The organism is Kitasatospora sp. NPDC094015 (assembly GCF_040304075.1).
In the GTDB taxonomy this organism is placed as follows: domain Bacteria; phylum Actinomycetota; class Actinomycetes; order Streptomycetales; family Streptomycetaceae; genus Kitasatospora.
Genome location: NZ_JBEOUL010000017.1, coordinates 57,501 through 150,858 on the forward strand (window position 1 = coordinate 57,501; position 93,358 = coordinate 150,858).

76 protein-coding genes and 2 pseudogenes (1 of these 78 running past the window's edge) are annotated in these 93,358 nt (G+C 74.7%); 48 read left to right on the top strand and 30 right to left on the bottom strand.

Annotated features, from left to right (window positions below):
- A protein-coding gene (locus ABT014_RS20975; RefSeq protein ID WP_350640506.1) for a GcvT family protein crosses the window boundary here: on the bottom strand, nucleotides 1-553 show its 5' portion. Its footprint begins 1,931 nt before the window's first position; the window shows 553 of its 2,484 coding nt (coding positions 1-553); it begins with the start codon at nucleotides 551-553; its stop codon lies off the left edge, out of view.
- A gap of 241 nt (nucleotides 554-794) precedes the next feature.
- Between ABT014_RS20975 and ABT014_RS20980 the strand changes: the two genes are divergently transcribed.
- Nucleotides 795-2,291, top strand: a complete 1,497-nt coding sequence (locus ABT014_RS20980; RefSeq protein ID WP_502895046.1) for an aldehyde dehydrogenase family protein — start codon at nucleotides 795-797, stop codon at nucleotides 2,289-2,291.
- 88 nt (nucleotides 2,292-2,379) lie between these two features.
- Nucleotides 2,380-3,957, top strand: a complete 1,578-nt coding sequence (locus ABT014_RS20985) for an amino acid permease (protein WP_350640507.1) — start codon at nucleotides 2,380-2,382, stop codon at nucleotides 3,955-3,957.
- An 18-nt stretch (nucleotides 3,958-3,975) separates the two neighbouring features.
- Here ABT014_RS20985 and ABT014_RS20990 read toward each other — a convergent pair whose 3' ends face one another.
- Nucleotides 3,976-4,770: an IclR family transcriptional regulator gene (locus ABT014_RS20990; protein WP_350640508.1), complete on the bottom strand. Its 795-nt coding sequence runs from the start codon at nucleotides 4,768-4,770 to the stop codon at nucleotides 3,976-3,978.
- A gap of 142 nt (nucleotides 4,771-4,912) precedes the next feature.
- Nucleotides 4,913-6,574 (bottom strand): choline dehydrogenase, encoded by a 1,662-nt coding sequence (betA, locus tag ABT014_RS20995; protein ID WP_350640509.1) that lies wholly within the window; start codon nucleotides 6,572-6,574, stop codon nucleotides 4,913-4,915.
- A gap of 238 nt (nucleotides 6,575-6,812) precedes the next feature.
- Here betA and ABT014_RS21000 point away from each other — a divergent pair, with 238 nt between their 5' ends.
- From ABT014_RS21000 to ABT014_RS21060, 12 genes and pseudogenes are all read left to right on the top strand, one after another.
- Nucleotides 6,813-8,030: a sarcosine oxidase subunit beta family protein gene (locus tag ABT014_RS21000; protein WP_350640510.1), complete on the top strand. Its 1,218-nt coding sequence runs from the start codon at nucleotides 6,813-6,815 to the stop codon at nucleotides 8,028-8,030.
- A 168-nt stretch (nucleotides 8,031-8,198) separates the two neighbouring features.
- A pseudogene (locus ABT014_RS21010) lies at nucleotides 8,199-11,341 on the top strand (sarcosine oxidase subunit delta family protein).
- Nucleotides 11,331-11,918 carry a sarcosine oxidase subunit gamma gene (locus ABT014_RS21015; RefSeq protein WP_350640513.1) on the top strand — a complete coding sequence of 196 codons (588 nt, stop codon included), beginning with the start codon at nucleotides 11,331-11,333 and terminating at the stop codon, nucleotides 11,916-11,918. Before ABT014_RS21010 ends, ABT014_RS21015 begins: the two are co-directional and overlap by 11 nt.
- Nucleotides 11,919-12,024: 106 nt before the next feature.
- Complete coding sequence (locus ABT014_RS21020) at nucleotides 12,025-12,591, top strand: Uma2 family endonuclease (protein WP_350640514.1); 567 nt, start codon at nucleotides 12,025-12,027, stop codon at nucleotides 12,589-12,591.
- A gap of 63 nt (nucleotides 12,592-12,654) precedes the next feature.
- The gene (locus ABT014_RS21025) at nucleotides 12,655-14,688 is read left to right on the top strand and encodes a multicopper oxidase family protein (RefSeq protein WP_350640515.1); all 2,034 of its coding nucleotides are present in this window, start codon (nucleotides 12,655-12,657) and stop codon (nucleotides 14,686-14,688) included.
- A 149-nt stretch (nucleotides 14,689-14,837) separates the two neighbouring features.
- The gene (locus ABT014_RS21030) at nucleotides 14,838-15,107 is read left to right on the top strand and encodes a ribosomal protein L7/L12 (protein ID WP_350640516.1); all 270 of its coding nucleotides are present in this window, start codon (nucleotides 14,838-14,840) and stop codon (nucleotides 15,105-15,107) included.
- A gap of 91 nt (nucleotides 15,108-15,198) precedes the next feature.
- Nucleotides 15,199-16,560 carry a glycosyltransferase 87 family protein gene (locus ABT014_RS21035; protein WP_350640517.1) on the top strand — a complete coding sequence of 454 codons (1,362 nt, stop codon included), beginning with the start codon at nucleotides 15,199-15,201 and terminating at the stop codon, nucleotides 16,558-16,560.
- 390 nt (nucleotides 16,561-16,950) lie between these two features.
- Nucleotides 16,951-20,091, top strand: a complete 3,141-nt coding sequence (locus ABT014_RS21040; RefSeq protein ID WP_350640518.1) for a non-ribosomal peptide synthetase — start codon at nucleotides 16,951-16,953, stop codon at nucleotides 20,089-20,091.
- An 81-nt stretch (nucleotides 20,092-20,172) separates the two neighbouring features.
- A complete protein-coding gene (locus tag ABT014_RS21045; protein WP_350640519.1) occupies nucleotides 20,173-25,713 on the top strand; it encodes a non-ribosomal peptide synthetase/MFS transporter in 5,541 nt (1,846 codons plus the stop codon).
- Nucleotides 25,697-28,855 carry a non-ribosomal peptide synthetase gene (locus ABT014_RS21050; RefSeq protein ID WP_350640520.1) on the top strand — a complete coding sequence of 1,053 codons (3,159 nt, stop codon included), beginning with the start codon at nucleotides 25,697-25,699 and terminating at the stop codon, nucleotides 28,853-28,855. The genes ABT014_RS21045 and ABT014_RS21050 overlap by 17 nt, the downstream gene beginning before the upstream one ends.
- 30 nt (nucleotides 28,856-28,885) lie before the next feature.
- Nucleotides 28,886-29,053 (top strand): MbtH family protein, encoded by a 168-nt coding sequence (locus tag ABT014_RS21055; protein ID WP_350640521.1) that lies wholly within the window; start codon nucleotides 28,886-28,888, stop codon nucleotides 29,051-29,053.
- A gap of 131 nt (nucleotides 29,054-29,184) precedes the next feature.
- Nucleotides 29,185-30,429 (top strand): MFS transporter, encoded by a 1,245-nt coding sequence (locus tag ABT014_RS21060; protein WP_350640522.1) that lies wholly within the window; start codon nucleotides 29,185-29,187, stop codon nucleotides 30,427-30,429.
- Between the two features lie 183 nt (nucleotides 30,430-30,612).
- Here the strand turns inward: ABT014_RS21060 and ABT014_RS21065 are convergent, their stop codons facing one another.
- Nucleotides 30,613-33,882: an AMP-binding protein gene (locus ABT014_RS21065; protein ID WP_350640523.1), complete on the bottom strand. Its 3,270-nt coding sequence runs from the start codon at nucleotides 33,880-33,882 to the stop codon at nucleotides 30,613-30,615.
- Between the two features lie 98 nt (nucleotides 33,883-33,980).
- Here ABT014_RS21065 and ABT014_RS21070 point away from each other — a divergent pair, with 98 nt between their 5' ends.
- The 3 genes from ABT014_RS21070 to ABT014_RS21080 are packed head-to-tail and all read left to right on the top strand — an operon-like array spanning nucleotide 33,981 to nucleotide 35,741.
- The gene (locus ABT014_RS21070) at nucleotides 33,981-34,316 is read left to right on the top strand and encodes a hypothetical protein (protein WP_350640524.1); all 336 of its coding nucleotides are present in this window, start codon (nucleotides 33,981-33,983) and stop codon (nucleotides 34,314-34,316) included.
- Between the two features lie 53 nt (nucleotides 34,317-34,369).
- Nucleotides 34,370-34,912, top strand: a complete 543-nt coding sequence (locus ABT014_RS21075) for a GNAT family N-acetyltransferase (protein ID WP_350640525.1) — start codon at nucleotides 34,370-34,372, stop codon at nucleotides 34,910-34,912.
- A gap of 4 nt (nucleotides 34,913-34,916) precedes the next feature.
- Nucleotides 34,917-35,741 carry an APH(3') family aminoglycoside O-phosphotransferase gene (locus ABT014_RS21080; RefSeq protein ID WP_350640526.1) on the top strand — a complete coding sequence of 275 codons (825 nt, stop codon included), beginning with the start codon at nucleotides 34,917-34,919 and terminating at the stop codon, nucleotides 35,739-35,741.
- Between the two features lie 171 nt (nucleotides 35,742-35,912).
- Here the strand turns inward: ABT014_RS21080 and ABT014_RS21085 are convergent, their stop codons facing one another.
- The 4 genes from ABT014_RS21085 to ABT014_RS21100 all read right to left on the bottom strand — a co-directional run bounded on the left by ABT014_RS21085 (nucleotide 35,913) and on the right by ABT014_RS21100 (nucleotide 37,950).
- Nucleotides 35,913-36,236: a plasmid stabilization protein gene (locus ABT014_RS21085; protein ID WP_350640527.1), complete on the bottom strand. Its 324-nt coding sequence runs from the start codon at nucleotides 36,234-36,236 to the stop codon at nucleotides 35,913-35,915.
- A gap of 40 nt (nucleotides 36,237-36,276) precedes the next feature.
- On the bottom strand, nucleotides 36,277-36,438 hold the full coding sequence (locus tag ABT014_RS21090) for a hypothetical protein (protein ID WP_350640528.1): 162 nt from the start codon (nucleotides 36,436-36,438) through the stop codon (nucleotides 36,277-36,279).
- Between the two features lie 131 nt (nucleotides 36,439-36,569).
- Nucleotides 36,570-37,667 (bottom strand): carboxylate-amine ligase, encoded by a 1,098-nt coding sequence (locus tag ABT014_RS21095; protein ID WP_350640529.1) that lies wholly within the window; start codon nucleotides 37,665-37,667, stop codon nucleotides 36,570-36,572.
- Between the two features lie 73 nt (nucleotides 37,668-37,740).
- Nucleotides 37,741-37,950, bottom strand: coding sequence for a DUF6479 family protein (locus ABT014_RS21100; RefSeq protein ID WP_350640530.1), 210 nt, complete (start codon nucleotides 37,948-37,950; stop codon nucleotides 37,741-37,743).
- A 114-nt stretch (nucleotides 37,951-38,064) separates the two neighbouring features.
- Here ABT014_RS21100 and ABT014_RS21105 point away from each other — a divergent pair, with 114 nt between their 5' ends.
- Both ABT014_RS21105 and ABT014_RS21110 read left to right on the top strand, forming a co-directional pair.
- On the top strand, nucleotides 38,065-39,069 hold the full coding sequence (locus ABT014_RS21105) for a YihY/virulence factor BrkB family protein (RefSeq protein WP_350640531.1): 1,005 nt from the start codon (nucleotides 38,065-38,067) through the stop codon (nucleotides 39,067-39,069).
- A gap of 113 nt (nucleotides 39,070-39,182) precedes the next feature.
- Nucleotides 39,183-40,007: a hypothetical protein gene (locus ABT014_RS21110; RefSeq protein ID WP_350640532.1), complete on the top strand. Its 825-nt coding sequence runs from the start codon at nucleotides 39,183-39,185 to the stop codon at nucleotides 40,005-40,007.
- 110 nt (nucleotides 40,008-40,117) lie between these two features.
- Here the strand turns inward: ABT014_RS21110 and ABT014_RS21115 are convergent, their stop codons facing one another.
- The gene (locus tag ABT014_RS21115) at nucleotides 40,118-40,684 is read right to left on the bottom strand and encodes a dienelactone hydrolase family protein (protein WP_350640533.1); all 567 of its coding nucleotides are present in this window, start codon (nucleotides 40,682-40,684) and stop codon (nucleotides 40,118-40,120) included.
- 196 nt (nucleotides 40,685-40,880) lie between these two features.
- Between ABT014_RS21115 and ABT014_RS21120 the strand changes: the two genes are divergently transcribed.
- A complete protein-coding gene (locus tag ABT014_RS21120; RefSeq protein ID WP_350640534.1) occupies nucleotides 40,881-41,393 on the top strand; it encodes a DUF6584 family protein in 513 nt (170 codons plus the stop codon).
- Between the two features lie 65 nt (nucleotides 41,394-41,458).
- On the opposite strand, the gene ABT014_RS21125 is transcribed toward ABT014_RS21120, so the two are convergent.
- From ABT014_RS21125 to ABT014_RS21140, 4 genes are read right to left on the bottom strand one after another with little or no spacing between them, the layout of a single operon-like run.
- Entirely contained in the window at nucleotides 41,459-41,701 is a 243-nt protein-coding gene (locus ABT014_RS21125) for a DUF6296 family protein (RefSeq protein ID WP_350640535.1), read from the bottom strand.
- An 11-nt stretch (nucleotides 41,702-41,712) separates the two neighbouring features.
- A complete protein-coding gene (locus ABT014_RS21130) occupies nucleotides 41,713-41,868 on the bottom strand; it encodes a DUF6131 family protein (RefSeq protein ID WP_350640536.1) in 156 nt (51 codons plus the stop codon).
- The gene (locus ABT014_RS21135) at nucleotides 41,865-42,437 is read right to left on the bottom strand and encodes a DUF6328 family protein (RefSeq protein ID WP_350640537.1); all 573 of its coding nucleotides are present in this window, start codon (nucleotides 42,435-42,437) and stop codon (nucleotides 41,865-41,867) included. Before ABT014_RS21135 ends, ABT014_RS21130 begins: the two co-directional genes overlap by 4 nt.
- 9 nt (nucleotides 42,438-42,446) lie before the next feature.
- Nucleotides 42,447-42,656, bottom strand: a complete 210-nt coding sequence (locus ABT014_RS21140) for a hypothetical protein (protein ID WP_350640538.1) — start codon at nucleotides 42,654-42,656, stop codon at nucleotides 42,447-42,449.
- A 157-nt stretch (nucleotides 42,657-42,813) separates the two neighbouring features.
- Here ABT014_RS21140 and ABT014_RS21145 point away from each other — a divergent pair, with 157 nt between their 5' ends.
- Nucleotides 42,814-44,598 (top strand): thiamine pyrophosphate-requiring protein, encoded by a 1,785-nt coding sequence (locus ABT014_RS21145; RefSeq protein ID WP_350640539.1) that lies wholly within the window; start codon nucleotides 42,814-42,816, stop codon nucleotides 44,596-44,598.
- A gap of 2 nt (nucleotides 44,599-44,600) precedes the next feature.
- Nucleotides 44,601-44,783, top strand: a complete 183-nt coding sequence (locus ABT014_RS21150) for a hypothetical protein (RefSeq protein WP_350640540.1) — start codon at nucleotides 44,601-44,603, stop codon at nucleotides 44,781-44,783.
- 105 nt (nucleotides 44,784-44,888) lie between these two features.
- On the opposite strand, the gene ABT014_RS21155 is transcribed toward ABT014_RS21150, so the two are convergent.
- On the bottom strand, nucleotides 44,889-45,989 hold the full coding sequence (locus ABT014_RS21155; RefSeq protein ID WP_350640541.1) for a glycoside hydrolase family 3 N-terminal domain-containing protein: 1,101 nt from the start codon (nucleotides 45,987-45,989) through the stop codon (nucleotides 44,889-44,891).
- Nucleotides 45,990-46,200: 211 nt separating this feature from the next.
- Between ABT014_RS21155 and ABT014_RS21160 the strand changes: the two genes are divergently transcribed.
- Together ABT014_RS21160 and ABT014_RS21165 are read left to right on the top strand one after the other, a co-directional pair.
- On the top strand, nucleotides 46,201-47,139 hold the full coding sequence (locus tag ABT014_RS21160) for a DUF1906 domain-containing protein (RefSeq protein ID WP_350640542.1): 939 nt from the start codon (nucleotides 46,201-46,203) through the stop codon (nucleotides 47,137-47,139).
- A 294-nt stretch (nucleotides 47,140-47,433) separates the two neighbouring features.
- Nucleotides 47,434-47,871 (top strand): ATP-binding protein, encoded by a 438-nt coding sequence (locus ABT014_RS21165; protein WP_350640543.1) that lies wholly within the window; start codon nucleotides 47,434-47,436, stop codon nucleotides 47,869-47,871.
- 17 nt (nucleotides 47,872-47,888) lie between these two features.
- Here ABT014_RS21165 and ABT014_RS21170 read toward each other — a convergent pair whose 3' ends face one another.
- A complete protein-coding gene (locus ABT014_RS21170) occupies nucleotides 47,889-48,836 on the bottom strand; it encodes a SigB/SigF/SigG family RNA polymerase sigma factor (RefSeq protein WP_350640544.1) in 948 nt (315 codons plus the stop codon).
- A gap of 331 nt (nucleotides 48,837-49,167) precedes the next feature.
- On the opposite strand from ABT014_RS21170, the gene ABT014_RS21175 reads away from it, so the two are divergent.
- On the top strand, nucleotides 49,168-49,698 hold the full coding sequence (locus ABT014_RS21175) for a hypothetical protein (protein ID WP_350640545.1): 531 nt from the start codon (nucleotides 49,168-49,170) through the stop codon (nucleotides 49,696-49,698).
- 24 nt (nucleotides 49,699-49,722) lie between these two features.
- Here the strand turns inward: ABT014_RS21175 and ABT014_RS21180 are convergent, their stop codons facing one another.
- Together ABT014_RS21180 and ABT014_RS21185 are read right to left on the bottom strand one after the other, a co-directional pair.
- Nucleotides 49,723-50,289: a type 1 glutamine amidotransferase domain-containing protein gene (locus ABT014_RS21180; protein WP_350640546.1), complete on the bottom strand. Its 567-nt coding sequence runs from the start codon at nucleotides 50,287-50,289 to the stop codon at nucleotides 49,723-49,725.
- Between the two features lie 167 nt (nucleotides 50,290-50,456).
- Nucleotides 50,457-50,921, bottom strand: a complete 465-nt coding sequence (locus ABT014_RS21185; RefSeq protein ID WP_350640547.1) for an STAS domain-containing protein — start codon at nucleotides 50,919-50,921, stop codon at nucleotides 50,457-50,459.
- 557 nt (nucleotides 50,922-51,478) lie between these two features.
- Between ABT014_RS21185 and ABT014_RS21190 the strand changes: the two genes are divergently transcribed.
- The 4 genes from ABT014_RS21190 (at nucleotide 51,479) to ABT014_RS21205 (ending at nucleotide 57,065) form a co-directional block, all read left to right on the top strand.
- Nucleotides 51,479-53,479, top strand: a complete 2,001-nt coding sequence (locus ABT014_RS21190; RefSeq protein WP_350640548.1) for an AAA family ATPase — start codon at nucleotides 51,479-51,481, stop codon at nucleotides 53,477-53,479.
- A gap of 114 nt (nucleotides 53,480-53,593) precedes the next feature.
- On the top strand, nucleotides 53,594-55,072 hold the full coding sequence (locus ABT014_RS21195) for an MFS transporter (protein ID WP_350640549.1): 1,479 nt from the start codon (nucleotides 53,594-53,596) through the stop codon (nucleotides 55,070-55,072).
- An 83-nt stretch (nucleotides 55,073-55,155) separates the two neighbouring features.
- Nucleotides 55,156-56,520, top strand: a complete 1,365-nt coding sequence (locus tag ABT014_RS21200; protein WP_350640550.1) for a carotenoid oxygenase family protein — start codon at nucleotides 55,156-55,158, stop codon at nucleotides 56,518-56,520.
- A 107-nt stretch (nucleotides 56,521-56,627) separates the two neighbouring features.
- Nucleotides 56,628-57,065, top strand: a complete 438-nt coding sequence (locus tag ABT014_RS21205) for an ester cyclase (protein ID WP_350640551.1) — start codon at nucleotides 56,628-56,630, stop codon at nucleotides 57,063-57,065.
- An 80-nt stretch (nucleotides 57,066-57,145) separates the two neighbouring features.
- On the opposite strand, the gene ABT014_RS21210 is transcribed toward ABT014_RS21205, so the two are convergent.
- Entirely contained in the window at nucleotides 57,146-57,538 is a 393-nt protein-coding gene (locus ABT014_RS21210; protein ID WP_350640552.1) for a nuclear transport factor 2 family protein, read from the bottom strand.
- A gap of 170 nt (nucleotides 57,539-57,708) precedes the next feature.
- On the opposite strand from ABT014_RS21210, the gene ABT014_RS21215 reads away from it, so the two are divergent.
- Complete coding sequence (locus ABT014_RS21215; protein ID WP_350640553.1) at nucleotides 57,709-58,374, top strand: HemK2/MTQ2 family protein methyltransferase; 666 nt, start codon at nucleotides 57,709-57,711, stop codon at nucleotides 58,372-58,374.
- A 4-nt stretch (nucleotides 58,375-58,378) separates the two neighbouring features.
- Entirely contained in the window at nucleotides 58,379-58,591 is a 213-nt protein-coding gene (locus ABT014_RS21220) for a CDGSH iron-sulfur domain-containing protein (protein WP_350640554.1), read from the top strand.
- 299 nt (nucleotides 58,592-58,890) lie between these two features.
- Here the strand turns inward: ABT014_RS21220 and ABT014_RS21225 are convergent, their stop codons facing one another.
- On the bottom strand, nucleotides 58,891-62,160 hold the full coding sequence (locus ABT014_RS21225; RefSeq protein ID WP_350640555.1) for an ATP-binding protein: 3,270 nt from the start codon (nucleotides 62,158-62,160) through the stop codon (nucleotides 58,891-58,893).
- A gap of 206 nt (nucleotides 62,161-62,366) precedes the next feature.
- Between ABT014_RS21225 and ABT014_RS21230 the strand changes: the two genes are divergently transcribed.
- From ABT014_RS21230 to ABT014_RS21240, 3 genes are all read left to right on the top strand, one after another.
- Nucleotides 62,367-63,497 carry an FAD-dependent oxidoreductase gene (locus tag ABT014_RS21230; protein ID WP_350640556.1) on the top strand — a complete coding sequence of 377 codons (1,131 nt, stop codon included), beginning with the start codon at nucleotides 62,367-62,369 and terminating at the stop codon, nucleotides 63,495-63,497.
- A 5-nt stretch (nucleotides 63,498-63,502) separates the two neighbouring features.
- Entirely contained in the window at nucleotides 63,503-65,047 is a 1,545-nt protein-coding gene (locus tag ABT014_RS21235; RefSeq protein ID WP_350640583.1) for an FAD-dependent oxidoreductase, read from the top strand.
- Nucleotides 65,048-65,223: 176 nt separating this feature from the next.
- The gene (locus ABT014_RS21240; protein WP_350640557.1) at nucleotides 65,224-65,382 is read left to right on the top strand and encodes an STAS domain-containing protein; all 159 of its coding nucleotides are present in this window, start codon (nucleotides 65,224-65,226) and stop codon (nucleotides 65,380-65,382) included.
- Between the two features lie 235 nt (nucleotides 65,383-65,617).
- Here ABT014_RS21240 and ABT014_RS21245 read toward each other — a convergent pair whose 3' ends face one another.
- On the bottom strand, nucleotides 65,618-66,628 hold the full coding sequence (locus tag ABT014_RS21245) for an iron-containing redox enzyme family protein (protein WP_350640558.1): 1,011 nt from the start codon (nucleotides 66,626-66,628) through the stop codon (nucleotides 65,618-65,620).
- 198 nt (nucleotides 66,629-66,826) lie between these two features.
- Between ABT014_RS21245 and ABT014_RS21250 the strand changes: the two genes are divergently transcribed.
- The gene (locus tag ABT014_RS21250; RefSeq protein WP_350640559.1) at nucleotides 66,827-67,321 is read left to right on the top strand and encodes a DUF6480 family protein; all 495 of its coding nucleotides are present in this window, start codon (nucleotides 66,827-66,829) and stop codon (nucleotides 67,319-67,321) included.
- Nucleotides 67,322-67,369: 48 nt separating this feature from the next.
- Here ABT014_RS21250 and tkt read toward each other — a convergent pair whose 3' ends face one another.
- Nucleotides 67,370-69,514, bottom strand: a complete 2,145-nt coding sequence (gene tkt / locus ABT014_RS21255) for a transketolase (protein WP_350640560.1) — start codon at nucleotides 69,512-69,514, stop codon at nucleotides 67,370-67,372.
- A gap of 227 nt (nucleotides 69,515-69,741) precedes the next feature.
- Here tkt and ABT014_RS21260 point away from each other — a divergent pair, with 227 nt between their 5' ends.
- Entirely contained in the window at nucleotides 69,742-70,959 is a 1,218-nt protein-coding gene (locus ABT014_RS21260) for a PP2C family protein-serine/threonine phosphatase (RefSeq protein ID WP_350640561.1), read from the top strand.
- Nucleotides 70,960-70,978: 19 nt separating this feature from the next.
- Here ABT014_RS21260 and ABT014_RS21265 read toward each other — a convergent pair whose 3' ends face one another.
- Nucleotides 70,979-71,164, bottom strand: a complete 186-nt coding sequence (locus ABT014_RS21265) for a hypothetical protein (RefSeq protein ID WP_350640562.1) — start codon at nucleotides 71,162-71,164, stop codon at nucleotides 70,979-70,981.
- A gap of 177 nt (nucleotides 71,165-71,341) precedes the next feature.
- Here ABT014_RS21265 and ABT014_RS21270 point away from each other — a divergent pair, with 177 nt between their 5' ends.
- Nucleotides 71,342-71,980 (top strand): endonuclease, encoded by a 639-nt coding sequence (locus ABT014_RS21270; protein WP_350640563.1) that lies wholly within the window; start codon nucleotides 71,342-71,344, stop codon nucleotides 71,978-71,980.
- Nucleotides 71,981-72,056: 76 nt separating this feature from the next.
- The gene (locus ABT014_RS21275) at nucleotides 72,057-73,442 is read left to right on the top strand and encodes a mycothione reductase (RefSeq protein WP_350640564.1); all 1,386 of its coding nucleotides are present in this window, start codon (nucleotides 72,057-72,059) and stop codon (nucleotides 73,440-73,442) included.
- A gap of 8 nt (nucleotides 73,443-73,450) precedes the next feature.
- On the opposite strand, the gene ABT014_RS21280 is transcribed toward ABT014_RS21275, so the two are convergent.
- Nucleotides 73,451-75,394: a YhgE/Pip family protein gene (locus ABT014_RS21280; RefSeq protein ID WP_350640565.1), complete on the bottom strand. Its 1,944-nt coding sequence runs from the start codon at nucleotides 75,392-75,394 to the stop codon at nucleotides 73,451-73,453.
- Nucleotides 75,391-76,080, bottom strand: a complete 690-nt coding sequence (locus ABT014_RS21285; protein WP_350640566.1) for an ATP-binding cassette domain-containing protein — start codon at nucleotides 76,078-76,080, stop codon at nucleotides 75,391-75,393. Before ABT014_RS21285 ends, ABT014_RS21280 begins: the two co-directional genes overlap by 4 nt.
- Nucleotides 76,081-76,239: 159 nt before the next feature.
- On the opposite strand from ABT014_RS21285, the pseudogene ABT014_RS21290 reads away from it, so the two are divergent.
- The 5 genes and pseudogenes from ABT014_RS21290 to ABT014_RS21310 form a co-directional block, all read left to right on the top strand.
- A pseudogene (locus ABT014_RS21290) lies at nucleotides 76,240-76,698 on the top strand (SRPBCC family protein); the annotation flags it as partial.
- A gap of 488 nt (nucleotides 76,699-77,186) precedes the next feature.
- A complete protein-coding gene (locus ABT014_RS21295; RefSeq protein WP_350640567.1) occupies nucleotides 77,187-77,987 on the top strand; it encodes a PIG-L deacetylase family protein in 801 nt (266 codons plus the stop codon).
- A gap of 929 nt (nucleotides 77,988-78,916) precedes the next feature.
- On the top strand, nucleotides 78,917-79,516 hold the full coding sequence (locus ABT014_RS21300; protein WP_350640568.1) for a TetR/AcrR family transcriptional regulator: 600 nt from the start codon (nucleotides 78,917-78,919) through the stop codon (nucleotides 79,514-79,516).
- 1 nt (nucleotide 79,517) lies between these two features.
- Entirely contained in the window at nucleotides 79,518-80,372 is an 855-nt protein-coding gene (locus ABT014_RS21305; protein WP_350640569.1) for an SDR family NAD(P)-dependent oxidoreductase, read from the top strand.
- Nucleotides 80,373-80,568: 196 nt separating this feature from the next.
- Nucleotides 80,569-81,549, top strand: coding sequence for an NAD-dependent epimerase/dehydratase family protein (locus tag ABT014_RS21310; RefSeq protein ID WP_350640570.1), 981 nt, complete (start codon nucleotides 80,569-80,571; stop codon nucleotides 81,547-81,549).
- A gap of 285 nt (nucleotides 81,550-81,834) precedes the next feature.
- On the opposite strand, the gene ABT014_RS21315 is transcribed toward ABT014_RS21310, so the two are convergent.
- Nucleotides 81,835-82,878: a hypothetical protein gene (locus ABT014_RS21315; protein ID WP_350640571.1), complete on the bottom strand. Its 1,044-nt coding sequence runs from the start codon at nucleotides 82,876-82,878 to the stop codon at nucleotides 81,835-81,837.
- Nucleotides 82,879-83,027: 149 nt separating this feature from the next.
- On the opposite strand from ABT014_RS21315, the gene ABT014_RS21320 reads away from it, so the two are divergent.
- From ABT014_RS21320 to ABT014_RS21330, 3 genes are all read left to right on the top strand, one after another.
- On the top strand, nucleotides 83,028-83,468 hold the full coding sequence (locus ABT014_RS21320; protein ID WP_350640572.1) for a MarR family winged helix-turn-helix transcriptional regulator: 441 nt from the start codon (nucleotides 83,028-83,030) through the stop codon (nucleotides 83,466-83,468).
- Between the two features lie 102 nt (nucleotides 83,469-83,570).
- Nucleotides 83,571-83,654, top strand: coding sequence for a hypothetical protein (locus ABT014_RS21325; protein ID WP_350640584.1), 84 nt, complete (start codon nucleotides 83,571-83,573; stop codon nucleotides 83,652-83,654).
- Between the two features lie 269 nt (nucleotides 83,655-83,923).
- On the top strand, nucleotides 83,924-85,117 hold the full coding sequence (locus ABT014_RS21330; RefSeq protein ID WP_502895048.1) for a serine hydrolase domain-containing protein: 1,194 nt from the start codon (nucleotides 83,924-83,926) through the stop codon (nucleotides 85,115-85,117).
- Between the two features lie 429 nt (nucleotides 85,118-85,546).
- Here the strand turns inward: ABT014_RS21330 and ABT014_RS21335 are convergent, their stop codons facing one another.
- Nucleotides 85,547-86,599, bottom strand: a complete 1,053-nt coding sequence (locus ABT014_RS21335) for a 2-dehydropantoate 2-reductase (RefSeq protein ID WP_350640573.1) — start codon at nucleotides 86,597-86,599, stop codon at nucleotides 85,547-85,549.
- 88 nt (nucleotides 86,600-86,687) lie between these two features.
- Entirely contained in the window at nucleotides 86,688-87,497 is an 810-nt protein-coding gene (locus tag ABT014_RS21340; protein WP_350640574.1) for a class II aldolase/adducin family protein, read from the bottom strand.
- A 222-nt stretch (nucleotides 87,498-87,719) separates the two neighbouring features.
- Between ABT014_RS21340 and ABT014_RS21345 the strand changes: the two genes are divergently transcribed.
- Nucleotides 87,720-88,355 (top strand): TetR/AcrR family transcriptional regulator, encoded by a 636-nt coding sequence (locus ABT014_RS21345; protein ID WP_350640575.1) that lies wholly within the window; start codon nucleotides 87,720-87,722, stop codon nucleotides 88,353-88,355.
- A gap of 245 nt (nucleotides 88,356-88,600) precedes the next feature.
- On the opposite strand, the gene ABT014_RS21350 is transcribed toward ABT014_RS21345, so the two are convergent.
- The 3 genes from ABT014_RS21350 to ABT014_RS21360 form a co-directional block, all read right to left on the bottom strand.
- Nucleotides 88,601-89,617 (bottom strand): hypothetical protein, encoded by a 1,017-nt coding sequence (locus tag ABT014_RS21350; RefSeq protein WP_350640576.1) that lies wholly within the window; start codon nucleotides 89,615-89,617, stop codon nucleotides 88,601-88,603.
- Between the two features lie 42 nt (nucleotides 89,618-89,659).
- Nucleotides 89,660-91,651 carry a hypothetical protein gene (locus ABT014_RS21355; RefSeq protein WP_350640577.1) on the bottom strand — a complete coding sequence of 664 codons (1,992 nt, stop codon included), beginning with the start codon at nucleotides 91,649-91,651 and terminating at the stop codon, nucleotides 89,660-89,662.
- A gap of 402 nt (nucleotides 91,652-92,053) precedes the next feature.
- Nucleotides 92,054-92,395 carry a hypothetical protein gene (locus ABT014_RS21360; RefSeq protein ID WP_350640578.1) on the bottom strand — a complete coding sequence of 114 codons (342 nt, stop codon included), beginning with the start codon at nucleotides 92,393-92,395 and terminating at the stop codon, nucleotides 92,054-92,056.
- A gap of 502 nt (nucleotides 92,396-92,897) precedes the next feature.
- Between ABT014_RS21360 and ABT014_RS21365 the strand changes: the two genes are divergently transcribed.
- On the top strand, nucleotides 92,898-93,358 hold a 461-nt coding region (locus ABT014_RS21365), incomplete at its 3' end, for a sigma-70 family RNA polymerase sigma factor (RefSeq protein WP_502895049.1).

A 93,358-nucleotide genomic window follows, 5' to 3' on the forward strand; every position in this document is an offset into this window, starting at 1 on the left:
TGACGCGGTGGTGCGCCAGGAACCGCGCGCCGCGCCCGGTGGCGCTGCGGGCCTGCGCCTCGCCGGCCCGCAGCGCGTGGGCCAGGCCGTCGCCCGGGGTGTGCAGGCCGGCGAGCACCCGCTCGCGGTCGAGCAGCGGGTGCAGCGCGGCGCACTCGTCGGGGTCGAGCAGCCGGCTCTCCAGGCCCCAGGCGGTGGCGAAGCCCCGGCGGCGCTCCAGCTCGGCCACCCGTTCCGGGGTGGTGGCCACCTCCAGGCCGCCGACCGGCCGGAAGCACCACCGCCCGTCCAGCTCCAGCGCCGCGTACTTGCGGACGGTGCGGGCGGCGAATCCGGTCATGGTCCTGGAGGCGTTGGTGCGGAAGACCAGGCCGGGCGCGTGCGAGCTGGAGCCGCCGGTGGCGAACAGGGGGCCCTGCTCCAGCACCGTGACGTCGGTCCAGCCGCGGGCGGTCAGCTCGTCGGCGAGTGCGCAGCCGACGATGCCGGCGCCGATCACGACGACCTTGGGGGAGGTGCGGTCCGGGCGGGCTGTCTTCGGGCGGGCTGTCACTGTCGGGTCCGTCCTCTCGGGAGGCCGCAGTTGCGCATCGTGCACAGCGCTTCGCTATCAGGCACAGCGTCGGGGCGGTCGCCGGGGCTGTCAAGAAGGCCCCGTCAACTCGTGGGCGTTTGCGTCGGATTGACGCGTTGTCTTGACGGCGCCGGACGCGCCTCCCATGCTGGGTCGTCATCGGGTTGCGTATGGGGACACCCGTCTCGGATGGAGCAACTCGGGAGGAGGAGGCGGCGTCGTGCGCCCGATCAGGAACCCGAACTCCCTGCTGATCGGCGGCGCCTGGACCGCGGCGCGGGACGGCGGCGAGCGACGGGTCGTCAACCCGTGCGACGGCAGCCTGCTGGCCACCGTCGTGGAGGCCGGCGCCCCCGAGGTGGACGAGGCGGTACGGGCCGCCCGGACCGCCTTCGACGAGGGCGCCTGGTCCGGCGCCCCGGCCGCCCGCCGCGCCGGCGTGCTGACCGCCACCGCCGACACGGTCCAGCGGCACCGCGAGGAACTCGCCCTGCTGGAGACCCTGGACACCGGCAAGACGCTCGCCGAGAGCCGCACCGACGTCGACGACGCCACCGCGGTGCTGCGCTACTACGCCGCGCTAGCCACCACCGACGCCGGCCGGACGGTGGAGACCGGACGGCCGGACGCGGTCAGCCGGGTGCTGCACGAACCGGTCGGCGTCTGCGCCCTGATCACCCCGTGGAACTACCCGCTGCTGCAGATCTGCTGGAAGGTCGCCCCGGCGCTGGCCGCCGGCAACACGGTGGTCGCCAAGCCCAGCGAGCTCACCCCGCTCACCACGATCCGGCTGTTCGAGCTCCTCCAGGACCGGCTGGCCGAGGCCGGCGCGCCCGACGGCACGATCAACCTGCTGCTCGGCCCCGCCGCGGTCGGCGCCCCGCTCACCGAGCACCCGATGGTGGACCTGGTCTCCTTCACCGGCGGTCTGGCCACCGGCCGAGCGGTGATGCGCGCGGCGGCCGGCACCGTCAAGCGCCTCGCGCTGGAACTCGGCGGCAAGAACCCCAACATCGTCTTCGCCGACGCCGACCCGGAGGCGGCCGTGGACTTCGCGCTGACCGCCGCCTTCCTGCACTCCGGGCAGGTCTGCTCGGCGGGCTCGCGCCTGCTGCTCCACCGCAGCCTGCACGAGGAGTTCACCGCCGAGCTGGCCCGGCGGGCGGACCTGATCCGGCTGGGCAGCGGCCTCGCGAAGGAGACCGAGAGCGGCCCGCTGATCTCCGCGGAGCACCGCGCGAAGGTCGAGGAGCACGTGGCCCGGGCGCTCGCCGAGGGCGCGGTGCTGCGGGCCGGCGGCGGCCGGCCCCGCGAGGAGGTCCTGCGCAAGGGGTACTTCCTGCGCCCGACCGTGCTGGACGAGTGCCATGCCGGGATGGCGGTGGTCCGCGAGGAGGTGTTCGGCCCGGTGCTCACGGTGGAGACCTTCGAGGAGGAGGCCGAGGCGCTCGCGCTCGCCAACGACACCCCGTACGGCCTGGCCGGCGCGGTCTGGACCGGGGACGCGGGCCGGGCCGAGCGGGTCGCCGCCCGGCTGCGGCTCGGCACCGTGTGGATCAACGACTACCACCCGTACGTCCCGCAGGCCGAGTGGGGCGGCTACAAGCAGTCCGGCACCGGCCGCGAACTCGGTCCGGCGGGGCTGCGCGAGTACCAGGAGACCAAGCACGTCTGGCGCACCCTCGACCCGGCGCCGCAGCGCTGGTTCGCGGGCTGAACCAGCGCGCCCCTGTACCACCGAGCCCCTGCACGAGCGCCCCGCCGTACGACCTCCCCCGCAGCCCCGCCGCCCCTGGAGCGTCCCGATGAGTGAGCGATCAGGCACCACCGGACCGACCGTCGAGCCCGCGTCCGGGGCGGCCCCGCCGGGCCCCGCCGGGGAGGACAGCCGCGACCTCGCGCGCTTCGGGTACCGGCAGGAGCTGGAGCGCTCGCTGGGCTCGTTCTCCAGCTTCGCCGCCGGTTTCAGCTACATCTCCATCATGACCGGCGTCTTCCAGCTCTTCGGCTTCGGGTTCGGCGCCGGCGGGCCGGCCTTCATCTGGACCTGGCCGCTGGTCTTCCTCGGCCAGCTCGCCGTGGCGCTCTGCTTCGCCGAGCTGGCCGGGCAGTTCCCGCTGGCGGGCGGCGTCTACCAGTGGTCCAAGCAGATCGCCCGGCCGGCCACCTCCTGGCTGGCGGGCTGGATCATGGTGATCGGCTCGGTGGTCACGGCGGCGGCCGTCGCGGTCGCGTACCAGATCATCCTGCCGCAGGTCTCCGCCGCCTTCCAGATCGTCGGCGGCCCCGAGGACGCCGGGCTGACCACCACCCCCGCCGGCGCGCGGAACGCGATCCTGCTGGCGCTGGGCCTGGTGGTGTTCACCACCGCGGTCAACCTGATCGGCGTCCGGCTGATGGCGAAGATCAACAATCTCGGGGTGGGCGTCGAGCTCATCGGCGTCACCCTGCTGATCGTGATGCTCGCCGTGCACGTCCGCCGCGGCCCGCAGGTGGTGCTGCACACCGGCGGCACCGGCGCCGGCCACTCCTGGGGCTACCTCGGCGCGTTCCTGGTGGCCTCGCTGATGAGCGCGTACGTGTTCTACGGCTTCGACACCGCCGGATCGCTGGCCGAGGAGACCAAGGAGCCGCGCCGGCACGCCCCGCGCGCGATCATCCGGGCGATCTCCGCGGCCTTCCTGGCCGGCGGGCTGCTGATGCTGGTCGGCATGATGGCGGTGGGCGACATCGACGCCGCCGAACTCGGCACCCTCGGCATGCCCTACCTGCTCAAGTCCACCCTGGGCACCGCGCTGGGCGACGCCTTCCTGATCTGCTCGGCGATCGCCGTCACGGTGTGCTGCCTGGCCGTGCAGACCGCCGCGATCCGGCTGCTGTTCGCGATGGCGCGCGACGGCCGGCTGCCGTTCTCGGCCGCGATCGCCCGGGTCTCGCCGCGCTCCCGGACCCCCGCCGTGCCCGCCCTGCTCACCGGCGCGCTGACGATCGGCCTGCTGCTGGTGAACATCGGCAACCAGCGGGTGTTCTACATCCTCACCTCGGTCGCGATCATCCTGTTCTACATCCCCTACCTGATGGTCACCGCACCGCTGCTGCTGCGCCGGCTGCGCGGCGAGTGGCCGCGGCCCGGGCACGGCGCCCGGTTCGGGCTCGGCCGCTGGGGCACCGCCGTCAACCTGGTCGCGGTGGTCTACGGCGGGGCGATGACGGTGAACCTCGCCTGGCCGCGGGCCGCCGTCTACGGCAGCGACCACTGGTACTTCCGGTGGGGCGCGGTGCTCTTCGTCGCGCTCGTCACCGCGGTCGGCGCGGGGGTCTACCTGGCCCGTCGGACCGGTGGCGGCGAGCGGGTCGCGGCGGGTACGGCAACCGAGGCCTGAGGCCACCTCCGGCGCGGCTCAGCGGACGTGGCCGAGCCGCGCCGAGATCTCCGCCGCGGCCCGGCGGACCGCGGAGCCCACCTCCAGCAGCCGCTGCTCGGAAAGCCGGTACGAGGGCCCGGAGGCGCTGATCGCGGCCACCACCTGGCCGTGGTAGGCGAACAGCGGCGCCGCCACCGCGTTCAGCCCCGTCTCCAACTCCTCGACCGTGCAGGCGAATCCGTCGATCCGGACGGCCGCCAGCTGCTCGCGCAGCCGGGCCGGGTCGGTGATGGTGCGCGCGGTGTAGGCGGCCAGCGGCTCGGTGAGGCGGTGGTCGAGGGCCGCCACCGGCAGGTGCGCGAGCAGCACCTTGCCGCTGGAGGTGGCGTGCAGCGCGGTGCGCTGGCCCACCCAGTTGTGCGTGGTGACGGCCGAAGGGCCCAGCACCTGGTCGATGTTGACGGCCGCGTCGGCGTCCAGGATCGCGATGTTGATGGTCTCCGCCACCTCCGCCGCCAGCCGCTCGCAGACCGGCCGGCTCTGCTGCGAGAGGTCCAGGCGGGCGGTGGCGGCCCCGGCGAGCCGGACCAGGCCCAGGCCGAGCCGGTACTTGCCGCGCTCGCCCGGCTGCTCCACCAGCCCCCGCAGCTCCAGTGCGGCGACCAGCCGGAAGGCGGTGGACTTGTGCACCCCGAGCGCGGCGGCCATCTCGGTGACCCCGGCCTCACCCCGGCGGGCCAGGAGTTCGAGGATGGTCACGGCCCGGTCGACGGACTGCACCGGGGACCCGGTCTCCCGGGGCGGCCCGGCGGGTCTCTCGCTGTTGCTCATGGCGCAACATTATGCATCGATTCCGGCCTGGTGAAAGGGCTTTGACGAGCCCGTCGACCGAGCTCCGGGGCCTTTCGGGCAGGCCGGAGGACGGCCGGAACCGGCCACGGGTCGCGCTCGTCCGGTGCGGGCATCCGGTGCGTCACCCGGCCTTGCGGTGGCGGTAGAACCCGGTGCGGTCGGCGGGTTCGGGGGCGTTGCCGAGCAGCAGATCGGCGGCCTTCTCGGCGATCATCATCACGGGGGCGTAGATGTTCCCGTTGGTCACGTACGGCATCGCGCTCGCGTCCACCACGTGCAGGCCCTCGACGCCGTGCACGCCCATGGTGGCCGGGTCCACCACCGACAGCTCGTCGGTGCCCATCCGGCAGGTGCAGGACGGGTGCAGCGCCGTCTCGCCGTCGCGCCGGACCCAGTCCAGGACCTGCTCCGGGGTGCGCACCGCCGGGCCGGGGGAGAGCTCGCCGCTGCTGTACTCCGCGAAGGCGGGCTGCCCGAGGATGTGCCGGGTGACCTCGATCGCCTCCACCCATTCGCGCCGGTCCTGCTCGGTGGACAGGTAGTTGAAGCGCAGCGCCGGGTGCACCCGGGGGTCGCGCGAGCGGATCTTCACCGAGCCGCGGGCGTCCGAGTACATCGGGCCGATGTGCACCTGGTACCCGTGGCCGCCGGCCGGGGCGGAACCGTCGTAGCGGACCGCGACCGGCAGGAAGTGGAACATCAGGTTGGGGTAGTCCACCTCCTCGTTGGAGCGGACGAACCCGCCGCCCTCGAAGTGGTTGCTCGCCCCAGGACCCCGGCGGCCGAACAGCCACTGCGCACCGATGAACGGGCGCCGCCAGAGCTTCAGTTGGGGCTGCAGCGAGACCGGGCGGCGGCAGCCGTGCTGGACGTAGACCTCGAGGTGGTCCTGGAGGTGCTCGCCGACGCCCGGCAGGTGGTGCACCGGTGCGATCCCGAGCGCGGTCAGCTCGTCCGCGTTGCCGATCCCGGAGAGCTGGAGCAGCTGCGGGGAGTTGATCGCCCCGCCGCACAGCACCACCCGTCCGCCGCGCACCCGCTCGACCCGGCCCGAGCGTCCGCGCGCGTACTCCACGCCGACCGCCCGGGCGCCCTCGACCAGGACCCGGGTGACCAGTGCGCCGGTGCGCACCTCCAGGTTGCGGCGGCCCAGCGCGGGGTGCAGGTAGGCGCGGGCCGCGCTGAGCCGCCGGCCGCGCCGCAGGTTGCGGTCGAAGGCCGCGAACCCCTCCTGGCGGTAGCCGTTGACGTCGTCCGTCAGCCGGTACCCGGCCTGCTGGACGGCCTCGAAGAAGGCGTTGAACAGCGGGTTGGCGACCGGCCCGCGTTCCAGCTCCAACGGGCCGTCGTGGCCCCGGAATTCGCCGTCCGGGTCGGCCAGGCAGTTCTCCATCCGCTTGAAGTACGGCAGGCAGTGCGCGTAGTCCCAGCTCGCCATGCCCGGATCGGCGCCCCAGCGCTCGTAGTCCAGCGGGTTGCCGCGCTGGAAGATCATGCCGTTGATGCTGCTGGAGCCGCCGAGCACCTTGCCCCGGGCGTGGTAGATCCGCCGTCCGTTCATGAAGGGTTCAGGTTCGGACTCGTACTTCCAGTCGTAACGGGCGTTGCCGATCGGCATGGTGAGCGCGGCGGGCATGTGGATCAGCACGTCCCAGCGGTGGTCCGGCCGGCCGGCCTCCAGCACCAGGACCCGGTTGCCCGGGTCGGCGCTGAGCCGCGCCGCGAGCGCGCACCCGGCGGATCCTCCGCCGACGATGATGAAGTCGTACTGCGGCAAGCTCATGGTGTTCCTGCCCTGGCTCTCGGTCGGCACCCGTCGGGGTGCCTGCTGAACGGGGCTGAGACCGGCTTCGGGGTCGGATCGGCGTCAGACGTTGCTTCATACGGAACCGAGTTCTGATGGCGCAACAGTTTTCCCCCGGCGCCGGGCGGCGTCAAGACGACGGCGGGCCCTCTTGACTGCTGTTGTCGCTGACGCAACAGTGTGCGTAGTCCGAGACACTGTCGAGGGGCGTGACGCGATGTCCCACGAACTGCCCGAACACCCCGACCGGTTGTGGCGCAGCCCCGACCCCGCACCGTCCTACGACATCGTGATCGTCGGCGCCGGCGGCCACGGCCTGGCCACCGCCTACTACCTCGCCCGCAACCACGGCATCACCAACGTGGCCGTGCTGGAACGCGGTTGGCTGGCCGGCGGCAACATGGCCCGGAACACCACGATCATCCGCTCGAACTACCTCTGCGACGCCAGCGCGGCGATCTACGAGTACGCGCTGCGGCTGTGGGAGGCGCTCCCCGAGGAGCTGGAGTACGACTTCCTGTTCAGCCAGCGCGGCGTCCTCAACCTCGCCCATACCCTCCAGGACGTCCGCGAGGCGACCCGCCGGGTCAACGCCAACCGGCTCGGCGGGATCGACGCCGAGTGGCTCGACCCCGACCAGGTCCGGGAGTTCTGCCCGATCGTCAACACCTCCCCGGACGTCAGGTACCCGGTGCTCGGTGCGACCCTCCAGCGCCGGGCCGGGATCGCCAAGCACGACCACGTCGCCTGGGCGCTGGCCCGCAAGGCCGACGCGTACGGCATCGACCTGATCCAGGGCTGCGAGGTGACCGGTTTCGTCCGGGCCGGCGGCCGGGTGGTGGGGGTGGAGACCAACCGCGGCCGGATCGGCGCCGGGCAGGTCGCCCTCGCGGCCGCCGGGCACACCAGTACCCTCACCGACCTGCTCGGGCTGCGCCTGCCGCTGCAGAGCCACCCGCTCCAGGCGCTGGTCTCCGAACTGCTCCGGCCGGTCCACCCGACCGTGGTGATGTCCAACCACGTGCACGTCTACGTCAGCCAGGCCCACAAGGGCGAGCTGGTGATGGGCGCCGGCATCGACCCGTACAACGGCTACGGCCAGCGCGGCTCCTTCCACCGGATCGAGGAGCAGATGGCCGCCGCCCTGGAACTCTTCCCGATCTTCGCCCGCGCGCACGTGCTGCGCACCTGGGGCGGCATCGTGGACGTCACCCCCGACGCCTCGCCGATCATCGGCGACACCCCGGTCCCCGGCCTGTCCGTCAACTGCGGCTGGGGAACCGGCGGTTTCAAGGCCACCCCGGCCTCCGGCTGGGTCTACGCCCACACCCTCGCCACCGGCGCGCCGCACCCGCTGGGCGCACCCTTCGCGCTCGACCGGTTCACCACCGGGGCCCTGATCGACGAGCACGGCGCCGCCGCCGTCGCGCACTGACCGCCGGCCGCCGGACACCGGAGCCGCAGCCACTCTCGGCCGGCCGGCCGGCCGCGGACCACCATCCGGCGCACCCCGCGCCACCACACCGAAACCCACACCGAAACCCACACCGACACCCGCGCCGGCGCGCCGAAGCCGGGGCACCGGAGCCGACGGGAGGACCACATGCTGCTCATCGCCTGCCCCTGGTGCGGCGAGCGCGACGAGACCGAGTTCCACTACGGCGGGCAGGCCCACGTCGCCCACCCGGCCGACCCGCAGGCGCTCAGCGACGCCGAGTGGGCCGAGTACGTCTTCGTCCGCGACAACCCCAAGGGCCTGTTCGCCGAACGCTGGTCGCACGCCGCCGGCTGCCGCCGTTGGTTCAACGTCATCCGGCACACCGTCACCCACGAGATCCTGGCCGCCTACCCGGCCGGCCGGCCGAAGCCGGTGATCACGTGACGCAGTCGCACCGCCTCCCCGACGGCGGCCGGATCGACCGGGCCGCCCCGCTCAGGTTCACCTTCGACGGCGTCAGCCGCACCGGCCACCGCGGCGACACCCTCGCCTCCGCGCTGCTCGCCAACGGCGTGATCGAGGTCGCGCCCAGCCTCAACCGCCGCCGCCCGCGCGGCATCGCCACCGCCGGCGGTGCGGAGCCGCACGCCCTCGTCCAGGTCGACGAGCCGATGCTGACCGCCACCACCGTCGAGCTGTACGACGGCCTGGTGGCGACCTCGCTGTCCGGTCTCGGCCGGCTGCCGGACGGCCCCGACGAGGCCGTGCACGACAAGATGTACGGGCACGCCGACGTCCTGGTGGTGGGCGGCGGACCGGCCGGGCTGGCCGCCGCCCTGACCGCCGCCCGCTCCGGGGCCCGTACCGTGCTGGTCGACGACCAGCCCGAGCTGGGCGGCGCCCTGCTCTCCGGGCGGGAGCGGATCGACGGCCGCCCCGCCACCGACTGGGTGGCGGGCGTCCGCGCCGAACTCGCCGCCACCCCCGAGGTGCGGATCCTCACCCGCGCCACCGCCATCGGCCACCACGACCAGAACCACCTGCTGGTCGCCGAGCGCCGGACCGTCCACCTCGCCCCCGCCGAGATCCCGCCGGGCGCCCCTCGGGACCGGCTCTGGCACCTGAGGGCCCGGCAGGTGGTCCTCGCCACCGGCGCGTACGAGCACCCGATGGTGTTCGCCGGCAACGACCGGCCCGGCGTGATGTCCGCCGCCGCCGTCCGCAGCTACCTGCACCGCTACGCCGTGCGTCCCGGTGGCCGCGCCGTGGTCCTCACCACCAACGACCACGCCTACCGGACCGCGCTCGACCTGGTCGCGGCCGGCGTCCCGGTCGCCGCCCTGGTGGACACCCGCCCCCGGCCGCCCGCCGCCCTGGTGGCGGCCGCCCGGGCGGCCGGCATCGAGGTGCTGCCCGGCTCCGCCGTGGTCGGCACCTCGGGCGCGCCCCGGCTGGCCGCGGTGCGGGTCGCCGGGCTGGACGCGGCGGACGAGCTGCGCGGACCGGTCCGCGAGCTGGCCGCCGACCTGCTGGCCGTCTCCGGCGGCTGGACCCCCGACGTGCACCTGTGGAGCCAGTCGCGGGGCAGCCTGCGCTGGGACGAGGCGATCGCCGCCTTCGTCCCGGACCGCGCCGCCCAGGAGGTCCGCACCGCCGGCTCCGCCCGGGGCACCTACGACCTGGCCGGCTGCCTGGCCGAGGGCTTCCGGGCCGGGGCGGCCGCCGCCGGCCGGGCCGGTTTCCCGGTCGAGGCCCCGCCGGTACCGCCGAGCGAGGGCGACCCGGTGCCCGCCCCGCCGCGCCCGGTGTGGCTGGTGCCGGCCGAGGAGGGCCGCCCGGAGACCTGGCGCGAACACTTCGTGGACACCCAGCGGGACGCCACCGTGGCCGACGTCCACCGGGCCGTGCGCGCCGGGATGCGGTCGGTCGAGCACATCAAGCGCTACACCACCATCGGCACCGCCCACGACCAGGGCAAGGCCGCCGGCACCGCCGCGCTCGGGGTGATCTCCCGGCTGCTCGGCACGGCCTCGCCCGGCGAGGTCGGCACCACCACCTTCCGCGGCCCCCGCACCCCGGTCTCCTTCGCCCTGCTGGCCGGACGCGAGCGGGGCCGGCTCTTCGACCCCGTGCGGACCACCCCGATCCACCCCTGGCACCTGGCGCACGGCGCGGTCTTCGAGGACGTCGGCCAGTGGCGCCGGCCCCGCGCGTACCCCGCCCCCGGCGAATCCCTGGACCAGGCCGTGCAGCGCGAGTGCCGGGCGGCCCGGACGGCGGTGGCCGTGCTGGACGCCTCCACCCTCGGCAAGATCGACGTGATCGGCCCCGAGGCGGGCGCGTTCCTGGACCGCGTCTACACCAACGGCTTCGCCGGCCTCGCCGTCGGCTCGGCCCGCTACGGGGTGATGTGCCGCACCGACGGCACCGTGCTCGACGACGGCGTCACCGTCCGCCTCGCCGACGACCACTACTACCTGACCACCACCACCGGCAACGCCGCGGCCGTGCTCGACTGGCTGGAGGAGTGGCTGCAGACCGAATGGCCCGAACTGCGGGTCCACTGCACCTCGGTGACCGAACAGTGGGCGACGGCCGCCGTGGTCGGCCCGGCCTCCCGGTCCGTCCTGGCCGTCCTCGCACCCGGCCTCGACGTCTCCCGGGAGGCGTTCCCCTTCATGGCCGTCCGGCACGCCGAGGTGGCCGGCCTCGCGGCCCGGATCTGCCGGATCTCCTTCTCCGGCGAACTCGCCTACGAGATCAACGTGGCGAGCTGGCACGGGCTCGCACTCTGGGAGGCGCTGCTCGCCACCGGCGCACCGCACGGCATCACCCCGTACGGCACCGAGGCGATGCACGTGCTGCGCGCCGAGAAGGGCTACCCCATCGTCGGCCAGGACACCGACGGCACCGTCACCCCGCAGGACCTCGGGCTGGACTGGGCGGTCTCCCGGCGCAAGGAGTTCATCGGCCGCCGCTCGCACAGCCGCCCCGACAACCTGCGGCCCGACCGCCGCCGGCTGGTCGGACTCCTGCCCTGCGACCCGGACGAGGTGCTCCCCGAGGGCGCCCAACTCATCGCCTCCGCAACGGTGTCGCCCACCCCGCCGACACCCATGCTCGGACACGTCACCTCCAGCTACCGCAGCGCCGCGCTCGGCCGCAGCTTCGCACTCGCCCTGCTGGAGGGCGGCGACGAGCGGATCGGCGAGGTGGTCCACGCCCCGCTCCCGGACGGCCGGGTGATCGCCGCCACCGTCACCGAACCGGTCCTGCTCGACCCGAAGGGAGCCCGCCGTGACGGCTGACAGCCGGACCGACCCGCTGCGCCGCAGCCCGCTCGCCCACCTCCCCGGGACCCGCACCCCCGGCGCCCGGCTGCGCGAGGTCCCCTTCCTGCGCCAGCTCGACCTGCGGGTCCGGCCCGGCCTGGCCACCGCCCGGGTCGCCGACGCGCTGGGCGCGGCCCTCCCGTCCGAGCCCAACACCGTCGTGGTCTGCGGCGAGCAGCGGGTGCTCTGGCTCGGCCCCGACGAATGGCTGCTGGTCGGCCCGGACGGCGGCGCCCCGCACGCGGAACGGCGGCTGCGCGCCGCCCTGCACGGCGAAGTCGCCTCCCTGGTCGACGTCTCCGCCCACCGGACCACCCTCGACCTGGCCGGCCCCGCCGCCCGCACCGTCCTGGAGAAGGGCTGCGCGCTCGACCTGCACCCCCGCGCCTTCGCGCCCGGCCGCTGCGCCCAGACCCTGGTCTCCAAGGTCAACGTGATCATCGACCAGCTCGACCCCGAACCGCACTACCGCCTCCTGGTCCGCAACTCCTACGCCCAGTACCTCGCCGACTGGCTCCTCGACGCGATGGCCGACCCGACCCTGAGCCCCTGACCGACCGTGACTCCGCCGGCTCCGCCCGACCGACCTGGGTGGGTAACATCTGTAGTCACCGAAATGCGCAGAGTCGTGACGCGGAATCCGGACGGGAGAGCGACAGGTGAGCACAGCGCACGAGAGTCCCGGGGACTACACCCGGGTTCCCAACCCGGAACAGGCACTGAAGTACGCCATCCAGCACATCGTGGGCGGCCGGGTCGAGATCATCGAGGGAGTCATCACCCCCATGTCGCCGTCCTGGGCCCACGAGAACGCCGCCGACCTGATCAGGGAACAGATCGGCCCCCGGATGCGCGAACTCGGTCTGCGCGCCGGATCGGGCAATCTCGACCTGCCGGGCACGCAGAACTTCTACGTCCCCGACCTCGCGGTGGTGCCGGCCGACCTCGCCAGGACGGAGGGGGCGCTGTTGCCCGACCAGACGCTGCTGGTCGTCGAGGTGACCTCGCCGTCGAACGGGGACACCGACCGTACGGCCAAGCGGCGCCGCTACGCGCAGTTCCGGGCGCCGGTGTACCTGCTGGTGGACCGTCAGGAGCGCTCCTGCACGCTCTTCTCGGAGCCGGGGGAGCTCGGCTACACCCGGGTGGAGGGGCCGTATCCGTTCGGCCGTGCGGTGCGGTTGCCGGCTCCGTTCGGGGTGGAGCTGGACACGGCGGGGTTCTGATCGGGCGGCGCGAAATGGTTCGAATGTGACGGAATGTCCGGTTTGGTGCCTAGGATCGTCCCTGTGCATCTCACCGACGGCGTTCCGGCCGACACACCAGATCCGAAGCAGTCCGCCACCGCGCTGAGCCGGCGGCGGTTGCTGCTGGCCGTCGCGGCGGGGGCGGGCGCCGTCGTCGTGGGCGCGGGGGAGGCGAAGGCCGCGGCCGGCGTGCCGCGGCACGGGAGCCGTCCGCGGCGGGTGGGCGGGCTCGATCCGGCGGCGCTGCCCAAGTACGTGACGCCGCTGCCGGTGCTGCCGGCGATGCCGCCCGTGGCGACGGACGGCGGGGTCGACCAGTACCGGCTGGCGGCGCGGCAGTTCAGCCAGCAGATCCTGCCGGACGGCCTGCCCGCCACGCTGGTGTGGGGCTACGGCTCCTCCGCGCACCCGGACTCGTTCCACTTCCCGGCGCTGCCCCTGGAGGCGACCGTCGGCCGCCCGGTGCGCGCACTGTGGGCCAACGAACTCCTCGACGCGCAGGGCCGGTTCCTGCCGCACCTGCTCCCCGTCGACCCGACCCTGCACTGGGCCAACCCGGCCGGTGGCGAGGACGGGCGCGACTCGCGGCCGACCTTCACCGCGACCCCCGGGCCGTACCGGGGGCCGGTGCCGATGGTGCCGCACCTGCACGGCGCCCGGGTCCCGCAGGAGGCGGACGGCTACCCCGAGGCCTGGTACCTGCCGGACGCGGTGGACATCCCCGACGGGTACGCCCGGACGGGGAGTTTCCACGCCGGGTTCGCCCGGGCCGCGGCCGACGCCGGCGGGGCGGACTGGCCGGCCGGCGCCGCCGTCTTCGAGTACCCGAACGACCAGCGGGCGACGGCCCTGTGGCTGCACGACCACACGCTCGGGATGACCCGCCTCAACATCTACGCCGGGCTGTGCGGCACCTACCTGCTGCGCGGCGGCGAGGCCGACCTGCCGGCCGGTGCGCTGCCCGGCCCCGCGCCGGCGCCCGGGGACGCGCCCGGGACGGCGTACCGCGAGATCCCGATCGTGATCCAGGACCGGTCGTTCGAGGGCGACGGCTCGCTGTTCTTCCCGGCCGGCCGGGGGTTCGTCGGCGACGTGCCCGAGGAGGGCCCGTTCGTGCCCGAGAGCGACGTGCCGCCGATCTGGAACCCGGAGAGCTTCGGCGACACCATGGTGGTCAACGGCCGGACCTGGCCGGTGCTGGAGGTGGAGGCGCGGCGCTACCGGTTCCGGCTGGTGAACGGGAGCAACGCCCGGACCCTGCTGCTGAAGATCGCCGCCGACCCGCTGGCGGAACGGCCCGCCGCGGCCGCCCTGCCGTGCTGGCAGATCGGCTCCGACGGCGGCTTCCTGCCCGCGCCCGCCCGGCTCGACCAGGTGCTGCTCGGGGTGGGCGAACGCGCCGACGTGGTGGTCGACTTCGGCGGGCTCCCGGCCGGCGCCGAGCTCCATCTGATCAACGAGGGCCCGGACGAGGCGTACGGCGGCGGGCTGCCCGGCAGCGACTTCGAGGCGGCCGATCCGGCCACCACCGGGCAGGTGCTCAAGTTCGTGGTCACGGCGGCGTCCTCGGCCGACACCAGCCTTCCGCCGGAGCGGCTGGCCCTGCCGGCCCGTACCCCGCTCGGCACCCCGGAGCGCACCCGCGAGCTGTCGCTGAGCGAGACCCTGTCGACCTCCTTCCGCGGCGCCCCGGTGATGGCCATGCTCGGCACCGTCACCCGTGACAGCCGGGGCCGGATCAGGCCGGTGCCGCTCGGCTGGGGCGACGAGGTGACGGAGGACCCGGACCAGCACGCGGTCGAACTCTGGGAGCTGTACAACTTCACCGGCCACGCGCACCCGATCCACGTGCACCAGGTGATGCTGGAGATCGTCGAACGCGAGACCTTCCGCGGCACGGTACGCGCCCCCGAACCCTGGGAGACCGGCCACAAGGACACCGTGATCGCCCACCCCCGCGAGATCACCCGCATCCGCCTCCGCTTCGACCTCGCCGGCCGGTTCGCCTGGCACTGCCACATCACCGACCACGAGGACAACGAAATGATGCGCCCCCTCGACGTCCACCCCCGCTGACGCCACGGGGGCGTCGGAAATCCACTGGCCCGCCGGTGGCGTCGGACCTAGGCTCCTGCGTGCCCGAACGGCTGCGGGCCGGCACTCAACTGGGCTTGCCCGCACCGCCGTTCGGAAGCCGGAGGACGCTACCGAGGAGGTGGGTTCGAGTGACCCTGTACGCGACGCTCGTCTGCGACAACGTCGACCACGATCTGGTGCTCCACGACGTCGGCCCGAGCCCGATGGAGGTCGCGAAGGCCTTCCGATCGATGTCGGGCCTCGGGCTGTGGTGGGCCAAGCAGGCCGTGACCGCCGCGCCGCCGGTGCGGCTGCTGGAGGAGATCGACGAGAGGGACGCGCGCAGGTTCGCCGGGATCCTGTGCGCTGCCGGTGCCTGGGCCACGGCGGAGCCGGTGGTCCTGGCGGGTCGCGGCTGACCGGGCGCCTCGGGGCGCGCGGGCCTTACGGAAGTCGTACGGCCGGTGTGCGGGGCGCCGGTGGGGCGGAGGTGGGTGGCAGGGTGGCGGGATGACCCGAATCGCCCTGGGGGCCGTCTCGCTGTTCGTGCTGGTGGCCGCGCTCGTCGGCACCGTGACCGGTGGGGGGACGCTGGGTCGGCCGGGGGTGCTGGACGGGTGGTACCTGGCCGATCTGGTGCTGTTCGGGGTGGCGGTGGCGCTGGTGCGGCGGGTGCCCGGGCGGTGGGCCGTCGGGCTGGTGCTGGCGGGGAGTGTCGCGGTGGCCGCCACCGGGCTGCTCGCGCCGCCGCGGACCAGTGACGACGCCTACCGCTACCGGTGGGACGGCCGGGTGCAGGCGGCCGGCGTCTCGCCGTACCGGTACGCGCCGGACGACCCGGCGCTGGCCGGGCTGCGGGAGCGTTCGCCGGACCTGTTCCCGCCGGAGGGCCCGTGCACCGGCTGGGACGAGCGGCGGACCGCCGCCGGACAGTGCAGCCACCTCAACCGCCCCGGCGTGCCGACCATCTACCCGCCGGTCGCCGAGGGCTGGTTCCTCGCGCTGGAGGGCGCCGGCGGCGGCGTCCGGACGGCGCAGCTGGGCGGGGCGCTGCTCGCCGTCGCCACCACCGGGCTGCTGCTGGTGCGGCGCCGGCCGGCTCGGGCCGCGCTCTGGGGCTGGTGCCCGGGGGTGGCGCTGTGGGCGGTCAACGACGCGCACGTGGACACCCTGGGCGTGCTGCTGCTGGTCGCCGCGCTGCTGGTGGCGGCGCGCGGCCGGCGGGTGGCCGGCGGGGTGCTGTTCGGGGCCTCGATCGCCGCCAAGCTGGTGCCGGCCGTCGCCCTGCCCGGCGCCCTGTCCGGAGTGCTCGCGCGCCGGCCCCGGTGGCGCGACCTGGTGCTGCCCGCCGTCGCGGTGGCGACCGTCGTGGTCACCTACCTGCCGTACCTGTGGGCCTCCGGCAGCGGGGTGCTCGGCTACCTGCCGGGCTACCTGCGGGAGGAGGGCTACGACCAGGACTCGGTGCAGCGGTTCGGCCTGCTGCGGCTGGTGCTGCCGGCCGGACTGACCCCGTACGCGGCGGCGGCCGTGCTGCTCGCGGTGGTGCTGCACGTGCTGCGCCGGGGCGATCCGGCGCAGCCCTGGGCGGGCGCGCTGCTGGTCACCGGGACGGCGCTGCTGCTGGCCGCGCCGAACTACCCGTGGTACGGGTTGCTGGTGGTGGCGCTGGCCGCGCTGGACGGCCGCTGGGAGTGGTTGGCTGTGCCGGCCGCCGGCACGGTGGTCTATCTGCACGGTGGCGGGGCGCAGCAGGCGGCGTACGGGGTGGCCGCGCTGGTGGTGCTCGGCGGGGCGGCCGTGCGGCGGGTGCGCCGGGTGCGCCGGGTGGCGGTGCGGGAAGGCGTGGCCGGCGTGCCGGTGGTCGACTGACCGTCACGGTCGGCGGTGTGCCAGGGCCCCGGCCCGCCCGGCGGCGGGCGGCGGGGCCCTTCGGCGTGCCGGGGGTCGGACGGCGGGGCGGCCGAGGTGGTGCGTGTGCGGACCCGGACGGGCGACGGCAGCTGTCGTCCCCGGTGTCAAGTTTGCTCTGAACATGCTGAGTTACTGACCGTCAGGGCAGGTGGGACGGCCCTTGACGGTCTTTCTGGTCTATGCCAGTCTCTCCGCAGGTCTGGACCAATCTGAACTGATGTGAATCGCTGCGGAGCGACCGTCCGGCTGGGTCCACGGCCGCTCGGCGGACCGGAGCCCGGGGCGCGAACCCCGGACAGCGGCACGGTTCCCACCCTCCGCAGCACCCACCACGCGAAGTGAGCAGCGATGCCTGAACAGAACGCGGCCCGCCCGTCCGTCCTGGCCGGCGCAGCCCAGCACGGGGTCTGGCTGACCGAGCGGCTCGGCCTGGCCGGCCGCAGCTACCACATGCCGGTGCGCACCGCCTTCGAGCGGATCGACCCGGCCGCGCTCACCCGGGCCTGGGAGGACGTGCTCGACCGCCACCCGGCGCTGAGCCGCGTGCTGGTGGAGCAGGACGGCGCCCTGCGGCTGCGGGCCGCGACCGACCGCCCCGCGCTGCGGACCGTCGACGCCACCGGGGACGGCGCCGACGAGTTCGCCAAGCGGGTCGAGGCGGACACCGCGCTGCCGTTCCGGCTGGACAGTGGCCCGCTGGTGCGCGCCACGCTGTACCACCGCCCGGACGGCAGCGCGGAGTTGCTCACCGTCGCGCACCACGCGGTGTTCGACGGCATCTCCAAGGACCTCCTGCTCGCCGATCTGGCCACCGCCTACAACGCCCGCCGGTTCGACCGCGAGCCCGGCTGGCCCGGCGCGGCCGAGAGCCCGGATGCGGCCCTGGCCACCGCCCTGCAGGCGCTCGCCGACCCGGCCCCGGCGCTGGTCGAGGAGGCCGCCGCCTGGTACCGCGATCGCTGGACCGACCACACCGAGCCGGTGCTGCCCGGCCTGGAGCGGCCCGGCCCGGAGGGGTCCGCCGCCCGCGCCGGGGCCCCGGCGCCGCAGGAGCGCCGCGGCGAGAGCATCGAGCGGGTGCTCGGCCCGGTCGAGCACCGGGCGCTGCGGGCCGCCGCCGAGGCGGCCGGCGTCACCGTCTTCGAACTGCTGCTCGCCACCACGCACGCGCTGCTGCTGCGCTACGGCAACGAGGGCGCCTCGATCGCCGTACCGCTCTCCACCCGCGGCCCGGGCCGGCCCACCACGATCGGCCTGCACGTCAACGAACTCCCGGTGCCCGTACCCCCGGTGGACCAGGAGCAGGTCACCCTTGCCGCCCTCGCCCGCGCCGTCCGCGCGCAGCTGCGCACGGTCTACCGGTTCCGTACCGTGCCGTTCGGCGCGGCGGTGCGCGGCCTCACCCCGAGGGTCGGCCTCACCCCGGTCACCTTCGGCTACCGCCGGCGCGGGGCCGACCCGGTCTTCGAGGACGCCGCCGCCACCGTCGACTGGGCGGTGTTCAACCAGGCCGCCCGCACGCTGCTCAACCTCCAGGTGGTGGACGAGCCCGAGCGCGCGGTGCTCTCGTTCCAGTACGACCCGCAGCTGCTGCCGCCGGACGCCGCCCGGCGGATCGCCGGTCACTTCGCCGTCCTGCTGGACGCCGCGGTCGCCGACCCGGACCGCCCGCTGGCCGAACTGCCGCTGCTGGGACGGGCCGAGCACTACGCCGTCACCACCGGGTGGAACGCCACCGCCGCGGAGTTCCCGGACGCGCTCACCGTGCTCGACCTGATCGACCGCCAGGCGGAACTCGCCCCCGACGCGACCGCCGTCACCGCAGCCGACGGGAGCCTCGACCACCGGAGCCTGCGCGAGCGCTCGACCGCGCTGGCGGCCGTGCTGCGCTCCCGCGGCATCGGACCGGGCAGCCTGGTCGCCGTCCACCTGGACCGCACCGCCCGGCTGCCGGTCGCGCTGCTCGCCGTGCTGCGCACCGGCGCCGCCTACCTGCCGCTGGACCCGGCCTACCCCGCCGAGCGGCTCGCCTTCCTGCTGGCCGACTCCGGGGCGGCGCTGCTGCTCACCGACCGCGAGCCGGCCGCCGAACTCGCCGCCGCGGCCCCCGCGGTGCTCGACCTGCGCCGGCCCGCCGAACCGCTGCGGGACGCAGGCCCGGCGGCCCGCCCCGGCCCGGCCGACACCGCGTACGTGCTCTACACCTCGGGCTCCACCGGCCGACCCAAGGGCGTCGCGGTCGGCCACCGGGCCCTGGTCAACCTGCTCGCCTCGTTCGCGGACCGGCTCGACTCCGGCCCCGGACACGCCTGGCTGGGCCTCACCTCGCTCTCCTTCGACATCAGCGCGCTGGAGCTGTTCCTGCCGCTGACCACCGGCGGGCGGCTGGTGCTCGCCCCGGACGGCCTGGCGGTCGACGGCCCCGGGCTGCTGCGGCTGATCGAGGCCGAGGGCGTCACCCACGCGCAGGCCACCCCCTCCGGCTGGCGGGTGCTGCTGGCCGCCGGAGCCGGCCGCACCGGCCTGACCGCGCTGGTCGGCGGCGAGGCGCTGCCCCTGCCGCTGGCCCGCGAGCTGCGCGCCTCGGTGGCCCGGCTGCTGAACGTCTACGGCCCGACCGAGACCACGATCTGGTCCACCTGGGCGGAGATCCCCGCCGAGCCGCACCGGATCGGCATCGGGCGCCCGATCGCCAACACCCGCGCGTACGTGCTGGACGCGCGGCTGGAGCCCGTGCCGGTCGGCCTGCCCGGGGAGCTGCTGCTCGGTGGCGAGGGCCTGGCACTCGGTTACCTGGGCCGGCCCGCGCTGACGGCGGAGCGCTTCGTGCCGGACCCGTTCGGCCCGCCCGGATCCCGCCTCTACCGGACCGGCGACCTGGTCGCCTGGGCCGGCGACGGCACCCTCGACTACCTCGGCCGACTCGACCAGCAGGTCAAGATCCGGGGCCACCGGATCGAGCCCGGCGAGATCGAGTCGGCGCTGCTGGAGCACCCGGGCGTGGCCCAGGCGGCGGTCGCGGTGCACCAGGGCCCGGACGGCGAACCGCGGCTCACCGGCTACCTGGTCGGCCCGGCCACGGCGGAGGAGCTGCGGGCGCACCTGCTGCGCACCCTGCCGGCCGCGATGGTACCGGCGCGGTTCGTCACGCTGGAGCGGCTGCCGCTCACCCCGAACGGCAAGCTGGACCGCCGCGCCCTGCCCGAGCCGCCGGCCCTCGACCCGGCCGCCCTCGACCCCGCGCCGGAAGCCGGTGCAGGCGACGGGGACGGGCTCACCGGGGCGCTGTGCGCGATCTGGTGCGAGGTGCTGGGGCTCCCGGAGGTCGGCCCCGAGGACGACCTCTTCGACCTCGGCGGCCACTCGCTGACGATCATCCGGATCTCGGCCCGGATCCGCGAGGCGTTCGGCGTGGAGGTCGACTTCGACGTCTTCTTCGACACTCCCACCGTGGCCGGCATCGCCGAGGCCGTCGCCCGCCTGCGCTGACCGCCCGCCCCTGTCCCGAGCCCGCCCCCGTCCGCCGATCCGTGCCGCGCGCGGCCCTTCCCCGACCCGAACAGGACGACCATGACCGACACCCGGCCCCGGCCCACGGGCTGGTCCGACGCCAAGCGGGCCCTGCTGGCCCAGCGCCTGCGCGGCGACCGGGCACCCGCCCGGACCGTCCACCCGCGACCGGCCGGGGCCGCCGTCCCGCTGTCCAGCAGCCAGGAACGGCTGTGGTTCATGGCACAGCTCACCCCCGGCTCGACCGCCTACGCGCTGGCCCCGGCCCGCCGGATCCACGGCGGCTGCGACCGCCCGGCCCTGGACGCCGCGCTGACCGACCTGGTGGCCCGGCACGAGAGCCTGCGCACCACCTTCCCGGCCACCGCCGACGGCACCGCGTACGCGCTGGTGGCCGACCCGGCGCCGTTCGCCGCCGGCTACCTGGACGCGAGCGCCGACCCGGAGCCGGACGCGCGGGCCGCGGCCGCGGTGGAGGCGCTGCTCGCCGACCCGTTCGACCTGGCGCACGGACCGCTGCTGCGGGTGCTGCTGGTGCGGCTCTCCGAGCAGGAGCACGTGCTCGCCCTGGTGCTGCACCACATCGTCTGCGACGGCTGGTCGATCGACCTGCTCCAGCGCGAGCTGGACGCGCTGTACGCGCACCACGCCGACGGAGTGCCGCACGGCCTGGCCGCACCCGAACTCCAGTACGGCGACTACGCGGCCTGGCAGCGGGCGCGGATCGCCGACGGTTCCCTGGCCGCCTCCCGGGAGTACTGGCGCACCCGGCTGGCCGGCGTCCCCGCGCTGGAGCTGCCCACCGACCGCCCGCGCCCGCCGGTCTTCGGCCACGCCGGGGCCGCGCACGAGTTCCGCTGGGACGCCGCGCTCTCCGAGCGGATCGGCGAGCTGGCCCGCGCGCACGGCGCCTCCCGCTTCATGGTGCTGACCGCCGCCTACCAGGTGCTGCTGGCCCGGCACAGCGGGCAGTGGGACTTCGCGGTCGGCTCGCCGGTGGCCGGCCGGCTGCACCGCGAACTGGAGCCGCTGGTCGGCATCTTCGTCAACATGCTGCCGATCCGCGCGGAGCTGGAACCCGGCCTCGGCTTCGGCCGGCTGGTCGGCCGGGTCCGGGAGCGGACCCTGGAGGCGTACGCGCACCAGGAGGTGCCGTTCGAGCAGATCGTCGGCGACCTCGCGGTGGAACGGGACGTCAGCCGCGCCGCCGTGTTCCAGGCCACCTTCGCGTACCAGAACTACGGTGAGCCCGCCGCCCTGCCGGCGGCCGGCGCCCCGCGCGCCGAGGGCTTCGGCTACCGCGCCGCCACCACCCACCACGACCTCGCGCTCTACCTGCGCGACGAGGCCGACGGCGGGATCTACGGGCTGGTCACCTACCGGACCGACCTGTTCGACCACGCCACCGTCGAGCGGCTCGCCGAGCGGCTCGAGGTGCTGCTGCGCGCCGCGCTCGCCGACCCGGACCGGCCGGCGCTCGAACTCCCGCTGCTCGCCGAGGGCGAGGACAGCACGCTGGCCGACTGGGCGGCCGGCCCCGCCCTGCCCGAGGACGGCCCGGCCACCCTCACCGAGCTGCTCGCCCGCACCGCCCGCCGCACCCCCGACGCCCCCGCGCTCACCGTCGGCGCCGAGACCCTGACCCACGGCGGGCTCGACCGCCGGGCCACCGCCTTCGCCCACCGGCTGCGGGCCCTGGGCATCGGCCCGGGGGACGTGGTGGCGATCTGCCTGGAGCCCTCCCCGGAGCTGGCCGTGGCGATGGTCGGCGCGCTCAAGGCGGGCGCGGCCTACCTGCCGCTGGACCCCGAACAGCCGCCCGCCCGGCTGGAGTTCTTGCTCGCCGACGCCGGCGCGGCGGCGCTGGTGGCCGAACCGGCGCAGGCCGCGAAGACCCCCGGCGGCCGCCCCGTCCTGCTCCCGGAGGGCGGCGACGGGCCGGGCGCGCCCGAACCGCTGCCCCCGACGGCGGGCCCCGCGGACCTCGCGTACGTCATCTACACCTCCGGCTCCACCGGCCGGCCCAAGGGCGTCGCCGTCCAGCACCGCCAGATCGTCAACTACCTGGCCGGGGCCGGGCGGCGGATGCGGATCGAGCCCGGCCGCTCGTACGGGCTGCTGCAGTCACCGGCCTTCGACTTCAGCATCACCATGCTCTACCTGGCCCTCTCCACCGGCGGCCGGGTGCACCTGCTGCCCCGCCGCATCTCCGGCGCCGAACTCGCCCTCCGCAACGCCGAACTGGGCCTCGACTACCTCAAGATGACGCCCTCCCACCTGGCCGCGCTGAGCGCCGACGCGCCCGTCGAGGAGCTGCTGCCGCGCCGCGCGCTGGTGCTCGGCGGCGAGGCCAGCCCGGCGGGGTGGGCCCGCGACCTGGCCGCCCGCGGCCGGTGCGCGGTCTTCAACCACTACGGCCCGACCGAGGCCACCGTCGGCGTCACCGTCCACGAGGTCGACCCGCTCGGCCCCGCCACCACCGGATCCACCCCGATCGGCCGCCCGCTGGCCGGCGCCCGCAGCTACGTGCTGGACCGGCTCGGCGACCCGGTGCCGCCCGGTGTGGTCGGTGAACTCCACCTGGGCGGCGACCGGTTGGCCCGCGGCTACCTCGGGCGCCCGGACCTCACCGCGGACCGCTTCCTGCCCGACCCGTTCAGCCCGGTGCCCGGCGCCCGGATGTACCGGACCGGCGACCTGGTACGCCACCGGCCGGACGGCGAACTGGAGTTCCTCGGCCGGGCCGACCACCAGATCAAGGTCCGCGGCTACCGGGTCGAGCCCGGCGAGATCGAGGCCGCGCTCGCCGCCGTCCCCGGCGTCGCCCAGGCCGTGGTGACCGCCCGCGGCGAAGGCGTCAAGCAGCAGCTCGTCGGCTACCTGGAGTGGCCCGGCGACGGCGAGCCGCCCACCCCCGCGCAGCTGCGCACCCGGCTGCTGGACCAGCTGCCCGACTACATGATCCCGGCCCGGTACGTGGTCCTCGACCGGCTGCCGCTGCTCGCCCACGGCAAGGTCGACCGGGCCGCGCTGCCCGCTCCGCAGGACGGCCCGCCCAGCGGCGCCGAACAGCTGCCGCCCGAGGGCGAGGTGGAGCAGCTGATCGCCGACCTCTGGGCCGAACTGCTCGACCTGGAACGGGTCGGCGCGCTCGACGACTTCTTCGAACTCGGCGGCCACTCGCTGCTCGCCACCCAGGTGGTGGCCCGGCTGCGCCGCGCGCTGCCCGGCCCGGCCGCCGGGCTGGGCGTGATGGACCTGTTCCAGCACCCCACCGTCCGCGCGCTGGCCGCGCTGCTCGGCGCCCCGGCCGGGGAGCGCGGCCCGCGCCGGCTGCTGCACCGGCTCACCCCGCCGCGTACCCGCACCACCGGCTCGATCGTCTGCGCCCCGTACGGCGGCGGCAGCGCGCTGATCTACAAACCGCTCGCGGACGCCCTGCCGGCCGACTGGGCGCTGCACTCGCTCGCCGTCCCCGGCCACGAACTGGGCGAGGAGGCAAGGCCGTTCGACCAGGTCGCAGAAGAGACCACGGCGGAGATCCTGGCCGGCGTGGAGGGCCGGATCGTGCTGTACGGGCACTGCGGCCTCGGCGTCATGCTGACCGTGGAGATCGCCCGGCGGCTGGAGGCGGCCGGGCGGGAGGTGGCGGCCGTGCACCTGGGCGGCAGCTTCCCGTTCGCCCGGCCCGCGGGCCGCGGCGCCGCGCTCACCGAGCGGTTCGGCCGGGTGGTCGAACGGCTGCGCAGCGACCAGGACATGGTGAACGCGCTGACCTCGGCCGGCCTGGACACCGAGGACTTCACCCCCGAGCAGCTCGGCCTGATCGTGCGCAACCGCCGCAGCGGCACCCGGCAGGCCGAGACCTACTTCGGCGAGCTGTTCGGCACCGAGGGCGGACGGCTGCGGGCACCGGTCATCGCGGTGGTCGGCGAACGCGACCCCGCCACCGAGTTCTACCAGGAGCGCTACCGCGAGTGGCACCGGCTCAGCGACACCACCGGCGTGGTGGTGCTGGACGAGGCCGGGCACTTCTACCTCAAGTACCGCGCCGAGGAGCTCGCCACCGTGCTGACCGGCGTCCATCCGGCGATCGCGGCGGGGGAGGAACAGCGGCACGCCCGCACCCCGCACGCCACCTGGTGGCTGGAGGAGGTCTCCCGCCTCGGCGCGCCGACCGCCGCCGGGGACCCCGCACGGCCGGCCGCCCCCGGCGACCCCGCACCGCCCGCCGCCGCGCGGGAGGTCCGGCCCAGCCTGGGCCGCTTCCTGGCCGTCGCCACCGGCCAGCAGATCTCCATGATCGGCTCGGCGCTGACCGAGTTCGCCCTGCCGATCTGGGTCTACCTGCGCACCGGATCGCTCGCCGACCTCGGCCTGCTCGCCGCCTGCGGACTGGTGCCCGGCATCCTGGCCGCCCCGCTGGCCGGCGCCGTGGTCGACCGCGGCGACCGCCGCCGGGTGATGCTGGCCGGCGACCTCGCCGCCGGTGCCACCCAGGCCGCGCTGCTGGTGCTGTACCTCACCGGCGGCCTACGGGTCTGGCACGCGTACGCGCTGATCGCCGTGCTCTCCGCGGCGCTGGCCTTCCAGCGCTTCGCCTGGGGCTCCGCCGTGCCGCAGCTGGTGCCCAAGCGGTTCCTCGGCCGGGCCAACGGCATCGTCCAGATGGCGCTCGGTTTCGCCCAGTTCCTGGTCCCGCTGTTCGCCGTCGGGCTGCTGGCGGGGATCGGACTCGGCGGGATCCTCGCCCTGGACGTGGTCAGCTACACCGCCGCGGTCGCTATCACCCTCGCCGTCCGGTTCCCGCAGGCGATGGCCTGGCGGCGGCGGGAGAGCGTGACGGCGGAGATCAGGGCCGGCTTCCGGCGCTCGCTCGGCAGCCGGCACTTCCGCGCCATGCTGGTCTACTTCGCCGTGCTCAACATCTTCCTCTCCCCGCTCTTCCTGCTCACCACCCCACTGGTGCTCTCCTTCGCCGACCTCGCCGCCACCGGCTGGGTGGCGATGGCGGCCGGCGCCGGGGCGGTGGCGGGCGGCCTGACCCTGCTGATCTGGGGCGGCCCGCGGCGCGAGCGGCTGCGCGGGGTGCTGTACGCCACCATGGGCCTGGCCGCGGCCTGCGTGCTCACCGGCCTGCGCCCGGCGCTGCCGCTGGTGGCGCTCGGCGCGTTCGGCATGACGCTCGGGCTCGCGCTGCTCAACGGCACCTACGCCACCATCATCCAGACCAAGGTGCCGATGCGCTTCCACGGCCGGATCATCGCCGTCAACACCATGGTCGCCTGGTCCACCCTGCCGATCGGCTTCGCCGTCGTCGCCCCGCTCACCCCCGGCCTGCTGCAGCCGCTGATGGAGCCCGGCGGCGCGCTCGCCGGCACCGTCGGGCAGCTGATCGGCACCGGCGCGGGCCGCGGCATCGGCCTGGCGTACCTGCTGTTCGGCCTCGCGATGGCCCTGCTCGCGCTGGTCTGCCTGCGCGTGCCGGTCCTCGCCCGGTTCGACCGCGAGGTGCCGGACGCCGCCTCCGACGACCTGGTCGGCCTGGAAACCCTGCACGCCCGCACGAAGGACGAGGTGGCCGATGACCGCGACCGATGACCTGCCCACCCACCCGCTGACGGTCGACCAGCGGCGGCTGTGGTTCCTCCAGCAGCTCGACCCCACCGACTCCGCGTACCACCTGTACCTGGCGCACCGCTGGGTCGGGCCGCTCGACCGGGCCGCCCTGCGCACCGCCCTGGACGGTCTGGTCGAGCGGCACGAGATCCTGCGCACCCGCTACGTGCTGGCCGGCGAGGAGCCGCGCCAGGTGGTGCACCCGCCGGCGCCGGTCGACCTGGTCGTCCGCCGACTGCCCGCCGACGCCACCGAGGCGGAGTTCACCGAAGCGTTCGCACCGTACGTCAACGCGCCCTTCGAGCTGGCCACCGAACCGCCGCTGCGGGCCGTCCTGGTCAGCGCCGGGGAGCAGGACCACGCGCTCTGCCTGGTACTGCACCACATCGCGGCGGACGGCTGGTCCGCCGACCTGATCCAGCGCGAGCTGATCGCCCGCTACCGCGGCCGGGTGCCGGGCGAACTCCCTTACCAGTACGGCGTCCACGCCCGCGCCGAGCACGCCCGGCTGGCCGGCGGCGCCGCCGAGCAGGCCTACGCCCACTGGCAGGCCCGGCTGGCCGGCGCCGCCCCGCTGCGGCTGCCCACCGACCGACCCCGCCCCGCGCGGCCCGAGCACCCGGCGGGATTCACCGACCTCGACCTCGGCCCCGAACTCACCGCCGCCGTCGACCGGTTGGCCCGCGAGCAGCGCTGCACACCGTTCATGGTGCTGCTCGCCGCCTACCAGATCCTGCTCGGCCGCTGGTGCGGCCAGCAGGACTTCACCGTCGGCACCCCGCTGTCCGGCCGCACCGAACGCGCCCAGGAGGAACTGGTCGGCTCCTTCACCCGGACCGCCGTGATCCGCGCCGACCTGCGCGGCGCGGCCGACTTCCGGACCGTGCTGCGCCGGGTCCGCTCCGCCACCATGGACGCGCTCGCCCACCAGGACGTCCCGCTGGAGCGGCTGGCCGCCGACCAGGGCACCCCGCCCGGCGCGCTGCCGTTCCGCACCCTGTTCGTCTTCCAGAGCCAGACCGAGACCGGCGCCGCCCCGCTCGAACTCCCCGACGGCGTCGAGCTGCTGCCGATGGACTCCGGCTTCGCCCGGGCCAAGGCCGACCTGCTGCTCGACAACTGGCGCACCCCGACCGGGCTCACCTGCTCCTTCTCCTACGACCTCGAACTCCTCGACCGGGCCACCGTCGAGGCGCTCGCCGCCCGCTACCGGACCCTGCTGGCCCACGCCTGCGCCGACCCGCTCACCCCCGTCCACGGCGACTGGCTGCTCGACCCGGCCGAACGCGCCGACCTGCTCGCCCGCAGCGCCGGACCCGCACTGCCCACCACCCGCCGCCGCCCGCTGCTCGAACGCTTCGCCGAGCAGGTCGCCCTGCGCCCGCACGCCCCCGCCCTGGCCCTCGGGCCCGACACCCTCGACTACGCCGAACTCGACCGCCGCTCCTCCCGGTTGGCCGCCCGGATCGGCCCACTCACCGGCCGGGTCGCGGCCGTCCGGATCGCCCCCTCGTACGACCTGGTGGTGGCGCTGCTGGCGATCTGGAAGGCCGGCGGCGCCTACCTCCCGCTGGACGCCGCCCACCCCGTCGAACGGTTGCGGCAGCTGGTCGCGGACGGCAACGCGGACCTGCTGCTCGCCGACCCGGGCGGCCCCGACCTCGGACTGCCGGTGGTCACCGTCGGCGAACTCGCGGACGGTGGCGCATCGGTGGACTACCCGCCGCCGGCGCCCGGCGACGCGGCGTACGTGCTGTTCACCTCCGGCTCCACCGGCCGGCCCAAGGGCGTGGTGGTCGAACACGGCGCCCTCGCCGACCGGATCGACTGGATGGCCGGCGACGGCTACCGGCTGGATGCGGCCGACCGGATCGTCCAGTTCGCCTCGATCGGGTTCGACACCCACGCCGAGGAGATCTGGCCCGCGCTCGCCTCCGGCGCCTGCGTCGTCCTGCTGCCCGGCGGCGGGCGCACCCTGCCGGACCTGCTGCGCACCGAGGCCGGCCGGCAGGTCACGGTGCTCGACCTGCCCACCGCCTACTGGCACGAACTGGTGCTGCTGGGCGAGGAGTTCGCGTGGCCGGCCGAGCTGCGGCTGGTGGTGCTCGGCGGCTCCGCCATGGAGCCCGCCGCGCTCGCCCGCTGGCACCAGCGGCACGGCGACCGGATCCGCCTGGTCAACACCTACGGGCCCACCGAGGCCACCGTCATCGCCACCGCCGCCGAGCTGACCGCCGCCGAGCTGACCGCCGCGGAGCCGGTCGGAGCGCCGCCGATCGGGCACCCGCTGCCCGGGGTGCGCTGCTACGTCCTCGACCGGCAGCTCGGCCTGGTGCCCGACGGCAGCGAGGGCGAACTCTTCCTCGCCGGCGCCGGCCTGGCCCGCGGCTACACCGGCCGCCCCGACCTGACCGCCGACCGCTTCCTGCCCGACCCCTACGGCGCGCTGCCCGGCGCCCGGATGTACCGGACCGGCGACCGGGTACGGCGCCACCGGGGGAGCGGGGCACTGGAGTTCCTCGGCCGCACCGACGCCCAGGTGAAGATCCGCGGCCAGCGGGTCGAGCCCGGGGAGGTGGAGCACGTCCTCGCGGCGCACCCGGCCGTCGCGCACGCCGTGGTCCTGGCTCGCGGCGACCGGCTGCTCGGTTACGCCGTCCCCGCCCCCGGGGAGGCGCCCGGCGGGCCGGAACTGCTCGACCACCTGGCGCAGCGGTTGCCCGCCTTCATGGTCCCCGCGGCGATCACCGTCCTGGACCGCCTGCCGCTCACCCCCAACGGCAAGCCCGACCTGGCGGCCCTGCCCGAGCCCGGACCGGCCGCCGCGGGGGCCGGTTACCTGGCGCCGCGCACCGACGCGGAGCAGCTGGTGGCCGACATCTGGCGGGAGGTGCTGGGGGTCGACAAGGCCGGCGCCCTGGACGACTTCTTCGCCCTCGGCGGCGACTCGCTGCGGGTGACCCGGGTGGCCGCCCGGATCCGCTCGCTGACCGGCCTCGACGTCACCATCCGCGAGGTCTTCGAACACCCCGTCCTGGCCGCACTCGCCGAGCGGGTCGAAGCCCTGCTGATCGCCGAGATCGACGCACTCACCGACGCTGAGGCCGCCGACCGCCTCGGCTGACCGCCCAACCGACTCTTCGAGGAGCACACCATGTTCGCTGTCGTCGTCAACGACGAGGAGCAGTACTCGGTCTGGCCCGCCCACCGCGAGCCCCCGGCCGGCTGGCGCCCGGAAGGCACCCGCGGCACCCGGGAGGAGTGCCTCACCCACATCGCCACCGTCTGGACCGACCTCCGCCCCCTCAGCGCCCGCCCCTGACGGGACTCGGCCCTGTGTGTTGTCGCTCGTCCGGGTGAAGTCGACAGGGAGGCCGGGCGAGCGTCGCTCGGCAGTTGCTGACGAAGGATGACTTGCCCTCGACCAACTTGAGGGCCCTATGGTCAGCGCCCATGGCATCACTGGGCACCACGGAATCCGTTGTCTCTGCTCCCCCTCGATCGGCCCTTCCCCGGTCGTACCTGCTCTGGCTCGCCGGGACCCGGGCCTCGCTGACCGGTGACGCGGCCCTCTATTTCGCGCTGGGGTGGGCGGCCAGCGCGCACGGCGGTCGGACGGCCGCGCTGGTGCTGACCGCGATCACCTTGCCGCGGACCGTGCTCCTGCTGCTGGGAGGGGCAGTGGGTGACCGCTTCGGCGCCCGCCGCGTGATGATCACAGGGGACGTGGTGATGCTGGCCGCCGTGCTCGCCGTGGCCGTGGCGGGCCGGGCCTGGGGGACGCCGCCGTGGATGCTGTTCGGGCTCGCCGCCATGGTCGGGACGGTCGATGCGTTCTACCTCCCCGCGACGGGATCCATGCCGCGCCGTCTGGTGAGCAGGGAGCAACTGCCCAGGGCCATGGCCCTGGGGCAGGCCGGCGGCCAGGTGGCTTCCCTGGTCGGCGCCCCGCTGGGTGCGCTGCTGGTGACCGTCGCGGGCCTGAGCGGGACGGCGCTGGTCGACGCGGGCACCTTCGCCGCCGTCCTGGCCGTCATGGTGTGGGTGCGGCCGCGGGCCGAGACGCAAGCGTCACCTGGCGCTGAGAGCCTGCTCGCCGGGATCGCCGACGGGGTGAAGCTGGTGGCGAGGGATCCCGTGCTGCGACCCGCACTGCTGCTGACGGCCGCGGCCGCGGCGGGGCTGCTGCCGGTGGTCGCTCTGCTCGGCCCGCTGCTGGCCCGATCGAACGGCTGGGGTCCGGGATCGGCGGGCCTGGTCGCTGCCGGGCAGGGAGCCGGTATTCTCCTGGCCGCGCTGCTGGCAGCCCGTCTGGGGCCGATGCGCCGGGTCGGGGTGGGCGCGAGCCTGGGCCTGGGGCTCGCCGCACTGGGAATCGCCGGTCTCGCTGCGGCTCCGGCTGCGGGGGCCGCCGTCGCCGCGGCCGTGGTCGCCGGTGCCGGGTCGGGCATGTTCGCGTGCCACCTGGGCCCGCTGGTCCTGGTCGGGGCTCCGGACACGCATCTCTCCCGGGTGCAGTCACTGCTGTCGCTCGTGCAGAGCTTGGCGCTGGTGGTGGCGAACAACGTGCTGGGCTGGCTCGCGAGCGCTGCCGACGCCAGGAGCGCGGTCGTGCTGTGCGCCGTCCTGGGCTGCGTGGCCGCGGCTGCCGGTCTGGCCAGCCCGTCACTTCGTGGTCTGCGCCGGGCCGTCTCATAGGTCCGGTGGTGGCGGGCTGGCCGGAGTGCCGCAGCCATGGGGAGGCACCGGGACTCCGGCCACACGCTCGGACGGACATCACGGGCGGCACTACCCGCAGTCGGTGAAGCCCGTGTTGACGAAAGGGCCGGCGGTCCAGGTCGATCCGTCGCAGGCCCTGAGCGCCTCCGGGTACGGCCCCGGTCAGCCGCAGGCGGTGGCGAGGGCGGTCACGAAGTCCGCCGCCAGGGTGGTGATCGTCGGTTCGTCGAAGGCCAGGGCGTTGTACTGGAGCCAGCACCGCAGGGCGCCGTCCGGCTGCTCGACCACCGTCAGTTCGGGGACGCCGCGGTCGCCGCCCGGCAGGGGCCACGGGACGGTGCTGCCGCGTGGCAGCTCCCACGGGCCGCAGGTCAGGCCGGGCAGCTGCGCCGGGGCGGCCCAGGCCTCGTAGCGGAGCCAGGCCGCGAACGGTGCCGCCGGGCTGAACTCGGCGAACGGGTAGAGCTGGTGGTCGAGCGCGGCGGTGGCGGTGTGCCGCAGGCGGTCGAGGAGTTCGGCGAAGCCCGGGCCGCCGGAGGCGTCGACGCGGAGCAGCAGCGACTGGACGAAGCAGCCCACCGCCCGCTCCGCCTCGGGCCGGGGCCGCCCGGGCACCGGGGTCATCACCACCAGGTCGGGCCGGCCGCTGCGGGCCGCGAGCAGTCCGGCCCAGGCCGCGGTGACGGCGAGGAACGGTGTGGCGCCGAGCTCGGCGGCCCGCGACCGCAGAGCGGCCGCCTGCTTCGCCGGGAGGGCGAACTCGTGGCCCCGGGTGAGGACTTCCTCGACCTCCCGGCGTCCGGCGAACGGCTCGACCGCTTCCGGCGCCCCGGCCAGCGCCGTCGCGAAGTGCGCCCGGGAGGCCGGCCAGTGCCCGTTCGACCACTCGACCAGTTCCCGGTAGCCGGGGCCGGACCTGACCGGCGGTGCGCCGCGCCCGCGCCGCAGCGCCGAGTACAGCACCCCGAGATCGGCCAGCAGCACGCCGATCGACCAGCCGTCGCTGACCATGTGGTGGACGGCGAGCAGCACCACGTGGTCCTCGGCCCCGCGGCTGACCACCAGCAGCCGGGCCATCGGGTCGCAGGCCAGGTCGGTCAGCCGGTCGCGTTCGGCGATCAGCAGCGCGTCCACCTCGGCGTCGCTCGCGCCGGGCACGTCCAGCAGGGTGATCCGGGCGTTCGGCTGCTCGTCCAGGACGACCCGCACCACGCCAGGCTGCCCGGCGACGGGCACGAACCTGGTACGCAGCGCCGGGTGCCGCCGGACCGCCTCGGTGAGCGCGCGGCCCAGTACCTCCGGCTCCAGCCGGTCGGTCACGCGGAACAGCGCCGTCACCGCGCCCGCGTCCCGCCCGGGTGCCTCCGCCATCCAGCGGAAGAAGTTCTCCTGCTGCGAGCTGAGCGGGACGTCGTGCGGCTGCGCCCGCAGCGCCGCCAGGAACGGGCTGACGGCGGCCGCACCGGCTCCGGCCGGCTCGTCCGCTGCGGCGCGGGCCCGCTCGGGGTGGTCCAGCCAGGCGGCCTGGGCCCGCAGCGAGGGCCGTTCGAAGACCAGCGCCGTGCCGGCCGCCGTCCCGAACTCGGCGCCGATCGCCGCGGCCAGCTGCACCGCCCGGAAGGAGTCCCCGCCGAGCGCGAAGAACTCGGCGGCCACGTCGGTGACCGGGCGGCCGAGGAGGCGCCGCCAGATCGCGGCCAGCCGCAGTTCGGTCCGCGAGGCCGGGGACGTGGCGGCAGCGCCGGCCGGCTCCTGCTCGAACAGCGGGCGCAGCCGGTGCTTGACCACCTTGCCGCTCGGGTTCCGGGGCAGCCGGTCGGTCAGCAGGATCCGCACCGGCAGCTCGGGGCGGCCCAGCCGGCTCCCGAGGAACAGCCGCAGCGCGTCCAGGTCCAGCCCGTCCGGCCCCGGCACCACCACGGCCACCGGGACGGCGCCCATCACCGGGTGCGGCAGGCCGAGCGCCGCCGCGTCGGCGACCTGCGGGTGCTCGTGCAGCACCTCCTCGATCCGCAGCGTGGAGACCTTCAGCGCACCGGACTTGATCACCTCGCTCTCCCGGTCGACCAGGTGGAGGTAGCCGTCCGCGTCCAGCCGGCCGAGGTCGCCCATCCGCACCCAGCCGTCGCGGAACACCGCCGACCCGCCGGCCTGCTCGCCCAGGTAGCTGCGCGGCGGGCCGGGCTGGCGCAGCCAGACCTCACCGACCTCGCCCACCGGCACCGGCGTGCCGTCCTCGGCCAGCACCCGCAGGTCCGCCGGGTCGGCGGGCCGGCCGACCGCGCCCGCGCGGGCCGGGTCGACGATCACCGACAGCTGGGCGGGCGCCGCCTCCGCCGAGGTGTAGGTGTTGACCAGCACGGCCCCGGGGAGCGCCTGCGCCAGCCGGGCCGCGACCGGCGCCGGCAGCGCGGCGGCCGAGGAGCTGACCAGCACCACACTCGACAGGTCGTGGCGCTCCGCCGTACCGGAGTTGAGCAGTTCGACGGCCATCGACGGCACCAGGAAGACGGTCCCCACGCCGTGCCCGGCCACCGCCGCGCCGAACTCCTCCGCGTCGAACCGGGGCAGGCTGAGCACGGTCGGCGCCCCGGTCAGCGCGCCCAGCAGCATCACCTGCCCGGCGTTGGTGCCGATCGGGAAGGCGTGCAGCGCGTGGCGCGAGTGCGCGTACGGCCGCGGGCGCGGGCGCAGGCTCAGCCCGGCGGTCAGGTTGCCGTGCGCGGCCAGCACGCCCTTGGGCTCGCCGGTGGTGCCCGAGGTGCCGATCACCTGGGCCGGGTCCTGCGGCCGGACCCGGTGCGGGGGCGCCTGCGGTACCTCGGGGTGCTGCGCCAGGACCGCGTCCAGCAGCAGGTCGGCGGTGTCCGGCAGGGCGTCGAGCGCGGGGCTGCGTAGCGTGACCGGGGCCTCGGCGAGCGCCGCCAGCCGGCCGGCCTCGGCCTCGGTCAGGTCCTCCCGTACGGGGACGGGGACCCCGCCCGCGTACTGGACCGCCAGGAACGCCACCGCGTAGCGCTCCCACTCCCGGTTCGGGAACCGCAGCGCCACCCGGACCCCGGGCCGAACCCCGGCCCCGGCCAGGCCGACTGCGGCGCGCAGCGCCGATGCGCGCCAGTCGCCGTAGGTGAGGGCGGCGCCGCCGACGACCTGGAGCGCGATCCGGTCGGGGTGTTCGGCGGCCCGGGCGTCCAGCAGTTCCGGGACGGTCGGCGACCCGGCGGAAGTGGCCAGGGGAGTGGCCTGCGGGGCGGCTTGGGGAGCGGACGGCGCGGGGTGGGCGGAGACGGTGATGGCGGGCTCCTGGGTGCGGCTCTGCGGACGGGCGGCCGGTGCCGGGCCGAACGCCCCACCGGGGCCGACCCGCTGACGGACGGGCAGGCGGACGGACCGTGGCGCCGCACCCGGCACCTCCGCTATGGTCTGGACCAATGCGCGGGCCTCGCGAGGGTAGCGCCGTACTGTCGCGCTTGTGTCGCGCCGCCCACCGCCCCGCTCCCGCCGGGCGGCGCGGGCGCGGGAGGAGGGGTATGGACGTCCGGAGCACGGGCCCGGCCGCCGCCGGGCGGCACCTGGCCGACCTGCTGGCCCGCCCGGGCCCCTACCGCACCCGCTGGCTGCGCCACGTCGCCCGGGCCACCCCCGACCGGGTCAACCAGGCCGCCGTCACCCGCGTCCTCGCCCACTGGCTCTGGCTCAACGGCGAGGCGGCGGAGAGCGACACCCTGCCCCGCGCCCTGCGCGACCGGGTCTCCCGCGCCCTCACCGGCCGGATGCTCTCCGCCGGGACGCTGCGCCTGTTCGCGGCGGCCTTCGCCCTGGCCGAGCAGGACGAGGCCGACCTGTGGGCGCTGCTGGACGGCTGAGCCGGTCGCAATCCGTTTGCGCACCCCGGAGGCCCGGTGGCATCGTCCCCGGCATGACGACCCCCACACCCGGCGCTAGCCCGGCACCCGACCGGAGCGCGACCGGCGGCGCCCCGGTGCTGCGCCGCCCGGCCGCGGACGAGTGGACCCGCTACCGCGACGTCCGGCTGGCCGCACTGGCCCAGGCGCCCGAGGCCTTCGGCTCCACCCACGCGCGCGAGGCCGCCTTCACCGAGGAGCGCTGGCGCGAGCGGCTGACCGCCCGCAACACGGTGATCGCCGAGCTGGACGGCGCGCCGTGCGGGCTGGCCGGCCTGGTCGGCGCGGGGGACGGGCGGGCCGAACTGGTCTCGATGTGGGTGCACCCGCGGGCCCGCGGCCGCGGCGTGGGCGACCTGCTGGTGCGGGCCGTGATCGAACGGGCCGAGGAGCTCGGCCGGCCCGAGGTCCGGCTCTGGGTGGCCGAGGGCAACGCCCCCGCCGAACGGCTGTACGACCGGCACGGCTTCGCGCGCACCGGGGAGGAGCAGCCGGTCGACGACGAACAGCCGTGCCGCGGACTGGAGTTCGCGATGACCCGGCCGGCCGGGAGCTGATCCGGTGACCGACCCGCTGCGCCGCCGCTTCGCCGGGTACCGCTGGACGCCGGTCACCGTCGGCTGTTCCGGCGCCACCGTCCACCGGCTGGAGCGGGGCGACATGACCGGCTACCTGAAGGTGGCCGGCCGCCCTGCGCACCCGGACCCAGGCTCCGCGCACCCGGACCCCGGCTCCGACCTCGCGGCCGAGGCCGAGCGGACGGCCTGGCTCGCCGCCCAGGGCATCCCGACCGCGGAGATCCTCGACCAGGACACCGGCCCGGACGGCGGCTGGCTGTTCACCCGGGCCGTCCCGGGACGCTCCGCCGCCGACCCCTGGCCCGCCGAGCAGCTGCCCGCCCTGGTCGACGCGCTCGCCGCCCTGGCCCGCGCCCTGCACGCGCTGCCCACCGCGAACTGCCCGTACGACCGCACCCTCGCGACGACGCTCCCCGCTGCCCGCCGGGCGGCCGCCGCCGGGCTGGTCGACCTCGACGACCTGGACGAGCCGCGCACCGGCTGGAGTACGGACCGGCTGCTGGCCGAACTGGACGCCACCGTACCGGCGGTGGAGGACGTGGTGCTCTGCCACGGCGACCTCTGCCTGCCCAACGTGCTGCTCGACCCGGACACCCTGCGGGTCACCGGCCTGATCGACCTCGGCCGCCTCGGCCGGGCCGACCGCTACGCCGACCTGGCCCTGACCGCCCGCAGCCTCGCCGCCCCGGTCAACGCCCACCAGTACGCCCCCGCCCTGGCCGACCGGTTCCTGACCCGCTACGACCCGCCCGGCGGGGTGGACGAGCGGCGGGTCGCCTTCTACCAACTGCTGGACGAGTTCGCCTGACGCACCGGCGCGCGAATTCCGCCACAGCGAGCTGTTGCACGCCCGTTCGGCCGCCTCATGGGGCGGGTACCTCCAGCAGCGCCCGGCGCGGTTCCTGCTCCGCTGGTCCTGCGCAGCACGGTGCCCGGCAGCCCACGCGGGGCTGCCGGGCACCGTGCGCGCGAGGGTCGGTCAGTGGCCGAGGGCGCTGGCCAGTTGCTGCTTGTTCATCTTCGAACGGCCGTGGATGTTGCGCTGCCTGGCCTCGTTGTACAGCTGGTCGAAGGTGGGGCCCTGGGCGCCCGAGTGCGAGCGTTGGCCGCCGCGGCGGGAGGCCGGCATGTCGTCGATCGAGGAGCGGCTGGCCGTCTTCGACTCGCCGTGCTGGGCGCGCTCCTTGTTGACCGTGCGGGCCGCGATCTCCTCGGCCCGCTTCCGGCTCTCGCCGCGGTCCAGGGCGCTGTCCTTGATGTGCTCGTACTGGCGTTCACGCTTCTTGTTCGAACCGGCGGGCATGGCTCCTCCTCGCATCGCTACGGCACGGCGGCAGCCGGGCTCACGGCGCCGCGGCGTCCGCCGCCGGCGGCTCGGCCTCCTTGTCGGCCTCCGCCTTCGCCCGGACGTCCGCCGGGGTCGGGGTCACGGTCGTGCGCTCCTGCTCCGGCCGGTCCCGCGCCGCCTCGTCGCGTCGCGCGGCCTCGTCCTCGGACCTGCCCATGGTGTGCTCCTCCCTGCGCGTCGATCCCGCTCCGCTCCGGAGCGGCCCACCGCGCGACTACCCCGCCGGAACCATCCCACACCGGGAGGAAAGCCGCAGGCGGCCGGTCCGCAGGCCAGCCGGTCCACTGTTCAGCCGGCCGGTTCACCCTCGGTGATCAGACGGAGCAGGCCCGGGCGGCCGGAGCCGGCGAGCGCCCTCCGCTGGCGCGCCGCGCCGCCGCCTTCGCGCAGCACCCGCTCCAGGACCGGGACCACGGCCGGCCGGTCCCCGGACTCCTCCAGCTCCGGACCGAGCAGGCCCACCAGGTCGGCGACCACGTCACCCGCGGCCCGCAGCCGCCCGCCCAGCGGATCGAACAGCTCCCCGGCGCAGCCGTACCGGGCCGCATGCCACACGGCGCCCCGCAGCACCTCGGGCTCCGGCGCCGCCGACCACCGGCCCGCCTGCCGCTCCCGCACCGCGTGCAGGGCGAGGTTGCGCACCAGGCCGGCGAGCATCACGGCCTCGTCCACGTCGAGCTGGACGTCCGGCGCGCGCAGTTCCACCGTCGGGTAGCGCTCGGACAGCCGCGCCAGCCAGTACAGCTGGCGGGTGTCCCGGATCAGCCCGGCCGCCACCAGGCCCTGGATCCGGCGGTCGTAGTCGGCCGAACCGGTGAACTCGGGCGGCGGCCCGCTCACCGGCCAGCGGCCGAACACCACCGTGCGCCAGCTGGCGAAGCCGGTGTCCGCGCCGTCCCACAGCGGCGAGTTGGCGGCGAGCGCGACCAGCACCGGCAGCCAGGGGCGCAGCGCGTTCAGCACCGCCACGCCGGTCGCCCGGTCCGGGACGCCGACGTGCACGTGCATCCCGGTGATCAGCTGCTCGTCGGTGAGCCGCCCGGTGTCCCGCTGCATGGCGCGGTAGCGGGCGGACGGGGTCACCGGGACGGGCGCGGCCGGCAGGTACGGCGCGGCGCCCGTGGCCGCGAGCAGGCAGCCCTTCGCGAGCGCCGCCTCGCCGAGCGCGTGCCGCATCCGCCGCAGGTGGTCGCCGACCTCCTTCAGCTCGTGGCAGACCGGCGTCGCCACCTCCAGCTGCGCCTGGAGCAGCTCGCGCTGCACCTCGCCGTCCTCCAGCGAGGGCTGCCCGTCGGCGGCCGCCCGTACGCGTGCCGCGCGGGCCACCGGTGTGCCGGTGGCCGGATCGAGCAGGAGGTACTCCTCCTCAACGCCCACGGTGAGCATGCCGAACGGCTACCCCGGACCCGGCGCCCGAACCGCGCGCTACGGGTGTGCGCCGGGTCCGGGCCGGACGCGGTCAGTCCGGCGGGTCCCGGCGCCACGGCCTGGCGCGGCCCGCCAGCCGGGGGTCGACCGGCGGCGGTTCGCGGTCCTCGCGACGCTGCCCCAGCACGAACGCGAGCAGGATGGCCAGCACGAGGACGGCGCCGATGACGATGAGCCACAGGTGCGGCCCGGCTCCGTCCGCGGCGAGCGTGGCCGGCTGAGCGAGATCGATGACTGCCATGCCGTGCGCCTGTCCGGCCGATCCGACGGCAAACCCACCATCCGGCCGCGCCATCCGTCGCGCCGACCCGTTCCGCGGCGGATTCGGCACCGGCGCCGGGGACATACGCACCGCATGGCATCCCTGTTCAGCCGCCGACACCCGACCGGTACGTCCGACGGCCCCACCCCGACCACCGGCCCGCGGCCCGACGGACCCGGCGACCTGTCCCGGCGCTCCTGGTGGGCGGTGCTGCGCCGCACCGGCAAGGAGTTCCTCGAGGACGAACTCGCGGACCGGGCGGCCGCCCTCACCTACTACGGTGTGCTGGCGATCTTCCCCACCCTGCTGGTGCTCGTCTCGCTGCTCGGCGTCATCGGCCGGTCCGCCACCGACGCCGTCCTGGACAACCTGGAGACCCTCGCGCCCGGCCCCGCCCGCGACATCCTGCGCAACGCCGTCGACCAGCTGCAGCACACCGGCGGCACGAGCGTGGTCCTGATGATCGTGGGACTGGCGGGCGCCCTCTGGTCCGCCTCCGGGTACGTGGCGGCCTTCATCCGCTCCGCCAACGCGGTCTACGACATCCGCGAAGGGCGGCCGGTGTGGCGGACCACGCCGCTGCGGCTCTGGCTGACCCTGCTGCTGATGGCGCTGCTCGCGGCGAGTGCGGTGATCGTGGTGTTCACCGGCCCGCTGGCCCGACGCGCGGGCGAGACACTGGGGTTGGGCAGTGCCGCGCTGACGGCGTGGTCGATCGCCAAGTGGCCGGTGCTCGTGCTGCTGGTGGTGGTGATGGTCTCGCTGCTGTTCTGGGCCGCGCCCAACGTGCGGGACCGCGGCTTCCGTTGGATCTCGCCGGGCAGCGTGCTGGCGGTCCTGCTGTGGCTGGCGGCCTCGGCCGGATTCGCCCTCTACGTCGCCAACTTCGCCTCCTACAACAAGACCTACGGCACCCTGGCCGGGGTCATCGTGTTCCTGGTCTGGCTGTGGATCTCCAACCTTGCGATCCTGCTCGGCCTGGAATTCGACGCCGAGCTCTCCCGTGAACGCGCCATCGAGGGCGGGCTGCCGCCGCGCGAGGAGCCGTACGTGCGGCCGCGCTCCACCGAGACCTGGCCCGAGGAGGAGAAGTCGTGAACGAACCGGAACCACCCGGATCGGTGGGATTTGCCGGAACGCCTCCTGGCGCACCCGTGGTGGCCATACATTCGTTGCCACAAGCGATGGTTGACGGCCCGGCAGGAGTGACTGTGGGAACTGGAAGCACGTTCGGCACGGACAACGGTGTGGGATCGACGATCGCCCTGCTGGAGGCGACGCTCCCCGAGGTACGGGAGCAGCGCCGGCGGCTGGAGGCCGAACTCGCCGCCGTCACCGCCCAGGAGACCGCGATCGTCGGCGCGCTGGAGGGGCTGGCGGCGCTGGCCGGCACGCCCGTTCCGGCGGTCGGTACCGCGACTGATGCCACGGCCGACGCGACGGCGGATCCCGCGGTCGATGCGACGGTCGGGCAGGACGGGGACGCGGCGCAACTGCTCGCCCCCGTACGGGCCATGGCGGATGCGCTCGCGCCCGTCTTCGTTCCCGCGCCCGCGGTCGCGGAGCCGGAGCCCGTACGGCGGAGCGCGGCGAAGCGTCCGGCCGCGGCGAAGAAGTCCGCCCCGCGGAAGGCTGCTGCCCCCGCCAAGAAGCCGGCCACCCGCAAGGCGGAGGCTCCGGCGAAGCCCGCCAAGCAGGTGGCGGCCAAGCAGGCGGTCGTCAAGAAGGCCGCCGAGAAGGCTGTGCCGGCGCAGCGGAAGGCCCCCGCCAAGGCCCTCGCGAAGGCCCCTGCCAAGGCGCCGGTCAAGGCTGCTACCGAGGAGCCTTCCCGCCGCCGGCTGACCGACACGGAGAGCCTGCTCGCCGTCCTGGCCGACGCCGAGGCACCCCTCCGGGCCCGCGAGGTCACCACCCTGCTCGGCATCGACCCCGGCGACGCCAACGTCAACGCGGTCCGCACCCGCCTCGAACGCCTCGCCAAGTCCGGCCGGGCCAACCGCACCGGCCGAGGCTTGTACACCACCCCGACCGCCTGACCCTCGTCTCCAGGGGCCAGGGTCCGGGGAACCGTGCGAATGCGCCCGCGCGCGGTTCCCCGGACCCTGGCGCATGCCTTCGATCTGTCGGCCCGGCGTGGTTCTCCGGTTCAGAGATCCCTGAGGAACCGCAGGCTGCGCTGCCAGGTGAGCTCGGAGGCCGGTCGGTCGTGGTCGGCCAGGGTCGGGTCGGTGTAGAAGTGGCCGGCGCCGGGGTAGGTGAACACGGTCGTCACTGCCTCGGCGGCTGCTGCGGACTGCTGGAAGGAGGCGACCCGGGCGGCGGGAAAGTACTGGTCGGGATCGGCGATGTGAACCTGTACCGGCAGGCCGGGTCGGGTGGTGGCGGGGATCTCGGCCAGGCCGTGCCACAACAGCACGCCGGCGGTTTCCGGGCGCGTCGGGAGCAGGGCTTCTGCGACCGAGGCTCCCATGGAGATTCCGGCTAGGACCGTGGTGGCGGGCAGGTCGCGGACCGCGTCACGGGCCCGTTCGGTGATGGCTGCCCATCCGGTGCGCTCGGCCAGGGCGAACCCGTCGGCAATGGTTGCCGCGCTGCGTCCGGCGTAGAGGTCGGGGGCGCGGACCTCGTGTCCGTCGGCCCGCAATCGATCGGCCGCGGCGATCTCGACGTGCCGCAAGCCGTATACCGAGTGGAACAACACGATGACGGCCACGCCGGAAGCCTGACCGACCGGCCGGTTTCGGTCAACTCTGTGACGGGCTGAGCCGGCGCCGCAGCCGATGCGAGGCATGAGGGCTGTCAACCTCGGTGAGCACGGGTGCGACCCTCGCGCGCCGGCCGGGGACAGCTTGTCCGCGATCGGTGACAAGTCCTTTGACCAGGAGTTCTTCATCGGTCACCATGCTCCGGTGACAGTTGAGACCACCCTCGTGAAGGTTGACGCGGATCTGCGCGCCGGCCGGATACCCGTCGCTCGTCAACGCCTGCGCGGTCTGGTGGGCTCGTACCCGGCAGACCTGACGGTCAGGCGGCGGCTCGCCGAGGTCTACCGGTTGTACGGTGAGCCGGCCGAGGCGGGCCGTTGGGCCTACCTCGACGCGGACCGGGATCCGGCCGAGACTGCGGCGTTCGAAGCCCGGCACCCCGACCCGCTCGAACGGATGCTGGCCCTCGCCTGGCGCGGTTCGGAAGGGTCGGCGCGAACAGAGACCGCCCGCGCCCGGCTGGCCGGGCTCCGTGAGGTGGCCTCCGCGCACGCGGGCCGCTCGATCCACTGGGACCACGTGCGCGACCACGCTCAGAACACCGACCAGGACGACTCGACCGGGCTGTTCGCCTGCGCCGGGCTGGCCCTTGTCGTCCTGGTCCTCCTGGGCTTCACGGGGCTCGGCGCCGTCACGTTCGTCCGCTGGTGGCTCTGACCCTTCGCCGGTCGGCCCGCCGTCTCGGAAACCCTTCACGGACCTCGGGCCGGAGCCCTCGGCCGCTACGGGAGGGGCTGGGCGTGGACGGGGGTGTCCGGCATGGGCAGGGGGCCGGTGGTGAGGAGGTTGGTCATGCCCGTGTCGGTGATCTCGACCTGGACGGTGCCTTCGGCGTTGGTGTAGAGGCGGTGGCCGCCGGGCCCCAGGGTGCCGTGGTGTTCGACCAGGACGGACTCCTGTTTGCTGTGACAGCCCTGGGGGCCGGGGAAGGTGAGCAGCCAGCGGGTGGCCGCCGTGGTGGTCATGGTGCTCACCGTCACCAGTAGTGGCGCCGGCCGCCGACCTCGTGGCCGACCGCGCCGAGGATCCACAGGATCAGGCCGATGACGACGAGGACCGCTCCGATCGTCCACAGGAAGCCGAAGCCGGTGATCAGGCCGATGACGAGGAGGATGACTCCGAGGACGATCATGTCGTTCTCCTTGGGTTGGTTCCCCCGCGCTCCGCGTCTGCCCGTTCGCCGGGGGCCCAATCGCCTCGCCTGGACGCGGTGCGCCGCAGCACCACCTGCGGCAGCACCAGCCAGGTGACGGTGAACCAGAGCAGGACGAAGGCGCTCAACCCCCAGGCCAGTGCCGGGTTGCCGGTGGCCGTCCGCAGCAGCAGCAACAGCGCGGCCGCGATGGTCAGGGCCAGCGTGAGCAGCCCCACCGAGATGAGCCGGCCGGCGACCCGGATCAGTTCGGGCTTCATGTCGTGGCCGGCCAGGAAGCGGTGGAAGGCGACCGGGGCGATGAGCGATCCGGTGGCGATCGCGCCCAGCAGGACGGTGACGACGTAGAGGTTCCTGTCGAAGTCGGGCAGGGCCGCGAAGCGCGGCGTGAAGGCGACGCTGACCAGGAAGCCGAAGAGGATCTGCGCGCCGGTCTGGGAGACCCGGACCTCCTGCAGCATCTCGCTCCACAGCCGGTCGGCCCGTTCCTGCGGGCTCTCGTCCCGCCCGTCGGCGGCCGCCGCGGCTGCGGCTTCGTCACGCGTCACGTTCCCCCCTCAGCGAGCAGGGTCCGTCGTGCCCCGGTCGGTGTCGTCCGGCTCGGCCTTCTGCTCGGCGACCGGTGCGCCGCCGCGGACCGTCTTCACCCGCTCCTCCGCCTCCCGGCCGTGCGAGGGCCCGCCCGGACCACCGCCGTGCTCGGCGTCGTGCTCGGTGTCAGGTCGGTCGGGCACGCCGCCGGACCCGCCCTGCGGGATGTCGTCCATGGCCGGTTCCTCCTCGCGCTGGTGGGGTACCGGGCGCCTGCCCGGGCCGCGGTGGGCGAAACGATCGCCGGGTTTCGGGCCGGGTGGACGGGTGAGACGCCCGGACGGGGGACGCCCTCCCCGCCCAGGTGCCGACGCTGCGAACGGAGCCCATCAGATGAAGGTCTCGGACTACATCCTCGAACGCCTGCGGGAGTGGGAGGTGGAGCAGGTCTTCGCTTACCCGGGGGACGGCATCAACGGGCTGCTGGCCGCCTGGGGTCGGGCGGAGAACGAGCCGCAGTTCGTCCAGGTCCGGCACGAGGAGATGGCGGCCTTCGCCGCGGTCGGCTACGCGAAGTTCTCCGGCCGCACCGGCGTGTGCGCCGCGACCTCAGGACCGGGCGCGATCCACCTGCTCAACGGGCTGTACGACGCCAAGCTCGACCACGTCCCGGTGGTCGCGATCGTCGGGCAGACCGACCGCAGCGCGATGGGCGGCTCCTACCAGCAGGAGGTCGACCTGCTCTCGCTCTACAAGGACGTCGCCTCGGCGTACTGCGAGATGGTCACCGTCCCCGAGCAGCTGCCGAACGTGCTGGACCGGGCGATGCGGATCGCCGCCACCAGCCGCACCGTCACCGCCGTCATCGTCCCCGCCGACGTGCAGGAGCTCGACTACGAGCCGCCCGCGCACGCCTTCAAGATGGTGCCCTCCAGCCTCGGTGTCGGCCGCTACGCGCCGGTGCCCTCCGACGAGGACCTCGCCAGGTGCGCCGAGATCCTCAACGCCGGCGAGAAGGTCGCCGTGCTGGTCGGCCAGGGTGCCCGGCACGCCCGCGCCGAGGTCGAGCAGCTGGCCGACGTCCTGGGCGCGGGCGTGGCCAAGGCCCTGTTGGGCAAGGACGTGCTGCCGGACACGCTGGCGTACGTCACCGGCTCGATCGGGCTGCTGGGCACCCGGCCGTCGTACGAGCTGATGCGGGACTGCGACACCCTGCTGGTGATCGGCTCCAGCTTCCCGTACTCCCAGTTCCTGCCCGAGTTCGGCCAGGCCCGTGCCGTGCAGATCGACGTCGATCCATCGATGGTGGGCCTGCGCTACCCGTTCGAACTGAACGTGGTGGGGGACGCGACCGAGACCCTGAAGCGGCTGCTGCCGCTGCTGAAGGTCAAGGAGGACCGGTCCTGGCGGCAGACCGTCGAGGCCAACACCGCCCGCTGGTGGGAGGTGATGGAGCGCCGGGCGAAGGTGGCCGCCGACCCGATCAACCCCGAGCACGTGGTGCACGCGCTGGACGCCCTGCTGCCGGACAACGCCGTACTTGCTGCCGACTCCGGCTCCGCGGCCAACTGGTACGCGCGCCACCTGCGGATGCGCGGTGCGATGCGCGGCTCGCTGTCCGGCACGCTGGCCACCATGGGGCCGGGCGTCCCGTACGCGATCGGCGCGAAGTTCGCCCACCCGGACCGCCCGGCGATCGCGATCGTCGGCGACGGCGCGATGCAGATGAACGGTCTCGCCGAGCTGATCACCGTCGCCAAGTACTACCAGCAGTGGTCCGATCCGCGGCTGATCGTGGCGGTCCTCAACAACCAGGACCTCAACCAGGTCACCTGGGAGATGCGCGCGATGCAGGGCGCCTCGCAGTTCGAGCCGTCCCAGGCCCTGCCGGACGTCCGCTACGCCGACTTCGCGGTCCAACTCGGCCTGTACGGAGCCCGGGTGGAGAACCCGGAGGACGTCGAGCAGGTGTGGCGGCAGGCGCTGGCCGCCGAGCGGCCGTTCGTCATCGACTTCCGTACCGACCCGGCCGTGCCGCCGATCCCGCCGCACGCCACGCTCGACCAGGTCCTCGCCGCCGCCTCGGCGGTCGTGCACGGCGACAGCGACCGCGCCGCCGTGGTCAAGCAGGGCCTCAAGGCGAAGATCCAGGAGATGCTGCCCGGCGGCGGTAGCTGACCGTGACCGACGAGATCATGGACGACGGGCCCGACCTGGCGGCTCCGGAGAAGGCCTTGCGTGCCGAGGTCGACGCTGAGGTGCGCTTCGACGCAGAGTGCGTGACCGACCGGAGTGCGATGTCGATCGACGCGGACGGTCCGACCGGCACTTTCCAGGACGAGAACGGGGACCTGCCCTGGTAGTCGCGGGGGACACCCGGCCGGTCGACCCGTCGGAGACCGCTTGCCGCGGGAGCTTCCTCCGCACTCGAGGGGATAGCGCGCCCGGACCGGTCCCGGTCGGATCGGTCAGTCCAGGTGCGCCTGGAGGTCGGCGATGCGGTGGGTGGCGTGGGTGAAGGAGGCGGGGTCGAGGCGGCCCGAGGTGAGGGCGGTGGCGAGGGCGGCGGTGGCGTCGCGGCCCTGGGCGGGGTCGCCGGAGGAGCAGAGCAGCAGGTCCACGCCGGCCGTGGCGGCGGCGACCGCGCGGTGGCCGGTGTCGCCGAAGTCCTGGAGTGCGCCCGCCTCCAGGGCGTCGGAGAGGGTGACGCCGCGAAAGCCCAGGCGGCCGCGCAGTTCCTGCTCCACCACCGTGGGCGACAGTCCCGCCGGCCGGTCGGCGTCCAGGGCGGGGTAGACGGCCCAGGACAGCATGACCAGGCGTACTCCGGCGGCGATGGCGGCCCGGTACGGCGCCTCGTGGACGGCCCGCAGGGTGGCCGCCTCGATCGGCAGGGTGACCGGCGCCAGGTCGGTGTTCTCGGCGCTCGCCGCGCTGCCCAGACCCGGGAAGTGCTTGGCGGTGGCGGCGACGCCGGTGCGTTGCTGCGCGGCGAGGAAGCCGCTGCCGAGTGCGGCGACCTGCTGCGGGTCGCTGCTGTAGGAGCGTTCCTTGCGGTCGATGAAGTTGCCGGGTTCCTGGTAGACGTCGAGGACCGGGGCGAGGTTGACGTTCAGGGCGAGGCCCGCGAGGTTCCTCCCGGCGCCGGTGCCGGCGTCGGCCGCCGCGGCCATCGGGTCGGCGGCCCGGCCCACGGCCCGGGCGGACAGCTCCGGGGCGCCGGGCACCCGCCGCACCAGCCCGCCCTCCTGGTCGGTCATCAGCAGCAGCGGTGCTCGGACACCGCTGCTGTGCCGTGCCTGGCGCAGCAGCCGGACGGCCGATCCGAACTGGCGGGCGTCCTGGTAGTTGTCCTTGAAGAAGATGACGCCGGCGGCCCGGCCGCCGCGGATCTCGGCCAGCAGATCGTCGGGCGGGGTGAGGCCCCGGTAGGAGTGGATGACCCGCTGCCCGGCGAGTTGCAGCACCGTGGGCCCGGCGGGCGGGTTCGGCGCGGCCCCGGTCGCCACGGCGACCAGCAGCAGCGCCGCTGCGGTGACGGTCCATCGGGTGGGCACGGGTACGCGCATGGGCCTCTCCTTCGTACCCCCGTCGACCCGGCCACCCTACGACGGGCCTTGGCCGACGCCCGCGAACACCGCCGCGTGTGTCACTCGACCGGCCTGGGTGCGGTGGCAACGCGCCGTACGAGTGCGGCCCGCCCCGCCGTACGGGTACGACTCGCCCGGCCGTACGGCGGGGCGGCCGACGGGCGGGGGCGGATGGCGCAGGCTCGCAGGCATGCGCCACCTCACCCGCCGGACCGCCCTCGCCGCGGCCGCCCTGGCCCTGCTGCTGCCCGCGGCAACCGCCACCGCGCGGGCCGACGATCCCGGCCCGGAGGTGGCGGTGGTGGACGGGCTCGGCTTCGACACCTGCACCGCGCCGCCGTTGGCGACGATGCGCACCTGGTGGGACGACTCGCCGTACGAGGCCGTCGGGATCTACCTCAGCGGAAGTCAACGAGCTTGCAGGCAGCCAGAGTTGACAGCAGCCTGGGTGCGGGAGGTGCAGGCGATGGGGTGGCGGCTGATCCCCACCCATGTCGGCCTGCAGGCCCCGTGCAGCGCCCCCGACAGCAAGCCGCGGAAGTTCGATCCGGACCGGGCCCGCGAGCAGGGCCGGCAGGAGGCCGACGAGGCGGTGGCAGCGCTGACCGCGCTGGGCCTGGGCCAGGGCAGCCCGGTCTACCTGGACATCGAGGCCTACGGTCCGGCCGCCGATCCCGCCTGCGGCGCGGCGGTGGTCGACGCCGCCGTCGGCTGGACCGAGGAACTGCACCGGGCCGGCTACCTGGCCGGCTTCTACTCCAGCTCCGACTCGGGCGTCCGGGACCTGGTGGCCGCGGCCCGGGCCGGGCGGTCCCCGCTGCCGGACGCGCTCTGGTACGCCCGCTGGGACCGCCGCGAGGACACCGGCGGCAGCGGCGCGGTGCCCGACGACCTGTGGACCGGTCACCGGCGGATCCACCAGTACGAGGGCGACGTGCCGGAGAGCTGGGGCGGCGTGAGCCTGAGCATCGACCGCAACCGGCTCGACGGCCCGGTCGCGGTGACTGCCGGGGCGCCGGACGGACGGAGCAGCGGGCACGAGGGCGCCCGGAGCGGCATGCGGAGCGGCGTGCGGCCGCAGGGACCGGCCGCGGCCGGCGAACCGCGGACCGACCGGCCGCTCGCCTGACCGACCCACCCTCGACCCGCCCCCGGTCGACCGACCCACCCTCGACCCGCCCCCGGTCGATCGGCTGACCCGGAGCGCGCCGCCGAGCAGGCGGGGAGCGTCGGACCGGTGCAGGGCCTCAAGGCGACGATCCGGGAGATGCTGCCCGGCGGCGGCAGGGACTGAGCCGCGGACACCCGGGTGCGCGGACGGACGCATCGTTCGCCGATCCGGGGTAGACGCCCGGTACGAGTCGCATCACCCGCCGGCGGACCGGACCTCGGTGCCGAGCGCCATTCGTTCCTGTAGGCCACCATGACCGCGCCCGAACTCGAACCGCCCTGGCACCCGGTGCAGCTCCGGGTCTCGCTGCCGCCGCGCCCCGACGTGCTCGCCGTCGCCCGGGAACTCACCCGGGCGTTCCTGGCGCTGCGCCCAGCGGACGGGGCCCCCGCACCGGAACGGATCGTCGAGGACGCGCTGCTGCTGGTCACCGAGCTGGTGAGCAACGCGCGCCGGCACGCGCCCGGGCTCTGCCGGCTGCACCTCTCGCTGCACCCCTGCCGGCTGATCGTGGAGGTGGAGGACAGCAGTCCCTTGCTGCCGCGGCTGCGCCCCGCCGACCTGAGCGGCCGGGTCGGCGGAATCGGGCTGCACGTCGTGCACCGCGTCGCAGCGTACGTGCGCACCGTGCAGATCGCCGGGAACGGCAAACGGGTGGAGGCGGAACTCGACTGGCTGGACCTGCTCTGAGCCGCCGGACGCGCGGGCTACGGCGCCCGGTCGGTCGGGCCGTCGTCGCCGTCCGACCAGCCCGGGGCGTCCCGGTCCTCGAGGCGCTCGCGCAGGCCTGACAGGGTGGTGGAGAGGATCCGCGAGACCTGCATCTGGGAGACGCCGATCTCGTCCGCGATCTCGGACTGGGTGCGGTGGCCCCAGAAGCGCAGCATCAGCACCTTCTGCTCGCGGTGCGGCAGTTCGGCGAGCATCGGGCGCACGGCGGTGCGGAACTCGGCGAGGTCGAGGTTGGTGTCGTACTCGCCGAGCCGGTCGAGCAGCGCGCTGCCGGCGGCGTCGGTGTCCTGCTCGCGCAGCGAGTCCAGCGAGTTGGGGCGGTAGACCCGACCGGCGACCAGCCCCTCGACGACCTGTTCGGTGGTCAGGTCCAGGTGTGCGGCGATCTCCTCGGGGTGGGGGAGGCGGCCGAGTTCCTGCTCCAGCTGGTCGGAGCCGCGGGTGACGGAGAGGTACAGCTCCTGCATGCTGCGCGGCACCCGCACGGGCCAGGAGGTGTCACGGAAGAACCGTTTGATCTCGCCGGCGATGGTCGGGATGGCATAGGTGAGGAACTCGACGCCGCGTTCGTGGTCGTAGCCGTCGATGGACTTGATCAGGCCGATGGTGCCGACCTGGATGATGTCGTCCATGTCCTCGGCGCGGTGGCGGAACCGGGAGGCGACGAACCGCACCAGCGGCATGTTCAGCTCGATGATGGTGGCGCGGACGTAGCTGCGGGCGTGCGTCTCCGGGGCGAGCGAGGCGAGGCGGGCGAAGAGCGCGTCGCTGAGCCGGCGGGCCTCGTCCTTGCCCATCGCACGCAGCTCGTCCTGGCTCGGGCAGGCCGGGACGCCGGCCGGCACCGCGCTGGGCGGGGCGTCGTCGCGGGCGCGGTACAGCCCGGCCGGGCCGGTCGGGGGGCGGATGCGGACAGTAGGCATGGAAGATCTCCTCAGGCTCTGGCACGAGTGCCGCGGCCCGCGCGACCGCCGCTCGCGGTCACCACGCACGCCGCAGGCCTTGCCCGGGATCGCGCCCGGCTCCCCTGGAGCCGTGATGGGCGGTGGTTTCGGGCACCTGCATCGGTGCGGAAGACGGCCTGTGCAGATCGCAGACCGGTCCATGTGAATTCATCCGATAACAGACAATCTACACCCGCCCCTCGTCGCCGGGCCGGTGCATGCCCGCCCCGCGACCGGGCAGACGCGCCCCGACCGGGCCCCGCGCCGGGCGCCCGCGTCCGGCCGCCCGGCTCCGCGACAGGAGGAAGCGATGACTCCCCGGACCCAGGCAACACCCCTGGACGTCTACCTGAACGATCACCTCACCGGCGCGTACGGCGGCGCCGCGCTGGCCCGCCGGATGGCGGACGCGCACGCCGCCGGCAGCCGGGCCGCGGACCTGCGCACGCTCGCCGAGCAGGTGGCCGAGGACCGGGACGAACTCGTCCGGATCATGGCCGGCCTGGGCGTCCCCGTGCGGCACTACCGCACCTGGCTCGGCGTGGCGGCCGAACGGTTCGGGCGGCTCAAGCCGAACGGCACCCTGCTGCGCCGCGCCCCGCTGTCCGACCTGGTGGAACTGGAGGCGATGCGCACCGGCGTGGAGGGCAAGGCGGCGCTGTGGCACGCCCTGCGGGCCGTCGCCGACCAGGACCCCCGGCTGGAGCCGGCGGCCCTGGACCGCCTGGAGCGCCGCGCCGCGGACCAGGCCGCCACGCTGGACGGCTGGCACCGCTCGGTCAGCGCCGAGGTGCTCCCGGGCCCCGGCCGCAGCCACCCCCGCCGCGTGACCGGGCCCTGACCGGCCGGGCCCCTCAGGGGCCGGTCAGGCGGCCTCGGTCAGCACCCCGTCGATCGCGCCGAGGAAATCGTCCAGGTCACGGGGGTTGCGGGAGGTGATCAGCGGCCAGCCGCCGGTGTCGTCCCGGACCACCGGAGCATCGGTCCAGTCCGCACCGGCATTGGCGATGTCGGTGCGCAGCGAGGCGTACGAGGTCAGCCGCTTGCCCTTGAGCAGGGCCGCCTCGACCAGCAGCCAGGGGCCGTGGCAGATCGCGGCGATCGGCCGGCCCCGGGCGGCGAACGAGTGCACCAGGGCGACCGCGGCGTCCTCCAGCCGCAGCGCGTCGGCGTTGAGCGTGCCGCCGGGGATCAGCAGCAGGTCGTAGCCGGCCGGATCGACGTCGGCGAGCGCCAGCGTGGGCCGGGTCCGTTCACCCGGCTCCTGGTCGCCGACCAGCGTGCGGATCGGGTCGGGGGACGGCGCCGCGACGTCCACCGAGGCACCGGCCTCGCGCAGGTGCCGGACGGGTACCAGCAGTTCGTCCTGCTCGACGCCGTAGTTGGTGACCACGGTCAGGACACGACGGTCGGAGAGTTCGTTCTCGGTCACGGTGCTGCGCCTTCCTGCTCGGACGGTGATCCCCCGCGTTCTCCCCACGGACGCGGCTTCCCAGGTGGGAGGGCCTCACACGTGCGGCCGGGCTTGCCGAGGGTTTGCCGGGTGCCGTTCCCGGACACCCGCCGTGGTGCCGCTGCACGTCGGAGCGGAGCCGTTCATCAGGCCCCGGGCCATGGCCCGGGGCCCCGGCCGACCTGCGGGGCGGTCCGACGCGGTCCGGCCGGCCGGGCGGCGGCAACCCGGCGGCGGAATGCCCGCACGGCGTGGCGGAGGTCGGGGTGCACCGCGAAGAGCCCCGCCGTGCCGCTCACCCGGAGCAGGCGCAGCACCGACGTACCGGGCGCGAGCAGGACCAGCGTGCGGCCGGTGCGGCGGGTGGTGGTGCGGGCCGCCAGGAGCAGGTTCGGTCCCGCGCAGGAGCAGAACGGGACGTCCCGCAGGTCGACGCAGAGCAGCATGCACGGGAGCGCGAGCGTGCGGGCCAGGGCGGCGCGGGCGACCGGTGCGGTGTCCAGGTCGAGGTCGCCGACGAGGCGGCACAGCCCGGCCCCGCCGAGGCGGGCGGTGAGCGCCCGGAGGCCGGCCACCGGTGGGCGAGCAGCGTCGTTCGGACGGCGATCCATGACCGGCCTCCTGGCCCGTCGATGGTCCCCATGCGAACCAGGGAGCCGGCGCGCACCGGCACGCCTCCGGGAGCCCCGGGCAGGCGGCGGGCGAGAACGGCGGGGACAGCAAGCCTCCGCGGCGGACACCTGCCGTGATCCCCGCCTTACGCCGGGTCGACGCCGCCTGAACGGCCCGCGGACGGTTCGTGGGCGGCCGGCGGTACGGCCCGATTCCGGAGCCGCGCGGCCACCGGTAGCTGAACGTGCCCGGCCGTATCCGCCGCACACCAACGGCGGCGACCCTGGCCCGATGTGAGCGATCGTCAGTTCAACTCCCTTGCTCCGCACGCTGACCTGGGGCGCGACCGGGTCGCGCCGGTTCGGAGAATGGGCCGGCCCAGTGCTTGAATCTGCTCCTCGGGTGGGGTGTTCGGTCGTCCGTTCGCTTCGTGCGGGACGGCTCGGGGGCCGGTCCGCCACCATCCGTGCCCCGGACCGCCGCAGGTCACCGCGCGGGTGCCGGGGGAGCACCGGGCAGCGTCGCCCGGTGTCGGGACGTGGGGAGGGGAGCCGGGATGGCGTCATTGGGAGAGCGGCTGAGCGAGGCCCGGGAGCGGTCCTTCGTCGGCCGCGAGGCGGAGCTCGCCCGGTTCGAGGATGCGCTCGCGGGCGACCCGCGGGCACCGTTCGCGTTCTACCTGGTGGGGCCGGGCGGCATCGGGAAGTCGACGCTGCTGCGCTGCCTGGCCGACCGTGCCGCCGCCGCGGGCCGCCTGGTCGTGGAGCTGGACGGCCGCTTCGTCGGCCGGGACCCGGCCGACTTCGAGCGGGCGGCCGCCCCCTTCCTGGACGTCCCCGGCACCGTCCTGCTGGTGGACTCCTTCGAGCACTGCCAGTGGCTGGAGAGCTGGTTGTGGCACCGCTTCCTGCCGCGCGCCGCGGACAGCGCGCTGGTGGTGCTGGCGGGGCGGCTCGCGCCGCAGCCGCAGTGGACCGCCGATCCGGCCTGGGCCGGCGTGCTGCACGTCTCGGAGCTGGGCCCGTTCTCCGAGGAGCAGGCCCGCAGCCTGCTGGCCGCCGCGCAGGTCCGGCCCGAACTGCGGGAACGGGTGCTGCGGTTCGCCGGCGGCAACCCGCTGGCGCTCTCCCTGGCGGCCGCCTCCGGTGTGCCGGCGCTGGGCGGCGAGGAGCTCTGGGCGCCCTCGGCGGACGTCCTGCGGACCCTGCTGGCCGGCCTGGTCGGCGAGGTGCCGACGGCGGCGCACCGCCGCGCCCTCGAACTCGCCGCGCAGGCCCACTCGACCTCCGAGGAGCTGATCGCCACCGTGCTGCCGGAGGTGGACGCCCACCTGCTGTTCGGCTGGCTGCGCGACCTGCCGTTCATGGAGTCCACCCGGCGGGGCCTGCACCCGCACGACGCCGCCCGCGAGACGCTCGCCGCCGACCTGCGCTGGCGGGCGCCCAACGCGTTCGTGGCGATGCGCCAGCGCCTGATGGACGAGTACCTGCGGATCCTGCGCGAGGCACCCGAGGAGCGGGTGTGGACCGTCACCGACGAGCTGTTCTACCTGTTCCGCGAGGGCGCCACGCTGGCGCGGCTGCGCACCTGGTCCCGCGAGGACGAGGTGCACGAGCGCCCGCTGCACCCGGACGACCTGGACACGCTGCTGCGGATGACCGAGGAGACCGAGGGGCCGGCCTCCGCCGAACTGGTCCGCTACTGGGCGCAGCGCCAGCCGGAGGCGTTCAGCGTCTACCGGCTCGTGGAGAGCGGTCGCACCGTCGCGTTCACCGCCCGCCTCGTCCTCCAGGCCCCCGCCGATCCGCTGGACCTGGCCACCGACCCGGTGGTGGCCGCCGCCTGGGCGTACACCGAGGCCACCGCGCCGGTGAACCCCGGCGAGCACATCGGCGTCAGCCGCTTCACGGTCTACCCGGAGCGCTACCAGGTGCCCTCCCGGGTGATCGACCTGAGCAGCTCCCGGGCCCAGGCGGAGGCCGCCCGGGCCCGCGGCCGCGCGTACGGCTTCGCGGTCTGGCAGGACGCCGAGGCCTGGGCCGACCGGGTCCGGGGCACCCTCGCCGACACCGGTGCCCGACCGCGGGTGGGTGACCACAGCTACGGGCTGTTCGCCGTCGACTGGCGCCTGGTGCCGGTCGAGGACTGGCTGCGCCGCTTCATCGCCGCCCCGGACGAGCCGGCCCCGTCCGGGCCCTCGGGGGTCACCCGCAGTGCGTTCGACCAGGCCGTCCGGGAGGCGCTGCCGCACTGGCGGGACCCGGGGGCGTTCGCGGTCTGCGCCCTGCTGCGGGTCCGCCTGGCGGCGGACCTGGCCGACCCGGTCGAGGAGCTCCGGGACCTGCTCCGGGAGGCCGTCGACGACCTGGCCCGCGACCCGCGCGGGGTCCGCGCCCGGGAGGCGCTGACGGCCGGCTACTTCTCCGGCGCCCCCACCCAGGAGGCCGCCGCCCGCCGCCTCGGCCTCCCGTACGGCACCTACCGCCGCCACCTGCGCCAAGGCCTCGACCTGCTCTGCGAGGCCCTCTGGCAGCGGGAGCTCTACGGCCCGCGCTGAACCGGCGCCGCAGAGCGGGCTCGCCGGCGGGTGGACAGCGGTGGACAGCGGTGGACAGTGATCGTCGCCGCCGGGTCTGGATAGTGGACAGCGCCCGGCGTGAGGCTGTGCCACATGAACCTCCAGCACTCCTCGGCCGGTCCGCCGGCCCCCGTCCGGCGCCCGGGGCCGGCGCTCGCGGCGCTCGCCGCGGCCCAGTTCACGGTGATGCTCGCGACCTCGATCGTGAACGTCGCGCTGCCCCAGATCCGCTCCGGGGTGGGTCTGTCCGACGGTGGCACCACCTGGGTGGTGAACGCCTACGGCCTGGCGTTCGGGGCGCTGCTGCTGGCGGGCGGCCGGGCCGGAGACCTGTTCGGGCGCCGCCGGGTGCTGGTGCTCGGACTCGGGCTGTTCGCCGGGGCGTCGGCCGCGGCCGGGCTGGCCACCTCCCCGGGCGTGCTGATCGCCGCCCGCGCCGTCCAGGGGCTCGGAGCCGCGGCCATCGCCCCGGCCGCGCTCGCCCTCGCGATGGGCGTGTTCCCGTCCGGGGCCGGGCGCGGCAAGGCGCTCGGGGTGTGGGGGGCGGTCTCCGGCGCCGGCGGCGCGGGCGGCGTCCTGCTCGGCGGACTGCTCACCCAGGCGTGGGGCTGGCCGTGGATCTTCCACTCGGTGGCGCTCGGGGCGGTGCTGGTGCTGGCCGCCGTCCTGCTCCTGGTGCCCCGCTCGGCCGGCCGGCCCGGGGAGCGCTTCGACCTGCTGGGCACCGTCACCGTCACCGCCGCACTGACCTGCCTGGTCTGGGGTCTGACCACGGCGCGGGGCGCCGGCTGGACGGACGGCGGGGTGCTCGGCGCCCTGGCCGGCGCCGCCGTGCTGCTCGGGGCGTTCGCCGCGATCGAGCGCCGCCGGCCGGACGCGCTGGTGCCGCCGCGGATGTTCCGCACCGGCCGGGTGGCGGCGGGCAACCTGCTGATGGCGCTGCTCGGTTCGGTGTGGATCGCGCTCTTCTTCTTCCTGCCGCTCTACCAGCAGCAGGTGCTGCACTCCAGTGCGCTGGCCACCGGTGCGGGCCAACTCCCGCTCGCCGGGGCCAACATGCTCGGCGCCGCCCTCGCGCCCCGGATCGCCCGGCGGCTGGGTGCCGCCACCACCGTGACCGCGGCGCTGCTCACCGAGGCCGCCGGGCTGCTCTGGCTGTCCCGGATCAGCGCGGACGGCAGCTACCTGGCCGACATCCTGGGGCCGAGCGTGCTGGTCGGCCTCGGCCTGAGTGTCGCCTTCGTGCAGCTCACCGCCCTGTCCGTGGACGGCGTGCCGCCGCAGGACGCGGGCCTGGCCGGCGGTCTGGTGAACACCACCCGGCAGGTCGGCGGCGCGATCGGCCTCGCTGCCCTGGCCACCCTGGCGGGATCGGTGACCACCGGCGCAGCCGCTCACCGGACCCACCTGGAGGCCCTGACCGCCGGGTACCGGGCCGCGTTCCTGGTCTCGGCCGGCGTCCTGGCCGCCACCGCGGTCCTCGCCCTGCTCCTCACCCGCCGCGGCCCGGCCCCCGAGCCGGTCGCCGCCGCGGCACCGTCCGCGCCGGCCCCCGTGGTGCCGTCCGCCTGAGCCCCGGTCCGGGGCCACCCGAACCCGATCCGATCCGATCCGACGCACCGCACGTGCGGGCGTTCCCCTGGGAAGAGAGAACCATGACTGCCGACAAGCCGTACCTGACCGGCCACTACACCCCCGTCGCGGACGAGGTCACCGCCACCGAGCTGACCGTCGAGGGCACCCTGCCCCCCGAGCTGACCGGCCGGCTGCTGCGCAACGGCCACAACCCGAAGCCCGGCGTCACCCCGACCCACTGGTTCAAGGGCAGCGGCATGGTGCACGGCATCCGGCTGCGCGAGGGCCGCGCCGAGTGGTACCGCAACCGCTGGGTTCACACTCCCGCGCTCGACGGCGCCCCCTACATGACCGAGAAGGGCCCCGACTTCACCGCCAGCCCCGCCGGCACCCACATCATCGAGCACGCCGGCCGCCTCCTCGCCCTGTGCGAGGCGAACTTCCCGTTCGAGCTCACCCCCGAGCTGGAGACCGTCGGCGCCTACGACTTCGACGGCAAGCTGCGCGGCATGATGACCGCGCACCCCAAGGAGGACCCGGTGACGGGTGAACTCCACTTCTTCGGGTCCTCCCCGTTCCCGCCGTTCCTGACGTACCACGTCGCCGACGCCAAGGGCCGGATCGTGCACAGCGCGGAGGTCCCGGGGGCGACCGCCTCGCTCAAGCACGACTTCGCCATCACCCGCCGCCACGTGGTCTTCGTCGAGGGCAACGTCACCTTCGACCCGACCGAGCACTCCGGCATCCCGTACGGCTGGAGCGACGCGCAGCCGGCCCGGATCGGGGTGATGCCGCGCGGCGCCGGCGGGGAGCGGCAGGTGCGTTGGTTCTCCATCGAGCCGGGCAACATGCTGCACGTCTCCAACGCCTACGAGGACGGCCAGGGGCGCATCGTGCTGGAGGGGCCGACCGTGGACCGCGAGGGCTTCCGGCTCTCCTGGAACTGGTGGATCGGCGCACCCGACCGCGGCACCGAGCCCAACACCCGTTCCTACACCCGCCGTTGGGTCATCGACCTGGCCACCGGCACCGTGGACGAGCAGATCATCGACGACCTCGCGGTGGAGTTCCCGACCCTCAACGAGAACTATCTGGGCGCCGAGAACCGCTACCAGTACGCGGTCTCCTTCCCCGACGAGAAGGGCTTCGGTGGCTACGGCGTGGTCAAGTACGACCGCACCACCGGCGCCCGCCGCATCCACCAGGTCGGCGACGCCCGACTGCCCAGCGAGGCGGTGTTCGTGCCGGCCGCCGGCGCCACCGGCGAGGACGACGGATACCTCCTCACCGTGGTCTCGGACCTCAAGCAGAACGCCTCCCAGCTCCTGGTCATCGACGCCTCCGGCCTCGACCGGATCGCCACCGTCCACCTGCCCCGACGGGTCACCGCCGGCATCCACGGCTCCTGGGTCCCCGACACCGACCTGAACGGCCCCACGGCCTGACCGGGCCCCACGCTCCGCACCCGCCGTCGTGCCGGTCCACCCGTGCCGCGACGGGATCCTCCGCCGCACGTCCCCGCAAAGAATCCGTACCACGAAGGAGAACTGCCATGACCGCTTCCGCCAACGCCCTGCTCGCCGAGCCGTGGAAGGCCCTGTGGAACAACGACCTGTCCCTGACCGACAAGATCATCGCCCCCGACTTCGTCGCGCACGCCGCCCCCATCACCGGCTCCGGCGACGACACCGTGCACGGCCGTGAGGGCCTGAACGGCTGGGTGGCGGGCATCCACACCATCCTGCGCGACCTCAGCTTCGAGATCACCGTCGGCCCGATCGCGACCGACGACCACCTGGTGGTCCGCTGGGCGGCCGACGGCATCTACGCCGGGGGCTTCCCGGGCGCCTCCGAGGACGCCGTCGGCAACCGCGTCCGCTTCACCGGCACCGACACCCTCCTGGTCAAGGACGGCATGCTCGCCGAGTACTGGGCCAACGCCGACAGCCTGCTGTTCGTGCAGCAGCTCGGGGTCCGCGAACTCTCCTGACCGCCCCACACCCCTAACGCCGGCCCTGCCCCGCTGCCCCTCCCGACCCCCGGGAGGGGCAGCGGGCAGGGCCGGCGGGCTCAGCGGGCGCTGCCGAGGTCCCGGTCGGCCTCGGCACCCTCGATCAGCAGGGTGCTCTCCTCCACCCGCCGGAACCGCCCGTCCGGGGCGAACTCCGCGAACAGGTAGACCTCCATCCGGACGGTGGAGCCGTCCGTCTTGGTGACCGTGACGGTGTGCCGGTCCGCGTAGCGGTCACCGTCGGTGAGCTCGTCGTGAACCACGACCGAGCCCTCGGCGACCACCTCGCGCAGGTGGGCCATGTGGGCCAGGAACCCGGCCCGGTCGTCCCACCGGCCGTCGGTGCGCTGGCGGTAGTCGGGGGTGAAGTGCCGCTCCACGGCCTCCTCCAGGTCCAGGCCCGGGGTGAGCAGCAGGTCGGTGAGGGCGGCGTGGATGTCGGTGCGGTTCACGTGGGTCCTCGGGTGCGCGGGGGAGTGCCCCGCAGTTGGGGCCGGACGGTGTGCCCTGGGCACGGAACGGCACTGTACAGGGGGTACCCGTGCTTCCCGCACGCGGATATGACGCGCAGTGACCGGTCCGGGAGCTGGTTGGACCAAGAGGGCCGGGGCAGGCGCGACCCATGATGCTGTTGAGACCGCCCGGGGTCTACCCGCCGCAGGGCGACAGCGCCCTGCTGGCCCGGGCCCTGATCGAGGAACTCTCCGCCCGGCGCGCCCCGGGCCGCGCCGAGGTGCTGGAACTGGGCACCGGCAGCGGCGCGGTCGCCGTGGTGGCGGCGGGCATGGGCGCGCGGGTCACCGCCGTGGACGTGTCCTGGCTCGCGCTGGCCACCGCCTGGATCAACTCCAGGTTGCGCCGGCGCCGGGTGCATCTGCGCCACGGCGACCTCGGTGCGCCCGTCCGGGGCCGCCGCTTCGACCTGGTGGTCAGCAACCCGCCGTACGTGCCCGCCCGGTCGGCCGGGGCGCCCGGCCACGGCCCGGAGCGGGCCTGGGACGCGGGCCCGGACGGTCGGCTGCTGCTGGACCGGATCTGCCGCCAGGCGGCCGGCCTGCTGGGCCCCGGCGGGGCCGTGCTGCTGGTGCAGTCCTCGCTGGCCGCTCCGGCCGCCACGCTCGACGCGCTGGCCGCGGCGGGGCTGCGGCCCCGGATCGTGGCCCGCCGCCGGCAGCCGTTCGGCCCGGTGATGTCGGCGCGGGCGGCCTGGTTCGAGCAGCAGGGGCTGATCCCGCGCGGGGTCCGGGACGAGGAACTGGTGGTGATCCGCGGTGCCCGGCCGGCCTGACCCGGTGCGCGTCCTGATGGTCGAACCCGGCGGCCCGATCCTGGTCGAGGGTCCGGTCGAGATCGAACTCGCCGACGGGTCCGTGGTGGTGTGCGAGCGGCCGCTGGTCGCGCTCTGCACCTGCCGCCGCAGCCGGCGCCACCCCTTCTGCGACACCAGCCACCGCCGCCGGTCGGCCGGTCCTGCCGGGCAGGCCCCCCTGTCGGAGCACGGCTGAGCGTTCCTTTGCACAGCCATGGTGGGGTTCCAGGTGATCTGCTGCCTTCCACGTCCCGGGGCCCTCGCCGGTCACACCGAGCAGCTGCTCCAGGCCGGGGCGCACGGAGAAGTCGCGGAGCCCGGCGGCTTCCCCCTGGCGGTCACCTCGCGGGCCCCGCAGTGGTCCGTCGCCGGCCGACGTCCGCAGGTGCCGGTCGTCGTCAATGTCCGGGGCGTCGCGCGGCTTCAGCAGCGGCCGCAGCCAGTCGTCGGCCTCGAGGTCCAGCACCCGAAACGGCTGTCCCCGCAGGGCGCCGGCTACGCCGTCCTGGGTTCCCGGGACAGCCGGGCCGGGTCCACCTCGGTCACGGCCGTCATCGCGTCCAGCTCCCATCCCCTCCGGTACGCCGCGGCGAAGGCTTCCTCGCCGAGCGCGGCCTGCCCTCGGCGGGTGAGGTCGCGGATCTGCCGCTCGGTGCGGTCGTGAGCGCCGCGCAGCCGGGCGGCGACGCCGAGCAGGACGGCCGACTCGTGATGGCGCCCGTGCGCCGCGGCGAGCGCGGCCGCGTTCACCCCCACCAGTGACAGGACCGGCAGGTCCCGGGTCCGCAGCGCCGCCGTGTAGGCCGTCGCCAGCGCCTTCGCCGCGCCGGCCGGGTCGCCCGTCTCCAGGCAGAGCGCGGCCCGTGCGCTGCCGACCAGCGTCCGCGCGTGATCACCGGGGAAAGGGGTGTCGCCGTCCAGGCCGGGTTCGGCGCCGTCGAGTAGTTCTCGCGCCCGGTCCAGGTCGCCGAGCCGCACCCGGAAGGCGGCCTCCCACGCGTCGACCAGGAGCAGCAACGGCGGCGAGTTCCCCCGCAGCGCCCGTTCCCGGGCCGAGTCGATCATCGCGATCACCAGGTCGGTGTCGCCGCGGCGCAGGTGCAGATCGATCCAGCGCAGGTCGCCGAACACCTCGTCGAGCGGGCCGAGCGGGCCGAACTCGCCGGTCAGCGACCGGGCCTCGCGCAGGTCCGCCAGCGCGCCGTCGAGGTCGCCGTCGTACTGCCGCAGCTGGGCGCGCATCGGCAGCGCGTTGGCCTGGCCCCAGCGGTCGCCGACCTGTCGGAAGCAGGCCAGGGCCGCCTCCACGTCGGTGCGCGTCCCGGCGAGTTCGCCCGCGTTCTCGGCGTACTCGGCCCGGAACAAGCGGGCCAGCCCGGACAGCCACACGTCGTCGCCGTCGGCCAGGCGCTCGGTGAGCGCGGGCGCGCTCCCGCTGTCCTCCAGGAACGCGAGCGGGAGCGCGGCGAGTGCGGCGTACGGTCCGGGGAGTGCCGGGTACGCGAGCAGCCGGTCGGCCAGCTCACGGAGCTCGGCCCGGTCGTCCGCGGCCACCGAGGTGGTCGTCGCCGACCGGGTGCCGACCCGGTTGAGCAGCTGGATCGCGCGGGCGCAGTCGCGGTCGGGCGTCGGCTCGCCGCCGGGCACCGCGAGTGCCGCGCCCAGCCAGTGGACCGCGTCGGCGTGGCGGCCGAACATCTGCCAGTACCAGGTCAGGTTCAGGGCGAGGGCGAGCGCACCGGGGGCGTCACCGGTGTCGCACCGCCGGCGCAGGGCGGCGAGCGTGTTGTCGTACTCGGCGCCGATGGCTCGGATGGCCGCGGGCTGGCCGGACCCGCGCAGCTGCGGGTCGTGCCGGGCCATCAGCTCGGCGAAGTGGTCCGCGGCGAGGTCGCGGACGGCGCCCAGGTCGCCCGTCCCGGCCAGGCGGTCGGTGCCGTACTCGCGCAGCGTCTCCAGCATCCGGTAGCGGCCCGGGTCGGGCGCGAGTTGCAGCAGCGACCGGTCGACCAGGCCCGCGAGCAGTTCGGGGACGTCCGCGGCCGGCACCGCCGTTCCGGCGCACAGCGCGGTGGCCGAAGCCGACGTGACGCCGCCGGACAGGACGGAGACGCGTTCGGCGACCGTGCGCTCGTGTTCGCCCAGCAGCTGCCAGCTCCAGGCGATGACCGCGCGCAGGGTGCGGTGCCGGGGCAGCGCGGTGCGGCTGCCGGTGGTGAGCAGCCGGAACCGGTCGGCGAGCCCGTCGGCGAGTTCGGGCAGCGACATCGTCCGCAGGCGGGCCGCGGCCAGCTCGAGCGCCAGCGGCATCCCGTCGAGGCTGCGGACCACCCGCCGGATCCCGGGCAGCGTCGTCCCGTCCACGTCGAAGCCCGGGCGCACGGCCCTGGCGCGCTCGGTGAACAGCCGTACCGAGGCCGCCTGCCGGGCCTGTTCGACGTCGTCGTCGGGGCCGGGCAGCGCGAGCGGGCCGAGCGGTACGAGTGCCTCGCCGTCGACCGCGAGGGGTTCGCGGCTGGTGGCCAGCACGCTCAGCCCGGGGCAACGGGACAGCAGTGCCGCGACCAGGTGGGCCACGGCGTCGATCAGGTGCTCGCAGTTGTCGACGAGCAGCAGGCTCTCCCGGCCGCCGAGCCGCTCGACGAGCACGTCCACCTCCTCGCCCGCACCCTCGCCCCGGGGCCGGGCCTCGAACATCGCGCCGCCGCGCAGTCCGACTCCGACGAGCAGGGCCGAGCCGACCTTGGCCGGCTCGGTGACCGACGCGAGGTCGATCAGCCAGGCTCCGTCGCGGTACGCCCCGCTCCGGCGGCGGGCGGCCTCGACGGCGAGCCGGGTCTTGCCGACGCCGCCGGGACCGACAACGGTGAGCAGGCGCCCGGCCGTGAGCAGCGCGTCGATCCGGGCGAGGTCGTCCTCGCGCCCGACGAAGCCGGTCAACGGCGCGGGCAGGTTGCCGGGCCCGGTCCGCACGGCGGGCGGGGCGGGCCGTTCGGCGCGCAGCAGGCGCAGGTGGCGCTCGTGCAGGGCGGCGCCCGGGTCGGTGCCGAGGTCGTCGGCCAGGGTTTCGCGGACTCGCTCGTACAGCGCCAAGGCGTCGGCCTGGCGGCCCTGGGCGGCGAGCGCGTCCATGAGGAGCGCGGCGGCCCGCTCGTGGACGGGGTACTCGGCGAGCAGGGCGGCCAGGCGGGGTGCGGCCGAGTCGGCGCGGCCCAGGGACAGTTCGGCGTCGGCGAGGTCGACCACGGCCTCGACCGAGGCGTGGGCCAGCCTGGTCGCGGCGCCGGGCGCGACCGCGGCGACGGCGGTCGGCTCGGTGCCCGGGTGATCGCCCCACAGCGCCACGGCCTCGCCGAGTACGGCCGCCGCGGCTCGGGGGTCGCCGGCGCGCAGGCGGTCACGGCCGGCCGCGGCGAGTTGCTCGAACCGCAGCGCGTCCACGTCGGCCGCGTCCACGTCCAGCCGGTACCCGCCCGCGGCCTGCGCGACGTGGCCGGCCGCGCCGAGGGCGCGGCGGAGCCGCGAGACGAGGGCCTGCAGGGCGTGGGCGGGATCGGCGGGCAGGTCCTCGGCCCAGATCGCGTCGACGAGGGCGCCCTGCGCGACCGCGCGGCCGCCGGCGAGCGCCAGCCGTACGGTCAGCCCCTGCAGGCGCGCGCCGGGAACGGGCAGGACGGCGTCATCGCGAGACGTCCGGAAGGCTCCGAGCAGCGTGACGCGGAGCCGTGCGTCCCCGTCCGTCGTCCCGTCCTCGAGCCTGTCCATCGTCCCATCTTCGCGTGCGGACCCTCGGGTTCCCAAACCCGTGCTGTGCCGGGCCCGTTGTCAGGGTGTCAGCGCCGTGTGCGGCCCTGTCGGCGCCGTGTGCGCCCGGTGTGAGCGGCCTGCGTCAGTGTCCGGGTGTCCGACATTCCCGAGGCGGCCGGCCGGAGTTCACCGGGCGGCGCGGATCCCCCGTAGGAGTCACCCTCATGAACAGCCCTGTCACGATCATCGGCGCCGGACTCGGCGGACTCGTCCTGGCCCGTGTCCTGCACGTCAACGGCATCCCGTCCAGGGTCTACGAGGCCGATCCCGCCCCGGCCGCGCGCGAGCAGGGCGGACTGCTCGACATCCACGACCACAACGGGCAGCTCGCCCTCCGGGCAGCCGGCCTGATGGACGAATTCCGGGCCGTCGTCGTACCGGGCCGCCAGACGATGCGGGTCCTCGGCCAGGACGGGACCGTCCTGATGGACAAGGCCGACGACGGGACCGGCGGGCGCCCCGAGGTGATGCGCGGCGACCTGCGGCAGCTGTTGCTCGACTCGCTCCCGCCCGGCACCGTCCGGTGGGACCACAAGGCCGACGGCGTCCGTGCCCTCGGCAACGGCCGCCACGAGGTGACGTTCGCCGGCGGGTGCACCGTCGCCACCGGCCTGCTGGTCGGCGCGGACGGCGCGTGGTCACGGGTCCGGCCGCTGCTCTGCGACGCCACACCCGGGTACGCCGGTACGTCGTTCGTCGAGACGTACCTGTTCGAGGCCGACACCCGGCATCCCGCGGCCGCGAAGGCGGTCGGCGGCGGGTCGATGATCGCACCCTCGCCGGGCAAGGAGATCTTCGCCCACCGGGAGATCGGCGCCACCCTGCACACCTACGTGCACCTCACCAGGGAGCGGGACTGGTTCGCCGCCGTCGACTTCACCGACCCCGCCGCGGCTGCTGCCCGGATCGCGCAGGAGTTCGACGGCTGGGCGCCGGAGCTCATCTCCCTGATCACCGACGCCGACACCGCACCGGTCCTGCGCCCCCACTACGCCCTGCCGGCCGGGCTCCGGTGGGACCGGGTTCCCGGGGTGACCCTGGTCGGGGACGCCGCGCACCTCCGGGCCCCGAACGGCGAGGGCGCCAACCTGGCCATGCTCGACGGCGCCGAACTCGGCAAGGCCCTGGCCGGGCACCCCGGTGACACCGAGGCCGCGCTCGCCGAGTACGAGGAGGCGATGTTCCTGCGCCCCATCCAGGAGGTCACGTTCGAGGGCTTCGAGGTCCGGGCGACGGACTCCGAGGGCAACCCGGCCCAGGTCCTGCTCGACATGATCAACGAGCAGGGCCGGTGAGCCCCGTGCACGACGTCGTCGTGGTGGGCGCCGGCCCCGTCGGCCTGTTCCTCGCCTGCGAACTCGCCCTGGCGGGCTGCTCCGTGCTGGTACTGGAGAAGGAACCGGAGCTCCGCTCCCCGTGGAAGGCGGACCCGCTCGGGATGCGGGGGCTGTCCGCCGCGTCGGTGGCCGCGTTCCACCGACGCGGGATGCTGCACCGGCTGCTCACCGCCTCGGGCGTCGACCACGCTCCCGACGCGGCCTCCGACACGGCCTCCGACACGGACGAGCCGGCACCCCCGCGGAGCGCGGGCCATTTTGCCGGTGTGATGCTCGATCCGGCCGACATCGACGTCACCGCCCTGCCGTTCCGGCTCGCCGGTCCGGCGTCCGAGGGCATGATGACGACCCTCGAAGCGGTCGAGACGACGCTGTCCGAGCGGGCGGTCGAGCTCGGTGTGGAGATCGGACGCGGCGTCACGGTCTCGGACATCGTTCAGGACGACGAAGGCGTGGTCGTGCGGGCCGGGGAGCACGCGTACACGGCGCGCTGGCTGGTCGGCTGCGACGGCGGACGCAGCACCGTGCGACGGCTCGCGGGCTTCGCCTTCGTCGGCAGCGAACCGCAGTTCACCGGCTACGTCATGCTCGCCACCGTCGCCGGCCCCTCGAAGCTGCGCCCCGGCTTCAACCTGACGCCGACCGGCATGTACCTGCACATGCCGGCGAAGGACTACATCGGCGTTCTGGACTGCGACGGCGGCGCGTTCGACCGCTCGCAGCGGCCGACCCGGGAGCACCTGCGGACGGTTCTGCGCCGGGTGTCCGGAACCGACGTGACGCTGGACGACGTCCGGCTCGTGTCGACCTTCACCGACCGGGCGATGCAGACGACGACCTACCGCCAAGGGCGGGTCCTGCTCGCGGGGGACGCCGCGCACATCCACTCCCCTCTCGGAGCGCAGGGCCTCAACCTCGGTATCGGCGATGCGATGAACCTCGGCTGGAAGCTCGCGGCGACCGTGCACGGCCACGCCCCGGACGGGCTGCTCGACACCTACACCCGCGAACGCCACCCGGTCGGCGCGTCGGCCCTCGACTGGACGCGAGCACAGGCCGCGGCCATGAACCCGGACCCGTACGGCCAGGCGGTCCAACAGGTGATCCGCGACCTGATCGGGACCCGGGACGGAACGACCTACGTGTACAGCAGGGCATCGGGGGCGACGAACCGCTACGACCTGGGCGACGGGCACCCGCTGGTCGGCCGAGACGCCCCGGACCTCCGGCTGGAGGACGGCACCCGCCTCGCGGATCTGATGCACGACGGACGGGGCGTCGTACTCGACCTCACCGCAGACCGCTCCCTGCACGCTTCGGCCACGCGCCGGGACAGCCGGCTCCGGTACGCGGCCGGGCCGGCCCGGAACGACCTCGGACTGCGCGCCGTGCTCGTCCGCCCCGACGGCACGGTCGCCTGGGCAACCGCCGGCCGCCCCGACCACCCGGACTTCGAGCGGACCGCGGACCGCTGGTTCGGTGCCGCCGACGGCGGGGAGCACGCATGACCATCACCCACGGGCTCGGATCCGGCTGAACGCTCCGCATCGCGGGAGCGGGAGGAGCCGACCGTGCGCCGCACCGAGCGGCCGGCCGGGCCGGATGGCCCGGCCGGCGCGGTCCGGTCGCCGCGTCGGCGGCCGGATCCTCGGAACCGTGCCCTGGCGTGCGGTCGGCTCCGCCGATGCTGCTGGTCGACGTGGCCGCCTTGACGTTCATGGACTCCTCCGGCCTCGACGAGCTGCTGCGCCTGCGCATCGAGGCCGCTCGCCAGAACGGTGAATGGCTGATGGAGTACGTCCTGTCCGGCGATCCGGTCAGAACGAGTGTCGCATCGACGTAGTCGTATGCCCAAGCGGCGGGCGCGGCTGCGGACATGAGCGAGTACATCAGCATCAGGCGCAGGTCGTCCTCGCTCGGCGCCGTGGCCAGGCCCGACGGAATGCAGAGGTCCCGCTCGTGCAGCCCGGCATCCCAGAGGGAGTGGATCGACGCGACGGACCAGTACACCTCCCGGAGCAGCTGCCCCGGCAGCAGCTGCTCCAACCGCGTCGCCGCCGTGCTCCGACACCGCCGCCTCACGCGAGCCCGGCGCCGCCCCGCAGTGAGCTCTTCCCGGCCCGCCAGCAGCCGAGCAGGTGCTCCGAGAGCCGCTCCTCCACCACCCCCGTCGCAGCGACCCCGAACGCCACGTCCGCCGCCAGCTCCGGCTCGGCCGCCAGCAGCGCCCGGATCACCCCGTGCCGCACCAGCTGCTCGTGCACCGCGTCCGCCTCCACGTGTTCGCGGTGGAACCGGGTGCCGGCCGGCCCGGCCCCGAGCCGCTCGAAGGCCGCCGCCAGCCGGGCCGACCCGGGCGAGGAGGTGATCTCCACGGTGGCGAACTGGCCGACCAGCGCGCCCCGCAGCGCCCGGTGCAGCCCGAACATCGACATCAGGTTCACCACCGCGAACGCCGGGGCGGCCGCCACGTCCACGTAGTGCCCGTACGCCGGGTCGAGCCCGAAGTCGGCCATCATCTCGGCGAACAGCGTGGCGTGCAGCCGCTCGGGGCGGCCCGCACCGTACTCGTCGAACTCGATCGCCACGAACGCCGCCTTGGCCGCCGCGGGCAGCCGGGGGATCGCCCAGGCCTGCGGGTCCGCCTCCTTGAGGTGGTAGAGCGAGCGGTGCACCAGGTACTCCCGGGCCTGCGCGCGGGTGCCCTCGGCGAGCAGGAAGTGCGAGAGCCCGGTGCCCCGGTGCGGCTCGATCAGCAGCCCGTCCAGCAGCTCCGCCAGCGGCGGCACCGGTCGGGTGGCCGCCCGCAGCTCCGCCAGTACCGGACCTTCCAACGCCCGCCGCAGCGCCAGCAGTTCGGGGTGCCACTCGAGGTCCGGATCGACCCCGGCGAAGCCCCGGTAGTGCAGCTCGTAGCAGGTGTACAGGGCCAGCTGGTGGTCCTCGCCCCACGGGTCGCCGTCGACCGGCGGCACCGGGCGGCCCGCGGACGCCACGGGCGCAGCGAGCAGCAGGGCACGGACGGCCTCCGAGAGTGGCCCGCGCGCGGCGGGCAGGGCGGGCGCCCGGGCGCAGGTCGGTGCGGCCATGGTTCCTCCTCCGGGCCGACGGCGGTTCGGTACCGGCCCGGCGCCTGCCCAACCCCGGCCGCTCCACGCGCGGCCGGCCCGGCGATCCGGCGCGCCGTTTCCCGGTCGGCCCGCAGGGCAGGCGCCCCGGTGGTTCGCCGACCGAACCACTCGGAGCGAGGCCCTCGGGGCCACCCGGCCCGCACAGGAGGCAGCGAGATGAGCGAGTCCCGGATCCAGCGCCCGCCGAGCGAGGACCAGGCGGATCTGTACGCGTGGGCGTGGCGCAGCGGCTGGGCGGTCGACCAGCTCGCCGACCGCACCGGCGCGATCGAGCGGATGCTGATGACCCGGCCGCACCGGTCGGTGGAGGCGGTCTTCTCGCACGACGGGGCGTTCTGCTTCGCGCGCGTCGCCGGCCCCGACGGGCCGGGGCCGGAACTGGACCTGGCCGCCACCCTGGACGTGCTGGAGGGGGAGGGGGAGTCCGTCGCCGTTCCGGACCACGTCGCCGCCCCCGACCATGCCACCGTCCCGCACCGCGGCGTGGCCCCCACCGAGACCCCGCCCGGGGAGGCGAGCACCACGGCGGGGATCTCGGTGCCCGAGCCCGACGAACTGCGCAACGCCTGGGGCGTCTGGCCACTGCTGGTGATCGGGCTGCTGGTGGTGTGCGTGCTCGCGTTCCTGGTCGCCCGGATCTTCGCCTGGTGACCGGCGGGCCCCTGAGTGGGACCCACCGGCCCGCCGTCCCGAGTGGCCTCAGCCGGTCTCGGCCAGGCTCTGCCGCGCCGCCTCGGCCACCGCCTCCGGGGTGAGGCCGAACTCGGCGTACAGGCGCTGGTAGTCGGCGGAGGCGCCGAAGTGGTCGAGGCTGACGATCCGTCCGCGCGCGCCGACCAGCTCCCGCCAGCCGAGCGCCACGCCCGCCTCCACGCTCACCCGCGCCGTGACCGCCGGCGGCAGCACCTCGTCCCGGTACGCGGCCGGCTGGGCGGCGAACCACTCCAGGCAGGGCAGCGAGACCACCCGGCTCGCCACCCCCTCGGCGGCCAGCAACTCCTGCGCCGCCAGGGCGATGTGCACCTCGGAGCCGGTGCCCAGCAGCAGCACCCGGGGCTCCGCGCCGCCGGCCGCGTCGCGCAGCACGTACCCGCCGCGGGCGGCGCCGGCGGCCGGCGCGCACCCGTCCCCGCCGCGCTCCAGCACCGGCACCTTCTGCCGGGTCAGCACCAGCCCGGTCGGCCGGTCGTGCCGGCCGAGCAGCGCCTGCCAGCAGGCGGCCGTCTCGTTGGCGTCGCAGGGCCGCACCACGTCCAGGCCCGGGATCGCGCGCAGCGCGGCGAGGTGCTCCACCGGCTGGTGGGTCGGGCCGTCCTCGCCGAGGCCGATCGAGTCGTGCGTCCAGATGTAGATCGTCGGCAGTTCCATCAGCGCCGCCAACCGCACCGCCGGCCGCATGTAGTCGCTGAAGGTCAGGAAGGTGCCGCCGTAGGGCCGGGTCAGGCTCTGCAACGCGATGCCGTTCAGCGTGGCGCCCATCGCGTGCTCGCGGATCCCGAAGTGCAGGGTGCGCCCGTACGGGCCGCCCTTCCACTCGGCGGTCTCCACGCCCTCCGGCAGGAAGGACGGCTCGCCGTCCATGGTGGTGTTGTTGCTGCCGGCGAGGTCGGCCGAACCGCCCCACAGCTCGGGCAGCACCGGCGCGAGCGCGGTCAGCACCCGGCCGGAGGCGGCCCGGGTGGCGAGCCCGCCCGGGTCGGCGGGGAAGACCGGCAGGTGGTCCGCCCAGCCGTCCGGCAGCCGCTGCTCGGACAGCCGGTCCAGCAGCGCCGCCCGCTCGGGGTGCTCGGCGCGCCAGCGCTCGTAGTGCGGGGTCCAGGCCTCGTGCAGTTCGCGGCCGCGGTCGCGGGCGGCCCGGGTGCGGGCGAGCACGTCCTCCTCGACCGTGAAGTGCCGGGCCGGGTCGAAGCCGAGCAGCTCCTTGGTGGCGGCCACCTCGTCCTCGCCGAGCGCGGCGCCGTGCGCCTTGCCGGTGTCGCGGAGGTTGGGCGCGGGCCAGCCGATGATGGTGCGCAGCACCAGCAGCGAGGGCCGGGCGGTCTCGGCGCGGGCCGCCCGCAGCGCGTCCAGGACGGCGTCCACGTCCTCGACGTAGCGGCCGGTCGCGGTCCAGTCGACGGTCTGCACGTGCCAGCCGTACGCGCGGTAGCGGGCGGCCACGTCCTCGCTGAACGACACGTCGGTGTCGTCCTCGATCGAGATGTGGTTCTGGTCGTACATCATGATCAGGTTGCCCAGCTGCTGGTGGCCGGCGAGCGAGCTCGCCTCCGAGGTGACCCCTTCCATCAGGTCGCCGTCCGACGCCAGCACGTAGACGTGGTGGTCGAAGGGGCTCTCGCCGGCCGGGGCGTCCGGGTCCAGCAGGCCGCGCTCGCGGCGGGCCGCCATCGCCATCCCGACGGCCGCGCCCAGGCCCTGCCCGAGCGGGCCGGTGGTGATCTCCACCCCGCGGGTGTGCCGGTACTCGGGGTGCCCGGGGGTCGCCGAGCCCCAGGTCCGCAGCGCCTTCAGATCGTCCAGTTCCAGCCCGTACCCGGTCAGGTACAGCTGGACGTACAGGGTCAGGCTGGTGTGGCCGCAGGACAGCACGAAGCGGTCCCGCCCCAGCCACCGGTCGTCCGCGGGATCGTGCCGCAGCACGTCCTGGAACAGCAGGTGGGCCAGCGGGGCGAGGCTCATCGCGGTGCCGGGGTGGCCGTTGCCGGTGCGCTGCACGGCGTCGGCCGCCAGCAGGCGGGCGGTGTCCACGGCCCGGACGTCCACGGGGTCCCAGCCCGCCCGCTGCGCGACGGGGTCGGCCAGCGACTGGTGACGGCTCGGACGGGACTGCTCAGGCGGTGTCATCGGGGTCCTCCCACGGGTCGGGTGGTCGTTCAGGCCGGGGCCGGGCCCACCAGCGCCTACCCGGTGTCCGGGCCGGTATGGCCGGTGCGGCCGCCGATTCACCCTCCGGAACGCCGGGCACGGCCGTCCGCGCGGGCCCGCGCCGGGCCGCCGGGGCGCGGGCGGGGCGCTGACCCGTCCGGCCCAGTGCGCGCGCCGGCCCACCGCTCCTGCGCTGGGCTGGGGGAATGTCGAACCGTCCACCCCCGCTCGGCGAGGGCGAGGAACTGCTCGAGCAGCTCCTCGCCTCCGGCCGCACCCTGGATCCGGCGGACGTACCCGCCATCGCCGAGCGCTTCACCCGGACCCTCGGCATCGGCGACAGCACCGTGTACCTCGCGGACATCCAGCAGAACCGGCTGCTGCCGGTCTCCGGCGGCACCGCCGTGCCGATCGACGGCAGCCTGGCCGGCTGGTGCTACCGCACCGGCTCGCTGCGCGTCACCGAGGACGGCGGCGGCGGCCTCCAGGCGTGGTTCCCGCTGGTCGACGGCGCCGAGCGGCTCGGCGTGCTGCTGGTCGGCGCCCGGCAGCTGGACGGTACGGGGCTGCGCCGCTGCCGCCTGCTGGCCGGGCTGCTCGCCACGATCATCGCCTCCCGCCGGCACACCAGCGACAGCTACGCCCGCAACACCCGCGCCGACACCATGACGCTGCCCGCCGAGATGCTCCGCGCCTTCCTGCCCGCCCGCACCCTGGCGACCCCGCAGGTGGTCTCCACCGCCGTCCTGGAGCCTGCCTACGACCTGGGCGGCGACGCCTTCGAACACGCCCTGGCGGGTGGGGTGCTGCACGCCGCGGTCCTCGACGCGATGGGTCACGACCTGGCCTCCGGGCTGACCGCGGCGGTCGCCCTCGCGGCCTGCCGCAACGCCCGCCGCAACGGCGCCGACCTGCCCGAACTCGTCCGCGGCATCGACCAGGCGCTCACCGACTGGTTCCCCGACCGGTTCGCCACCGGGGTGTTCCTGCGGCTCGACATCGCCACCGGCACCCTGCACTGGTCCACCTGCGGCCACCCGCCGCCGCTGCTGATCCGCGGCGAGCAGGTGGTGGCCGACGCCCTCGCCCGGGCGCCCGAGCCGCCGCTCGGCCTCGCCGACCTGGCCGGCGCTCCCCGCACCACCCACACCGCCTCGCTGCTGCCCGGCGACCGGCTGCTGATGTACACCGACGGCGTGGTGGAGGCCAAGGGCACCGCGCACGAGATGTTCGGGCTGGACCGCTTCGCCGAGTTCGTGATCCGCGCGACCGCGGCCGGCGAGCCCGCCCCCGAGGTGCTGCGCCGGCTGATCCACGCCCTGCTCGCGAACCAGGACAGCCAGCTCACCGACGACGCCACCATCATGATGATCGAGTGGCAGCCGCCCCCGCTGCGCCGGCCCGGCGGCGGGATCCAGCCCTGACCGGGGCACCCCCGTCCGGTCAGTCGGGCGGCTCCTGGGCGTGCTGCTCGGCCTCGGACGGCGAACCGTCCGCGCCCTGCGCCAGGTGGTGCTGCACCCGTCGCTCCAGCGCACGGTCCTCCGCGCCGGGGCCGTCGTCGCTCCGGTCGGGCTCGTCGGGGCCCCGCGCCCCGGTCTCTGCACCGTCCCCGGCCATGCTCACCATCGCGCCCTCCTCGTCCTGCGGTCGGCCGTCCGCGCTGCGGCCCGGCCCGGTCCGCGCGCGCCTGCCCGCACACCCGGCCGGGAAACAGCCCGCTCGGTTGCCGGCCCGGACCCCGGGCAGACGCACGGGGGGACGCGCCGCGCCGTCCGGACACCCGATCCGCGAGGAGGCCGCCCGGTGGACACCCAGGAGCTGACCCGACGCCTGCTCGACCGGTACGGGAGGACCTACGCCGACGAGGCCGGCATCACCCTGCGGGACCAGCCCGCGCCGCTGTACCAGCTGCTGGTGCTCACCGTGCTCTGCTCGATCCGGATCAAGGCGGAGATCGCCACCGCCGCCGCCCGCGAACTGCGCGCCGCCGGCCTGCGGACCCCGCGCGCGATGGCCGGCTCCGGCTGGCAGCAACGGGTGGACGCGCTCGGACGCGCCCACTACGTCCGCTACGACGAGAGCACCGCGACCGCGCTGGGGGAGGGCGCCGACCTGGTGCTGGAGCGCTGGCGGGGCGACCTGCGCCGGCTGCGGGAGGAGGCCGGCGGCGATCCGGCCGCTGTGCGGGAGCTGCTCCAGGAGGTGCCGAGGATCGGCCCGGTCGGGGCGCAGATCTTCTGCCGCGAGGTCCAGCAGGTGTGGCCGCAGCTGCGCCCGTACTTCGACGACCGGGCCCGGGAGACCGCGGCCGGTCTGGGGCTGCCGCACACCCCGGCGGGGCTGGCCGTGTTGGTCCCGGACGGCGAGAGCGCCCGGCTGGCTGTCGCGCTGGTCCGGGCCGGTCTGGCGGGCGATGCGGCCGAGCGGCTGCGCGAGGGCTGAGCCGGCCCGGCCGCGTGGACGGGCCGGGCGGTCGCGGCTGCGGTGTCGGACCGGCGGGCGCGGGTAGCCTCCGAGCATGCGACACCATGATCTCGTGGTGCTGGGCGCGGGCTCCGGCAACGCCGTGATCGACGACCGGTTCGCCGGCCTCGACGTGGCGATCGTCGAGCCGGGGCCGTTCGGCGGCACCTGCCTCAACCGGGGCTGCATCCCCAGCAAGATGCTCGCGCACACCGCCGACCTCGCCGACACCGTCCGGGACGCCCCCCGCTTCGGCGTGGCCGCCACGGCGGAGGGCGTGCGGTGGAACGAGGTGCGCGGGCGCGTCTTCGGCCGGCTGGACCGCCACGCGGCCGAGGGCGAACAGGGGCGCCGGAACGCGGAGTTCATCACCGTGTACCACGGCCGGGCCCGCTTCACCGGCGCGCGGACGCTGCTGGTGCAGGGCGAGGGCGGCGAACTGCCGATCACCGCCGACCAGGTGGTGGTGGCGGTCGGCGGCCGCCCGGTGGTGCCGCCGCCCGTCCGCGACTCGGGGCTGCCGTACGAGACCTCCGACACCGTGATGCGGCTGGCCGCCCCGCCGCGCCACCTGGCCGTGCTCGGCGGCGGCTACATCGCCGCCGAGCTGGCCCACGTCTTCCACGCGGCGGGCAGCCGGATCACCGTCGTCGAGCAGCACGACACCCTGCTCGCCCCGCAGGACGAGTCGGTGTCCCGGGCCTACACCCGGATCGCCCGCGCCCGCTACGACGTGCGCACCGGCACCCGGCTGACCCGGCTGGAGGGGCAGCCGGGCGAGCTGCGCCTGGTGCTGGACGACGGTTCCGTGGTGGCGGCCGATCAGCTGCTGGTCGCGGTCGGCCGCACCCCCAACAGCGACAGCCTCGACGCCGACCGGGCCGGGATCGCGCTGCGGGAGGACGGCCGGATCGTGGTCGACGCCCACCAGCGCACCACCGCGCCCGGTGTGTTCGCCCTCGGCGACGTGTGCACCCCGGTACCGCTCAAGCACGTCGCCAACCGCGAGGCGCACGTGGTCGCGCACAACCTGCTGCACCCCGACGACCTGGCGAGCACCAGCCACCGGGTGGTGCCCGCCGCGGTCTTCACCAGCCCGCGGATCGCCCAGGTCGGCCGCACCGAGCAGGACTGCCGCCGGGAGGGCCTGGCGTACCGGACCTCGGTGCGCCGGTACGCGGACGTCGCCTACGGGTGGGCGCTGGAGGACACCACCGGCTTCTGCAAGGTGATCGCGGAACCCGGCACCGGTCGGCTGCTCGGTGCCCACATTCTCGGTCCGCAGGCCGACACCCTGATCCAGCCGCTGGTCATCGCGATGACCCTCGACATCGACGCCGCCACGCTCGCCGGAGCCCCGTACTGGATCCACCCCGCGCTCACCGAGGTGGTGGTCAACGCGCTGCTCGACCTCGACCTCGAACCGGGCCACCAGGGCTGACCACGGCCTCACAGCTCGACGTCGGGATGCAGCCGGGCGACCGTCCAGCCGCGCTGCCGGTGCACGGTCAGGGTGGTGAGGGCCAGGAAGGCGAGGCCGAAGGCGGCCAGCACCAGCCCGTCCCGCAGCAGGTGGGAGGTGAGCCCGCCGGAGATCGTCACCCGCAGGCCGTCCACCAGGTAGGTCATCGGCAGCAGCGGATGGACGGCCTGGAAGAACGCCGGGGTGGTCTGCACCGGGTACAGCCCGCCGGAGGCGGTGAGTTGGAGGATCAGCAGGACCAGCGACAGCACGTCCCCGACCGTGCCGAACGCGGTCCGCAGGGAGTGGTCGATCGCGACGAACGCGGCAGCTCCGACCAGCAGCAGTGCCACCGTCTCCAGCGGCCGCTCCGGGCGCAGTCCGAGGGTCAGGTCGACCACGCCGTACAGGACCAGCGCGCCGACGGCGCCGAGCACCGCGCCGGGCAGCCAGCCGGCGACGGCGACCGTGGCGGAGCGGGTGCGCCCCGCCAGCGCCCGGCGGTTGACCGGCCGCAGCAGCAGGTAGGCGAACAGGCCGAACACCCACAGCGCGATGCCGAAGAAGAACGGTGCCAGGCCCCGCCCGTACACGCCGGCGGGGTGCAGGTTGGTGCGCTCGATCCGGACGGGCGTGCCCAGCACCTGGGAGGCCTCGGCGAGTTGGTCGTCGCTGAGGGCCGGGATCTGCGCCCGGCCGTCGCCGATCAGGCCCGCCAGCTTGGTGGCGCCGTCGTGCGCCTGGTCGGCGGCGGTCCGCAGCGCGCCGGACCCCTGCTGGAGGGTGCCGAGCCCGGCGGTCACGGTGTCCGCGCCGGCGGCCACGTTCCGCGCGCCGGAGTCGATCAGGGCGAGCGGGGTGCGCGCGTCGCGGACCCGCTGCTGGAGGGTGGCGGTCGAGGCCCGGACCGCGGTGGCCTGCTGGGCCGCCCGGTGGGCCTGGTCGGCGGCGCCGGCGGCCCGGTCGTCGATCTGCGCGGCCGCGGTGCCGACGGCGGTGGCGTCCCGCAGCGCGCGCTGGTAGAGCGGGTCGTCGCGCAGTTCGGGGTGGGCGTCGGCCAGCCGGGCCAGGTCGGCGGTGGCCGCGGCGGTGCCCTGCCGGACCTGGCCGGTGCCGCCGTGGACGGCGTCCAGGCCGGTGGCGGCCGTGCCCGCCGCGTCGGCCAGCGCGTCGGCGGCGGCCGGGAGTTGCTGGGCGGCGGCCTGGTCGAGGGCCGCGGCGGCCCGGTCGACCTGTCCGGTGGCCTCGCTGATCTCCCGTGCGCCGTCCGCCAGTTGGGCGGAGCCGGTGTGCAGCGTGGTGGTGGCGTCCGCCGCCGCCGAACTGCCCTGCTGGGCCACGGTGGTGGCGTCCACCAAGGCCTGCGCGCCGTCCGCCGCGGTGCCGAGCTTCGAGCGGACGTCGCCCAGCCGGCCGTAGATCGCCCGGACGTAGGCCTCGTGCGCGGCGGAGTTGATCCGGTCCTGCAACCGGGACTGGACCACCTCGGTCATGATGCCGGCGATGTAGTTGTTGGCGTCGTTGAGTTCGATCCCGATCGTGGCCTGCACCGGGCGGGTGTCCGGGCCGGTGGCCAGCCGGCCGCTGAAGTCGGCCGGGATGTGCACCGTGAAGGCGTACCGGCCGCTCTCCAGGCCGCCCCGGGCCTCCGTCTCGTCCACGAACTTCCAGTCGAAGTCCCGGGAGGCCTTGAGCTGCTCGACCACCTGGGCCCCGGCGTCGACCCGCTGGCCCTGCCGGGTGTCGGCCGGCCGGTCCTGGTCGACCACGGCGACCGGGATGCGGGCGGTCTTCCCGTACGGGTCCCAGTTCGCCCACAGGTACATCGCGCCGTAGAGCAGCGGGATCAGGCAGAGCAGCAGCGGCACCCATCGGCGCAGCGGCCCGCGGAAGCTCCGCAGCTCCAGGAAGGCCAGCCGGATCGCGGTCATGCGCTCTCCTCGGAGGTACGGGAAGCGGACGGACGGGCTGCGCGGCCGGGCCGGGGCAGCTCCAGCAGGACGGGGGAGGTGCCGAGCGGCTCGGGCGGGTCGGTGGCGCCGGCCAGCACCGTGCACCCGGTGGCGGACACCCGGGCCAGCGCCTGCCAGGCGCGCGCCCGCTCGGCGGCGGGACAGCCCCGGTCGATGTCGTCCACCACGATCGCCGCCGGTCGCCCGGCCAGCGCCAGGGCGAGCGCCAGCAGCAGGCCGTCGACCGCCGGCAGCTCGCCGACGAGCTCGCCGCCACGCACCCGCAGGCCGACCGCCGCGAACGCCTCGACGATCTGACGCATCGTCAAGTCTCTTTCCATCCAGCGCCGCTCGGCCACCAGCTCGCTCACCGTCAGGCCGCCGTCCAGCGCGACGGCGGGCTCGGCGCGGGCGAGCGCCACCAGCTCGCGGACCCGTCGCTCGCCCCCGGGCAGCTCGTGCCGGCCGACCCGCACCGAGCCGCCGCTCAGCCGCATCCGGCCGGCCAGCGTCAGCAGCAGCGAGGTGCGGCCCGAGCCGCCGGGCCCGTGCACCGCCAGCAGACCGCCCGCCGGGACCCGCAGGTCCACGTTCTCGAACACCGCTCCTCGCGGCCCGCGCACGCTCGCTCCGTGCGCGGCCACCTCCACACCCGAGATCTCCACCTTCCGTCCGGTATCCCGGATCCCGCGGCTGATGCCTGTCAGGCGCGTCACACCCCCGGGCGACCATCCGGCCGCGCCCGCCCGATTGGCCACCCGGGCACGGGGCAGGCGTGCGGTGGCCCGGAACGTCCGAGCCTGCCGACCCGGAAGGGGACCGTCGTGACCAAGGTGAAGGAATCCATCGATGTGGATGTCCCGCTGCACGCCGTCTACAACCAGTGGACGCAGTTCGAGGACTTCCCCCGGTTCATGGACGGCGTGGAGGAGGTCAGCCAGACCGACGACCGGCACTGCCACTGGCGGACGAAGGTCGCCGGGGCCCGCCGCGAGTTCGACACCGAGATCGTCGACCAGCTCCCCGACGAGCGGATCTCCTGGCGCACGGTGGGCGGTGACGTCCGGCAGATGGGGATGGTGACGTTCCGGCGCCTCGACGACACCCACACCCGGGTGAGCCTGGCCATGGAGTTCGAGCCGCACGGCCTCGCCGAGAAGGCCGGCGGGATGCTCGGCGTCCTGGACCGGCAGGTGATGGGCGACCTCAAGCGCTTCAAGGGGTTCATCGAGGAGCAGGGGCGGGCGAGCGGCGGCTGGCGCGGCCGGCTCACCCCGGAGGGCACCACGGCCCCGGCCGCGTCCCCCGCCGGTGGCCCCGCCGCGGGCCTCGGTGACGCGCCGATGCGCGACCGTCCCCAGGACCGGATGACCGCCGAAGGCGCGCCCCCGCTGCCCGAGGACCCGCGGCTGGGCTGAGGCCGCCCCGGATGCCCGCGCGGGGTGCCTGCGCCCGCCGGGCGTGCGACCGGCCCGCCCGCGGTGCAGAGTCGGACCGAGCCGGGCGCCCGCAGCGCGGGGGACCCGGTCCGACGTCAAGGAGAGAACCGTGATCGCTGGGACCTCGTTCCGACCGTCCACCCTGCCGCCGTGGCCCCGCCCGGTGCCACGCCAGAGCGGCCCACGGCCGGTGGCCCCACGGTGAGCCCCGGCGCGGTGCGGGCCGGCGACCGGCCCGTCCCCGCCGGCGGTTCGCCCGCCGACGGACGGGAGCGGCGCCGCCACCGCACCGCGCGGGCATTCACCCGGACGGCGGCGCCCGGGAAAGGCCGATGACGAACCCTCCGCCCGACCCCGCGCCCGGATCGTGGCCGGCCGACCCGATCCGGGCGCCGGGGACCCCGGAGGGCGACTGGCGCCACTGGCCGGGCCTGCGCGAACTACCGGTCCTCGACCCGCCGGCCGAGCTGCCCGCCACGCCGGGCCGCCCTCCCCGGGTGCTGGTCGTCTCGGCGCACCCCGACGACGAGGTCCTCGGCTTCGGCGGCACCATCGCCCTGCTCGCCGAGGCGGGGGTGCGCCTGCGCCTGGTCTCCGTCACCGCCGGGGAGGCCTCGCACCCGCACCCCGGCGTCCCGCCCGCCCGCGACCTGGCGACCGTCCGTGCCCGGGAACTGCACCAGGCGCTCGGCCGGCTGGGCGCGGACGTGCAGAGCGTGCGCCTCGGCCTCCCCGACGGCCGGGTCGACCGGTACGAGTGGGACCTGAGCGCGCTGCTGCTCGACCTGCTGCGGGACTGCGAGCTGTGCGTGGCGCCGTACAGCGGCGACCTGAACCCCGACCACGAGGCCGCCGGCCGCGCCGCCCTGCGGGCCGGGGCGGCGACCGGCGTACCCGTCTGGGAGTACCCGGTGTGGGCCTGGCACTGGGCGGCCCCCGGCGACGGCCGGCTGCCCTGGCACCGCGCGGCCCGCATACCCCTGCCGCCCGCCACCGGGGCCCGCAAGTACGACGCCCTGGAGTGTCTCCGCAGCCTGGTCCGGCCCCGGAGCGACCGGCCGGGCGACGAGGCGATCCTGCCACCCGCCGAACTCGACCACTTCCGCCGGGACTTCGAGGTGATCTTGCGCTGAGCACCGCGCCAGGCCGCCGGCGGCGCGTGTTGGAGGCCGGCGATGGTCAGCCGGGCCGGCGGCCGGGGTGTCGTGGTGGCAGGCGTGGGGGTTGGGGGGCGTCGCGGGTCGGAGGGTGTTGTCTGCGCCGATCGGCGGCCGGTGGTGGAGGGGATTCGGGGCGGGGCGTGCGGGAGTGGGTTTCGGCGATGCGTTCGCGGATCCGGGTGCTCTTGTACTCGCCGAGCACCTTGGAGAGGCCAAAACTTGCGAAGAGCGCAGTTTGGCTGCGAGCGCCGCTCCTCTGCCGGACGTGTGGATGTACGAACCGGTCCCCGGCTGGCGCGTGTTCATCGTCACCAACGGCCGCACCGCGATCGACGCCCAACGACCGCCGGTCGTCAGCCACGAGCACGAGGACGCAGGGTCTTCCGCCACCCCGAGGTCCCAGGCCGGCACATGCGGCGGGGATACAAGAACTCCGTCGCCCGCTGGTACGAACTGCAAGGGCTGACCTGATCGGTCGGCGCATGGCCCGCTGTCCGGAAACAGAGGCAGGACTGATCGACCTCGGGAGAACCACGGTCCAGTACGGAAGGGAGATCAGTCCGTCGGCAGCGCGCAGCGGCCCGCTTCATCCGGGGCACGAGCAGCTGACGGTCGACCTGGCAGCCCTGACGTTGGTGGCCGAGCCGGTAGGGCCGGCCGCGACGGTGGTGGCGTGCGCGGCGAGCAGCGCCTGCCGGCCCTCTCCTCGTCGGTGCTCCCGCCGCTCTCCCGAGGCGGCTGTCGACCCGGGCGATCCTGGGGTGCCCGTTACGTCACTCCGGGTATTGCCGCGCTGTGAGGCTCCCGTACTCCACCGCCCGTGACCTGGTATCCCGCGCTGCCCGCGCATCACACACCTGTGTGTCTTGACTTCACGAGCGAGAGGAATGAACATTCATTCCGTGCCCAGACACCCCGACATCCGTCAGCTCCTGATCGACGCCGCGCTCGCGCTCTTCGCCGAGCGGACCTACGAAGGCACCCAGATGCCTGCCGTAGCAGCGCGCGCCGGTGTCGGGGTGGGCAGCATCTACCGGCACTTCGCCAGCAAGGAGGCGCTCGGCAACGCCGCCTTCCAGGACGCGAAGCGTGACCTGCGGGCCCGTCTGATCGCAGCAACGGCCGAGCCCGCCGTGTCGACCAGGGCGCAGTTCACGCAGTTCTGGTCAGGGTTCACCGGATTCGCGAGCAGTCGCCCCGAGGCGTTCGCCTTCCTCGAGCACCAGCAGCACGACACCTTCCTGGACGAGGACAGCCGCGCTCTCGCGGCCGAACTCGACCAGATGGCAGCCGACTTCATCGAACACGGCCAGCGCGCCGGTGCGATCCGCGACGGCGAGCCGCGGCTCCTGGTCGCACTTGCGCTCGGCGCCCTGGCCGGACTGCTCCGGGCGATCAGGCCCGCCACCGTCACCGACATCCCCCCCGTGGAGCGCGACCGGGCCGAGGAGGCCATCTGGTCCCTGCTCAGCGCCTCCCCCCTCAGTGCGAAGGATTCCTGAGATGACGACCAAGACCGTCCTGATCACTGGCTGCTCCTCCGGCATGGGGCGGCAGACCGCGCTGGCACTGCACGGTCTCGGCCATCGGGTCTTCGCCACCGCGCGGCGCCCGGAGACCGTCGCCGACCTCGCCGAGCAGGGCATCGCAACCCTCGAGCTGGATGTCACGGACGAGGCCTCGATGACCGCCGCCGTCCGGGAGATCGAGGACCGGCACGGCGCGATCGACCTGCTGATCAACAACGCGGCGTACGGCATGCACCAGCCCGTCGAATCGGCGGACCCGGCCGAGGTGCGGGCGCAGTTCGACACCAACGTCTTCGGGCTGGTCAGGCTGACCCAGTTGGTACTGCCGGGGATGCGGGCCGCCGGGAGCGGCCGGATCGTCAACATCTCCTCCATGGCCGGCCGCTTCTCGCCCCCCGGTGGAGCGTTCTACCACGCCAGCAAGCATGCTGTGGAGGCGATCAGCGACTCGCTGCGTCTGGAGGTCGCACCGTTCGGCATCGACGTCGTGGTGGTCCAGCCCGGCCCCACCATCACCGAGTTCGGCGGCACCGCGGTGGACACCATGACCGCCCCGCCGACCGCCGACGACCCGTACGGCAGCTTCCGGGCCGAACTCGCCCACATGTACGCCCACAAGAGCTTCACCCGGCGCGGTGGCGCGGTCCCGGCCGAGGCCGCCACCCGGGTCATCGTGCGCGCCGCCACCACCGCGAGGCCGCGCGCCCGCTATGCCATCGGCGGACTCTCCCGGGCGGTGATGACGGCCCGCCGGCTGCTTCCCGATGCCGCATTCGACGCCGTGATGCGCCGCAGCTTCCCGCTGCCCAGGGCGACCGCCGCCCGCTGACCGGTTGGCAACCCGGCGAGCGGCATCGGGAAGTCGTGGAGCGGCGGGCTCGCACCTACGGCCGAGGGAGTTCCGAGGACGCAGGCCGGGAGAACGAGTTGTTCGCCCCTCCTGACGCCGAGCTCGATGACCGGGCGACGTCTGCCGCTTGACGGCACTGCGGCAATGAAGCAGAACCAGGAAGTGGAACTCAGGAATGACCGCACTTGTCACAGGGGCGACCGGCACCGTCGGCAGCGCCATCGTCTCCGAACTGCTGGCCCAGCACAGGCCCGTCCGCGCCTTGGTGCGGTCGATCCCCCGGGCGCGTGCTGTCCTGCCGCCCGAGGTCGAGCTGGTGGACGGTGACATCACCGACGCGGCCGCAGTCGGCCGGGCCATGGCGGTCGTGCAGTCGGTGTTCCATTCGGCGGGCCTTCCCGAGCAGTGGCAGCGCGACACGAAGATCTTCGATCGAGTGAACGCGGAGGGCACTCGGAACGCTGTCGAAGCTGCCCTCGCGGCCGGCGTCGACAGCTTTGTGCACACGAGCACGATCGACGTATTCGAATGGCCCGATCACGGGACCTTCGACGAGAGCCGGATCGATGCCACGCCCAAGAGCACGTACTACGAACGTTCCAAGCAGGCTGCGGACCGACTGGCTGTTCAGGCGCTCGACCGCGGGCTTCCGGTCCGATTCGTCCACCCGGCGGGCGTCTACGGGCCGGCTCCGGTCATCACACCGGGGCTCAACCGCCTCCTCGTCGATCTTGCGCGGAACAAGATCCCGATGTTGCTTCCGGGCGGCCTTCCCGTCGTGCATGCGGTCGACTGTGCACGGTTGCACCTTGCGGCAGAGAGCGCAGGAGTCGGGAGCCGGTACATTGCGAGCGAGCGGTACCTGAGCCTTGCCGACCTCGCCCGGTCCGTTCACCAGGCATGGCCGGCCGCAAAAGTACCGCGCGTCATGCCGTACTGGTTCGCCCGCGTTGTTTCCGAAGCCGGGGAAGCAGTGTCGAAGGCAACCGGAAGGCCTCCGCTGCTCGCCCGGGGGGAGCTTTCCTTCCTCAGCCACCGGGTGCAGCCCGACTCGTCGCACGCGCGACGAGAGCTGGGGTGGAACCCCCGCCCGTTCGTGACCGGCGTTGCGGAGACCCTGCGCGCCATGGAGGAGGCAGGCCAGCTTCGGCCGTGATCCTTCGCGACCGTGGAGTCCCGGGCGAACGCGGAAGAGGTGTGCGGCTGCGACGACGGCACGGCCACACGCGCCGACCGGCGGGTCGGTTCGGCCCTCGGCCCTGCGCGGGGTGGGGCCGTCGCGCGTCGCTGAGGCTGCGCCCGCGTTCCACGGCACCAGGGGCGTGCGGATTTTCTCCGATCCGCTCTTCGCCGGATCCTGGATCGCGCTTCGGTGCGGGCCGGCAGGAGACCGAGCCGCCGCCAGCGGGTCGCGAACGCCCCCGCCGAGGACGGCCTGGTGTCAGACGGCAACGGCCTCCTCCTCCTCCTCCTCCTCATCCGAGGTGATGACGGGGGCGATCGGAACGGCGGCGTGCCGACGTTCGTGGAGCGCGGCGGTCAGCAGCAGTACCAGGCCGAGAACGAACCAGAGCGCGAGCGAGAGCAGGTGGCCACCCAGACCTGCAGAGCCGCCGAAGTAGAGGATGCTGCGGGCCGCCTCGAGGAAGCCGGCGCCGTTCCAGACGGTGTGCAGTGCGCCGAACAGGCCGGGCTGGAGGTCGGGGCGGTAGATCCCGCCGGAGCTGGTGAAGTTGAGCATCACGAAGAGCACCATCAGCGCAAGCGTGGTCCACCGCTTCAGGAACGTGTGCAGGCCGACGCCGACCAGGGCGATACCCGCCGAGTAGAGCCAGGCCAGCGCCCAGACGCCGGCCAGGTTGTGGTCGACCACGTGGAAGACCGGGCCGGCGGTGACCGTGCCGATCAGGCTGACGATGAGGGAGCTGGCCAGCGCGACCAGGGCGCGGATCCGCATGCCGAGCACCGCTCCGGCCGTACCGATCACCGCGACGCTCCCGTACGAGCCGATGCTCAGCGCCACCAGCAGGAAGAACAGCCCTTGGCCGGTCGGGTCGCCGGCGGCGAGCGGGGCCGCGTCGGTGACGGCGAGCGGGATGCCCTGGTGGTCGGTGACGGTGCGGAAGACCTTCTCGGCGGCGACGGCGTCGGTGTCGGAGCCGGCGGTGGCGACCAGGAGCTCCGGGCGGGCCTGGTCGGGGGTGAAGGCGGCGACCAGGGTGCGGTCGTGCAGCCGCTGTTCGGCGGCCGGGCGGTCGGGCAGCGTGCTGACCTCCAGCGCATCGCCGGCCTTGGCCTGGAGCGTCCGGGCCAGCTGGTGGGCCTGCGGGGTGGTGCCGACCACGGCGACCCGGAGGTGGTGGGGCGTCGGTTGGTGGAAGGCGCCCTGGTAGGCGAGGGCCATGCCCAGGCACATCAGCAGCGGGGTGAGCAGGTGGACGGCGAGGTGGCGCAGGTGGCGGCGTAGCTCGGGGGTAGTGGTCATGGTGAGCTGTCCTTCGTGACCGGTCCGCGGGTGGCGGTGGGCCGGTAGGAGCTGGCGAGAAACCGAGTAGGTGGTAAATGCAACCGATTGGGCGCGGAGGCAGTCGCAGCTGGTTGGTATTTACAACTATATAGATGTACTCTACACCTGTGAACAAGAATGTCGAGGCCCGCACCCGGGACCGGTCCCTCCGAGCGATCCAGCGCGAACTCACCGCCTTCGCCCGCCGTGCCCGTGGCCGGGCCGCCGAGCTGCATCCCGATCTCTCGCTGGTCGCGTTCAGCATGCTCGACCTGATGATCGAGCGCGGCGGCTGCCGGAGTGCCGACCTCGCCGCGCACTTCCTGCTCGACAAGTCGACGGTCAGCCGCCAGGTTGCAGCCCTGGCCAAGCTCGGCTACCTGGTCCGCGAGCCCGACCCCGACGACCACCGGGGCCGGATCCTGCACCCCTCTCCCGCCGGCCTGGCCGCCGCCCGCGCCGCGTACGAGCAACGCCGCGCAGCCTTCCTCGACCGGCTCGCCGACTGGAGCGACACCGACCTGGCCCGCTTCTCCGCCTACCTGGAGCGGTACAACGAGGACCTCTGACCCCGCCTGGCTCCGGGGAACCGAGGTACCGCACCCGCCGCTCGGGTGCAGGGGCGCCTCGGTCCTGGAACACGGTGGGCAGAGTCCGCGGCCTCGAGCGACGTGTCGGTGATCGGCACCGCCACCAACACCGTCACCGTCACCGTCCCGGTCGGCAACAGCCCTGCCGGCGTCGCCGTCTCCTGACCTCCGACGACCGGCCCCCGGGGACTGCGGACGCCCGATCATCCGACTGCGCCCCGCGGGCCGGTCGCCGCCTGCCGACCTGCGCGGCCGTCTCCGCCCGGCCGGCACGCAGGGACCGGTCGGTGTCCCTGCCGGATCCCGCGGAGGAAGCTCCCCCAGGCGGGGCACGGTGGGTTCCCCGACGTTTCACCGCGAGGCCGACGGGTGACTGATTGCGGCCAGGGCGGCGGCCCTCACCCGCCGCCGAGTCGCGGTTCGGAGGCCTCACCGTGTCGGTTCGTACCCGTCGTTCGCCGTCGTCCCACCGTCACGGGCGGGCGGTCGCCGCCCTGATCGGCGCCTCTCTCGTGCTGGCGGCCGCATGCCCCGCCGCGGCAGGCCCTTGCGAGGATCGCGACGATGTCCTGCGGGCGCGACTGCAGGAGCTCGTCGACCGGCCTGACGGCCCGCCCGGTGCCGTCGCGGTCCTGCGCGACGGTGGCCGCACGCGGGTGTACCGGGCCGGGACGGCCGAGCTGGGGATCGACCGACCACCGCGGACCACCGACCACATGCGCCTGGCCAGCGCCTCGAAGGCGTTCAGCGGCGCGGTCGCGCTGCGACTGGTGGACCGCGGGCTGCTGCGACTGGACGACACCATCGCCGGCCGCCTGCCCTCGCTGCCGGCGGCCTGGGGATCGGTGACGCTGCGCCAGCTGCTCGACCACACCAGCGGTCTGCCGGAATACAGCACGGCACCCGAGTTCGTCGAGGAGCTCCTCGCCGACCCGCACCACGTGTTCGACTCACGCCGCCTGCTCGACCACGTCGCCGACCAGGAACTGGAGTTCACCCCCGGCTCCCGCTACCGGTACGCCAACTCCGACAACATCGCCGTCGGGCTGATGGCCGAGGCCGCGACCGGTCGGCGCTACGAAGACCTGCTGGCCACCGAGGTCTACCAGCCGCTGGGCCTCACACGGACCAGCCTCCCGTCCGGCTACCGGCTGCCGGAGCCCTACCTGCACGGGTACGCGGTCCGGCCGAATGAACCGGCGCAGGACGTCAGCACGCAGTTCGGCGCATCGGGCGCGTGGGCGTCGGGCGGCCTGGTCTCCACGCCCGAGGACTTCAGCACGTTCGCGGCCGGGTACGCGGGTGGCCCGTTGATCAGCGACGCGACCCGCCGCCAGCAGCGGACCTTCGTCGCGGGTGCCTCCGAGCCGGCGGGCCCGGGAGCCAACCGGTCCGGGCTGGGGATCTTCGAGTACACCACCAGGTGCGGCGTGGTCTACGGCCACACGGGAAATACCGTGGGCTACACCCAGCTCGGAGCCGGCACCCCGGACGGCCGCCGCAGCCTCACCGTCTCGGTCACCTCACAGGTGAGCGAGAGGACCACCCCGGACCTGCTCGCACACCTTCGTGCCGTCGAGGAGGACTTCGTCTGCGCCCTGCTGGACGGTCAGGGCGCGTCAACGTGACAGCGCCTCGGGCGTGCACCGAAGTGGTGCACGCCCAAGGGGCCAGCGGGAGGGCAGCGTCCGACCGGCGGGCTCGGAACAGCGGTGCAGGGACTTCCCGACGGCCCAGGCACCGGACCGACCCACGGGCTCAACGTCCCCGGAGGAAGCCGGAGTCGGTGGGTAGGCACCGCACCTCTGTCGTCCACCCCAGGGCGCCGCAAGCAGTGTGACGACAGTGGCCTGGCGAGGCGGTGACGCGGTTGCGCCGAAGGTCTGCGCAACCGGGCCGAGACAGGGCAGGAACCAGGCTGTCGCTGGATGATGGCGCCGGAGCAGCCGGCAACGACGTTGGTCGTGCCTCGACCGGTCGCGGTGACGGTGGCGCCTGGAGGGCCGTATGGTCGCTGTCGGCAGGCCGTTTCCGGCGCATCGTCCTTACCGGAGGGGTCAGTTGCCGTCGCTTCCCAGCGCGGCGAGGAGCTCGGGGCCGGTCCAGTGGCGAGCCGTGCCGGGGGCGGAGGCTTCCGCGGCGCGGATCAGCGTGATCAACCGGGCGTTGGCGGGGGAGGGCAGGTGGTGCCGGCGGGCCAGGGTGACGATCTCGCCCTGGAGGGAGTCGACCTCGGTGGTCCGGCCGCGCTGCAGGTCCTCCCACATCGAGGAGCGGGCCTGGGCGTCGATGCGCAGGCTGGCGCCCGCGAGGCGCTGGAACAGCGGGTCGGGCAGCCGCAGCACGCCCGGCGTCCAGGCGGGCGGGACCGGCCCGAGCCGCGCCGGGCGGATCCCTTCGGCACGGAAGGCCGCCAGGGCCTCCCGTTGGCACAGTGCGAGGCAGGTCCGGTAGTCGCGGCGGCCGAGCTGTTCGCGCAGCGGCAGACCGGAGAGCGCGTTGACGGCGTTGTTGAGGTTCATCAGCAGCTTCGCCGCCTGGACGGCGGGCATGTCCTGACGCAGCGCCAGGCCGAGCCCGGCGGCCCGCGCGGCCGCCGCGAAGGCGGCGCCGCCCGCGGAGTCGTCGCCGGACTCCTGCAGCATCAGCTTCCCCCCGCTGCCCTGGTGGAAGGACGCGGGACCGGTGCGGACCACGTTGTACGGGACCATGCCCGCCAGCACACGGTGGCCGGGGAGTTCGGCACGCAGCAGGTCCGGGTTGTGCAGGCCGTTCTGGAAGCTGACGACGGTCGAGCTCGGGCCCAGGTGTTCGGCGAGGGCCCGGCCGGCGGCTGCGGTGTCGGCGGACTTCACCGTCACCAGGACGTAGTCGGCCTCGCTGACTCCCGCTTCGGCGGTGCCGGTGGCCAGGCGCAGATGGTGGATCTCGCGGGCGCTGCCGGGCCCGGTCAGTGTCAGTCCGGCCCGTTCGATCGCTGCCATCGCGGCAGGTCGGCCGATCAGGGTGACGTCGGCGACCGCCGCGAGCATGCCGCCCAGGTGGCAGCCGATGCTGCCCGCGCCGAGGACGGCGATCCGCAGCCGGGGGCGGTCGGGGATGCTGGCCACGTGGTCCTCCGGGGCAGGGGGCGGGGTGGAACGGGGAGGGGTTCGTTCGAGGCCGGAGCGGCTCGGCCTCGAACGAAGCATGAGTGGCTCAGTCGAAGAGGTCGGGGTCCGAGGCGGTGATCTGGTCCCACAGCGGGCGGGCCTGGAACCACCCCGCCAGATGGGTGCCGACCTGGCCCCGGGTGATCAGCGCGGTCTCCCGGTCGATCAGCTTGGGCTTGCCGGCGGCCATCGCCAGCAGCTGGGCCTGGCAGGAACGTTCCATGGTGATGAACCACCACACGGCCTCGGCCACCGACTGCCCGACGGTGAGCAGCCCGTGGTTCTGCAGGATCACCGCTTTGTGGTCGCCCAGCGCGGCGGCGACCCGCTTCCCCTCCTCGGTTTCGCTCACGACGCCCCGGAAGTCGCTGTAGAGGCCGTGGTCCTCGAAGAAGGCGCAGGCGTCCTGGGTGATCGGCTCCAACGGGATGCCGAGGCTGGAGAACGCCTTCCCGTGCAGCGAGTGGGAGTGCGCGGCGGCGATCGTGTCGGGCCGGGCGGAGTGCACCTGGGAGTGGATGACGAACGCGGCCCGGTTCACCGGCCTGCTGCCGTGCAGCAGCGTGCCGTCGTGGTCGACCAGGATCAGGTCGGAGGCCTTGATCTGGTGGAAGCTCATCCCGAACGGGTTCACCCAGAACCACCGCGGGTTCTCCGGGTCGCGCACGGTGATGTGCCCGGCGACGCCTTCGGAGAAGCCGAACCGGCCGAACAGGCGAAAGCCTGCCGCGAGTTGCTCCTTGCGGTACTGGCGATCGGCCTCCACCGAGTCGAAGACCGGCGGCATCGGCAGCGTGAAGCCCTGAGGAACGGGTCCGACGGCGGCGGCCAGGGCGGCGGGAGGTGGGGTGCTCATGGCGGGCTCCGGAGGTCGGCGGCGCTGCGGACAGCTCCTGGTCGGTCACCGTGAGGGGCACGGACAGCAGAAAGATACATCCATGCATCGGATACGCCAATGGATCCGATGCGGAAAGGTATCGTGAGTGCCGTCGCCGCAGGTCGCCCGCTGCCCGCTGCCCGCTGCCCGCTGCCCGCTGCCCGCTGCCGCGCCCGCCGAACGCCCGACAAGGGAGAACCGATGCCCAAGGGAATGACCAAGCGCCGGCCGCTCACCCGCGCCGCCCTGCTGCAGGCGGCACTGGAGACCTTTGCCGAACAGGGCTTCCACGCCACTTCGATCGAACAGATCTGCGAACGCGCGGGCTACACCCGAGGTGCTTTCTACTCGAACTTCACCAGCAAGGACGAACTCTTCCTCGCCCTGTTCGACGCGCACAGCGAACGCATCGTCCAGCGGATCACCGAGCTCGTCGACTCCATCGCAGCAGCGGACCTCACCCTCCAACGACTCGTCGACGCCCTCTCCGACATCGACCCCGCCGAACGCGACTGGTACCTCGTCACCACCGAGTTCACCCTGCACGCCATCCGCGACCCGCAAGCCGCCCAGGTGCTCGCCCGACACGACGCCCGGCTACGCACCGAGATCGCCCGCGGCCTCACCGAGCACCTGGGACGGGCCGGCCGCGCCCTCACCGTCGACCCGGACGAACTGGCCCGGCTGCTGATCGCCATCCGCGAAGGTGGTCTGGCACAGAGCTACGTCGAACCCGAGCAACTCCCGCCCGGCGGGCTCGAACGGCGCTTCCTCGCCCCCCTGCTGACGGCACTCAGCACCGAGCGGTCCGCCGGCCCGGCAGCCACGCAGCGGTGACCGAGAGGCCGTCAGGCGACCCTGCTCTGGGTAGGTCCGCCTTCGAACGTCGGCCCGAACGTGATCGCCCGTACGGAAACTGCCGGAGGTGAGGGAGGCCTTCCTCGGAAGGCCTCACGCGACGACCGACCCACTCCGCTCCGCCCCGGACCGCTGGCACGAGAGGAGTCCCGCACCGGCTGGAGCCTCGTGGGCGGGCGAGGTCTCCGGACCGCGGTGCCGGTCCGCCGGCGAGCGGCGGGCTGTCAGATCGGGAGGGCGAGGAGCGTGTAGCCGCCGACGTCGATGTCGTCGCAGACCTGGGTGAGGCGGTGGACGAGGGCCGCGCCGCCGGTGGTGCCGAGGGGGGCGGTCAGTTCGACGGTGGCGATGCCGGCGGCGGGCAGGAGCACGTCGGCGACCGGCCGGCCGAAGTCGTGGCCGGGTGCGCGGCGTTCGCGCAGCTCGGCGAGGACCGCCTCCGGGTATCCGCCGCACCGGGCGTCCGGGTCGATGGTCACGTCGCCGAATGCCAGGTCCTGGCCGGGTTCCCGGGCGGTGACCTCGGTGCCCAGGGCGGCGAGCGGTTCGGCGAGGACCGGGTCGTCGACGTGCAGCAGGGTGTCGGCGGGGGAGAGGGGCAGTCCGAAGCCGGGGAGCCGCTCGAAGCCGGTGACCTGGAAGGTGCGCACCCACAGGGTCGTCCGGGCGTCCTCGCGGAACGGGTTGGCCAGGGTCAGGACGATCCGCTGCGGTTCGCCCTGCGGCGGCAGCACGGTGACGTTGCGCTGGCCCACGTGCCGGTCCAGGTCGGAGCGGAAGGTGCTGGTCAGCGGGTCCGACAGCGAGGAGACCTCGACCACCAGGCACTCGTGGCCGCCGTTGACGAACACCGGGGTCCAGGGCGTCGTGCAGACCAGGGTCTCGGCGAGTCCCGCGGCGATGGGTGTGCGGTCCGAGGTCCCGATGAACGTCGCCTGCTGGGGCGTCAGCCCGACGGACGGATCAGCCCACCAGAACTGGGCGCGTACGCCCGGGGCGGCCGCGTGGCCGAGGTTCTGCGCGGTGACCGACACCGTCACCGTGTCGCCGGCCAGCACCCTCCCCCAGGTGTCGGCGGGCGCCACCGCGATGTCCGGGCTGGCGTAGTAGACGGCGCCGGCCGGCAGCGGCCGCGAGCCCTGGTCCCCGGGCGCGGCCCGCACGACGAGCCACGGGGTGTAGGTCGGCGGTGGTCCCTCGCCCTGGGGGCGGCGGGGCGTGTCATCGGCGGGCGGTGTCATGGCGAGCCTCCCTTTCGCGTTTCCCGGTGCCGTTCCCGGAGGTCATTCCCGGACGACGGGGCCGGGGTGGCCGGCCGGGTCCTGGAAGACCCAGGTCGGCCAGCCGATGCCGCGGTCCCCGTCGAGGTCCCAGTCGAGAAGCGGCATGGTGGGGGCGCCGATCAGGGCGACGGCGACGTCCACGGCGTTGCCGAAGGCGCCCTGCGGGCGTCCGCCCGTCTCGGCGCTGTGCATCCGCTGCTCCCAGGCGGCCGGGTCGAGGACGGTGGGCGTGCCGACGGGCGCGGCCAGCGGGTTGTCCTGGGTGGCGGGGAAGCGCGGCACGGCGCCGGGTCCGGCGTCGGTGAAGCTGAACCCGTCGACGAAGTGCAGCGGCCACCATGGGCCCTCCGGGTAGGACATCTGCATCGGCGCCTCGAGCGGCTCGGTCGGGTACTGCGGCCAGTTGCTCTCGCTGCCCGCCGCCGGGCTCCACAACCCGGCCGGGTAGCCGTCGCCCTCCTGCGCGGAGGGGCTGCGGCAGGTGCCGAGCCCGGAGTCCGGCGGGACGATCGTGCCCCAGGTCTGGAACTGGATCTCGTTGTGGGCGAGTTGCACCGCGTACGGCGGGCCGAGGCCGCTCGTGCTGAGCAGGTCGTGGAAGGCGTTCTCCAGGCGGGCGAGGAAGGACTCCGTCCAGCCGGACTGGCAGCGCAGGTTGTCCCAGCCGGGGTCGGTGGCGTCGTCCAGCAGCTCGACCGCCGCCCAGAGCAGCGCCGCCGCCGCGGCCAGCCCGCCCAGCAGGAACTCCGCCACGCCCAGGATCGCCGCCACGATCGCGCTCGCGACCTCCGCGACGGAGGGATCGGGCTGGGTGACCGTCGGCGGCGGGACGACCGTGCCGCCCACGACCACGCTGCCGTCCACCTCGACCCAGTCGGGCCGGTCGCCGCAGGCGTCCGGCTCCTGGATCCGGTGCGGCGGCGTCGCACCGAGCAGCGCCGCCGAGCTCATGACCCAGGTGGTCAGCCAGGTCATCGCGTACGCGCCGTCCAGGCCCGGCCCGTCGACGCCCGCCGAGGCCGGGTCACCGACCGCGTCGCGGTAGCTGTCCAGCCAGAGCGTCACCAGCTCGGGCGGCAGGAACCCGGTGAGGGGGACGCCGTCGCGGACGGCGTTCAGCACCAGGTCGGGTGTGATCCCGCCGATGGCGAACCGGTCCTGAAGTTCGGCGCCGGCGATGTCGTCCCAGGTGCCGCACGGCGGGAGCGGCACCCGCCCGCCGGTGCCGGCCGGGAAGACGATCTCCGCGCCGGCGGCGCGCACCCGCTCCCTGGTGCGGTAGTAGCCCCACACCCAGGCGTCGACGTGGTGCGACACCCAGCGGTGGCGCCACCAGTGGGTCCGGTACGGCGAGCCGACGACGCCGTTGACGAACGGGTTCCCGCACAGAGCTCCGGCGTACCCGACGGTTGAGCCCAGGCCGAAGGCGCGGATCCGCGGGTCGCCGGAGGCTGCGGCCTTCGTCCGCAGCGCGTGCCAGAACGTGCCGGTGCGGTGGCCGTGCACGGTGTCGCGCGGCACCCACTTACCGGCCGGCGGGGCCTTGGGCAGCGGCCGGGTCTTCAGGATCGCGTCCTTCAGCGAGGTCCGCAGGCCGCTGATCGAGCCGAACTGTCCCTGCAGGGCGCTCACCACCCCGGGCAGCGCCTGCAGGTCGTCCTTCATCGCCAGCAGCGCCAGCTGGTCCTTGTCCTGCACGGCCTTCTCGAAGCGGCCGAGCACGTCCTTGAGCCTGCGCAGGTTCGCCGCCATGCCCGGCGTGCCGACGGTCCCCGCGAGGAGCCGAAGGATCGGCGCCCACACCCCGAACATCGGCGCGTTCGGGCCGGCCGCGGCCGCCGGATGGGTCGGCAGGTAGTCCCCGAGCACCGGACCGAGCGCGCCCAGGCGGAAGAACGGCAGATCGGCGTCGTCCGGCACCGGACCACCACCTGAACGCAGGGAGCCGAGCACGAGATCTGCCACCGTCAACTGCGTGGGCACGCCGGTCACGACGCTTCACCTCTTCACGGGAAGCCGACGGCGGCCACAGGCGCTGGCATCGCGTCATGCTCCACCGCAGGCCGTACGAGCGCGGTACTTCCACCGTGCCCCCGCGCCCACGCCGGCGCAATCCGGACGGCTGCTCGGGCCCGTCGAACAACGTGCCACCGGTGCCGGGCTGGGGCTAGCACCGCCAGCCGCGGCCGGCAGCTCGATCACCGTGCGCAGCCACCGCCCGAGGGCGAACACGTCCCGACCCGAATCGTCGTCACCGTCCGCAACCCTGACGGCCCGACGCAGGCGCCGGGCGGAGCCCTCCGACCCCGGCCGGACGACACACCGCCATCAGGCGCGCCCCGGTGCCCTTGTGACCGTGTGTTCCCACTCGCCGCCCCGGGCCGTCACCGATTGTCACGCGCCGGCCGGCCCGGCCCGCGGCTGGTCGGGGCCGCAGGCGTGATGGTCCTCCCGCCGGAGCGCCGCCCGCGTCAGCTGCTCCTCGTCCGGGCCGGTCAGCTCGATCACCCGCTCGTACAGCTGTTCCTTGTCCATGGGGTCCAGCAGGCGTACCGCCCGGGCGATCTGCGCCGAGCAGAGCTCCTCGGCGACGAACGGGCGCCGCTGGTAGTAGGCGAGATCCCGGCGTACGCCCCGCTCCCGGCTCCCGCTACCGCAGACCGTGACGGGCCGACCGCCCGACCCCGCGACGGCGTCGGCCGCGCCCACCCGGGCGTCGACGGTGCCTGGCCGCATGGCTGCCGATGAGGGGGCGGCCCGGCCGCCGGGGGGATGGCGGGCCGGGCCGAGGGGAGACAGCGCCAACGCCGGTCTCCGGCTCTGACGCTACGCCACCGCGGCCCGACCGTGGGGCAGGCACTCTGCGTGTGCCCGGGACGCCGCCCGGGGGTGAATCTGGCACGCCGGTGGAGTCGATCTCGTGGTGACGGTGACGTCGTCGGCGATGTCGGGGCGCCTACGGGTGCTCGGGGCCTCAATCGGTGGAAAACCGGCAATTCTCTGCTGTTGACCCGTCCGGGCCGCCCTCGGCTTCGAATCAGGGGTGGCCGGGCCGTTCCGCCGGCCCCCGCACCGAGTTGTGAGAGGCCGCAACGATGGCACCCACCCCGTCGTCCCGGATCCCTGCCCCGTGTGCCGTGCAGCTGCCGGCCCGGGTGGAACGGGGTGCCGCGCCGCTGTGAACGTGATCCGGTCGTCCTTCGGGCCACCACCGCGGGGCGAGGAGCTCCAGGAGCTCGTGGCCAAGGTCGCCGTGGGCGACCACGACGCCTACCGCACGCTGTACCGGGCGGTGGTCGGCCCGGTCTTCGGGATCGTCCGCCGGGTGCTGCGCGATCCGGCCCAGGCGGAGGAGGTGGCGCAGGAGGTGATGCTGGAGGTGTGGCGCACCGCCGCCCGCTACCGACCCGACCGAGGCGCCGTCCTGACCTGGGTCCTGACCGTGGCGCACCACCGTGCCGTGGACCGGGTCCGCTACACCGAGGCCACGGCGGCGCGCGACAGGCGCGCGGCGGCACATTTCCAGGCCACGCCGTTCGACGAGGTCGTCGAGGAGGTCGAGGACCGGCTGGAGTGTGAGCGGGTACGGCACTGTCTGCGCGGTCTCACCGATCTCCAGCGGCAGTCGCTCACCCTCGCCTATTACCAGGGCAAGACCTGCCGGGAGGTCGCCGACCTGCTCGGCGCCCCGCTGAGCAC

Coding starts and splice junctions, on each gene's coding strand:
- ABT014_RS21250 (WP_350640559.1), top strand. CDS start 66,827: ATGAGCGAGTCCCGGATCCAGCGCCCGCCGAGCGAGGACCAGGCGGAT.
- ABT014_RS21070 (WP_350640524.1), top strand. CDS start 33,981: ATGGACGTCCGGAGCACGGGCCCGGCCGCCGCCGGGCGGCACCTGGCC.
- ABT014_RS21295 (WP_350640567.1), top strand. CDS start 77,187: ATGACGAACCCTCCGCCCGACCCCGCGCCCGGATCGTGGCCGGCCGAC.
- ABT014_RS21145 (WP_350640539.1), top strand. CDS start 42,814: ATGAAGGTCTCGGACTACATCCTCGAACGCCTGCGGGAGTGGGAGGTG.
- ABT014_RS21160 (WP_350640542.1), top strand. CDS start 46,201: ATGCGCCACCTCACCCGCCGGACCGCCCTCGCCGCGGCCGCCCTGGCC.
- ABT014_RS21205 (WP_350640551.1), top strand. CDS start 56,628: ATGACCGCTTCCGCCAACGCCCTGCTCGCCGAGCCGTGGAAGGCCCTG.
- ABT014_RS21170 (WP_350640544.1), bottom strand. CDS start 48,836: ATGCCTACTGTCCGCATCCGCCCCCCGACCGGCCCGGCCGGGCTGTAC.
- ABT014_RS21360 (WP_350640578.1), bottom strand. CDS start 92,395: ATGCGGCCAGGCACCGTCGACGCCCGGGTGGGCGCGGCCGACGCCGTC.
- ABT014_RS21095 (WP_350640529.1), bottom strand. CDS start 37,667: ATGCTCACCGTGGGCGTTGAGGAGGAGTACCTCCTGCTCGATCCGGCC.
- ABT014_RS20985 (WP_350640507.1), top strand. CDS start 2,380: ATGAGTGAGCGATCAGGCACCACCGGACCGACCGTCGAGCCCGCGTCC.
- betA (WP_350640509.1), bottom strand. CDS start 6,574: ATGAGCTTGCCGCAGTACGACTTCATCATCGTCGGCGGAGGATCCGCC.
- ABT014_RS21105 (WP_350640531.1), top strand. CDS start 38,065: ATGGCATCCCTGTTCAGCCGCCGACACCCGACCGGTACGTCCGACGGC.
- ABT014_RS21060 (WP_350640522.1), top strand. CDS start 29,185: ATGGCATCACTGGGCACCACGGAATCCGTTGTCTCTGCTCCCCCTCGA.
- ABT014_RS21155 (WP_350640541.1), bottom strand. CDS start 45,989: ATGCGCGTACCCGTGCCCACCCGATGGACCGTCACCGCAGCGGCGCTG.
- ABT014_RS21215 (WP_350640553.1), top strand. CDS start 57,709: ATGATGCTGTTGAGACCGCCCGGGGTCTACCCGCCGCAGGGCGACAGC.
- ABT014_RS21050 (WP_350640520.1), top strand. CDS start 25,697: ATGACCGCGACCGATGACCTGCCCACCCACCCGCTGACGGTCGACCAG.
- ABT014_RS21280 (WP_350640565.1), bottom strand. CDS start 75,394: ATGACCGCGATCCGGCTGGCCTTCCTGGAGCTGCGGAGCTTCCGCGGG.
- ABT014_RS21000 (WP_350640510.1), top strand. CDS start 6,813: ATGTCCCACGAACTGCCCGAACACCCCGACCGGTTGTGGCGCAGCCCC.
- ABT014_RS21305 (WP_350640569.1), top strand. CDS start 79,518: ATGACGACCAAGACCGTCCTGATCACTGGCTGCTCCTCCGGCATGGGG.
- ABT014_RS21055 (WP_350640521.1), top strand. CDS start 28,886: ATGTTCGCTGTCGTCGTCAACGACGAGGAGCAGTACTCGGTCTGGCCC.
- ABT014_RS21225 (WP_350640555.1), bottom strand. CDS start 62,160: ATGGACAGGCTCGAGGACGGGACGACGGACGGGGACGCACGGCTCCGC.
- ABT014_RS21090 (WP_350640528.1), bottom strand. CDS start 36,438: ATGGGCAGGTCCGAGGACGAGGCCGCGCGACGCGACGAGGCGGCGCGG.
- ABT014_RS21340 (WP_350640574.1), bottom strand. CDS start 87,497: ATGAGCACCCCACCTCCCGCCGCCCTGGCCGCCGCCGTCGGACCCGTT.
- ABT014_RS21240 (WP_350640557.1), top strand. CDS start 65,224: ATGCTGCTGGTCGACGTGGCCGCCTTGACGTTCATGGACTCCTCCGGC.
- ABT014_RS21310 (WP_350640570.1), top strand. CDS start 80,569: ATGACCGCACTTGTCACAGGGGCGACCGGCACCGTCGGCAGCGCCATC.
- ABT014_RS21165 (WP_350640543.1), top strand. CDS start 47,434: ATGACCGCGCCCGAACTCGAACCGCCCTGGCACCCGGTGCAGCTCCGG.
- ABT014_RS21345 (WP_350640575.1), top strand. CDS start 87,720: ATGCCCAAGGGAATGACCAAGCGCCGGCCGCTCACCCGCGCCGCCCTG.
- ABT014_RS21185 (WP_350640547.1), bottom strand. CDS start 50,921: ATGGATCGCCGTCCGAACGACGCTGCTCGCCCACCGGTGGCCGGCCTC.
- ABT014_RS21175 (WP_350640545.1), top strand. CDS start 49,168: ATGACTCCCCGGACCCAGGCAACACCCCTGGACGTCTACCTGAACGAT.
- ABT014_RS21075 (WP_350640525.1), top strand. CDS start 34,370: ATGACGACCCCCACACCCGGCGCTAGCCCGGCACCCGACCGGAGCGCG.
- tkt (WP_350640560.1), bottom strand. CDS start 69,514: ATGACACCGCCTGAGCAGTCCCGTCCGAGCCGTCACCAGTCGCTGGCC.
- ABT014_RS20990 (WP_350640508.1), bottom strand. CDS start 4,770: ATGAGCAACAGCGAGAGACCCGCCGGGCCGCCCCGGGAGACCGGGTCC.
- ABT014_RS21265 (WP_350640562.1), bottom strand. CDS start 71,164: ATGGTGAGCATGGCCGGGGACGGTGCAGAGACCGGGGCGCGGGGCCCC.
- ABT014_RS21140 (WP_350640538.1), bottom strand. CDS start 42,656: ATGGACGACATCCCGCAGGGCGGGTCCGGCGGCGTGCCCGACCGACCT.
- ABT014_RS21100 (WP_350640530.1), bottom strand. CDS start 37,950: ATGGCAGTCATCGATCTCGCTCAGCCGGCCACGCTCGCCGCGGACGGA.
- ABT014_RS21040 (WP_350640518.1), top strand. CDS start 16,951: ATGCCTGAACAGAACGCGGCCCGCCCGTCCGTCCTGGCCGGCGCAGCC.
- ABT014_RS21130 (WP_350640536.1), bottom strand. CDS start 41,868: ATGATCGTCCTCGGAGTCATCCTCCTCGTCATCGGCCTGATCACCGGC.
- ABT014_RS21035 (WP_350640517.1), top strand. CDS start 15,199: ATGACCCGAATCGCCCTGGGGGCCGTCTCGCTGTTCGTGCTGGTGGCC.
- ABT014_RS21045 (WP_350640519.1), top strand. CDS start 20,173: ATGACCGACACCCGGCCCCGGCCCACGGGCTGGTCCGACGCCAAGCGG.
- ABT014_RS21200 (WP_350640550.1), top strand. CDS start 55,156: ATGACTGCCGACAAGCCGTACCTGACCGGCCACTACACCCCCGTCGCG.
- ABT014_RS21085 (WP_350640527.1), bottom strand. CDS start 36,236: ATGCCCGCCGGTTCGAACAAGAAGCGTGAACGCCAGTACGAGCACATC.
- ABT014_RS21230 (WP_350640556.1), top strand. CDS start 62,367: ATGAACAGCCCTGTCACGATCATCGGCGCCGGACTCGGCGGACTCGTC.
- ABT014_RS21275 (WP_350640564.1), top strand. CDS start 72,057: ATGCGACACCATGATCTCGTGGTGCTGGGCGCGGGCTCCGGCAACGCC.
- ABT014_RS21245 (WP_350640558.1), bottom strand. CDS start 66,628: ATGGCCGCACCGACCTGCGCCCGGGCGCCCGCCCTGCCCGCCGCGCGC.
- ABT014_RS21195 (WP_350640549.1), top strand. CDS start 53,594: ATGAACCTCCAGCACTCCTCGGCCGGTCCGCCGGCCCCCGTCCGGCGC.
- ABT014_RS21315 (WP_350640571.1), bottom strand. CDS start 82,878: ATGACCACTACCCCCGAGCTACGCCGCCACCTGCGCCACCTCGCCGTC.
- ABT014_RS21350 (WP_350640576.1), bottom strand. CDS start 89,617: ATGACACCGCCCGCCGATGACACGCCCCGCCGCCCCCAGGGCGAGGGA.
- ABT014_RS21190 (WP_350640548.1), top strand. CDS start 51,479: ATGGCGTCATTGGGAGAGCGGCTGAGCGAGGCCCGGGAGCGGTCCTTC.
- ABT014_RS21125 (WP_350640535.1), bottom strand. CDS start 41,701: ATGACCACCACGGCGGCCACCCGCTGGCTGCTCACCTTCCCCGGCCCC.
- ABT014_RS21260 (WP_350640561.1), top strand. CDS start 69,742: ATGTCGAACCGTCCACCCCCGCTCGGCGAGGGCGAGGAACTGCTCGAG.